The 115,343-nt window shown below is 59.8% G+C and carries 96 protein-coding genes and 3 pseudogenes (1 of these 99 running past the window's edge); 53 read left to right on the top strand and 46 right to left on the bottom strand.

Translation table 11 applies throughout. From position 1 onward, the window contains the following. Positions 1-712, bottom strand: the 5' portion of a protein-coding gene (locus tag AC1RJY_RS16355; protein ID WP_014922597.1) for a hypothetical protein. It extends 341 nt beyond the left edge of the window; only the first 712 of its 1,053 coding nucleotides appear in the window; the start codon lies at positions 710-712; its stop codon lies off the left edge, out of view. A gap of 107 nt (positions 713-819) precedes the next feature. Here AC1RJY_RS16355 and AC1RJY_RS16350 point away from each other — a divergent pair, with 107 nt between their 5' ends. Next, entirely contained in the window at positions 820-990 is a 171-nt protein-coding gene (locus tag AC1RJY_RS16350; protein WP_017199100.1) for a hypothetical protein, read from the top strand. A gap of 168 nt (positions 991-1,158) precedes the next feature. Here AC1RJY_RS16350 and AC1RJY_RS16345 read toward each other — a convergent pair whose 3' ends face one another. Continuing rightward, entirely contained in the window at positions 1,159-2,802 is a 1,644-nt protein-coding gene (locus AC1RJY_RS16345; protein WP_498602732.1) for an ATP-binding protein, read from the bottom strand. A gap of 220 nt (positions 2,803-3,022) precedes the next feature. On the opposite strand from AC1RJY_RS16345, the gene AC1RJY_RS16340 reads away from it, so the two are divergent. Continuing rightward, complete coding sequence (locus AC1RJY_RS16340) at positions 3,023-3,406, top strand: DUF7793 family protein (RefSeq protein ID WP_011775862.1); 384 nt, start codon at positions 3,023-3,025, stop codon at positions 3,404-3,406. Between the two features lie 19 nt (positions 3,407-3,425). Beyond that, a complete protein-coding gene (locus AC1RJY_RS16335) occupies positions 3,426-4,229 on the top strand; it encodes a class I SAM-dependent methyltransferase (RefSeq protein ID WP_498602731.1) in 804 nt (267 codons plus the stop codon). 150 nt (positions 4,230-4,379) lie between these two features. Here the strand turns inward: AC1RJY_RS16335 and AC1RJY_RS16330 are convergent, their stop codons facing one another. From AC1RJY_RS16330 to AC1RJY_RS16320, 3 genes are all read right to left on the bottom strand, one after another. Then, on the bottom strand, positions 4,380-6,605 hold the full coding sequence (locus tag AC1RJY_RS16330; protein ID WP_014922595.1) for a S9 family peptidase: 2,226 nt from the start codon (positions 6,603-6,605) through the stop codon (positions 4,380-4,382). Between the two features lie 75 nt (positions 6,606-6,680). Then, positions 6,681-7,589 carry a GGDEF domain-containing response regulator gene (locus tag AC1RJY_RS16325; protein WP_014922594.1) on the bottom strand — a complete coding sequence of 303 codons (909 nt, stop codon included), beginning with the start codon at positions 7,587-7,589 and terminating at the stop codon, positions 6,681-6,683. Continuing rightward, positions 7,586-11,047 carry a hybrid sensor histidine kinase/response regulator gene (locus AC1RJY_RS16320; RefSeq protein WP_498602730.1) on the bottom strand — a complete coding sequence of 1,154 codons (3,462 nt, stop codon included), beginning with the start codon at positions 11,045-11,047 and terminating at the stop codon, positions 7,586-7,588. The genes AC1RJY_RS16325 and AC1RJY_RS16320 overlap by 4 nt, the downstream gene beginning before the upstream one ends. 171 nt (positions 11,048-11,218) lie before the next feature. Between AC1RJY_RS16320 and AC1RJY_RS16315 the strand changes: the two genes are divergently transcribed. From AC1RJY_RS16315 to lepB, 3 genes are all read left to right on the top strand, one after another. Beyond that, entirely contained in the window at positions 11,219-11,707 is a 489-nt protein-coding gene (locus tag AC1RJY_RS16315) for a VanZ family protein (RefSeq protein WP_498602729.1), read from the top strand. A 237-nt stretch (positions 11,708-11,944) separates the two neighbouring features. Next, positions 11,945-12,586: a hypothetical protein gene (locus AC1RJY_RS16310; RefSeq protein WP_238324368.1), complete on the top strand. Its 642-nt coding sequence runs from the start codon at positions 11,945-11,947 to the stop codon at positions 12,584-12,586. 13 nt (positions 12,587-12,599) lie between these two features. Continuing rightward, a complete protein-coding gene (gene lepB, locus AC1RJY_RS16305; RefSeq protein WP_498602728.1) occupies positions 12,600-13,334 on the top strand; it encodes a signal peptidase I in 735 nt (244 codons plus the stop codon). A 44-nt stretch (positions 13,335-13,378) separates the two neighbouring features. On the opposite strand, the gene AC1RJY_RS16300 is transcribed toward lepB, so the two are convergent. Continuing rightward, on the bottom strand, positions 13,379-14,446 hold the full coding sequence (locus tag AC1RJY_RS16300) for an LCP family protein (RefSeq protein WP_498602727.1): 1,068 nt from the start codon (positions 14,444-14,446) through the stop codon (positions 13,379-13,381). Positions 14,447-14,947: 501 nt separating this feature from the next. Here AC1RJY_RS16300 and AC1RJY_RS16295 point away from each other — a divergent pair. Then, a complete protein-coding gene (locus AC1RJY_RS16295; RefSeq protein WP_498602726.1) occupies positions 14,948-15,970 on the top strand; it encodes a LysM peptidoglycan-binding domain-containing protein in 1,023 nt (340 codons plus the stop codon). Positions 15,971-15,980: 10 nt separating this feature from the next. Here AC1RJY_RS16295 and AC1RJY_RS16290 read toward each other — a convergent pair whose 3' ends face one another. Beyond that, a complete protein-coding gene (locus tag AC1RJY_RS16290) occupies positions 15,981-16,577 on the bottom strand; it encodes an arsenate reductase/protein-tyrosine-phosphatase family protein (protein WP_498602725.1) in 597 nt (198 codons plus the stop codon). Positions 16,578-16,766: 189 nt separating this feature from the next. Between AC1RJY_RS16290 and paaA the strand changes: the two genes are divergently transcribed. Genes paaA through AC1RJY_RS16260 form a run of 6 tightly spaced genes read left to right on the top strand, consistent with a single transcriptional unit; the run spans position 16,767 to position 21,628 of the window. Then, a complete protein-coding gene (gene paaA / locus AC1RJY_RS16285; RefSeq protein WP_011775851.1) occupies positions 16,767-17,762 on the top strand; it encodes a 1,2-phenylacetyl-CoA epoxidase subunit PaaA in 996 nt (331 codons plus the stop codon). Further along, complete coding sequence (paaB, locus tag AC1RJY_RS16280; RefSeq protein WP_011775850.1) at positions 17,759-18,136, top strand: 1,2-phenylacetyl-CoA epoxidase subunit PaaB; 378 nt, start codon at positions 17,759-17,761, stop codon at positions 18,134-18,136. The genes paaA and paaB overlap by 4 nt, the downstream gene beginning before the upstream one ends. After that, the gene (gene paaC, locus AC1RJY_RS16275) at positions 18,133-19,050 is read left to right on the top strand and encodes a 1,2-phenylacetyl-CoA epoxidase subunit PaaC (protein ID WP_011775849.1); all 918 of its coding nucleotides are present in this window, start codon (positions 18,133-18,135) and stop codon (positions 19,048-19,050) included. Before paaB ends, paaC begins: the two co-directional genes overlap by 4 nt. A 5-nt stretch (positions 19,051-19,055) precedes the next feature. Next, a complete protein-coding gene (paaD, locus tag AC1RJY_RS16270) occupies positions 19,056-19,625 on the top strand; it encodes a 1,2-phenylacetyl-CoA epoxidase subunit PaaD (RefSeq protein ID WP_187329897.1) in 570 nt (189 codons plus the stop codon). 8 nt (positions 19,626-19,633) lie between these two features. Further along, positions 19,634-20,839, top strand: coding sequence for a 1,2-phenylacetyl-CoA epoxidase subunit PaaE (gene paaE / locus AC1RJY_RS16265; RefSeq protein WP_210063402.1), 1,206 nt, complete (start codon positions 19,634-19,636; stop codon positions 20,837-20,839). 9 nt (positions 20,840-20,848) lie between these two features. Next, positions 20,849-21,628 carry an enoyl-CoA hydratase/isomerase family protein gene (locus tag AC1RJY_RS16260; protein WP_011775846.1) on the top strand — a complete coding sequence of 260 codons (780 nt, stop codon included), beginning with the start codon at positions 20,849-20,851 and terminating at the stop codon, positions 21,626-21,628. On the opposite strand, the gene AC1RJY_RS16255 is transcribed toward AC1RJY_RS16260, so the two are convergent. Both AC1RJY_RS16255 and AC1RJY_RS16250 read right to left on the bottom strand, forming a co-directional pair. Then, positions 21,625-23,175, bottom strand: coding sequence for an outer membrane protein assembly factor BamB family protein (locus AC1RJY_RS16255; RefSeq protein ID WP_498602724.1), 1,551 nt, complete (start codon positions 23,173-23,175; stop codon positions 21,625-21,627). The genes AC1RJY_RS16260 and AC1RJY_RS16255 overlap by 4 nt on opposite strands. A gap of 371 nt (positions 23,176-23,546) precedes the next feature. Continuing rightward, on the bottom strand, positions 23,547-25,106 hold the full coding sequence (locus AC1RJY_RS16250; RefSeq protein WP_498602723.1) for a chitinase: 1,560 nt from the start codon (positions 25,104-25,106) through the stop codon (positions 23,547-23,549). A 284-nt stretch (positions 25,107-25,390) separates the two neighbouring features. Here AC1RJY_RS16250 and AC1RJY_RS16245 point away from each other — a divergent pair, with 284 nt between their 5' ends. Then, on the top strand, positions 25,391-27,691 hold the full coding sequence (locus AC1RJY_RS16245) for a glycosyltransferase family 2 protein (RefSeq protein WP_011775842.1): 2,301 nt from the start codon (positions 25,391-25,393) through the stop codon (positions 27,689-27,691). Positions 27,692-27,766: 75 nt separating this feature from the next. Here the strand turns inward: AC1RJY_RS16245 and AC1RJY_RS16240 are convergent, their stop codons facing one another. After that, positions 27,767-30,235 carry a choice-of-anchor L domain-containing protein gene (locus AC1RJY_RS16240; protein WP_498602722.1) on the bottom strand — a complete coding sequence of 823 codons (2,469 nt, stop codon included), beginning with the start codon at positions 30,233-30,235 and terminating at the stop codon, positions 27,767-27,769. A 374-nt stretch (positions 30,236-30,609) separates the two neighbouring features. Then, positions 30,610-32,115: a hypothetical protein gene (locus AC1RJY_RS16235; protein ID WP_498602721.1), complete on the bottom strand. Its 1,506-nt coding sequence runs from the start codon at positions 32,113-32,115 to the stop codon at positions 30,610-30,612. 159 nt (positions 32,116-32,274) lie between these two features. Here AC1RJY_RS16235 and AC1RJY_RS16230 point away from each other — a divergent pair, with 159 nt between their 5' ends. Further along, entirely contained in the window at positions 32,275-33,465 is a 1,191-nt protein-coding gene (locus AC1RJY_RS16230; protein WP_498602720.1) for an S-layer homology domain-containing protein, read from the top strand. Between the two features lie 297 nt (positions 33,466-33,762). Continuing rightward, the gene (locus AC1RJY_RS16225; RefSeq protein ID WP_238324365.1) at positions 33,763-34,341 is read left to right on the top strand and encodes a hypothetical protein; all 579 of its coding nucleotides are present in this window, start codon (positions 33,763-33,765) and stop codon (positions 34,339-34,341) included. Between the two features lie 58 nt (positions 34,342-34,399). Here AC1RJY_RS16225 and AC1RJY_RS16220 read toward each other — a convergent pair whose 3' ends face one another. Continuing rightward, positions 34,400-35,911 carry a GmrSD restriction endonuclease domain-containing protein gene (locus tag AC1RJY_RS16220; RefSeq protein WP_498602719.1) on the bottom strand — a complete coding sequence of 504 codons (1,512 nt, stop codon included), beginning with the start codon at positions 35,909-35,911 and terminating at the stop codon, positions 34,400-34,402. Positions 35,912-36,039: 128 nt separating this feature from the next. Then, positions 36,040-38,199, bottom strand: a complete 2,160-nt coding sequence (locus AC1RJY_RS16215; protein ID WP_011775835.1) for an S-layer homology domain-containing protein — start codon at positions 38,197-38,199, stop codon at positions 36,040-36,042. 296 nt (positions 38,200-38,495) lie between these two features. Between AC1RJY_RS16215 and AC1RJY_RS16210 the strand changes: the two genes are divergently transcribed. Next, positions 38,496-41,204: a S8 family serine peptidase gene (locus tag AC1RJY_RS16210; RefSeq protein ID WP_498602801.1), complete on the top strand. Its 2,709-nt coding sequence runs from the start codon at positions 38,496-38,498 to the stop codon at positions 41,202-41,204. A gap of 230 nt (positions 41,205-41,434) precedes the next feature. Here AC1RJY_RS16210 and AC1RJY_RS16205 read toward each other — a convergent pair whose 3' ends face one another. The 4 genes from AC1RJY_RS16205 to AC1RJY_RS16190 form a co-directional block, all read right to left on the bottom strand. Beyond that, positions 41,435-42,442 carry a PASTA domain-containing protein gene (locus AC1RJY_RS16205; RefSeq protein ID WP_498602718.1) on the bottom strand — a complete coding sequence of 336 codons (1,008 nt, stop codon included), beginning with the start codon at positions 42,440-42,442 and terminating at the stop codon, positions 41,435-41,437. Between the two features lie 250 nt (positions 42,443-42,692). Beyond that, positions 42,693-43,442, bottom strand: coding sequence for a hypothetical protein (locus tag AC1RJY_RS16200; protein WP_143711649.1), 750 nt, complete (start codon positions 43,440-43,442; stop codon positions 42,693-42,695). Positions 43,443-43,508: 66 nt separating this feature from the next. Further along, positions 43,509-44,594: a hypothetical protein gene (locus tag AC1RJY_RS16195; RefSeq protein ID WP_498602717.1), complete on the bottom strand. Its 1,086-nt coding sequence runs from the start codon at positions 44,592-44,594 to the stop codon at positions 43,509-43,511. Positions 44,595-45,025: 431 nt separating this feature from the next. Beyond that, entirely contained in the window at positions 45,026-45,184 is a 159-nt protein-coding gene (locus AC1RJY_RS16190; protein WP_498602716.1) for a hypothetical protein, read from the bottom strand. A gap of 228 nt (positions 45,185-45,412) precedes the next feature. Between AC1RJY_RS16190 and AC1RJY_RS16185 the strand changes: the two genes are divergently transcribed. Continuing rightward, the gene (locus tag AC1RJY_RS16185; RefSeq protein WP_498602715.1) at positions 45,413-46,876 is read left to right on the top strand and encodes a protein adenylyltransferase SelO; all 1,464 of its coding nucleotides are present in this window, start codon (positions 45,413-45,415) and stop codon (positions 46,874-46,876) included. A gap of 399 nt (positions 46,877-47,275) precedes the next feature. Here AC1RJY_RS16185 and AC1RJY_RS16180 read toward each other — a convergent pair whose 3' ends face one another. From AC1RJY_RS16180 to AC1RJY_RS16165, 4 genes are all read right to left on the bottom strand, one after another. After that, entirely contained in the window at positions 47,276-47,683 is a 408-nt protein-coding gene (locus AC1RJY_RS16180) for a MarR family winged helix-turn-helix transcriptional regulator (RefSeq protein WP_014922573.1), read from the bottom strand. 165 nt (positions 47,684-47,848) lie between these two features. Then, the gene (locus AC1RJY_RS16175; RefSeq protein WP_498602714.1) at positions 47,849-49,069 is read right to left on the bottom strand and encodes an FG-GAP repeat domain-containing protein; all 1,221 of its coding nucleotides are present in this window, start codon (positions 49,067-49,069) and stop codon (positions 47,849-47,851) included. A gap of 109 nt (positions 49,070-49,178) precedes the next feature. After that, positions 49,179-49,691: a hypothetical protein gene (locus tag AC1RJY_RS16170; RefSeq protein WP_011775827.1), complete on the bottom strand. Its 513-nt coding sequence runs from the start codon at positions 49,689-49,691 to the stop codon at positions 49,179-49,181. Between the two features lie 127 nt (positions 49,692-49,818). Continuing rightward, a complete protein-coding gene (locus AC1RJY_RS16165) occupies positions 49,819-50,400 on the bottom strand; it encodes a DUF1349 domain-containing protein (RefSeq protein WP_498602713.1) in 582 nt (193 codons plus the stop codon). A gap of 245 nt (positions 50,401-50,645) precedes the next feature. Here AC1RJY_RS16165 and AC1RJY_RS16160 point away from each other — a divergent pair, with 245 nt between their 5' ends. Both AC1RJY_RS16160 and AC1RJY_RS16155 read left to right on the top strand, forming a co-directional pair. Next, positions 50,646-51,596, top strand: a complete 951-nt coding sequence (locus AC1RJY_RS16160; protein WP_498602712.1) for an Ltp family lipoprotein — start codon at positions 50,646-50,648, stop codon at positions 51,594-51,596. A gap of 171 nt (positions 51,597-51,767) precedes the next feature. Continuing rightward, a complete protein-coding gene (locus AC1RJY_RS16155) occupies positions 51,768-52,187 on the top strand; it encodes a GNAT family N-acetyltransferase (protein ID WP_498602711.1) in 420 nt (139 codons plus the stop codon). A gap of 198 nt (positions 52,188-52,385) precedes the next feature. Here AC1RJY_RS16155 and AC1RJY_RS16150 read toward each other — a convergent pair whose 3' ends face one another. Then, a complete protein-coding gene (locus AC1RJY_RS16150) occupies positions 52,386-52,829 on the bottom strand; it encodes a peptidase inhibitor family I36 protein (RefSeq protein WP_014922567.1) in 444 nt (147 codons plus the stop codon). Between the two features lie 202 nt (positions 52,830-53,031). Here AC1RJY_RS16150 and AC1RJY_RS16145 point away from each other — a divergent pair, with 202 nt between their 5' ends. Then, on the top strand, positions 53,032-53,391 hold the full coding sequence (locus AC1RJY_RS16145; RefSeq protein WP_498602710.1) for an iron chaperone: 360 nt from the start codon (positions 53,032-53,034) through the stop codon (positions 53,389-53,391). 48 nt (positions 53,392-53,439) lie between these two features. On the opposite strand, the gene AC1RJY_RS16140 is transcribed toward AC1RJY_RS16145, so the two are convergent. Further along, positions 53,440-54,459 carry a hypothetical protein gene (locus tag AC1RJY_RS16140; RefSeq protein ID WP_286139783.1) on the bottom strand — a complete coding sequence of 340 codons (1,020 nt, stop codon included), beginning with the start codon at positions 54,457-54,459 and terminating at the stop codon, positions 53,440-53,442. A 217-nt stretch (positions 54,460-54,676) separates the two neighbouring features. On the opposite strand from AC1RJY_RS16140, the gene AC1RJY_RS16135 reads away from it, so the two are divergent. From AC1RJY_RS16135 to AC1RJY_RS16120, 4 genes are read left to right on the top strand one after another with little or no spacing between them, the layout of a single operon-like run. After that, the gene (locus AC1RJY_RS16135) at positions 54,677-55,324 is read left to right on the top strand and encodes a hypothetical protein (protein WP_498602709.1); all 648 of its coding nucleotides are present in this window, start codon (positions 54,677-54,679) and stop codon (positions 55,322-55,324) included. A gap of 45 nt (positions 55,325-55,369) precedes the next feature. Continuing rightward, positions 55,370-55,792 (top strand): hypothetical protein, encoded by a 423-nt coding sequence (locus AC1RJY_RS16130; RefSeq protein ID WP_014922563.1) that lies wholly within the window; start codon positions 55,370-55,372, stop codon positions 55,790-55,792. A 36-nt stretch (positions 55,793-55,828) separates the two neighbouring features. Further along, a complete protein-coding gene (locus AC1RJY_RS16125) occupies positions 55,829-56,254 on the top strand; it encodes a hypothetical protein (protein WP_498602708.1) in 426 nt (141 codons plus the stop codon). Positions 56,255-56,306: 52 nt separating this feature from the next. Further along, positions 56,307-56,708 (top strand): hypothetical protein, encoded by a 402-nt coding sequence (locus AC1RJY_RS16120; RefSeq protein ID WP_498602707.1) that lies wholly within the window; start codon positions 56,307-56,309, stop codon positions 56,706-56,708. A 136-nt stretch (positions 56,709-56,844) separates the two neighbouring features. Here the strand turns inward: AC1RJY_RS16120 and AC1RJY_RS16115 are convergent, their stop codons facing one another. From AC1RJY_RS16115 to AC1RJY_RS16090, 6 genes are read right to left on the bottom strand one after another with little or no spacing between them, the layout of a single operon-like run. Then, the gene (locus AC1RJY_RS16115) at positions 56,845-57,522 is read right to left on the bottom strand and encodes a response regulator (RefSeq protein WP_210063421.1); all 678 of its coding nucleotides are present in this window, start codon (positions 57,520-57,522) and stop codon (positions 56,845-56,847) included. Next, positions 57,519-60,140, bottom strand: coding sequence for a DUF4118 domain-containing protein (locus tag AC1RJY_RS16110; RefSeq protein WP_498602706.1), 2,622 nt, complete (start codon positions 60,138-60,140; stop codon positions 57,519-57,521). The genes AC1RJY_RS16115 and AC1RJY_RS16110 overlap by 4 nt, the downstream gene beginning before the upstream one ends. A 29-nt stretch (positions 60,141-60,169) precedes the next feature. Further along, complete coding sequence (locus tag AC1RJY_RS16105; RefSeq protein WP_498602705.1) at positions 60,170-60,784, bottom strand: potassium-transporting ATPase subunit C; 615 nt, start codon at positions 60,782-60,784, stop codon at positions 60,170-60,172. 9 nt (positions 60,785-60,793) lie between these two features. Continuing rightward, the gene (kdpB, locus tag AC1RJY_RS16100) at positions 60,794-62,929 is read right to left on the bottom strand and encodes a potassium-transporting ATPase subunit KdpB (protein WP_498602704.1); all 2,136 of its coding nucleotides are present in this window, start codon (positions 62,927-62,929) and stop codon (positions 60,794-60,796) included. Beyond that, a complete protein-coding gene (gene kdpA, locus AC1RJY_RS16095; RefSeq protein WP_498602703.1) occupies positions 62,926-64,593 on the bottom strand; it encodes a potassium-transporting ATPase subunit KdpA in 1,668 nt (555 codons plus the stop codon). Before kdpA ends, kdpB begins: the two co-directional genes overlap by 4 nt. A 6-nt stretch (positions 64,594-64,599) precedes the next feature. Beyond that, positions 64,600-64,680: a potassium-transporting ATPase subunit F gene (locus AC1RJY_RS16090; protein ID WP_498602800.1), complete on the bottom strand. Its 81-nt coding sequence runs from the start codon at positions 64,678-64,680 to the stop codon at positions 64,600-64,602. A 393-nt stretch (positions 64,681-65,073) separates the two neighbouring features. On the opposite strand from AC1RJY_RS16090, the gene AC1RJY_RS16085 reads away from it, so the two are divergent. The 7 genes from AC1RJY_RS16085 (at position 65,074) to AC1RJY_RS16055 (ending at position 74,549) form a co-directional block, all read left to right on the top strand. Beyond that, complete coding sequence (locus AC1RJY_RS16085) at positions 65,074-66,498, top strand: TrkH family potassium uptake protein (RefSeq protein WP_498602702.1); 1,425 nt, start codon at positions 65,074-65,076, stop codon at positions 66,496-66,498. Positions 66,499-67,228: 730 nt separating this feature from the next. Next, positions 67,229-69,250, top strand: a complete 2,022-nt coding sequence (locus tag AC1RJY_RS16080; RefSeq protein ID WP_498602799.1) for a putative Ig domain-containing protein — start codon at positions 67,229-67,231, stop codon at positions 69,248-69,250. A gap of 183 nt (positions 69,251-69,433) precedes the next feature. After that, positions 69,434-70,345, top strand: coding sequence for an alpha/beta fold hydrolase (locus tag AC1RJY_RS16075; RefSeq protein WP_498602701.1), 912 nt, complete (start codon positions 69,434-69,436; stop codon positions 70,343-70,345). Between the two features lie 391 nt (positions 70,346-70,736). Continuing rightward, complete coding sequence (locus AC1RJY_RS16070) at positions 70,737-71,837, top strand: ferredoxin reductase (RefSeq protein WP_498602700.1); 1,101 nt, start codon at positions 70,737-70,739, stop codon at positions 71,835-71,837. Positions 71,838-71,850: 13 nt separating this feature from the next. Then, complete coding sequence (locus tag AC1RJY_RS16065; protein WP_498602699.1) at positions 71,851-73,011, top strand: fatty acid desaturase family protein; 1,161 nt, start codon at positions 71,851-71,853, stop codon at positions 73,009-73,011. A gap of 161 nt (positions 73,012-73,172) precedes the next feature. Then, positions 73,173-73,403: a helix-turn-helix domain-containing protein gene (locus AC1RJY_RS16060; protein ID WP_498602698.1), complete on the top strand. Its 231-nt coding sequence runs from the start codon at positions 73,173-73,175 to the stop codon at positions 73,401-73,403. A gap of 381 nt (positions 73,404-73,784) precedes the next feature. Continuing rightward, positions 73,785-74,549 carry an alpha/beta fold hydrolase gene (locus tag AC1RJY_RS16055; RefSeq protein ID WP_498602697.1) on the top strand — a complete coding sequence of 255 codons (765 nt, stop codon included), beginning with the start codon at positions 73,785-73,787 and terminating at the stop codon, positions 74,547-74,549. A 430-nt stretch (positions 74,550-74,979) separates the two neighbouring features. On the opposite strand, the gene AC1RJY_RS16050 is transcribed toward AC1RJY_RS16055, so the two are convergent. Next, positions 74,980-75,687, bottom strand: coding sequence for an SGNH/GDSL hydrolase family protein (locus AC1RJY_RS16050; protein ID WP_014922552.1), 708 nt, complete (start codon positions 75,685-75,687; stop codon positions 74,980-74,982). Between the two features lie 228 nt (positions 75,688-75,915). After that, positions 75,916-77,988, bottom strand: coding sequence for an acyltransferase family protein (locus AC1RJY_RS16045; RefSeq protein ID WP_014922551.1), 2,073 nt, complete (start codon positions 77,986-77,988; stop codon positions 75,916-75,918). Between the two features lie 470 nt (positions 77,989-78,458). Here AC1RJY_RS16045 and AC1RJY_RS16040 point away from each other — a divergent pair, with 470 nt between their 5' ends. Further along, on the top strand, positions 78,459-78,737 hold the full coding sequence (locus tag AC1RJY_RS16040) for a hypothetical protein (RefSeq protein ID WP_014922550.1): 279 nt from the start codon (positions 78,459-78,461) through the stop codon (positions 78,735-78,737). A gap of 526 nt (positions 78,738-79,263) precedes the next feature. Continuing rightward, positions 79,264-79,860 carry an alpha/beta fold hydrolase gene (locus tag AC1RJY_RS16035; RefSeq protein ID WP_353580115.1) on the top strand — a complete coding sequence of 199 codons (597 nt, stop codon included), beginning with the start codon at positions 79,264-79,266 and terminating at the stop codon, positions 79,858-79,860. A gap of 74 nt (positions 79,861-79,934) precedes the next feature. Here the strand turns inward: AC1RJY_RS16035 and AC1RJY_RS16030 are convergent, their stop codons facing one another. Beyond that, positions 79,935-80,114: a hypothetical protein gene (locus AC1RJY_RS16030; RefSeq protein WP_014922549.1), complete on the bottom strand. Its 180-nt coding sequence runs from the start codon at positions 80,112-80,114 to the stop codon at positions 79,935-79,937. Positions 80,115-80,343: 229 nt separating this feature from the next. Here AC1RJY_RS16030 and AC1RJY_RS16025 point away from each other — a divergent pair. Then, positions 80,344-81,108, top strand: a pseudogene (locus tag AC1RJY_RS16025) (UTP--glucose-1-phosphate uridylyltransferase); the annotation flags it as partial. Positions 81,109-81,191: 83 nt separating this feature from the next. On the opposite strand, the gene AC1RJY_RS16020 reads toward AC1RJY_RS16025, so the two are convergent. From AC1RJY_RS16020 to gmd, 7 genes and pseudogenes are all read right to left on the bottom strand, one after another. Then, the gene (locus AC1RJY_RS16020) at positions 81,192-81,620 is read right to left on the bottom strand and encodes a VanZ family protein (RefSeq protein ID WP_162486178.1); all 429 of its coding nucleotides are present in this window, start codon (positions 81,618-81,620) and stop codon (positions 81,192-81,194) included. 281 nt (positions 81,621-81,901) lie between these two features. Continuing rightward, positions 81,902-82,522 (bottom strand): LPXTG cell wall anchor domain-containing protein, encoded by a 621-nt coding sequence (locus tag AC1RJY_RS16015; protein WP_014922546.1) that lies wholly within the window; start codon positions 82,520-82,522, stop codon positions 81,902-81,904. A gap of 172 nt (positions 82,523-82,694) precedes the next feature. Continuing rightward, a complete protein-coding gene (locus AC1RJY_RS16010; RefSeq protein WP_498602696.1) occupies positions 82,695-84,560 on the bottom strand; it encodes a DUF4012 domain-containing protein in 1,866 nt (621 codons plus the stop codon). Positions 84,561-84,562: 2 nt separating this feature from the next. Continuing rightward, positions 84,563-85,876, bottom strand: a complete 1,314-nt coding sequence (locus tag AC1RJY_RS16005; protein ID WP_043470584.1) for a UDP-glucose dehydrogenase family protein — start codon at positions 85,874-85,876, stop codon at positions 84,563-84,565. Positions 85,877-85,910: 34 nt separating this feature from the next. Further along, a complete protein-coding gene (locus AC1RJY_RS16000; protein ID WP_014922543.1) occupies positions 85,911-87,347 on the bottom strand; it encodes a sugar transferase in 1,437 nt (478 codons plus the stop codon). 41 nt (positions 87,348-87,388) lie between these two features. Then, positions 87,389-88,363, bottom strand: coding sequence for a GDP-L-fucose synthase family protein (locus AC1RJY_RS15995; RefSeq protein ID WP_014922542.1), 975 nt, complete (start codon positions 88,361-88,363; stop codon positions 87,389-87,391). Further along, positions 88,363-89,391, bottom strand: a pseudogene (gene gmd / locus AC1RJY_RS15990) (GDP-mannose 4,6-dehydratase). Before gmd ends, AC1RJY_RS15995 begins: the two are co-directional and overlap by 1 nt. A gap of 283 nt (positions 89,392-89,674) precedes the next feature. Between gmd and AC1RJY_RS15985 the strand changes: the two are divergent. The 8 genes from AC1RJY_RS15985 (at position 89,675) to AC1RJY_RS15950 (ending at position 98,174) form a co-directional block, all read left to right on the top strand. Continuing rightward, a complete protein-coding gene (locus AC1RJY_RS15985; RefSeq protein ID WP_043470581.1) occupies positions 89,675-90,400 on the top strand; it encodes a WecB/TagA/CpsF family glycosyltransferase in 726 nt (241 codons plus the stop codon). Then, positions 90,397-91,557, top strand: coding sequence for a glycosyltransferase family 4 protein (locus tag AC1RJY_RS15980; RefSeq protein ID WP_014922539.1), 1,161 nt, complete (start codon positions 90,397-90,399; stop codon positions 91,555-91,557). Before AC1RJY_RS15985 ends, AC1RJY_RS15980 begins: the two co-directional genes overlap by 4 nt. 106 nt (positions 91,558-91,663) lie before the next feature. After that, positions 91,664-92,065 (top strand): serine O-acetyltransferase, encoded by a 402-nt coding sequence (locus AC1RJY_RS15975; RefSeq protein ID WP_162486177.1) that lies wholly within the window; start codon positions 91,664-91,666, stop codon positions 92,063-92,065. Positions 92,066-92,128: 63 nt separating this feature from the next. After that, positions 92,129-93,469, top strand: coding sequence for a lipopolysaccharide biosynthesis protein (locus tag AC1RJY_RS15970; protein WP_162486176.1), 1,341 nt, complete (start codon positions 92,129-92,131; stop codon positions 93,467-93,469). 3 nt (positions 93,470-93,472) lie between these two features. Continuing rightward, positions 93,473-94,513, top strand: coding sequence for a nitroreductase family protein (locus AC1RJY_RS15965; protein ID WP_162486175.1), 1,041 nt, complete (start codon positions 93,473-93,475; stop codon positions 94,511-94,513). Beyond that, positions 94,504-95,625 carry a polysaccharide pyruvyl transferase family protein gene (locus tag AC1RJY_RS15960; RefSeq protein ID WP_014922535.1) on the top strand — a complete coding sequence of 374 codons (1,122 nt, stop codon included), beginning with the start codon at positions 94,504-94,506 and terminating at the stop codon, positions 95,623-95,625. The genes AC1RJY_RS15965 and AC1RJY_RS15960 overlap by 10 nt, the downstream gene beginning before the upstream one ends. Beyond that, positions 95,622-96,506: a glycosyltransferase family 2 protein gene (locus tag AC1RJY_RS15955; RefSeq protein WP_498602695.1), complete on the top strand. Its 885-nt coding sequence runs from the start codon at positions 95,622-95,624 to the stop codon at positions 96,504-96,506. The genes AC1RJY_RS15960 and AC1RJY_RS15955 overlap by 4 nt, the downstream gene beginning before the upstream one ends. A 261-nt stretch (positions 96,507-96,767) precedes the next feature. Beyond that, the gene (locus tag AC1RJY_RS15950) at positions 96,768-98,174 is read left to right on the top strand and encodes a tyrosine-protein kinase domain-containing protein (RefSeq protein WP_081589151.1); all 1,407 of its coding nucleotides are present in this window, start codon (positions 96,768-96,770) and stop codon (positions 98,172-98,174) included. A 292-nt stretch (positions 98,175-98,466) separates the two neighbouring features. Here the strand turns inward: AC1RJY_RS15950 and AC1RJY_RS15945 are convergent, their stop codons facing one another. The 4 genes from AC1RJY_RS15945 to AC1RJY_RS15930 all read right to left on the bottom strand — a co-directional run bounded on the left by AC1RJY_RS15945 (position 98,467) and on the right by AC1RJY_RS15930 (position 101,661). Beyond that, positions 98,467-99,789, bottom strand: coding sequence for an O-antigen ligase family protein (locus tag AC1RJY_RS15945; protein WP_014922533.1), 1,323 nt, complete (start codon positions 99,787-99,789; stop codon positions 98,467-98,469). A gap of 614 nt (positions 99,790-100,403) precedes the next feature. After that, positions 100,404-100,658 (bottom strand): UDP-N-acetylglucosamine 2-epimerase, encoded by a 255-nt coding sequence (locus tag AC1RJY_RS15940; protein WP_043470569.1) that lies wholly within the window; start codon positions 100,656-100,658, stop codon positions 100,404-100,406. After that, the gene (locus tag AC1RJY_RS15935; RefSeq protein WP_498602694.1) at positions 100,652-101,200 is read right to left on the bottom strand and encodes a YdcF family protein; all 549 of its coding nucleotides are present in this window, start codon (positions 101,198-101,200) and stop codon (positions 100,652-100,654) included. The genes AC1RJY_RS15940 and AC1RJY_RS15935 overlap by 7 nt, the downstream gene beginning before the upstream one ends. Then, the gene (locus tag AC1RJY_RS15930; RefSeq protein WP_014922530.1) at positions 101,197-101,661 is read right to left on the bottom strand and encodes an Lrp/AsnC family transcriptional regulator; all 465 of its coding nucleotides are present in this window, start codon (positions 101,659-101,661) and stop codon (positions 101,197-101,199) included. Before AC1RJY_RS15930 ends, AC1RJY_RS15935 begins: the two co-directional genes overlap by 4 nt. Positions 101,662-101,832: 171 nt before the next feature. Here AC1RJY_RS15930 and pdhA point away from each other — a divergent pair, with 171 nt between their 5' ends. From pdhA to AC1RJY_RS15905, 5 genes are all read left to right on the top strand, one after another. After that, entirely contained in the window at positions 101,833-103,047 is a 1,215-nt protein-coding gene (gene pdhA, locus AC1RJY_RS15925) for a pyruvate dehydrogenase (acetyl-transferring) E1 component subunit alpha (RefSeq protein WP_498602693.1), read from the top strand. Continuing rightward, on the top strand, positions 103,044-104,144 hold the full coding sequence (locus AC1RJY_RS15920; RefSeq protein WP_498602692.1) for an alpha-ketoacid dehydrogenase subunit beta: 1,101 nt from the start codon (positions 103,044-103,046) through the stop codon (positions 104,142-104,144). Before pdhA ends, AC1RJY_RS15920 begins: the two co-directional genes overlap by 4 nt. 2 nt (positions 104,145-104,146) lie before the next feature. Continuing rightward, a complete protein-coding gene (locus tag AC1RJY_RS15915) occupies positions 104,147-105,628 on the top strand; it encodes a dihydrolipoamide acetyltransferase family protein (RefSeq protein WP_498602691.1) in 1,482 nt (493 codons plus the stop codon). Between the two features lie 458 nt (positions 105,629-106,086). Continuing rightward, a complete protein-coding gene (locus AC1RJY_RS15910; RefSeq protein ID WP_043806617.1) occupies positions 106,087-106,491 on the top strand; it encodes a VOC family protein in 405 nt (134 codons plus the stop codon). Continuing rightward, complete coding sequence (locus AC1RJY_RS15905) at positions 106,488-106,775, top strand: winged helix-turn-helix transcriptional regulator (RefSeq protein ID WP_498602690.1); 288 nt, start codon at positions 106,488-106,490, stop codon at positions 106,773-106,775. Before AC1RJY_RS15910 ends, AC1RJY_RS15905 begins: the two co-directional genes overlap by 4 nt. A 42-nt stretch (positions 106,776-106,817) precedes the next feature. Here the strand turns inward: AC1RJY_RS15905 and AC1RJY_RS15900 are convergent, their stop codons facing one another. Further along, positions 106,818-107,606, bottom strand: coding sequence for a hypothetical protein (locus AC1RJY_RS15900; RefSeq protein ID WP_498602689.1), 789 nt, complete (start codon positions 107,604-107,606; stop codon positions 106,818-106,820). Positions 107,607-107,775: 169 nt separating this feature from the next. Between AC1RJY_RS15900 and AC1RJY_RS15895 the strand changes: the two are divergent. Next, a pseudogene (locus tag AC1RJY_RS15895) lies at positions 107,776-107,856 on the top strand (VOC family protein); the annotation flags it as partial. 26 nt (positions 107,857-107,882) lie between these two features. Here the strand turns inward: AC1RJY_RS15895 and AC1RJY_RS15890 are convergent. Further along, positions 107,883-108,659, bottom strand: a complete 777-nt coding sequence (locus tag AC1RJY_RS15890) for a helix-turn-helix transcriptional regulator (RefSeq protein WP_498602688.1) — start codon at positions 108,657-108,659, stop codon at positions 107,883-107,885. A 38-nt stretch (positions 108,660-108,697) separates the two neighbouring features. Between AC1RJY_RS15890 and AC1RJY_RS15885 the strand changes: the two genes are divergently transcribed. The 3 genes from AC1RJY_RS15885 (at position 108,698) to AC1RJY_RS15875 (ending at position 109,867) form a co-directional block, all read left to right on the top strand. After that, positions 108,698-109,168 (top strand): DUF2000 family protein, encoded by a 471-nt coding sequence (locus tag AC1RJY_RS15885; RefSeq protein ID WP_498602687.1) that lies wholly within the window; start codon positions 108,698-108,700, stop codon positions 109,166-109,168. A gap of 48 nt (positions 109,169-109,216) precedes the next feature. After that, on the top strand, positions 109,217-109,582 hold the full coding sequence (locus AC1RJY_RS15880) for a cupin domain-containing protein (RefSeq protein ID WP_210063465.1): 366 nt from the start codon (positions 109,217-109,219) through the stop codon (positions 109,580-109,582). A 72-nt stretch (positions 109,583-109,654) separates the two neighbouring features. Then, a complete protein-coding gene (locus AC1RJY_RS15875; protein ID WP_011775776.1) occupies positions 109,655-109,867 on the top strand; it encodes a DUF4177 domain-containing protein in 213 nt (70 codons plus the stop codon). Between the two features lie 168 nt (positions 109,868-110,035). Here the strand turns inward: AC1RJY_RS15875 and AC1RJY_RS15870 are convergent, their stop codons facing one another. Beyond that, positions 110,036-113,014 carry an RCC1 domain-containing protein gene (locus AC1RJY_RS15870; protein WP_498602686.1) on the bottom strand — a complete coding sequence of 993 codons (2,979 nt, stop codon included), beginning with the start codon at positions 113,012-113,014 and terminating at the stop codon, positions 110,036-110,038. A gap of 245 nt (positions 113,015-113,259) precedes the next feature. On the opposite strand from AC1RJY_RS15870, the gene AC1RJY_RS15865 reads away from it, so the two are divergent. Beyond that, on the top strand, positions 113,260-115,343 hold a 2,084-nt coding region (locus AC1RJY_RS15865; RefSeq protein WP_498602685.1), incomplete at its 3' end, for a S8 family serine peptidase.

Raw genomic sequence — 115,343 nt, 5'->3', positions numbered from 1 at the left:
CTGCCCTCTCGATGCAACGAAGGGTGGCCGCGTCACCGAGTTTTGCTTGCAGGCGCATTTCCGCAGAGGCACGGTTGAAGCGTGCCCACAAATCAACGTCCTTTGACGGCGAAAGTCTCTCGGCGGCCAGATCGTGATAGCGGCCGCCGTCCATAACGCGGTCAGCTAGGAAAGCAACGTTACCAATCACCCAGTAACCCTTACCCGCTGTGTCCTCATCAACGTCATCGGTAATCAGGGTCTCCAGAACAAGGCATTCCCGCCACGCATCATCCAGCAGTCGGCTCTCGGCCAACGCCGCGATAAGGGCGCGCTGGGCCAGGACCTGAACGTAGAGGAGATCCGGGTCAGTGGCAGCAAGTTTTGCCGCGTCGGCGGCCATGGTTGCTGCTTCGGCAAGCCGGCCGAGACCTTGGAGCCCAATGGCCACCATTGTTTGTGCCTTCGCCCCAAGCTCGGGGGAGGAAGCGGTAAGGCTGTGATCATTGAGGGTGGACGCAAGCGCCAGGAATTCCTCGATGCTTCCCTGATCACGGAGGCACTCCGCCTGCAGGTAACGCATGTTCCACCAGGCGAGTTCGTCTCCGGCGTCCCGGGCAAGTTCAGCGGCCTCTGCTGCCAGCCTGAAGGCCTCGTCAAAGTCCCGCGCCTTCCATTTGGCGCGTGCATTGAGTCCGGCAACAAGGTGGGAGGCCAGGTGGGGACTTTGCATATGCCCATTATCCATGTCATTGCGGAAGAAAAGCTCGTATAGTTTGCCCCGTGACTTTATTCAAGTCACAGTCAACAAATTCGCATCAGTACGAAAGGGCATAGCGGATGAAGAAATTTGCGGCAACCCTGCTCATGGCGGCGGTTCTGGCAGTAACAGGATTCGCTGCTCCGGCCAATGCCGAGCCTACGCAGGACAGTACGGCAATCGGCTGGTGGCCGAACAGCACCACCACAGGTAAGACGAACACCACCAGCATCGGTTGGTGGCCGAACTAAACATTGGGGGAGCGCCTCTCAAGGCCTCTTGAGCTAAATTGATGCCCCGGGCTGATGCCCGGGGCATCAGTTTGTTTCGATCCGTGTCGAGCATTAGTGACCGCGGTTTAGATTTCTGAGGCCTGGCCTTGACACAGATGTCACAGCCACAAAGCAGCACCTTCCCAGCTACGGTCCTCCCACCGGCAGCTCCACGGACACCGTGGTCCCGGAGCCCAGGGTGGAGTCGAACACCATGCGTCCCATGTGGCGGCCAATGATGTCGTTGGCGATCGCCAGTCCCAGTCCGCTGCCGGGCACGGCCGCTGAGGTGGCGTTGGATGCCCGGTAGAAGCGCGTCAGGATATGGGGGAGATCGTGCTCCGGGATACCCAGGCCGTTGTCGGCAATCCGCACAAGGGCTGAGAGCCGGCCGTTCTCGGTTGCTGACATGGCACTGGTGATGCCCACGCTGCCGCCCTCGGGAGTGAACTTGATGGCGTTGGCCACGATGTTGGTAAACACCTGTTCCAGCTTTGCTTCGTCTGCCGTGACCTCAATGTCCTCGGTGGCCTCCGTGAAGGACACGGAAACGTGGCGGGACTCTGCCAGCGGACGGAGCGTTGCCACCACCACTTGGAGGAGTTTGTCGATATCAACCGGTTTGAGGTCCAGGTTGCTGCCGTCCTGCATGGAGACCGTGAGCATGTCCTCGATGAGCCTGCGTAGGCGGTCCGAGTTCCGGGCGATGACATCCAGCATTTTCCGGATGCCCTCGGGGACCGGGCCCCCGGAACCGTCCTGGATCATGTCCAAGTAGGCGGTGATGGACGTCAGCGGTGTTCGCAGCTCGTGGTTCACGGTGGCCAGGAAGTCTGTCTTGGCCTTGTCCAGTTGCCTCAGCTGGTGCAGGACGCGCTGTTGGGCGCTGATGAGGTGGCCTTGGATGAGCCCGTGGGCTACGTTCCCGGCAACGTGTTGCATCAAGGCGATCTCGGGACGGGTCCAGTCGTGCCGCTTTTGCACAGTGGACAACAGGATGATGCCCAGTGCGGAAGCGCCTTCGCCAACGGGAAGCAGCACGGTGGAAACGGGTTTGAGTTCCCCGGACCAGTCCAGCAGTGCCTTGGCGATCTTTGAGTGGGGGTTTTCCCGGTGGTCCACCACGGCGAGGACGTCTGCTTCGGCCCACAGCCTGTTGGCAGTTTCGGTGATGATGTTTTCGCTCTCGCCGAGTCTGGCGGGCAGCAGCGGAAGGCCTGGACGGTTCCATTGCGCCCGGATGCTGGGGACTCGTTCATCGCGAAAAGTGGCGAACCAAACGTGGTCCACGGCCAAGGCCTCGCCAAATCCGCGAACCACATGCTCTGCGATCAGCTGCGGGTCATTGGTCTGCCGGATTGCCGCCGAGACGTTCCGGAGGCTCTCCCGGAGTGCTTCGATTTCGCCGCGTGAGCGTGCGCGTTCCCTTGACCGGCCGATCAGGGTTTCAACCCTGTGGACGAGCTCACCGGCACGCACCGGGCTGATGACGTAGTCAGCTACACGCCAGGATTCCACTTCCTCAAGGTCCACGAACTCCTGCGCATCCAGAATCAGCAGCACAGGAACTCCGGGGCTGCCGAGTCCGTGGGCGAGGGAGTTCTCCGCCACCACCACTGACGGGCGGTGTTGCTGGAGATGGATGGCCATGGAAGCGGTGTCCTTGACAGCAAAAACCTGGAAGCCCGCTGCATCGAGCGCGGACGTAGTGGCCGCCAAACGGTCATGGTCTGAGTCGGCCACGACTGCCGAACGCGAGGCATGCTGTTCACCGGCAACGGTCTCGCCCACTGAGCCCCTTCCGTTCCAACATTCGTCCGTGGTAATTCCGGATTTGGCAACACCCTATCAGCGGCACCGCGGCCAATGGCGGCCTAACTGTAAATGGGCCTTTTTGAGTCGTGGGACACATCTTTACTTTGGCTCCAGGATTAGACAGCCTTGGGGGAGTGAGTGCGGGGGATCCGGTCCGGTGTCCCCAGCAGCTTTCCTGAACTGTGCGAGGAGAATTGTGGACCACCCAGCTACACCGCAAGACCATCAACAGGTGATGTTCGATCTGGAACTCGAAGAGTCCGGGATCCTGCGCCTGACGTGGCCGCGTGGCGCCAGGATCAAGGAAGCGGATGCCCAAAGGGCCATGGACAGGGTGAACGAACTCTGCGGTGCGGACCGGCACCCCATGATTGTTGATATGGCGACTACGGACGATGTCACCAGGGGCGCACGGTCAGTGTTTGCCAAGCCTTGCCAGGCTTCCCGGATCGCCCTGTGGGGTTCGTCCCCTGTGGACAGGGTCATTGCCAACTTCTTCCTGGGCATCATGAAGCCGCCGTGCCCTACCAAGTTCTTCACATCCGAAACAGAAGCCTTGGAGTGGCTGGTGGAGGCTTAGCGCCCCATATATTTGGAGAATGTTCTCCGCGCTGAGGAAGTACCTGCTGATACCCCGCCTCATCAGGCTGTCTTCGGCCGCGCCCAAGGACCCGCTCACGGCGTGGGACCAGTATTGGGGCAGGGTCCGTTCAACCGGTGCCTCGGGCGATGTCCTGTGGGATTCGGGAAGCGCCCATGAACTGCATGGCTATCTCCCCACGCTGGAACAGTTGGACCCGGCCTTGCCCATAGTTGATGTGGGGTGCGGCAACGGCAGTTTCACCCGGCTGCTGGCGCAGCATTTCCCGCATGCGTTGGGGCTTGATTATTCCGCCAACGCGGTGGACCGTGCCCGGCATGAGGCGGCAGGGATCACGACGGCGTCGTTCGCTGTGTGCGACATGACGGCACCTGGCGCTGCGCAGATCGTGGCAACGGCTTTGGAAGCGAAGGGCTGGGAGGGGGACGCGAACGTGTTCATCCGCGGGGTTCTGCACGTATTGGACCGCAGCGACCGGGCGGCTTTGGCCGCAAACCTGCTGCCCGTCGTCGGGACCCGCGGTGGCGTGTTCCTGGCCGAGACCAACTTCCCCGGTACCCCTGTGGATTACGTCAGTCACCTTGGAGCCACTCGTAACTCCATCCCGGCGCCGCTTGAGGGGGCTATCCGGGGACTGCCGATGCCTGGCCGCTTCGGTGCCGCGCAACGTGCCAAGGCCTTCCCGACGGCGGACTGGAACCTCGTGGAGGAAGGTTCAGCGAGCATCGAAACGCGCCCGTTGAGTAATCCGTCGTCCCCGGACCTCATCCCCGGCTATTACGCGCTGCTCCGCGCCCGCTAACCCAACTAAGTCGCATAGCCCAACTAAGTCGCACAGCCCAACTAAGTCGCACAGCCCAACTAAGTCGAATAGCCCAACTGAGTCGAAGATCAGGCCGTTCTCAGGGCTGAGAACGGCCTGATCTCCTATGTAGATGCGTGCGGGTGCCTACTACTTGAGGCCGGCGCCCGGGAGCAGTTCCGTGGCGCCGACGGAATCGGCGATGAACGCGTAGTCCCATGCGCGCTCGCGCCACTGCACGTACCGGCCCGACGCACCGCCATGGCCACCGTCCATTTCGATCTTCATGACGATCGGCTCGGAACCCGTGGACGCCGAACGCAACGCCTGGACCCACTTGGCCGGCTCGACGTACAGCACACGGGTGTCGTTGAACGACGTCACGGCAGCGATCTTGGGGTAGGGCACGGCCCCCACATTCTCGTACGGAGTGTAGGACTTCATGTACGCGTAAGCCTCGGGATCTGTAATGGGGTTGCCCCATTCCTCCCATTCCAAGGCGGACAGCGGAAGCTCGGGGTCCAGGATGGTGGTCAAGGCATCCACGAACGGCACCTGCGCCACCACGGCAGCGTACTTTTCCGGGGCCATGTTGGCCACTGCGCCCATGAGCAGGCCACCCGCTGATCCACCCATGGCGGCGATGCGCGAAGGGTCAACCCAACCCGAGCCAGCCAGCCAGTCCGTGGCCGCGATGAAGTCCGTGAAAGTGTTCTTCTTAGTGAACTTCTTGCCGTCCTCGTACCATTTGCGTCCCAGTTCGCCGCCGCCGCGGATGTGGGCGATCACCATGACGATTCCGCGGTCCAGAAGGGACAATCGGGCAACGCCGAACCCTGGATCCATGCTCAGCTCGTAGGAGCCGTAGCCGTACACCAGCCCGGCGGCGGTGCCGTCCTGCTGTACCGAAGCGTGACGCAGCACCGACAACGGGACCTGGGTGCCGTCGTCGGCCGTTGCCCATTCGCGGGTGGCCACGTAATCCGAGGCGGAGTAGCCGCCCAACACGGGGCTTTCTTTGCGCAGCAGCAACTCGCCACCGGGCTGTTCTGCGGTGGGCAGGACGAAGTCGTAGACGCGCGACGGGGTGAAGTACGAGGTGTAGCCCATGCGGATTACGGGGGATTCGTAGTCGGAGCCGGATACACCCGCGGTGTAAAGCTCTTCATGGAACGCGGGCTCCACAGGCGCGCCTTGAGTCGCTGTGCCCAGACCCGCCAGCGGGAGAACCTGCACGCGCTCGATGGTGTCCTTGCGGACGGACAACACCAGGTGCGTGGACGTCACGCCAGCGCCGTTGACGCGAACGTCGTCGGAATGCTCGACGACGGTACGCCAGTGCTGCTCGGCCAGCGGCTTGCTGAGTTCAGCCGGGTCCACCAGGCTCACCATCGAATTAATGGCGTCCTTGTTGTGGGTCAGGAGCAGGGTTTCCTTGCCGTCCAGGAGGAAGGGTTCGGCCTCGTAGAGAATATGATGCTCGCGGGAAATGACGGTGTGGAGGCCGGCGTCGTAGTCTTCGAAACGGAGCAGCCGCGTCTCACTGAACTCGGAGCAGCCGATGCTGAGCACCAGATGGCGGCGGTCGGAGGAGAGGTCGAAGCCGAGCCACATGGCGACGTCGTCCTCCTGGTAAAGGACCTCATCCTCAGCCACGGGCGTGCCCAGGATATGGGACTTCACTTGGTAGGGGCGCCACGAATCATCCACCACTGTGTAGAAGAGGCGCGTACCGTCCGGGGAGAAAGCCACTCCGTAGAAAATGTCCTCGATGATGTCCGGGAGGAGTTCACCTGTGCGCAGGTCCTTGATCCGGAGGGTGAAGCGTTCGTCTCCGGAGTTGTCCACCGCGTAGGCGTACAGGTTGCCGTCGATGGTCACGGCGGCACCGCCCATGCTGAAGAACGGCTGGCCTTCTGCTTCGATATTGCCGTCCAAAAGTACTTGCTCGCCGGGAAGCTCAACGCCTGCCTCGACTGACGGGGGAGTCCAGTCCGCCACAGGATCGCCGGTGTCCCGGGCCAGGACACGGCACTGGATGCTGTACTCCTTGCCCTCCACGGAACGGCTGTAGTACCACCAGCCATCCTTGCGGGCGGGCACGGAAAGATCCGTCTCCTGGGTGCGGCCCTTGATCTCCTGGAACATCGCTTCGCGAAGCGGTTCCTGATGCGCCGTCAGTGCCTCCTGGTAGGCGTTCTCTGCCTTGAGATGGTCCACCACCTCGGAGGATTCCTTTTCCCTGAGCCACTCGTAATTGTCCACGAAGACATCGCCGTGGTGTTCGCGGCGCGTGGGAATCTGCTTGGCGACAGGAGGCTGGAGAGTGGGTGCCTTGGCAGCGGTGGTGGCAGGCACGGAAGAAGTGTGGCTCATGTGGCCACTCTATAGACGGGCTCTGACACAGAACCAGCTATTTCGCTCAGAGCGGCCGGGACCTCCGGATCAGCGTCACGACTTTGCCAAGGACACCCGGTTCCGGCCGGAGGCCTTCGCTGCGTACAGGGCGAGGTCGGCTTCACGCAGGAGTTGTTCGGTTCCGGCACGGTGACCGTCGGTAAAGGCCGAGATGCCCGCACTGATGGTCAGGACGCCGTCGGGATCGCCGGAATGCTCGATCCGCAGCTCCTGCACCGCGGTCCGAACACGCTCCATCACCGTCCGTGCGTCGGCGGCCCGTTGATCGCGCAGGAGCAACAGGAATTCTTCGCCGCCGAACCTGTAAACGCCATCAGACTTCCGCACCTCACCGGCCAGCGTTGACGCGATGGAAATCAGTGCAGCGTCGCCCGCCTGATGACCGTAGATGTCGTTGTAGCTCTTGAAGTTGTCCACATCCACCATGGCCAGGCAGTAGTCCAGATCCGGCGCGCCTCCGCCGTGCAGTGTGCCCAGGTCCTCGGCCAATTTCAGGCGGTTGTGCAGTTTTGTCAGCGGGTCCGTCCGCGCCTGTTCAGTCAACGCAGAACGGTATCGGGCGAGGTCAGCGTGCAAGGAGGTGATGCGTTGGGCGGCCAGGAGGCGGATGTGGAGGCTGAACGGATCCAAGGGTTTGGTGACGTAGTCATCAGCTCCGGCTTCCATTCCGGCCAAGACATCTTTCCGGGAACCGTGCGAGGTCACCAGGATCACGTAGGTATAGCGATCTTCCTCGGCCGCCCGGATGGCGCGGCAAAGATCCAACCCGTTGAGGCCGGGCATCATCAGGTCGGTCACCACAGCTTCAGGGCTGTGTTCCTTATAGAGCTGCCACGCAGAGTCGCCGTCAACGGCCACGATGCACTCGTGGCCGGACTGCTCCACGGCGGCCTTGGTAATCATTCGGGAGATCTGGTCATCGTCGGCGATGAGGATTTTCATGGTGTTCCCTTTAAGTCTGCTCCGGTGAGGGTGCGTTCGAGTGCCTGGTTCACATGCGTGAGTTCAGTGTCCAAGTGGCCCAGCAACAGCGCTCCATCGGCTCCCAGTTGCGGTCCTGCATCGCGTCCGAGCCGTTCCAGATCCTTGCAAAGGCCGGCAGCTCCAACCGCTCCTATGTTGGCTGCCGCGCCCGCGAGCTTGTGCGCTGCCACCTCCACAGCTGCGGCTTGACCGGTTGCCAGGGCAGCGCGCAACGTCTCCAAGGCACTTTGGGTATCCTGCCGGAAAGCCCTGATGGCCTCGGGCAAGAGACCAAAACCGTCGGCGGGTCCCAGCTCCCGCAGGATCTGCAGCCGTTCCTCGTCAAGAACAACAACGTTCGACGCCGGTGCTTCCGCCGGCTGTTGTGCGACGGCCGCCGAAGCTGCGGCGTCCAACCAGCCACCCGCCGTCGACGTTTGCTCTTGTTGCGGTACCCACCGGGCGAGGACTTCAGCGAGTTTGGCCAGATCCACGGGCTTGCTGATGTAGTCGTCCATGCCCGCAGCGAAGCAGCGCTCGCGGTCCTCATCCAGGGCGCCGGCCGTCATGGCGATGATGGGAATCCTGGCGGAGTGACCGTTGCGGGCACGGATGGCCTTGGTTGCGTCGAAGCCGTCCATGACGGGCATGTGGCAGTCCATGAGCACCGCCGCGTACGTGCCGGATAGTGCGACGGAAACGGCCTGCTCGCCGTCGTCCACAATGTGCACTTCGTAGCCGAGACGGTTCGCCATGCCACGGGCCACTAGCTGGTTGACTTCGTTGTCCTCCGCTACCAGCAGCTTCCCGAGCCGCGGCACAGGATCGGCTGTTTCAACGGGGTGATTAATCGCCGGCGCTGAAGGTGCGCCGGTGGTCTTTGTGGCCAGCACGCGCAGGAGACGGTTGTAGAGCTCGGAGCTGCGCACGGGTTTGGTGAGGTATTCGCGGATTCCCGCCGAGGTAAGGTCGCTCCTTTCCACCTGCATGGTGGAGGTCAACAGGATGATCCCCGGCCCGCCGGAACCGTTGCTCTCGTTCTTGATGTTGCGGGCAAGTTGAAGCCCGTCCGTGTCGGGCATGCACATGTCCACAACGGCGATGTCGTACGGGTGGCTCGACGAAGCCGCAGCCCGGTATTCGTCCAGTGCGGAGGCAGCGTCGGCAACCGAGACGGGGACCATGCCCCAGCTGGCCAGTTGGGTATCGAGCACCAGGCGATTGGTTGCGTTGTCGTCCACTACCAAAACCCGGCGTCCGGCCAACGTGGCAGGCAAGGATTCCGTTTCAGTGGCGGCCGGGCCAAGAGGCAGTTCAAGATCAAACCAGAAGCGGCTGCCCACTCCAGGCTCACTGTCCAGGCCGATCCTGCCACCCATGACTTCCGTGAGGCGCCGTGAGATGGCCAGGCCCAGTCCCGTTCCTCCGTAGCGGCGTGTGGTGGAGGCGTCCGCTTGGGCGAAGGATTCGAAGAGCCTCTGATGGTTTTCGGCGCTGATGCCAATGCCGGTGTCCCTTACCTCGAAGCGCAGGGATGCCTTGTTCGGGTCGTGGGCAAGATTTGGGTCGTGGGCAAGAACGGAGACCTGGACTTCCACTTCACCGTCGGGAGTGAACTTGACCGCGTTGGAGGACAGGTTGAGCAGGATCTGCCGGATGCGCCCGGCGTCGCCCATCAGGCGAGCCGGAACGTCCGGGTGGCAGTAGGAAATGAGTTCCAGGTCCTTGCCCTGGGCAGCTTCCACAACCAGTCCTGCTACTTCTTCCACCAGCTCCCGGGGGTCGAAGGCGTTGATGTCCAGGTCCACTTTGCCGGCCTCAAGTTTGGAGAAGTCAAGGATGTCGTTGATCAGTGTCAGCAGGACCTCGCCCGCACCCTTCACTCCTTGCGCGTACTGCCTCTGGCCTTCGCTGAGGGGCGTGTCCATCATGAGCGAGGTCAGGCCGATCACGGCGTTGAGTGGAGTCCGGATCTCGTGGCTCATGGTGGCCAGGAACTCGGACTTGAGGCGGCTGGCCTCCAAAGCTGCTTCGCGGGCTGCGAGGAGTTCCTTCTCGGCGGCTTTGCGTTCGGTGATGTCTCGGGAGATGGTGGCGACGCCGCGGATGCCGGATTCGCCCCGGACGGGCGAGAGCGTCACGGACACGGGGATAACCTTGCCGTCGCCGCGTTGCCGCTGGCTTTCGTAGTTCTGCACGTGGCCGCTTTGGGCGGTGCTTTCCAACGCCCGGCGTTCGTTCTCCACCAAGTCCCGCGGAACGAAGAAGTCTCCCTGCCGGCCGATTGCTTCAGAAGCGGGGTAGCCGAAGATGCGCTCGGCGCCGGGGTTCCAGCTGGTGATCACGCCGTCGGGGGTTTCGCCGATGATGGCGTCGCCGGAGGAATTCACGATTGCCCCCAAACCCTCAAGCTCGGCGGTGCGTTGGGCCACCTTTGATTCGAGTTCGCGGGTCAGCGTCACATTTTCGACGACGATCAGCACCTGCCGCACGATCACGAAGACAATCACCACCAGCCCGGTGACCAGCAGGGTGCGGTCCTCCCCGATGGGACGGCTGCGCGAGAAGAACACGGCACTGAACACGGGCAGATAGGGAAGCAGCTCGAGGGCTGCGGCGTAGACCCGCCCGTCTTTTTGCGGGGTGCCTGATTCCGGGAGCAACGGACTGAGCCCCACCAACAGAAAGGCGAGCACCCACCCCAGCGCCAAAGGGGATCCCGTGACACCGGAGATGCCTTGGAGCGTGAAGCTCATATACGCCAGGTCTGTAATGGCGAGGACCCAGAAGCCAATTCCCAGGGTCAGCCAAGGAAGCCTGCGGCCCCGGGCTGCGCGCATGGTCAGGACGATCACCACGGAGACCATGAAGACGTCTGCGATGGGGTAAGCCATTTGCGTGGCCTGGGCAAAAGCGTCCTGGCCCGTGGCTCCGGCCAAGGGGCCCAGCACGGAGCTCCACGCAATGAAGAACGTGGAGCTAGCCACCACTCCCGCGTCCAGGATGGTGCGGCGCAGTGGAATGCGCCGCCCCTGGCCCCTTAACAGCAGCACCAGTCCGATGGACGTGGGCAGGGCGTACCAAACAAAGCCGATATCTGCGAAGGAGGGGAACGGGTACTGGTGGTTCAGGGTGATGCCATTGATGGTCCAGACCGTTTGCCCGGCGCTCCAGATGGCCAAGCCCGCAACGATGAACCAGCGGCCCGGGTTGTTGTCCTGGCGCTTCCGGGCAGCGAGGGTATGGGTGGTCAGCGCGGTGAGTGCAGCGAGAAGGATGGCCAGGTCGCCGGCCAGTTGCGCCGTCGTCGTGCCCGCTCCGCTTGCCAGACCGTACGCAAGCAGCACCAAACAGACGCCAACCGGCACCAGGAACAGCGGTAATTTCTGCTGCAACGACGAGCGCAAAGGAAGAACTCCGTGCTTCACTCCTGCCACTGAACCCCCGCCTTCAAAAGTGGCCCCACCAAAGCGAACAACGCGTCTATCCTGCGCTGAGGAGAGCATACGCCGAAAAAGCCCGGGTGAGCAGCAGATCAAGCAGTTTTAGCCCATGCCGCTTGGGGCGCCGGGCCGGAGTCCGGTTCGCTTCTATAGTTGCTGTTGTTCATGATTGCCCCGGCGCTGCCCTTGGATGGAAGCGCGGACGCATACCTGTGGCGTCCCAGGCGCCAGGAAAGGCCAGCGGTGCTTGACCGGAAGTACTCCACGTGGTGGCTCAAAGCGTTGTTCATCGCCTACCTCGTTTCGTTGGCCTTCGTTGTCTTTTTGCCCGCGCGTGAAGCAAGTACTGTCACAGGTTTCGTGGGGGTTATTGCCGGCTGGCTTTCGTTTCTGGGTCTCCCGCCGGATGCGGCCGGCATTGGAGTGGAGTTCGTCGCGAACATCGTCTTGTTCGTCCCGTTCGGGGCGTTCGTCCGTCTCTTGAGGCCTGTGCTGTGGAGTTGGTGGACGTTGGCCCTTCTCGCGGCTGCTTCCTCGGGGACTATTGAGGTTCTCCAATTGGCGATACCTGGCCGGGTGACCGCCCTGTCCGATGTCATCGCGAACACACTCGGGGCCCTGGCGGGCCTGGCAGTAGCGAAGAAGCTGGCGTAGCCCCCGGCGGTTGGTTGCCGGGAGGTGCTTCCCGGATCGCCTTTTCGAACTACGTCTGGAGAACGAATGTGAGCGTAGCCCTTCTGACTACGTCACCTGTTGCACTGCGTCCTGGGTGCCGTAACGTCGGCTCACTATGAGTATCCACCCGTGGGTGGTGTCTATTCCTCAAGGGCGGGAATTCGGAAGGCGCTGCGTTCCAACCGCTGGATTTCATTCCGAGCTGAAAGAAGAGCAATGAGCCACGAAGTTACCGTTTCCAAGTCGCATTCCCGCCGCACTGTAGTTAAAGGCGCTGCTTGGTCCATGCCGGTAATCGCTGCCGCAGTCGCCGCCCCTGCGGCCGTGGCTTCAGTGAGCACCTTGAGTCTTGCCTTCACGGCTTCGTCCACCTCGCTGCTCAGCCTCAGACTGCTGGACGGCACTAGCTTGCTCCAGGCCCAGTCACTCGTCACCGTTCCCACCATGCTTACTTTCACCAACGGTCCAGGTGCGGTGACGGAGGACGCTCTTGTGACGGTGTCCGTTGCCCGCCCTGCGGGCATCAGCATCCCCGTCGGCCGGGCTCGCGGCTTTGGCGTGTATTCCTTCGACGGGACAGCCACCACCGCCAGCCAGCGCACCACGGTGTACCAGACCGCACCGTTGGTGGGACAGTTCGGCTTCCCGTCCACCACGTGGACCAATAGTGTGCCCGTCACCGTCGCGAGCAACGGCACGCTGAATCTCCCGATTGTTTTCGGATTGGCGGGCACCAGTACGGGCGTGTCAGTCAGTCTGCTAGCTTCTTTCGCTGTCACAGTGACCGTGGTTATTGGCGGCCGCACCCTTGTAGCTACCAGCAGCATCTCCGTTCCTGTCGGTGCGGGCATCCTCTAAACGTTCTTCGCAAATGAGTTCCGAGTCAGCGAAAGGCGTCAGTCGCCGTCGGCTGCTTCGCTCACCATGGCTTCAGGTCGTGCTTGCGTTGATGGTTGTGTCCTTGGTCCAAGGTTTTGTTGTGAAGGTTTACTCCGTACCTTCAGGGTCCATGGAGCAGACACTCAATGTAGGGGACCGGGTGCTTGTGAACCGTACTGCCTACATCGGCTCCGCACCCGAGCGGGGTGAAGTTGTTGTCTTCAGCAAGCCAGCCGGATGGGGTGCTGCGCCCCAACGCGGTGCCCTGCGCACAGGCGTCGGCTGGTTTGGTGAGCTGACGGGGATCGGTCCCGCCAACACGGAGTACCTGGTCAAACGGGTGGTGGGGTTGCCGGGCGACACCGTGGAATGCTGCGATGTTGGCGGCCAAGTAACAGTCAATGGTGCGGCTGTTGCGGAACCATATATCTTCCAAGACCTCGGGTTCATCCGCGATGAGCTGGACTGTTCGACGGCGGCCAGGTCACCGCGATGCTTCGGTCCGATCGTTCTGGGTGAGGATCAGTACCTTTTCCTAGGCGACCACCGCTCCAATTCCGAGGATTCTGTCTCCGCATGCCGGAACGTGGGAGCGCCAGCCGGTTGCGTCAAGACAGCAAGCCGGGCGGACATCATTGGAAGGGTTGACGGTTTCCTGTTTCCGTTCACTAAGTGGGGAAGCGCCGACACCCTAAGCGCCAACACCCTCAGCGGCGCTGCTCATTAGCCGTCGCTGCTCAGTAGCCGCTGCCGCTCAGTAGCCGCTGCCGCTCAGAACCCTTTGTCGAGCGCGTGGGCCGTGATGTACGCATCCACTTGATCTTTGGCGAGTGCCGCTGTGACATCGGCGATCGCGGTGGTGTCAGCCAGGACGATCGACTGCCCGTCCGGCGATGTTCCCGTGCCAAGGGTCGGAAGGGTGAACATCACAGTGTCTTGCGCCCGGACGTCCTTCATGGACAAGGCAAGACTGCCGATTGCCGCGGCATCGAAGTCCTTGTCCACGCTGACGAACGGGGACACAGCGGAGACCATATTGCTGATGGTGACCGGGTTGGTCAGGGTTTCACGGGCAATGACCTTGCCGATGATGGCCTTGAGGTATGCCTGTTGGTTGCGAACGCGCTGGTAGTCGCCGTCGCTGAACGCTTTGCGCTCGCGGACAAAGGCGAGGGCTTCATCACCGTTGAGGGTCTGCTTGCCGGCGTCGTAGACTTGCCCTGCCTTGGGTCCTGAGCTTGGTGCGAACGGAATCCTGACGTCCACCTCAACCCCGCCAAGGGCATCGGTAAGACCCTTGAAGCCTTGGAAATCGATCATTGCTACGTGGTCGATGCGCTGCTGAAGGAGCGACTCGACCGTCTGAACCATCAGCGGGACGCCACCGTACGCAAGGGCGGCGTTGATTTTTGATTCTCCCACTCCGGGGATATCTATCCACAGGTCCCGCATCAGGGATATCGCGTAGGTCTTTTTCCTGTCGGCGGGAACGTGCACCAACATCAGGGTGTCCGCACGCTGATCTGTGGCCGTGTTGGCCTCCACATCCGCTTCTGATGAACCACGCGAGTCGCTGCCCAGGACAAGAATGTTCATTGCCGTGTTGCCTTCGGCCTTCTGGGGCCGGGTGGATTCTTCCGGGAAGGCATTGTGGATCTTGGTAGAGCCGGAGTTGAAGCTTTGCATCAGATTAAAGACATAAGAGCCCGCAACAAGGCCAAGCAAAAGAACTGCAGCTGCAAAACCAAGGAGCACATTCCGGGCGGTCTTCTTACCCTTCTTTGTGCGGTGTGATCCGTATTCCGCGGAGGGGTTTTGGGCATGGTTGGAGAGTGTCATGAATTCCTTGGTTGTTGCAGCCGCAGCGAGGGCTTGGGTTGGGCTCAACGTACTGTGACGGAGCCGGGGCAAGCCGATCGCTGATCCGTTTGGCCCATGCCCGAGGATCAGCTTTTCCCGCGAGTGCGACGGCGGCCTGCCGCCTCCGCGCCCGTCTTTAGTGCCGCCGTCGTACTGTCCGTGAACGTAACCACGCGCCGCGGCACCCAGCCCGCACCAAAAGCAAGTAGTCCATTTCTTGGAAACTGCGTAATACCCAAGTAACCGTTAAGGCCAAAAGCAGGAAAGTCGAGTAGTTCCTACTCGTGCGGCGGGCATGGCCCTTTCCTACTATTGAAATTCCTAGGGTTATTGCAATTCCGTTCCTCCGGCTCAGCGGTGGACCGCACCCCCCATCTATTTGTGGGTGGTGCTCCTCCCAATACGTTGCTGCGCTTCTCTCACGCGGGCCCACTGGGCCTGTCACGCGCGGTCCAGAGCCATGGAGTCCCGGGGTTTCCCATGAACATGAATGACTTAGATCTTCAGACGTCCCTGTCAACCAAGAGCAATGGCGATGTTCGGCGGCCGCAGTCCAGTAAATCCAAGCTGTTGATTGCCGGCGCAGTGCTCGCGATATTAGCGCTGATCCCGCTGTTTTTTGGCGTCGTCAACTGGGCGACGCAGCCTGCGGGTGAGCAAACTGTTTCAAATGAACAGGTGCCATTTACAAAAGACGACAATGCTAAAGCACCTGCGGCTTTGCCAGTCCAAGATGCCGAAGCGGAGGTAGCGCCGGAAGTACAAGCAGCTCCGGCGGCTGAAGTGCCAGCAGCTCCCGCTGCCGAAGCACCCGCCCCAGCTCCCGAACCAGCCGCACCAGCTCCCGCTCCTGTCGAGGCCGCCCCTGCTGCCCCGGCTGGTGACCCCAATCTCTACACGGTGGTATCCGGGGACACTGTTGGTGCCATAGCGTCGCGCTTCGGCGTGGATGTCACTGCGATGTTGGCTGCCAATGGCCTTAGCGCCTACTCGGTGATCGTGCCGGGACAGGTTTTGAAGCTCACCGGACCGCCCATTGCGGTGATCGCACCGGCGCCGGCTCCCGCAGCTCCCGCCGCCCAAGCTGCACCTGTTGTCCAAGCACCGGCCGCGGCCGCTCCCGCTGCTGCCGCCCCGGCTCCGGCACCCGCACCAGCACCCGCTCCCGCACCTGCTGTCAGGACCATCTACGTAGCAGGAGCCGGCGGACAATCAATGGTGGATGCCTGCATCGGGCCTATTCATTACACGCCAACCAACGCCTACGCCACGTTCATCACGGAGCATGATTTCTGCGGAGGTTGGGGACGGTTCTCCGGAATCGGCGTCGGCGAGACAGTTTCCATCCCGGGCTACGGAACCTTCACTGCCACCGGCAGGGGCCAGGTACCCAACCCGGGAAGCACCAACGATGTGGCAGCAGTCTTCGGTGGGTTCCCCGCAGTTGTCCTGCAGACCTGCATTCCGGGCACCAGCCAGATGCTGGTGATTGCCCTCAACTAGTGATGACCAATTAGGCCGGCGCCGTCAGGCGCGCGAACCGGAGGATGCCTAGGATGGCCGGGGCCAGCTCATCCTCCATCTGGTGGTAGACCTCTTCCGCTCGTCGGTAGGGGTCTACCACGTCGTTGTCTGCAGGATCGGGTGGCAACGCGAGGTGGCGGACCGAGGCCGCCCTGCTGGGAAGTGCACGCCAGAATTCCGTGATGTCGCTGGCCTGGGCAGTATCTCCGCGGTTCTCCAGCACAGCCAGCATCCGGGCAAATTCCCGGACGGTGAAGGTGCGCTTCAACAGGGACGCATCCAGCTGGAGAACTTCGCCGCGGTGCTTGGACGTCATGGCCAGCACCAGATCGGTTTCTTTGAGGATCCTGGGGGTCAGTTGCCTGGCGGCAAAACCGTCGGGGCTGCCGTGGAACGTGCTGATGATTTGGGCTGAGAGCGGCTGGATTGGCTCACCCACCATGGCCCGCGTTCCGGCGCTGCGGACCTCGAATGCTCCGGGGCTGACCTGGTTGAGCCCGGTCTGCAGCAGTCGTTCGGCCACGGGGGAGCGGCAGATGTTCCCGGTGCAGACGGTGAGAATCCTGAAGGGCTGGGGCGATTCCACGTAAGGCTCTTTTCTAGCGTTGGCTGGGGACAGCTGAGGTCCCACCCCAAGTTAACACGGCGGGCAGCGCGGATCTTGTCAACAACGCGGAGCCGCGGAATCAAGTCCAAACCCGGGAACGAACGCTTGACTGAAATCACCCGCTCCGCATATTCTGAACGAACGGTCGGTAATTTATTAGGAGCAACCATGGCATCGCAGAATCTGCAGTCAGTGCCCGCTGAGCTGTCCCCGGAAGAGCAGGAGCGGGAGGCAGCCGGACAGGCGTATTTTGATCGCATTATTTCGGAGGACTCGCGCATCGAACCGCGCGACTGGATGCCGGCGGCTTACCGCAAGACTTTGCTGCGCCAGATCTCGCAGCACGCACACTCGGAAATCATCGGCATGCAGCCGGAAGCCAACTGGATCACCAGGGCACCGAGCCTGAAGCGCAAGTCCATCCTCATGGCCAAGGTCCAGGACGAGGCCGGTCACGGCCTGTACCTCTACTCGGCCGCCGAAACCCTGGGCCAGTCCCGGGACCAGATGATGGAAGACCTGATCGCCGGCAAGGCCCGGTACTCGTCCATCTTCAACTACCCCACCATTTCCTGGGCGGACATGGGGGCTATCGGTTGGCTTGTGGATGGTGCCGCCATCTGCAACCAGGTGCCCCTGTGCCGTGCCTCGTATGGTCCTTATGGGCGCGCAATGGTGCGCATCTGCAAGGAAGAATCGTTCCACCAGCGCCAGGGTTTCGAGATCCTGCTGGAACTCGCCAACGGTACTCCTGCGCAGAAGCAGATGGCCCAGGACGCAGTAAACCGCTGGTACGCGCCGTCCCTGATGATGTTCGGTCCGCCGGATGACGATTCACCGAACTCCAAGCAATCCATGGCCTGGAACATTAAGCGCTTCAGCAATGACGAGCTGCGCAGCCGGTTCGTCGGCATGATGGTGGAGCAGGTCCGGGTCCTCGGCCTGACCCTGCCTGACAAGGACATCCGTTTCAACGAAGAAACCAAGAAGTGGGAGCACGGACCCTTGGACTGGAACGAGTTCAAGGAAGTCCTGGCCGGCCGCGGTCCCTGCAACTCGCAGCGCGTCGAGCGCCGCCGTGAGGCACACGAAAACGGTGCCTGGGTTCGCGAAGCCGCAGTGGCGTACGCCCGCAAGCAAGCACAGAAGGAACACGCAGCATGAGCCCCCACGGCAACCCGGAAGCACCGGCCAGCGCCGCCAGCGAAATCAACCGCGAAGCCCCCAAGGTTGCGGCCACCACTGAAGAGCACCAGGAATCCCCATGGTCCCTCTGGGAGGTTTTTGTGCGCTCCAGCCGCGGCCTGTCCCACGTGCATGCAGGTTCCTTGCACGCTCCGGATGCGGCCATGGCCCTCCGGAACGCCCGGGACCTGTACACCCGTCGCAATGAAGGCGTCTCCATTTGGGTTGTCCCGGCGGAGGCGATTTCCTCCAGCGATCCCGACTCCAAGGGTTCCTTCTTCGAGTCCCCGCAGGGCAAGGATTACCGCCACGCAACGTACTACACCAAGAGCGAAGGCGTGAAGCACCTGTGAGCACTAAAGATACTGACTTCGCCATCGAAGGCCACGGCGACATTTCCGTTGGCGTCCAGGGAGCCGGTGCTTCCGGCGACGGTTCGGCAAGCGCCACGCGCATCACGCCGGGCAACGCATTGCGCCCTGAGGATATCGCGCTGGAAATCAGCCGCGGACAGGTCAAGCCCAGCGAAGATGTTGCAGAGTTCGCGCTGCGCATCGGCGACGACGGCCTGATCCTCGCCCAGCGCCTGGGCCACTGGATTTCCCGTGCTCCCGAGCTCGAGGAAGACATCGCCCTCGGCAACATCGCGCTGGACCAGTTGGGCCACGCAAGGTCTTTCCTGACCTATGCCGGTGCTGCTTGGGGCAAGTCCGAGGACGACCTCGCGTACTTCCGCCGCGAGCACGAGTTCCGTTCCGCACACCTGTTTGAGCAGCCCAACGGCGACTTCGCGGTGACCATCGCCCGGCAGTTCATCGTGAGCTTCTACCAGTTCGAGCTCTACACCAAGCTCATGGAGTCCACGGACGCCACCCTTGCAGCCATCTCCGCGAAGGCCGTGAAGGAAGTGGATTACCACCGAGACCACAGCGCGCAGTGGGTGCTTCGCCTGGCCGGCGGCACGGACGAGTCCCGCGCACGAATCATCCAAGGCTTCAAGCTCGTATGGCCGTATGTGGACGAACTCTTCGAGGACGACGAGCTCACCACGCGCCTGGCCGAGGCCGGTGTCGCGGTTCAGCCCTCCAGCCTCCGCGCCGAATTCGATCGCCTTACCGGTGAGATCATGGCTGAGGCCGAGCTGGAAATCCCCGGCGTCCCGCAGTCGCTGGGCGGCGGCCGCAAGGGCAAGCATTCCGAGTTCCTGGGCTACATCCTTGCTGAAATGCAGGTCCTGGCCCGCGAGCATCCCGGCGCGAGCTGGTGATCAGCATGACTACCCTGTCAGGGACGCAGTCAAAGACCGCTGAGCAGCGGGCCTGGGACATCGCCTCCACGGTCTGCGATCCGGAGATCCCCGTCCTCACCATCGAGGACTTGGGGATCCTCCGCGGCGTGCGCGTCGTTGACTCGCCTGAGGCGGCCACCACTGGAAACCAGCACGACGGCGGTGCCTCACGTACCGCCGTCGAGGTCACCATCACGCCCACGTACTCGGGCTGCCCCGCGATGGACGCCATCGGTGACGACCTGCGGACAGCCTTCCAAAAGGAGGGCTACGCGAGCGTTCACGTGAACCTGGTTTTGTCGCCGGCGTGGACCACTGACTGGATGACCGAGTCCGGCAAGGCCAAGCTGGAGGAATACGGGATCGCTCCGCCCAGCGGCATGGCTGCCGCAGGTGGCCACTCCGGTCCTGTCCGCCTGAGCCTGGCCGTGAAATGCCCGCAGTGTTCGTCGTTGAACACCAAGGAACTCACCCGCTTTGGTTCCACGTCCTGCAAGGCGTTGTTCGTCTGCCAGGACTGCAAGGAACCGTTCGACTACTTCAAAGTCCTCTAAGGAATTCCATGACCACCGAAACCCAGACGGCCAGCCGCCGTCGTGCGTCTTTCCACAACCTGACCGTCTCGGAAGTCCGGCGCCTTACTGACGATGCCATTGAGGTCACGTTCGGGGTTCCCGCCGAGCTGGCGGGGCAGTACGACTACCTGCCCGGCCAGTACGTTGCATTGCGCACCACGCTGCCGGATGAGAGCGGCGAGCCGCACGAGGTCCGCCGCAGTTACTCGATTTGCGCAGAGCCGCGCAGCTTCGAGGACGGCAGCAGCGAAATTCGCGTGGCCATCAAGAAGGACCTGGGCGGCGTTTTCTCTACGTGGGCTAACGCCGAACTCAAGGCCGGCGACGTCCTGGACGTCATGAGCCCGCAGGGTGCGTTCATTTCGAGGCACGGCAAGGACGGCGCCTCGGTCCAGCACAACGTCATGAACTCCATGAACCACCCGGAGGAGCTGGCCGGGGAGCCTGGCAGCTTCGTGGCCATTGCCGCCGGTTCGGGCATCACGCCGGTGATCGCGATCGCGCGGACGCTCCTGGCAGCCAACCCGGAAACCACGTTCGACCTCGTTTACGCCAACAAAGCTGCCATGGATGTCATGTTCCTGGAGGAGCTGGCGGACCTGAAGGACAAGTACCCGTCGCGCCTGGCGCTGCATCACGTGTTGTCCCGCGAGCAGCGCATCGCACCGCTGATGACCGGCCGCATCGATTCCGAGAAGCTGCAGACGCTTCTTAGCAGCGCCATCCGTGCCGAGGACGTGGACGAGTGGTTCCTATGCGGGCCGTTCGAACTGGTCCAACTGTGCCGTGACACCCTCGCCTCCCGCGGCGTGGAGCCCGAGCACGTGCGCTTCGAATTGTTCACCACTGGCCGCCCGGACCGCCCCGAGGGCAACGCCGGCCGCCCGGTTGTGGAGGACGAGTCGCAGGACACGTACAAGATCACCTTCAAGCTCGATGGCCTGACCGGCGATGTCGCCAGCCCCACGCACGCCCGCGAATCCATCCTCAACGCCGCGCTGCGTGTCCGCCCCGACGTTCCGTTCGCGTGCGCCGGCGGTGTCTGCGGCACCTGCCGCGCCAAGCTGATCACCGGTACGGTGACCATGGATGAGAACTACGCCCTTGAACAGGACGAGCTGGACAAGGGCTACGTCCTCACCTGCCAGTCCCACCCCACCAGCGAAGAAGTTACCGTCGACTTCGACGTCTAAGGAGTCCCCATGATCGAGCTCTCCATTGCCAACGGTATTGCCGAAATCGTCCTCAACTACCCGGACAAGCTGAACTCGCTCAACGAGGACGCGCTTGCCCAACTGGACAAAGCGTACGACGACGCTGCTGCCGCCGCCTCACGCGGTGAGGTGCGGGCGCTGCTGCTTCGCGGAGAGGGCCGCGCCTTCTGTGCCGGCCGCGACATCTCAGGAGTGACACCGGAGACCGACGACGCCCAGGCGTACCTCGGCGGACTCGTGGAGCCACTGCTGAAGAAGATGGCCGCGTTCCCGGCGCCGACGTTTGCCGCTGCTCACGGTGCTTGCCTGGGGGTGGGGCTGGGACTGCTGCTCGCCACGGACGTTGTGTACGTGGCGGACAACGCCAAGTTCGGCTCACCCTTTGCAAAGCTCGGTGCCACGCTGGACTCGGGCGGGCATTGGTACTTCACGGAGCGCCTGGGCATGCACCGCACACTGGATCTGATCTACACCGCGGACCTTATCTCCGGCGCGGAAGCCGTGGAGCAGGGGATGTTCAGCCGCGCGATGCCGGCAGATTCATTGCTGCCCGTGACCCGGGAGATCGTGCAACGAGTTGCTCTTGGGGCTACATCGGCGTTCAACGCGTCGAAGGAACTCGTGGCCCACATCCGTGACCAGCGCCTGGGCCTCTGGGCTTCCATGGCGGAGGAGAACACGGAGCAGGCACGGCTGTGCAAGACCGACGACTACGCCGAAGGCTTCCGGGCGTTCCAAGAGAAGCGGGCGCCCGTTTTCAAGGGCTAGACGAATTCCTTGAGGAGCTTGTATCCGGCCACTTTTCCTTTCAAGGAGATGACCGCCATGTCACTGTCCACAGTGCTCACGTCGGTCAGGGCACCATAGGTCAGTGATGGAGCAGGGCTGCCGCTCTTGAGGCACGGAAAGGCTGTGCGCGAGCCGGCTGCGATCCCACCACCCGGCTGATCCTTATTGGGGCCATTAAGCGGCATGGTGTACGTGGTTTCCTCCCAGCAGACAAAACCGTCTTGGAAGCTTGCCCCACGGAATTTCCCGGTGCGGGTGTCCACCAGGGTTGAGTCCGCGTAGTGGCCCGTAATCACGAAGTCGCCATGGCTTGCTGACGGTATGAGGCCGGTGGTTTCCCAACTGTGTACCTCCACCGGCTTGGATTCCCATGCGGCCTTGCCGGTGAGGGGATCGTACCCCACCACTTTCGAGTGGCTGCCCCGGTATGTGCCGGCGGGAAATTCGATGTGACCGTCTACGTACTCGCACCGGACGGGATATCCATCCCCGCCGCCCAGTTTGGAAGCGGCAGTGCCCAGGGTTTTGGCGCACTCAAGCTGCGTGCCCTCAGCCGTCCACAAAACCCGCCCGCTGGAAGCCCGGAGTCCAACGGTTTTGGTAGTTTCACGCAGGTTCAGCGAGAAGCTTTGTTCCGTAAATTTGTCGGGAGAGAAGTTCGTAGGGTTGATGCCAACGGAGCCAACATAAAGATCCAGTTTTTCGGAGTAGTTGAAGTGCCAGCCCATGTCGGTGGTGGCGCCCTTCCCAAAAACGGTTTCTATCTCTACTTCCCACAGGACCTCGCCGAAAGAGACGTGGGCAAGCGTTTCAATGCCGTCAGCCACCACCGAGTACAGTTGCTTGCCGACGGGCCGAAAATTGCCGGGAAGCGGATTAATCTCGGCACCGGCCAGGTCCTCACCGGATTCAAGGTCCACCCAATGTTCTACAGACTGGGAGGTCTCGTCGTAGGCGATAAAGCACATTTCCTGGAGGTCGTCGCAGGCAAAGGGGCGCGTGCTGACCAGTTCTTCCCTTCCGCGGTAAAGTTCCTTGCCGGTTCGCAGGTCGAAGGCCACGGGGGAAGTCCACCACCCGACGCCGCCATCATCCGCGGGGGGAGCTGCTGCCTGCAGGAAGATCGCCGCGCTCCTTCCTCCGGCGGTTCTGGTGACAGCAGGTTCAAGGGGAACGCCGACTGCTTCGAGTCCCGGGTGAACAGGCTGGGTCCACAACTGTTTGCCATCCGCAACTGAGAACGCATGGGCATTCACACCGGTTGCAGTCTTCGCGTAAACCAGGGCGACGCCGTCGGCCACCACAGGCTGACCGATGGGATCGAGCGCAACTTCCCATGCCGCCGTCGCGGTTTCTGTATTTCGCGCTGCTGGAGCCGTGCTTGCAGGTGGCGTAGTTGCAATGGGTGCCGGCGGAAAAGGAATCATGGTGCACGCTGACAGCAATACCGCGGCACCGACGGCCGTGACCCCGAATCCCACTGACTTCAGTCGGCCAAAGAGCCGCGCGGATCGGGATCGATTCATGGTTCCCCCAGGAACATCAATGGTTCAGCACCTGCAGGGCGTAGTTCCAAACCTGAAAAGGCCATCAAGTGGTGGCTCAGAAAGAGAATACAGCTCCACTACCCGCCGGAAAGAGCCACGGCCTAAACTTAAACACACGTATGTAACGCGTCGTCTCGCGGGGCAGCGTGCTTCGAACGGAGAATGCCATGCTCCAGGCGATCATGTGCAAATTGAACCTCCACCACCGCTGGCACGTGGAATCCGCGGAGGATGGCAGCGGCCGGTACAGGCGCTGCACACGCTGCGGTAAGTACGACCGGGACTGGGACGGCAGCGGCTTCATGCATTGAGCACGGGCGAGGCCCGCCTGGACCCCGCCCATGTTCGCGTTACTGCCCGCCAGCCAGCACCTTTGTCAGTTCCTCGTTGGAGAGTTTCATCCACGCCGAATCTGTGGAGCCCTGCAACGCGGCTTCCGGGCTCTGAGTTTGAACCCACCACTTGGCCTCGAAGACGTGCTGGTCCAGCATTACCCGGTCGCCCTTGTTGTAGACGGTGCTGGATGACCACGCCGGGTACGTTCCGGCTGGAACTGTGATTTGAGGCTTGGGCCGGTCGCCGGGCAGGACGGGGCCGATCAGCTTCCATGGTGCCGCGGCCCGGTCCGGGATGGGGTCGTTGGGCACATCATCCTTGGTCCACCACTTGGCCTCGTAGACGTTCCCCTGCCAAACGATCCTGTCCGCTTGAACGTACGTGGCCACGGGAGACCAGACCGGGTAAGGGCTGGTGGCGGGGTCGTCCACTACGGCAGTGGCAGTGGTTGTGCCTGTCGGCAGCACCGGGCTGGGGGAGGCAGTTGCTTTGGAGTCAATGTCTGCGCCCAGCACGTCGGAGAAACGTGCGGCACCCTGCGGCACACCGCTGCAAGCGTCGGACACCACGGTCAGGGTGGGATAGTTGGGCCCGCATTCGGCATCCCGGTTCAAGGACCACATGGACATCCGCCCGATGCCTTTGCTCTGTGCGAAGTCGTGCAAACCTTGGGCGTCGGACAGAGTGAACACGTCAGCCACGATGTCGTTTTGGCCGATCATGGGGGTCAGGCCAATCTTGCGCCATAGGGTCTGCGCACCAAGGTTCTGCTGGGCTGCCGAGTAAACGTCACCCAACTGGGCGTGGGTTGCTTCGGCTGCCGCTATTGAGGCTTGCAGCATGGACTGTCCTGGCACTCGGCTTTCGCCGTAGTCCATGGTCATGATGTTCACACCGGCCAGTTCCACTCCGCCGGACAGCATCTGCTCGACGGCGGCTGTCCCGTCCGCGGTCAGCCCCGACGGAGCCACGGGTAACGTCAGCCACACGGATAGGCTCTTGCCCTCGGCCTGCCTGTCCTTCTGTACTGCAGTGATGGCTTTGGCTTGCCGTGCGATGGCTGCCTTGTCCGTCAGAGCCGTGCCCTCAATGTCCAGGTCAATGGTGTTGAGGTCGTATCGGTCAACCACGGTTGAGTAGGCCTGCTGGAGCCGGCCGTCGTCGGTGCATGCAGTGGCGAGTTCCTGGTTGGATAGCCCACCGAAGGAGACGGCGATATCGCCGCCGGTTTGGCGGAGCCGGGCGATACGCCGGTCCAAATCAAGGTCCGAGGCCGCTGCGTCCAGGCTGTAGAAGGTGCCCCAGGACGGCGTGCATCCATCCTTCGCGTCCGCCACGATGAACGATAAAACCACTGATTTTGTGTTGTCGCTGACCGGTTGCTCGAATGCGTAACGCGGTGTTGCCGTCACATCAACGTATCCCGCGAAGGACGAGGGTGACGCTGCCGCGGCACGGGTATCGGTGTAGTTACGCCAGGAAACGACGCCGGCCCCTACAACTGCCGCTATGACGGCCAGCAGCACGGAGAGCCGAATCCAGGACAGCTTTCGTCCAGGAAAGTGTTTCGACATGGTTCCCCCAAGATTGAGACCTGAATTTACAGCGAGCAGACGCCAAGCCATTGGATGAGGCCAAGAATCGTTCCATCAATTTCCGTAGACCACACCGGAATCGTAAGGCTGCTGTTATCGATTACTATAAGGGCAATCGGCGATGCTTTTGTTACAGAAGTCGGACGTTCAACCGGCTATCGAGCCGGAAGTCGCGGTTCACAGTCTGATGGGGAATTATGACGGACCAGTTGGTTGATTTATCCGATGTTGCGCGGGATTCCAAGGAGCTTCCCGCTGAGCGTATGGAAAACGCGGGGCGAAAGCGGCAATGGGGGTCGGAGCGGCGGTCTGAGCCGTTGGCCATTGTTCACCCAACCCCCACTTCACGAAAGATCGTGCTCGGCAGGCTTGCCATACTTGTGACGGTGGGGGCTTGGCTTTATTACGTGGTCTCCACCATCATCAGGCAGTTTGTTAATAATCCGAACCCGGGTTTCCGATTCGGATTTGAGTCGATCTCTTACCTGATTGTTGTCACGTTCCTGACGTTCTCTGCACTGATGTATCTCATGGCACGGCAAGGGGCACTGTACCGGTTCAAGGAACACCGCAGGGTACCTCGTGGGGAACTCGATAATCACTTCGCCAACTACAAAGAGGCAGTAACGGTATTGGTGCCGTCCTACGCCGAAGAACCCCAGGTGGTCAGGGGAACGCTGTGGTCAGCCGCCCTTCAGGAGTTCCCGGATCTGCGCGTGGTGTTGCTGCTGGACGATCCGCCACACCCTACCGAGCCGGAAAAGATTCACCGCCTTGAACAGACCCGGGCGCTGGCGGGTCAGATCTCAGCTGCGTTGTCGGCTCCGGCAGCACGCGCCAACGAGGCCCTTGCTACCTTCCGGGAGAGACACGCTTCGCCCCTTGCTGTGCATGCACCGGGTGCGGACAAAGCCGATGAACTCCAACTCCTGATCACGGAGTATGAGGCAGCAGTGGAGTGGCTGGAGGCGATGGCTGAGGCCGAAAACGTGGAAGACCATGTGGACGAGTTCTTCGTGGACTTGGTGATCATGGGATTGGCGCGTGAACTTCGCTTGGTGTTGTTGGCGCTGGAAGCCGCAAAGGCTCAAAACACGGCCCCCAACCCGGAGCGGATGGAACAGCTCTATCTGAGGCTCACGTGGATTTTCAACGTTCGAACTGAAACTTTTGAGCGTAAGCGGTACGCGAGCCTTTCCCACGAGGCCAACAAAGCCATGAACCTCAACGCTTACATTTCGCTGATGGGCAAGCGGTGGAGGCGGGAAGAAACCGCTGGAAGTGTGGTTCTTCGTCCGTCCTTGGTTCCGCGTGATGACGATCTGCTGGTCCCGGACAGTACCTATTTGCTGACTTTGGACGCCGATTCCCTCTTGCTGCGGGACTATTGCCTGCGGTTGGTTTATTTCCTGGAATCTGCAGGTAACGAGCGCGTGGCCGTGACCCAAACGCCCTATTCTTCGTTCCGTGGTGCTCCGACCCGTATTGAGAGGATCGCCGGTGCCACCACGGACATTCAGCACATTCTTCATCAAGGCATGACATTCTACGGAGCCACGTTCTGGGTGGGCGCCAATGCGATTATCCGCAAATGCGCCCTGGAGGACATCGTTGAAGTTGAGACGGTGGGCGGATTCGAAATTCGCACCTATATCCAGGACCGAACGGTCATCGAGGACACCGAATCCAGCATTGACCTCGGCACCCACGGATGGACCCTGGTCAATTATCCGGAGCGTTTGAGTTACAGCGCCACACCACCCGACTTCGGTTCACTGGTGGTGCAGCGTCGACGCTGGGCAAACGGCGGTCTGCTGATCCTGCCCAAGCTCTGGAACCAACTCTCGCAGCGGCGAAGTCAACGGCAGCGGATACTCTTCCGCGAGGTTCTCCTGCGTGTGAACTACATGGCGTCAATTACTTGGGCCAGCTTCGGGCTGCTCTTCCTGCTGGCATACCCCTATGACAGTAGGCTCCTTAGCCCCGCAGTCTTCATTGCAGCACTGCCGTACTTCCTGTGCATGGGCTCCGACCTTCGCGACTGCGGGCACCGCTTCAGCGACATCTTCCGCATTTACGGCTTTAACCTCATCCTGCTGCCGGTCAACCTCGCCGGCGTTTTGAAGTCGCTCCAGCAGGGCCTCACAGGCGACAAGATTCCCTTTGTCCGAACCCCCAAGGTCAAGGATCGGACAGCTGCCCCCGCCATCTACGTCCTGATTCCCTACGCCATCGTCGCGTTCTCTGTGCTGACGGTTTGGAGAGACGCCCAGCAGGGCAATTGGGGCAACGTCGCCTTCGCCTCACTGAATGCGGTGTTGGCCATGATGTGCATCCAGGCGTACATCGGCCTGTGGAACTCCGTGGTGGATGTTGTTTTGGGGGCGGTCAACTGGCTTTATGTCGCACCCAAGCCCAAGCCCAAGGCGAAACCTGAGTCGTTGGTGGTTCCCAAGACTGCCGAAGAAGTGGATTGGGAATCCATCCTCTACCACGGCGACCGCAGGCTGAACCGGGACCTTCGCGGCGGCACCGACCGCCGTCGTCGAATTTCACTGCGTTGACCTAAAACACTGCGCTGACTATAAAAACAGGGCCCTCCGCCATTATGACGGAGGGCCCTGTTTCTGCTCTAAGCGCTAGTCAGACCAGATACCTCCGTCGAGCAGCGCAACTGCGCTGTCGAGGATGCCGTCGCTGGTGTCCGCAACAGCAATTTCCACGGTGACAGGGACGCCTGGTTGCACAGGAACGGAGCACGTGAGGGCGGTGGTCATTCCGTCCATGGCGGTGTTGAATCCGCTTGCTCCGGCGGTGTTGTCGAGGTAATAGTTTTGGTTCGTGTGATCGTTGACGTTGTTTACGCTGATCGGGGTTTGTGTCCCCGGTACCAAAGCGCAGTTGGTGCCGTTGACAAAAACGCCCATGACGTCGTTGTAATTGCTGCCTACATACTCCGGGTATTCTTCGCTGGCGAAGAAATACCGAACGTGGAGGGTGTCACCGGACGGAACAACTTTTGCCCAATACGAGGCTGCATCGAACGTGGGCAGACCTCCAATGAATTCGGACAATGTCGTGTTACCAGGGGTTCCCAAATCGCTGGATGCCTCCTGTCCAGGTGTTCCCACAGAGTTCTGCATGTTGCCTGTTGACAGGATCCACGCAGCTCCACCGGGGCCGTAGTCAGTGGCCCGGCCCCACTGGGATGAGTCTCCGGCTCCGCCGTCTTCCTGTACGGCGATGCCGTCGCCAAAGACTTCCTCGGTGACGTCGTCCACAGGCGGGGTGACGGGCTTGCAGAGGTCGCCTTGCCATAGGACAAGGTTCTTGGTGAGTTCCTTCTTCCACTCGTCTGTCAGCTTCATGCCAAAGACCTCTACGCCGGCAATCACGCCTATCCGCCCTGCCAGTCCCACCTCGTGGGCGCACGTTTCAGGCCCGGTGGCATACTTTGCATAAGCGTCGAAGCCACCCGTGAGGCCCGCAATTCCGTACAACTTGGCAGTCAGTGTGGGGCCGATGGTTACAGAAGACTCGCTGGTCAACTGCGGTCCTTGGAACGTTGCCTCAGCGTTGCCGCCGTACTCAGCTACAGGCTGGAAGTTGCCGTCCTTATAGGACATACCAACCGTGGTGGTCGCAGATGCCGCCGCCGTGACGAACGTATCTGCCGTCCATTCGCTCTTGGCCTTGAGATCAATGGAGGAAATGAACTGGATTTCCACAGGTACAGGTCCCACTTGGACGTGAGCCCAGGTGTTGACGGTTCCCAGGTTCTTCTCGGCCGTTCCGGTCAAAGTACCCGTTGCCCTGGCTGTCGTTTCAGCGGACAAGCCCGTGTCCAGTGTGAACTTAGCCTGCTTAAGTGAGGCCCAGTGGATATCTACTTCCGCGTTGACATCGGAACTGACGCCGAATTCGCTGCTGAGTGCCAGCGTGCCGGTGCCCTCTACATCCACCGTCTTCCACGCTGTACCGGTTACGGATTTACTCAGGGTGTCGGAGAACTTGAAGGTCTTTTCGAAAATGGGCAGGGACACATCACTGGCTGTGGCCAGTTCATCTGCCGGGATTCGCCCGCCATTGCGGTTGAAAGGAGCAGCGGATGCCTGGGCGTTGTCGATCACTTCGACGCCGTCGGCGGGAAGGAACTCTTGCTTAACGATGGTGGTGGTTGGCGTCACCAGGCCGTTGGTGTCGTAGATGGCGTCAGGCAGAGTGGCCTGCTGAACAACGGCTGATTGTTTGCCGTCGGGGGCATTAGTCACCTGCTGGACCCGAACCAGCATCCCGTCAGGGGTGAATTCAGAGAATCCGGATACAAGTACGTTTCCGGGATCGATATCCGGGGCACCCGCTCCTACGGAGTTGAAAGTGATGGTGGTATCGCCCTGAACGTACTTCTGTGCCAACGCGGCGCTGTCAATGATGAGCGTATCCGGCGAAGTGACCACGCCATCCTCGGCTGGTGGCAAAGACAAACGGTAAAGATAGGCCGCCATGGCATCACGATTGATGGGCGAAAGGGGACGGTAGGAAGCAGTACCGTCTCCGTTGTCCCAACCCGTGGCGATTCCCTTCGCATGGAGCCAGGAAATCTCAGTGTAGAACTGAGTGGTGCTGCTGATGTCAGAGAACGGAGGCGTTATTGGCGCTTGGAAATCAGGCTTATTTTCAAAGCGATAGAGGAAGGCCGCCATCGCATCCCGGTTAATCGCGGATGTGGGCCGGTACTCCCGTTTGCCGTTTCCCACGTCCCAGCCAGTGGAGATTTGTTGCTGATGCAGCCAAGCCATTTCCTTGTAATGCTGCTGGCCCGGACTGACGTCTTGGAACGGAGAGGTGCCGGGAGCCGTGAACTCAGGGCTGCCTGCAAGCCGGTAGAGGAATGCCGCCATGGCGTCACGGTTGATGGCAGTGAGGGGGCGGTATGTTCCATCGGACCAGCCGGTGGAGATTCCCTCATTTGCCAGCCACGACATTTCTTTGGCAAACATCATGCCTGCGGGTACATCGGTGAAAGTAACGGCCTTTTCGGTTTCACCAGCGGCGGTAGCTGCTGTCTGGCCCGTGAGGACCAACGAAGCACAGAAAAAACCAACCATAACGGTACGGCTGGATCGGGAAAAGCGTTGCCTTTTTTGATACCCCGCAGGGGGTATGGGCATGGTGGGGTCAGGCGATCTGCTCAAGGGGCGCTCTCTCATAAAACGTCATGTGCCCGTCACCAATTGCCTCACTGGTGATGGACCTGGGTGCGAACGGAAATTTATGTGTTGCTTTAGTTGCAATACTGAGCTATTGCGGTGGGTTGGAATCAGCGTCTTTTCACGGGATGTGTAAATCTGCTGGTGCGGTGATCATAAAGGCTTTTTAGTAAATAAGTCCATCAGTTCGGCGGATGTGAATTTCCAGCAGCCGGCAAGGTGGCGGGTCAGCCCGGGCATGCCCTGCGTCCGTTTCCGCTACGCGGCTTGAGTCACGGAAGCTTGAACCCGGAGAGGACGCCCTCCTGGGCGAGGACGGCAACGCCGTCGTCCGCCGTGGGGATGTCGCGGAGTGTGCCCGTGGTCAGCGCTGGGACGGCCTTTGCATTCCTATCGCAGGGAAACAGCATTGACCCCCCGGTCCCCAGGTTTCCTTCGGGTTGAACGGGGAAAGGTGCGTCGGCTGGCAGAGGGTACTTGGCCGCTTCCGAGCAAAGGAACACGTCATCGCTCGTCGCCGCCCGGCTCGCTCCGCTGAGGGTGTCCACCATGGTCATGCCATCAGGGCCGCCGGTCAGCACCACGTCTCCCCGGCTCGGTGAAGGAAGCAACAAATCTGCTGCTGCCTTGATGGGCGTGGATGTGGTCTGCCACTTTGCCTCGCCTGAGACCGGGTCATAGCCCACGAGCTTGCCTTCAGCATTTTGGTAAGTTCCGCCTGGCACAGCCATGGTTCCTTGGTTGTATTCGCAGCGAACGGGGAACGCATTGCCATCCATAAGCTTGGTTTCGGTCTTTCCCACACCGCTGGAACACCATTTTTCGGAACCCTCAACTGTCCAAAGTTTCTCCCCGGTAGAGGCACGGAAACCTACAGTCTTAAGTTTGGTCAGGTCTACAGTAAAGGTTTGTTCCATGAGTCTGACGTAGTCAGTTTCCGTGGTGGGATTGATGCCTACAGAACCGATGTAGAGGTCTAGTTTTTTGGAGTATTCAAAAGACCATCCGAGGTTGGTAGTTGCTCCTGGTCCGAAGAGGGGCTCAACGTCAGCCTCCCAAAGCTTGTTGCCGGCGGATACTCTGGCGAGCCGTTCTTTGCCGCCTTCCACCACGGAATAAAGTCCGTCGCCCACCAATCTGAAATTGCCGGTAAGGGGATTCACCTCCGGACCCGTCGAATCCGCGCCCGTACTCAAGTTAACTCTGTGCTGTGTTGTCAGGCGGGTTTGGGCGTTCAACGACGTGAAGCACATGTCCTTCTCATCGTCGCAGGCGGCCGGACGGGACTCGACCAGCTGCGGGTCTCCCCGGTAAAGCTCTTTGCCGCTTTTCAAGTCGACGGCCACCGGAGCGGTCCACCACGACGTGCCGCCGCTAGTGCTTGGGGCAGCGGACTCCTGCAAGAACACTGCGACGCTTTCGCCTGTGGAGGTCTTGGTTACGGCAGGAGCCAGACTAACGCCGGGGGCTCCAACGCCGGGATGAACCGCTTGGGTCCATAATTCCTTCCCGTCAGTGACGGAGACGGCGTGGGCAGTCACACCGCTGGCAGTCTTTGCGTAGACCAGCGCGACGCCCTCGGTCACTTCTGGTTGGGCGATAGGGCTGAGGGCTACTTCCCAGATCGCAGCGGCGCTTGTAGTGCTCCGGTCCAGCACATTGGTGGACGGAGAAGGAGTCCCGCTAGAGGCAGGAACAGTGCATGCCCCCAGGGTTAGTGACACCCCGACGGCTACGACGGCGAGTGCAGCAGATTTTTGGCGCGTAGGCCCATTCACGGCAGACGTCCGTGAGTACATTGATTCCCCCAAGATGCGTTTACGTCCAATACGGTCAGTTAGCGGCCGTCAAAGCAAGAATACTCGTAAGCATGCTTCCTTCCGATATATTAAATTTGTTGCGGCTCCGTTGCCGTGCTTTGTAAAAATGGGGATTTCATGAAAACAGTTTTCCGTCATAGCCGCGGGGTAACCAAGCGGGCTCTGACAGCCGTAGTCGTTCTGAGTTTCGGGCTTTTACTCGGCGTGCTCCACGCGCCAACGCAAGCGAGCGCTTCTTCCACTGCTAATGCCGTTACAGATCTAAACCTGCTTTACTCGAACCGCCCATCGGTTAGGGCAATGTTTGATGGCATCAACAAGTACCGCAAAGCAAATGGTCTGAGCCCGGCTGTGCTGACGCTTGCCGGGACGGATCAGTCACAGGGATGGACAAATGATTGGCAGCGTCAGGGGATCCGGCCTGCTGACACAACGGATGATTTGCCGGGCCTCCGCTGGGCAGGCTACTTGTCGTATGCCTGCATGAGCGGTCAAGAGTCCGAGGCCGTTAAAGCCTGGATTGAGTACAACGGTGACTCCATGAAAGGGGCATCGCCCGAGTCCGCTTACGCTTTGGGGGTAGGGGTGGCCCCCGGTTTGCATGGAAGCCTCAGGATGCAGGTGGTTGGTTACGAATTCACCGGTTCTGCTCCGTCAACGGTCTTCACCACAGTGGATGAGTATTTCGCCTATGTCGATGCCGCCAATGCATTCACTGCGCCCGCTGCTTCCCCGTTTCAGGACATCAAAACCGACCAGCAATTTTACAAAGAAATGACATGGCTTTCCGCAAAGAGTATCTCGGCGGGCTGGAAGGAGAACGACGGATCTTCCACGTATCGACCGCTCACGTCGGTCAGCCGTGAGGCAATGGCTGCGTTTATCTACCGGATGGCCGGCTCACCTCCATGGACACCACCTCAGACTTCCGCCTATGTGGACGTTCCGACCAGCCACCCGTTCTACAAGGAGATTGCGTGGCTTGCCATGTCCGGCATTTCAACCGGATGGGAGAATCAGGACGGCAGCAGCAGCTTCCGGCCAGGCCTACCTATTTCCCGTGACGCGATGGCTGCGTTCCTTTACCGGGCATCAGGCTATCCGGCCTACACTCCGCCGGCCGTGTCCCCTTTCCAAGACGTAGCCCCGCAACAACAGTTCTACAAGGAGATGGCTTGGCTGTCCGCACGCGGCATTTCGACGGGTTGGACGGAAAACACCGGGCAGCGGACATATCGTCCCCTGACTTTGATCACGCGTGATGCAATGGCGGCGTTTCTTTATCGAATCGCGGACAAGGCCCGCTAAGGCGTCGCAGCCGTCTGTCACGCAGCCCAAGTCGTCGTGTCCTGCCCTGAAGCAGTGGTGCCGGGGCCATAATCTGAAGCAGTGGGTGACTTCGGAGGAGGCGCTGTGAGTAAACGATCAGTTGTGCGGGGGTCGGGCGGCACCAAGGTCGGGGGTATTTGCTTGGCTGTCGCAGCTCTTTTGACATCATGTACACCAGGCCCGGCTCCCTCAGCTCAGGAATCCACGAAGGCAGCATTGGTTGCTCCGAGCACAACAGCAACCACGGAACCTAAGAGCGCCACTACCAAACCTAGCGTGCCCAGTGCCACCTACAGCGGCGTTGCATGGGATGTGGCTTTCTCCTTCGACTACCCGGCTGCGTGGACAGTGACAGACTCCGGGGCGGCGAAAAAGCTCCAAGGCGGACCCTTCGTCATCTCAGATGAGGCAGGAGTGGAGGTCGCCTCGCTCGCAGTCTTGCCGGTTCTATCGGTTGATCCATGCACGGGGGTTTGCGGTGATGTGGCGGTTTCATACCTTGCGGAAGTCCCTGGGCAAGGATCACTGAACGGTACGTCGTATTCTGTTCAGACCAAGGCGATGGACCTCACAACCCGCAAGGATCTTCAGCAGGCCAACCGCTGGAGGGACAATGTCCGGCTGATTACTGGGGTTGCGGGCAAGCCCGCAACGCAGGCTGAGGAGGATCCCTTTCACTTCACAACCTGGGCCGGCATTCAGACCACGTCAGCCAGCGACTCAACCCGTCCGATAATCTTCGGCGCCTACCGATATTTCGGAACGCTGACCGAGGCGAAGGCCTACACCGCGTCAAGGGAGCACTTGCAATTGCAAAACATGATGAGTTCACTTCAGGCCAAACCGGCTACTTGACCTGAACACGAAAAGCGGGTCCGGCTCATAATGAGCCGGACCCGCCGTCGTCCTTCCGCTACGGGTGACCCGGGCGGGTCTCGCAGGCGATGCGGTCGCCGTCGCTGTCAAGACCTGCCACGTCGCCGTACCACGGGAAGTAGTAGTTGAACCAGTCCTGGGCCTGACGCCAGGTGGCAAAGTCCGTGCAGTTCTTGGTGTTACCCGGATTTGCCGGTGGCTGCGGTGTTACTGGCGGCGGAGGCGTAACCGGGGGCTGCGGCGTCACAGGTGGCGGGGGAGGCGAACAGTTGCTGCCCGTGATCCCGCCGGTTCCGCCATTGACGAACCGGTACATGAAAGCGGCCATGGCATCACGTGCCACTGGCTGGACCGGGTTGTAGGCGCGGCAGCCATAGCCGATGTCCCAACCTGTGGAGATGCCCTTGGATGCCAGCCAGGTGATCTGTTGGTAGAACTGGCTTCCAACCTGGACGTCCACGAACGGCGAGGTGCCCGGTGCCGAGAACGCGGGATTGCCGCCGAACCGGTAGAGGAAGGCAGCCATGGCGTCACGATTGACTGCGCTGAGCGGACGGTAGGTCTTGGTACCGTCCTGCTCCGTCCACCCCGTGGAGATGCCGCTTGCTGCCAGCCAGGTGATTTCCTTATAGAACTGGCTTGATGGGGTGATGTCGGAGAAGGGGGATGTTGCCGGGGGAGTGAAGGCCGGCTTGCCGGCGAGGCGATACAGGAAAGCGGCCATGGCATCGCGATTCACGGCGTTCAGCGGCCGATAAGTCCGGCTACCGTCCGATTCCACCCAACCGGTGGAGATGCCCTGCGAAGCAAGCCAGGAGATTTCCACGTTGAATTGCGTTGATCCATTGACGTCGCTGAAGGTGATGGGGCCCGGATCAACGGGGGTGGGTTCAACAGCGATGGTTGGTATGGGGACCAAGCTGGTCCCGCAGCCACCCTGCAGCGTGGACGAAATCGCCGCGGATTCAGCCGGATCAACGGCCAACTGCCAGCGGTACTTCACCAGCACCCAGTCCGTGATGTATTCGCACGCGGTTCCGGTCAGGGGAGGCATCCATTCGGCGGGATCGCGGTCGCTCTTGGACTGGTTGACGTTGTCCGTCACGGCCTCCAGGGCTACGTCCAACGTGAGGTCGTTGGCGTAGTTGCGCCGCTGTTCAGCGGTCCAGGCGCTAGCGCCGGAACCCCAGGCTTCGGCGAGTGGGACCAGATGGTCTATGTCGACGTCGGACGCGTTTGTCCAGGTGCCGCCGTCGTACCAGGAGTTCCACTGGCCCGTGGCTACGGTGCAGCCCGAGCCGAAGGTCACAGGCGTCAGCGACTCCTGCTGCAGCACCTCCGAGCGTGTGTCGCAGCCGTCGCTGTCGGCATCTATCCAATGCTGAAAGAGCTCGCGGTCGTAGCCGGTGTTCGTTTCAGAGGTGACAGTCAATGACGAGAAGAGAGTTGAAACGCTGGCCGTCTCTGAGGCCATCGCGGTTTGCGGCGTGAAGACAGCCGCCGACGCGGTCAGCGAAAGAATCGCCAACCACGAAAGTGCCTTGGGCATCTGGGTTCCCCATATTCGATTTTGTGCGCTCTGAGCAGCGCATTCTCTGGGATGCTACCTGCGGAAACGGACAATGAGGTGACCTTATGACCGTGGCGGGCGCATAGTTTCCCTAAAAGTGATAACGGTCAGCTGCTCCCGAATTTGGTGTTGTAGCGGAACATGAACGCTGCCATTGCGTCTCGGTTTACGGGCAGCAATGGTTTGAAGGATTTGGTGTTGCCTGCTTCGGCCCAACCTGTGGAGATGCCTTGAGCTGCGAGCCACGTGATTTCCTTATAGAACTTCGCACCCACCGGCACGTCAACAAATGGCGAAACCTCTGGTGCCGTAAAGTCCGGCTCGCCCGCCAAGCGGTACATGAAGGCAGCCATGGCATCACGGTTCACGGGCTGTAGTGGCCGGTAGGTCTTGGTCTTGTCCGCCTCGTCCCAACCTGTAGAGATGCCCTTGTCAGCGAGCCAAGTGATCTCCTTGTAGAACTGTGCTCCAACTGGTAGGTCCTTGAACGGGGAAGCGCCGGGCGCGGCGAAGTCAGGTTTCCCTGAAAGCCGGTACATGAAGGCAGCCATGGCGTCGCGATTTACGGGGCTTAAGGGTTTGTAGGTTCTGGTCCCGTTCGCTTCCCAGCCTGTGGAGATACCTTTGCTTGCGAGCCAGAGGATTTCCTTCTCGAACTGGGCATTCAGCGGGACGTCGTCGAATGCTTGCGTGCCTTGGGTGGCAGTTGCGTAGCTGAGCGTCCCGACGTCGGTGTTCCGGCCTGGTGTTGTGGAAACAGACCTGGCGTTGGTTTCGGAGAGCACATTGCCGGAGAAGACTGGGCCAGTGCCACCTTCAGGTGCAGCCGAAACGAAGTAGTTGCCTGTGCTCAGGCCGGTGACTTTGAAGGTTCCGTCACCCTGGGTGTTGGCTTGGCGGGTCACCAGTGTGCCGTCTTTCGTGTACACACGGATCGGTGTGTTGGTCAGCGGGGCGCCGCCGGGCCCGAGGATCTTGCCCGAGAGGGTTCCACCCACCCGTGACGTTGGGTTGATGTTGTTGAGGGTCTGCCCTCCCGCTACTGTCACCGACGTCGCGCTTCCCAAGCCGGAGCTCTCTGGAAGATTGTTGTAATACTGCCCTTCCTGAGCAGTAGCAAAGCCGCTGGAGCGGTTGAACTGGACTTTGTAGGTTCCCGGGAAAAGGTTGGCCACCATAAACGTTTGGGGCCCTGTGGAGAAACCGCCTTGGACAATGGTCCCATCGGCCGTGACGACCTGAACGTCCGTGTTGGATGCCCCGGAAGCATGGGAACCTGTGATCGTGGCTGCCGGAACTGCCGTGTCCGTCGGACCGGTTAGACGTTCGCCTGCGGCCACTGTGATGGTGGGCGACGCCGCTGCAGTGGGCAGCCCGCCGTGCCACATGGAGGCAATCTTGATATCGCTGGCATGGAAGAACAGTTTGTATGTTCCGGCCTCAAGTCCGCCTATGCTGTAGACCCCGTTTTCAACGTACACCGCGGAAACTACTTGGAGATCATAGCTCGACTTCGCCTCCGCGAATATGGAAAAAGGTACTGCATCAGCGGGGAGTGCGAGGCGACCGGATATTATCGCGGCCGGCTGCAGAATTTGGTTGATCCCTGTGACGATGTCTCCTTGGGCCACGGAGATCTTCTGCGCTTGCTCGTGGTCCTTAACTCCTGGGTAGTAGGCCTGAAGCACCGGGATCGGTTGAACCGACGTGCTGAAGTTCAGCGTGTAGTCGCCGGGGGTCAACGGGCCCACATCGTAGGAACCGTCCGGAGAAACAGCCACGCCCTCGTGATACGAGTCTGAGCTAACACCCACGTACATGTCAGAAGCCTTGGTTCCAGCGGGAACCGAGACTTTGCCTTGAATACGCGCACCCGTGAACATTTGCTGGTCGATACTCGTAACGGCCGTACCCGCGGCGACGACAACCGGCGTCGATTCCGCATAGACGGCAGAGCCGTAGTACGTGCTGTATACGTGTCTAGGGCTTGCATCCTCGTAGAAATACACGCTGTATTCACCGGCTTGGAGCCCTACAATCGTGAACTGCCCGCTGGGATTCACTTGAATGGTTCGGTAGGTTGGTCCACCGGCGGTTACAAGGATGTTATTCACGTCCACACCTGCCGGGACCGTGACTGTTCCTGAGATGCTCCCGGTGGCTGCCGCGAAAGCGGGGGGTGCGAACCCGCCGGGCAGTGTGGCCAGAAGAATGCTTGCCACCAGTATTAGAGCGAGCCTGATACGGCCTCGCGATTTTGCCCTCATGGGTCCCCATTTTCCGTGCGATTGAAGGGCCTCGACACATCGGGCCCGAGGTGATCATAAGGGAACTGCATGGAGTTATCCGAACGCCTTCCGCCACACTCCAACGGCAGTTCCCAGGTGATTCGCGGAAAATTCTACTTGTTGGCTAAACTCTAGCTGGCCGTTGACTCGCGGCCCTATTTCCGCGCTCTCTGGGGGCGTTTGAGCAGAGGGCGATCGTAGTGAAAAACCAGCCAAGAGCAAGTGCGCGCTCCCGTCTGATGTTTGCCGGCATTATCGCAATGGTGGGTGCGTCCATGCCAGCGATTCCCGCCGTCGCTGATGACGCTCAGCTACGCGGTGCTGCACCTCTGGCGATGTCTGCTGGGTCTGAACCAATTCCCACCGACCAGTTCATAGTGAAGTTCAAGGAACGCGCCGGGATTCAGTCTCTGGACCGTCAATCCGCGCTGGGCCGTGCCAGCAACGCTTTGGGCGTGGCGGTCACGGCGCTGCGGACAACTGCCACCGGCCAGGAGGTCCTCAAGACCAGCAGGAGGCTTGACGCAGACGAGAGTACGGAACTGGTCGCAGCCCTGGCCTCGGACCCGAACGTGGAGTATGCCGAGCCGGACGCCATCATGCGCCCTTTCGCAGTAGCGCCGGATGACAAGTTCTACAACCTTCAATGGCCGCACATCCCGCAGACCGGCGGCATGAATGTACTCAAGGCATGGGACGTCAGCCAAGGTGAAGGATCAGTAGTTGCCGTCATCGACTCGGGGATCATTAGCCACTCGGACCTGAACGCGAACATCTTGCCGGGCTATGACATGTTGAGTTTCCCGGCGATGGCTAAGGACGGGGACGGGCGGGATCCAAACCCTCGCGATGAAGGCGATGCCAACAGTTACGGCCAATGTGGCGCGGGCACGCCTGCGGCGGGCGACTCCTGGCACGGTACGCACACCGCTGGGATCATCTCCGCAGTGGCCGGGAACGGAATAGGCGTAGCCGGCGTGGCTCCAAAGGCCAAGGTAGTCCCCATCCGGGCTCTGGGCGTGTGTGGTGGATATTCGTCAGACGTTGCCGACGCCGTCATCTGGGCCGCAGGCGGAGCCGTTCCCGGCGTACCCACTAACGCTAATCCTGCACGGGCCATCAACATCAGCCTTGGTGGCCGCGGACAGTGCACCTCTCTTTATCAGGACGCTTTCGACTTCGCCCGGAGCAAGGGAGTGTCTGTTGTCATCTCAGCGGGCAACGAGAGGATCAACGCCTCGGAGGTCCAGCCGGCAAACTGCAAGAGTGTCCTCGTTGTTGGTGCCAGCACACGCAATGGAAGCAAAGCCTGGTACTCCAACTTCGGGGTAAACGTTGACGTCGTTGCGCCCGGGGGATACATGTTCGGTCAGGCACTCAATGGTGTGGTGTCCACGCAGCACTCAAACGATTACTTCTTCAAGCAGGGAACCTCAATGTCTGCCCCGCATGTAGCTGCGGTGGCAGCGATGATGTACTCCAAGCTGCCCGCTTTGACTCCTGACGAGGTGGAACAGAAGTTGAAGGCAACGGCGCGGCCTGTGAGCGATTGCCCGGGCGGATGCGGCGGAGGCTTGGTGGACGCCGGGGCGGCCCTTGCCAACGTGGCAGCGGACGCAGCCCCGATGGTCCCGGGCACGCCAACGATTTCCGGCGAGGCGGCAGTCGGCGGAACTCTGACCATGTCGCCCGGAACATGGGGGCCAGCTGGTTACGTCGTCACCGAACAGCGGTGGAATCGAAATGACGTTGCCACCAATTTCACCGGTACGCAGTACGTCCTGGGACCCGAAGACCTGGGTACCACCATCACGGTGACGGTGACGGGCAAGAAGGCAAAGCAACCCAACGTTTCGGTGACCTCGGCGCCTACCCAGCCCGTGGCGATAGGGAAACTGACGGCTGATGAGCCCGTCATCGAGGGCACCCCATATGTCGGGGGCGTGCTGACGGCAGACACGGGCGCATGGGCGCCCGCACCGGTGGAGCTCGCTGTGGAGTGGCTACGCGACGGAGCACCCATTCAGGGCGCTACCGGCCAGACGCACACAGCCACTGAATCGGACCTGGGCAAGGCGATCACCCTCAGGGTTTCCGGCTCAAAGCCTGGCTACCAGCCGCAGTCACTGGTCAGTAAGCCTACTGGCCTGGTGGTGGCTGCGGACAAGGCAGTGACTCCGGAGCCTGTGGTCTTTACGGACGCTCCGTACACGGAAGACGACACTTACGTCATTCCTGACGTGGTCGGCATTAACTACGTTGTCGACGGCGGGACGGTTGCCTCCGGGAATCATCCGGCCACCGGGCGGGTCACGGTCACGGCGGTTGCCAAGGACGGCTACGTGCTGCTTCCGGGTGCCACAGCCTGGACGGAACGGTTCAGCGCCAAGGGCCCGGACTTCGTGCCGCCCACTGAGTCACCGTTCAAGGACGTGCTGACCACCCAGCAGTTCTACAGGGAAATGGCGTGGCTGGCGGATAAGCGCATATCCACAGGTTGGGTAGAGGCGGACAAAACGCTCACCTATAGGCCGTTGACGCCCATCAACCGTGATGCCATGGCTGCATTCCTGTATCGCCTGTCGGGTTCGCCGGCGTACACCCCGCCGGCCAACTCGCCGTTCAAGGATGTCCTGACCACCCAGCAGTTCTATAAGGAAATGGCGTGGCTGGCAGACCAGAAGATTTCCTCCGGCTGGACGGAAAGCGATGGGTCTCGGACCTACAGGCCTCTAACGCCGATTAACCGCGATGCCATGGCTGCGTTCCTTTACCGCTTGTCGGGATCGCCTCAGATAGACAACATGGACCTGATGCCCTTCAAGGACGTGGTCCCGGGCCAGCAGTTCTCTTATGAAATGGCATGGATGTCAGAGATGGAAATCTCGTCGGGCTGGATTGACACGGATGGAAGCCGGGTCTACAAGCCAATCACGCCCATCAACCGCGACGCGATGGCGGCTTTCCTTTACCGCATGCCCTAGTTAAATACGGGGGAGTGTGGAGTAGGGGCGACTCGGAAGGTGTCCTGCAACCCACGGGCGGACGGATGGTTCCAGCGGGATTTGGCCTCGGCCGTCGCGGATCACCAAAACCACTGTGCTTATCGCAGCGGTCACGGAAATTAAGCCCATAAGGACCAGGGCAATAACCAAAGCCAGAGACATCGCCATACCTCTAGCTCTAATTTTACTGCTCTGGCCCGGATCGGGGGCTAGCCCAGCTTCGACCAAGTTCCGCAATTACTGGATTTGAAGCCTTCCCCGGCTGAAACTAGCACCGTTACGCCGTCGGGAGCGAAATCGACGAAGTCGTTAGCAATGATGTCGCCTCCACCGGAGTTGCGGGACCAATAGCACCCTTTGACGCCAGGATTTGTTTTCCAGGTTCCGGGCTCCATGGTCTGGCCGACGGTCCAGGTTCCGTCGACGATCCTGGGGTTGCTGACTGTGCTGCGCAGGGCTGGCGCGTGCGGGGCATCGGGGCAGATGGTTAGGGCCACCTCGGCTTCAGCCTGACTCTCTACAGTGGTTGCCTGGTTGGTGTAGGCGCTGTCGAGCTTTGCGCAAAGGTTCATGATCCTTTCGAGCGTGGAGCCCGGGTTCAGGATGGTCACCCCTTTGGCCGCAACAGTGTCCACGAGTTTAAGTTCGGTTGGCAACAGATCGGTCTCGCTCGATGGTGAGATCCCGAGAATCTTTATGGTGCATGCGGTCCCCCCGTCCTTGTAATTGATGCCAACCCAAACATCCTTGAACGTCTTGTATTCGCGGCTTTGGCCTACTCCACCGCACGTGTACGTGTAGCGTGTGGCAATTTTTGCCTCGGCGTCAGCGACTTCAGCGGCCGCTGTCCTCGCCTTCGCGCCTGCAAGGAAGTCCTTTTCCGTGGTGTTGACTCTGACGTCGACGTATTCATTGCCTGAGAAGCTGCCCGCAGCGGGTGAGGTGGAAATTGTGAGTACGCCTTCATCCGGAACAGTCTCCCGTTGCCACGGAATCCCCTCGGAATCGACGATGCGCGCTCGGTAGTCGAGCTTTTCCAGCTCGGACTCAGCTTCCAAATACGTCTTCCCGACGAGGTTGGGGACGATCGCCCGGTGCGTTGCCGTGGGTGATGATTTTGCTGACGCTACAGCCGAGGATGATTGCGTCTCACCTTCTCCACAACCGGTGAGTGCGACCACTAATACTGCCAAGAGGGCAGGGATACGGAGCTTCATGTCCCCCAAGTTTCGTTCAAGGTGCGGTGATAATGCCCGCTTATTCTGGGCGGGCAGGTAATGGCACAACCATAACGGCCGAGCCCCTCTGCCGGGAATTGACGCACCGAAACGGATATAAGCGGGTCTACCAGGTCGAATAGGCAAAGTAGCGGCACTAGCAGGGCAAGGCGACGGGTTACGTCCGGGAGCGCCAACGCATGATGTCGTGTCGTGTCGGCGTCGTCGAAGTCGGAGGAAAAGCCTCTGTCTACGCCATATTTTCGAGAGCTACTCGGACTCTTCTCTTTATCAACGAAGGGTCTTTCTGAAGGAACTCTCGATCTACGGGTGGCCACCCAGCTGGCAGCTCCCAATCACCATTGCCAGCGATATTGACGGCAGCCTTCCATATAACTGGCTGAGTAAGAACGAGTTGTGTAACCCCACCACCAACTGGATATTGCTCATTGGGTGGCATCTTTGTGTCATGATCGATCGCAGGAACTATTTTCGTAGCCCGATCCGTACCTCTCAACTGGATCAGGTCGACGGCGTTACTGAGTGCATCAAAATCTGACCATGCTTTACCCTTTGCAATCACCTGGGGACTGATCCTATATCGGTCAAACTCAGCGTGTCTGGCTGCTCTTCTCTCAGCAGAGACGAATGGGCGCATCCGGTCCTCTGCTTCGGTCGACGCGGGCGGGCCCACCCTGCCCCCAGAATTCAGCGTAGTGCCGGCCAGCACCACATCGCCGACAGCCGGCATTTCTTGAAGAAACATCACGGTAAATCCGTCTGCTAACCGTCCAGGATGAAAGCCGAGCCAACTTTCAAGTTTGGCGTTGTCACCTCCGATGATGGGAATCGCCAAACTATTAAAAGTGGTGAAGAATCCACCAAGACTATCCCTGTCTCCGACATTGTATTTGAACATTTCGACTGCTTCCTGTGTTGAAACTCTTTGGAGAAGTATAAGCGGCATGCGGCGGTAAGGGTTGATGCTTGTACTTGTCATTAATTTGTGTTGTAAAATTCATCAACTTCGGAATGAACAGCATGTTTTTTTAGTGATAGTTCCACATCAGGAATTGAGCCGCGGTTGCCGCACGCTGCCGGCCTTCCGGGACCAGATGAGGAGGACGGCCGAGCCAACCGGGGCGAGGAAAGCGGACATCGCAACCAACTGGAGGCCGACTACGGATGCTGCAAGCCCCATCAAAGCGACCACGGCGATTCGGCCAAAACGACCGGCCACCACCAGTCGTCCCAACGGAAGTGCGATGGCGAAACCCATGAGCGTTGCTGCAACAAGGATGGCATTCCACTGCGAAGCGTGGCCCGCCCCGAGGAACTGCGCGAACCCCTGTACCGCCATGGATGCGCATCCAAGAAGGACGGCCCACGGCGTGGTTGACCCTAGCCGTGGTGCCAGCACCCGCCCGGCAAGTATTAGCAGGGGGATGCTTGCGAATGCACCGTAGGCCAGTCCAAGGTTCATGGCGTGGGTGGAGTCAGTGACCATGGGCGCCCACGTACTTCCCGTGACGGCAAAGACGGCGCACGCCAGCCCGACTACGAGCAACGCCAGCGCCGCACCGCCCACAGCACGAGGGCTGGGTGCGACTACTTGACGGCGGATCACGTGCGTTGGCGCCGCAGCTACTGCTGCGGCCGGACGTCGCTGCCGTAGGGCCACAATAAGCAGCACGACGGCGCCCAACGTGCCCATCATGGGTGGCATCAGCATGAGTGCCCCCAGAGCAAGCGCCATAGGTGCGGCCAGGAGAACGGCTAGCGTGACGCGGATGGGAAGCGACCGCCGGCTGGCCAGCAGGGCGTCTAACGGAACTGCCAGGCACGCGGTCCCGGCAATCCAGCCCAGGATCATGAACAGCAGCGTCGAGGATCCGAACCAGCTAAAGCCCTGATTCATGTCAGCTTCGTCGAAGCCCACAGACCAACTCGCTGCGGCGGTCACAGCCAGAGCCCAGGCCGGCACCGCACTTATCGCAGTGAAGCGGGCGACGCCGGCGGGCAGGCGACCGTTCAGTCGCAGAAGCACGACGGCGGCAAGGCTCGCCGTGAGCGGGCCGATGAAGCCCGTCAGTACGAGGTGGGCAGATCCTGTCCACGGGAGATGGAAAGTGTTACTGAAAAAGAGGACCATGCCGCCCAAGAACGCGAGCAAAGATGCAGCTGCGCACCCAACGGCCCAACCTCTGGTTGCTGAAAATCGGCGCGCTTGCGCAATTGAACCCACATATCGCCTAACTTTTTGGCGGAAACCGCCCCCAATTGATCTCCTGCCAAAAGGCAGTGATTCACATGCTAGCCGGAAAGCGAGGTAGGAGCCTTTGTGCTCTAACGGCTTAGCGGCACACAGCCGGAATTTCATCCAGCGAGCGAATTTCGGCATTGCCTCTGCCGCCGGGTTGATATTCGCACCACTCCTCAGTGAAAGCTTGAGCATGCCTACGGTCAGTTGCGCGTTAGATAGGGGATCCCATACCGGGCATGTCGAACCTCCCTGAACAATGGAGCTTGGGGGTCAGGACTTGCTTACCTGTTTTAGGCGGTGGGCGGTAATACGGCGGCGGTTCAACCGTCCTCTGACCGCGCTGTCCTCTTCAGCTCAGCGATCCGCAGCCGTAAGAAGATGATGGCCAAGACCAAGGCATAGACAGCCAGGCCGGCCACCGCGATCGTGAAAACAGCGTACAGAATCCCCATGATTCCGAAGGCCGGACTTAAATTCATTGGTCCCCCCAAGAGTCGTTGGGTCCCTATGCTACGCAACAACGGGCCATTCTCTAGGACGCGGGAAGTGTGCCGGATTCGTTGATGAGCGCGCCAAACGACTCCGTGCTCATCTGTTCCGCGACCAAGACGTCCATCTCGGCTTGAGCTCGGGGAGTAGCGCACGAAGGTCCCGCAACGGATGTCATCGTCATTTCGCCCCGGCAACGGCATCTATATCCTTGATAGATGAGTGAAGTTGCGCATTCCACCGTCGCCTTTGAAGGGCATTTCGCCAGGGAGCTCCCGGAGCTGGCTATTCCTTGGCGGGCGGAGGAAGCTCCTGGTCCGCAGCTTTTGACGCTCAACCAGCCACTCGCCGTCGAACTTGGTTTTGATCCTGATTTTCTCCGGAGCCCGGAGGGCGTGCGGCTGCTGGTCGGCAATGCCTTGCCGGAAGAGGCAACTCCGGTAGCCCAGGGCTACTCCGGTCACCAGTTCGGCTGGTACTCACCGCGGTTGGGGGATGGGCGCGCCCTTCTGCTGGGTGAGATCGCCGGCGCTGACGGGAAGCTTCGCGACGTTCATCTCAAGGGATCGGGGCGGACGCCTTTTGCCAGGAACGGTGACGGTCTGGCGGCGGTTGGTCCCATGATGCGGGAGTACATCGTGAGTGAGTCGATGCATGCCCTGAACATTTCCACCACCAGGTCGCTCGCGGTTGTGGCCACCGGGCGTCAGGTTCAGCGGGAGACCCTCCTGCCGGGGGCCGTTCTGACCCGGGTTGCCGGCAGTCATCTGCGGGTGGGCAGCTTCCAGTACGCCAGGGCTTCCAACGACATGGACCTGCTTCGTCGGCTTGCTGACCATGCGATCGAACGCCACCACCCGTCGTCGGCCGGTGAAAGCAACCGCTACCTTGCGCTCCTCAAGGGCGTCATCTCAGTCCAGGCGAAACTTGTGGCGCAGTGGATGCTGGTGGGCTTCGTGCACGGTGTCATGAATACGGACAATATGACGGTGTCCGGCGAAACCATCGACTACGGTCCGTGCGCTTTCATGGAGGGTTTCGATCCGGGAGCCGTGTACAGCTCCATTGATGAAATGGGACGTTACGCCTACCGTAGCCAGCCTGTGGTTGCGGAGTGGAACCTTGCCCGTTTCGCCGAATCAATTGCCGCTTTGATCCACGAGGATGAGGAGCAGGCGGTGGCCCTGGCTGTTGAGGCGCTCAATGGATTCCGCCAGGAGTACAGCGCCGCGTGGTTCAGCGGCATGCAAGCCAAGCTTGGGCTGCCTGAGGGAATTGACGACGGCGTTGCCTCGCCTTTGGTGGATGACCTCCTGCAGCTGGTTCAGGAGACGCGCGCGGACTACACCTCGTTTTTCCGAAGCCTCGGAAAAGCGGCCCGCGGGGAGGTCGAACCCGCGCGCAGCCAAATCCTGGATCTGGCCGCGTTCGATTCGTGGTTGGAACGCTGGCAGGCACTTAATCCGGATGCCGATGCCATGGACCAGGTCAACCCGATCTATGTTCCACGGAACCACTTGGTGGAGGAAGCCCTTGCTTCCGCAACTGAAGGGGACATAGGTCCGGCTGAGCGGTTGCTGGCCGCTGTATCCGACCCGTACAGCGAACGTCCTGGCTTGGAAAAGTATGCCGAGCCTGCGCCGGAGAGCTTCGGACCCTACCGGACCTTCTGCGGCACGTAAAGCTGCTGGCGGGTAAAGCCGCCGGCCAGCGAGCCAGCCGTGCCGGGCTGGTCGCCGGCCGGTTGGCCTAGCTCCAGACGGCCCGAACAACCATGTCCGCACCTGCAGACAAATGATTTCCTGTGTGTCCTGCATCCAGTACGCACAAGTCTTCTGTGCCGGAGGTGCTTGTTGATATGAGGCATTCTGCTGCCTTGAAACTTAGGAGTTCCACTGGCAGGCTGTCGCCTATTTTGAGTTCACTCATGATGCCCTTTTGCTGGTCCGGGTATCTTCTAAAGTGTCTCTAGCCCGGTTGGTGGGGGAGAGAACTTTCCCCTTGGAACGCCGGACTTCATCAGCGGATAACACCATACTGCCCTGATGGGCGGACATTCGTCTACGCGGGATGAGTCACGATCAGTTGAACTTTGTGTGGCGCACGATTGCCAGCAGCGCTTCCCGGAGGTCCTCCGAGTCGAGATCGATGGCCGACAGCACGGTGTTCTCTTGGCGGTGGGATTGCTCCAGCAGCGTCAGACCCACGTCGGTAATGAATATCAGCTGGCTTCGTCGGTCGAATCGATTGGGCTGACGGCGGATGTAACCCCGCGATTCCAGCCTGGTGAGCAGCGGGCCCATGGTTTGGGCTTGGACGCGGACGCTCCGGGCAAGTTCCCCGGGCGTGATGGGCCCTGCCGCTGCCAAGGCGTCAAGGGTGAGTACCGCCGGATAGGTCAACCCCAGAGGGCGTAGTTTGTCGTTCCACGCCAGCTCCACGAGCCGCGCAGCTGTGGACAGCAGCCGGCTGGTTGGCCATCGCTCCATATCAGGCATTCTGGCACCCCCATGCTTTCCGAAATAGTCAGCTTCCTTACTAAGGCTACATCAGCTGCTCTTCGGTGACGCTTGGGGCACTGCACTGGCCGGTTTCGCAGTAAGGCGGAGTCGCCGGACATAGTGCGATGATCTCAGCGTCCCGCGCCTTACGTTTTAGATGAGACTGCTGAAGATGTCCCATCCGTTGCCGATCTGGCCTTGCTTGAACAGCGAGTAGCGTCCGTCAATGCCGATGTTGTCGTAGCGAAAGAGATCTCCGTCGTGGGTATAGGCGATGAGCTCACTGCTGGAAATGTTGTACGACTTCTCGGAGGGGCCGGCGCTGCTGATCTCGGCCATTTCGTCCCAACCGTGGCCTACCAACGATGGTCCGGCCCAACCGCCATATCCGTCAGAGGGGTACTGGTAGAGGAAGCCACTGCGATCGCGGGCGAAAATGTCCGCTGTCCCATCACCGGTGGAATCGCCGGCTGCAATGATTTTGTCGAAGACTTGCCAGCCGGCTCCTACTTGTGAATGCGCGAGCCAGCCGCCGTCGCCGCTACCCGGGTAAAGATGCAGGTTTCCCGAACGGTCACGCGCTAGGACGTCGTTGAGGCCGTCACCGTCCAAATCCCCAGGCCCAACGATCGAATCGAAGATGCCCCAGCCGGAACCAACCTGTTTGGGTGGGAGCCAGCCTCCCTCACCGTCGCCGGGGTAGAGATGTAGGTTACCGGCGCTGTCCCGTCCCAATATGTCGTTATGCCCGTCTCCATCAAAGTCACCGGGGGAGAAGACGATATCGAAGATGTTCCACCCCGTTCCTACCACCCTGGGTTCATCCCAGGAGCTGGGGAACTGGAGGAGCTCCATGCCAGGCCCCCAGTAAACCCAGTGCGGCTCGTACGTCCGGGGGTAGAGGACAAGGTCCCCGCCGTCGGTTCGGCCCAGCAGTTCAAAGTTCCCCCGGCCTGTCCAGCCCATGGCCCGGCTGGATGCTTCGATGGGACGCGTCACTCTGCTGTAGAAGACCTGTGGTACCGCACATTGGGTGTGGACGTTCATGGAGATACGCTTACCCCGGTCCTCGGGGATGAGTTTCAGGAATTCCCCTTGCCGCTCGGCTGGTAGGGGAACGCCATTACTGAGCCATTCAAGAACAAACCCGTTCGGGGCTTCCTCAGTTTTGCACTTCTGAAACTGTGTTATCCCCAAGGTCAGCTCGGACCCCACAAAGGGCAAGCCCACTATGGGCGGTATGTACGACGATGCCTGTGGCGCGGACTCGACGCCGTCTTTAGCTACGGCCGGCGGTAACCCAGCCACCGTTGAACTCAACAACACCGCGGCAAGAACAGCCGATTTCACTGCAAGTGCACGAAAAGTTCCCATGATCCCCCAAGCCCCACCCATTTCAAGCGCTAATTTGAGCCGAGCCTAGCATTCATGTTGGGCAGATTTTGATGCCTCGGTTCCACGAAAAACGGGTCGTGAGGGATTGTCAGGAGAGCTCAAACGCAGGACGACCGCCGCCCCGCTCGGCGCTGTGCACATGCAGGGCGTGGCGCATGGCTTGGCGGTTGTCTTCGGCGAATTGAGGGTGGCCGGCCACACGGTAGAGGTCCGCTGCCCACTGAAATTCATCCGCGGCGGCACGGAAACGGGCTTCGTCGAAAAGCCGCCGCCCGATGTGGTGGCGAACGTAGGCCTCCTCTTCCGGTGACTGGACTGTTCGGAGTGCTTTTTCGTGGAGAACTGCGGCGTCGTGCCAGCGGTATTGGCGTTGATTGATCTGGGCCAGGACCAGCAACAGCTCTCGGCGGTCAGGTGTATGAGGCAGCAACTTGAAGCCTTCGTCCAGGGCTTCAGTGTCCCGGCCAAGTAGCGCTAGATACCTGACGCGCTCCACCGGAGGGCACTCGCCTGCCAACGCAGCTTCCAGGGCTTTGCGGTTGATCACCACGTCGCGGAACGTCGCAGGATCAGTACGCCAAAGACTTGCAGTATCTTCCACCGTGATGTGCCCCCCATAGGCTTGTTATGGAGCCAACTGAGTCGCAGCACTGCCAATCGCAGGCTGCCGGAACTTCCATAATCTCATGAACGCTTGGGCCCGCAAGCTCGCTCCGCTGGGGCTGGCATCAGTGAAGCTGGCTGTCGGCTGGCGTAGCCCGCCAGGAGTGAAAAGGGACGGTCAACCCTGCACGTGTTGGCGCGCAGGTGAACGGCCCGGCGACGGTCACCAGGTCAGGTGCCAAGGGCACAACACGTACTAGCCGGAGTTCGTCGCTGCCCGATGCGGCCCTTATGGTGAGGGCGTCGCCGGAACGGCTGACCCTCATGCGGACCCGCCCGCCGTTCCAATCCGGAACAGGGGCCAAGGACCAGTCCGAGAAGCGGTTGGTGACCACCGCGCCCACTTGAGCGGCGCCGTCGGCGAATTCGACGCCCGCCTTGATCCAGTGCTCGGCGCTGATGCGGACAAAGATGCCCGCTTGGTCGAACTGTTGGGAAAACGCGGCGGTGAACTCAACCTCCATCGCGCTGTCCTGCGGGAAGGGGGCGAGCAGCGCGTGCTCGGTGTCGTGGATGAATCCGTAGGACGTGACGCGCCAAGCGTCACTGCTTTCGGCTGCAGTCACCAGGAGGTCACCTGCCTGCTCGACGACGGCGGCCGGCTGGTTTGTCCACTCGCCGCGGTTCCAGGGGATATCGGTAATCACAGGACTCCTCAAATGTTTCGGTATGCATGCAGCTGCGTTGTTTCAGGCATCCGGTGTTTGGATCAGGGTAATCGACTATGGCGTTGTAGCCCTTGAACAGCGGGACTTCGATGCGCGTTTGATGTGGCCCGTGGGGACCGTCTTACGGGCGCGAAAATGCGGATGCCCCTGACGAGGTTCTCGTAACCCTCCAATCCGGGGACCACTTGGAGATTCACCGCTGATCAGGGCGGCAGATAAATGACATGGAGTCCGGCCAGCTGTCCCGGTCGCATACAATGCTGACAAATATCGAACTCATGGGGGAACAATTGAATAAGTTTTTTCCGGCCACCATCACTGTCGCCGTCCTAGCATTGACCGGTTGTGGCGGCGGAGGCTCCGAGGCCCCAGCGGAACCCACTCCAGAAACCACCAGGGCTGTCTTTTCGGCCGATCAGACCTGCGACCAGCTCTTCGACAAGGGTGACGAAGGTCGAATGTTCGGAGCGGTAGCCTTCTTGCAAAACCTACCTGACCCTGTCACTGAGAACGACCAAACCAAGGCAAAAACTATTGTCGCTGACCTTGAGTACGTGGCTGGCACCGCCAACGATGAGATGAAACCTCTCATCATTGACATGGCTAAAACGCTGGACGGCTTTGCCTCAGCTGAGGGCGCCAAAGTGCACGTCAACGTTGATTCCTTCAAATCGGCCGGAAGCAAACTTATCGACCTGTGCCCAACTCAGGCGGAAGCCTATGGGGATGAAAAATTGAAGAAAGAAGCTGCGGTCAAAGCAAAGGCCGACGCAGATGCAGCGGCCAAGACCAAAGCTGAAGCCGACGCCGCGGCCAAGGCCAAAGCGGCCGCCGATGCCGCAGCCGCTAAAGCTGCCGCCGATGCTGAAGCCGCTGCCAAGGCTGGAACGGTCAGCCAGCAGAACGCTCGGGGGAAAGCTGCAAGCTACCTCAAGTTCTCTGCATTCTCGCGCACCGGCCTCATCGGACAACTGGAGTACAACAAGTTCTCAACTGCAGATGCAACGTGGGCGGTTGACACCATGAAAGTCGACTGGAACGAGCAAGCAGCCAAGAAAGCCGCGAGCTACCTGAAATTCAGCTCCTTCTCGCGTTCCGGGCTTGTCGACCAGCTAATCTACAACGGCTTCACTCCTGAGCAAGCCGAGTACGGCGTGAGCACTACCGGGCTTTAGCGATACGACCCAGTTGTGGCTGTGCCGGCCGATGCTGGAACTGGGCCAACCGAAGTAGCGATGTTCGAAACTGTTCCCCAGCACGCTAAGGGATAACCGGGTTCTGTGGGGCGTCCTGCGGGGGACCGGCCTACGCGCAACGTAAAGGCTTATGGCTGCGAAGATCGACACATGGATTACGTGATCACCGCTGAGATACCCACCGCTGACGAGCTCATCGAGTTGTATGGCTCGGTGGAATGGACCGCCTATACCGACGACCATGCAGCTCTTGTCGCCGCCGTTGATGGTTCGTTCTGCGTCCTAACAGCGAGAAACGCAGTAGGTAAGTTGGTCGGGCTAGCGCGGACAGTTTCTGATGGTTACACGATCGCCTATATCCAGGACATCCTGGTGTCGGCAGAGCACCAACGACTGGGAATCGGCGGAGCACTGCTGGACGAATTGCTGCACCGAACCGAGCGGATCAGACAGGTAGTCCTGCTCACGGATGCTGAGCACGCACAGCGCGCCTTTTACGAGTCCCGAAAATTTACAGAGGCACACGACTTTGCCCCGCACCAGCTTCGGTCTTTTGTTCGTTTTCGTTGATCTCTTAGCGGATTACAGCGTGCCGACATTGGGTGTTCTAGTTCCAAGAAAATGGGACGTCAGGTTGTGTTTGGGACTGGCATCGGCGCCGTATCGAAGCGAGGGTCTGGCGGGCTCAGGTCCGACAACCCGCCACGCCCAAGCCATCAAATTGGGGTGCTTCCTTTTGAAGACGTCCCTGATCTTTTCGTCGGCCGGCTATGCCCAGGATTGATCCCGGTTGATGCATGCGCCTTCGATGTAAATTGAGGTCACCCGGTTCTTCATGCCCATTGAAGCCAAGTTGACGCGTTCTCCACCGTAGGTAGCCCATGCCTCGCCCGTGCAGTTGGGTCCGTCGTAGATGTTGGCTCCGCCTGGGGTGTTGTTGATGAGTGACGCTGCGTTGTTGTTGACTTGGACTCCCCAGCCGTTCGCGCCGGCGGGGCCATCGGTGAAGAGCTCGTTGCTCAGGCCGGCATCACTGTATGCGAAGTCAGCCCGTGCTCCTTCAAAGTTACTGTTGAAGTACAGGCACACACGGTTTGCCGGGCAGGCTTTGCCCGTACCCGAGGCATTAGCCGCAGGTACCCCCGCTAGCAGGGACGTTGCAGCGAGTCCTAGCAGAGCGCCGGCGCTTGCGATCTTTGAGGCGAGTTTCATGGTTCTTGCTCCTTATCGGGAATGTAGGTGGCCGTCCGGTTTCGCGGAAGCGTGTCTGCGTATCTTCGCGCACGGCTGAGGTGTTCGCGATGGGGTGAACTACCCACGATGTCTGCTCAGCGCTGATGAGTATGGGGCCAACAAGTCCGGGGGGGTAAGTGCGGCTGTAATAGGATCGGCCTTGCGGCGAAAGGGAGACCACATGACAGCGGGTTCCATCCTCGAGTACATCGAGCAGTACGACGGTGAGGTACGGGAACGGCTGATGAGCGTGTACAAACTGATCCGGTCGGCGGTACCCGATGAAGCTGAAGAATCGATCAGTTGGCGCATGCCGACGTTCAAGCTCGGGACCGAGCCTTTGTTCTTCTTCACAGCAACAAAGAAACACATCGGTTTCTACCCGACCCCGGACGCGATGGAGCACTTCTCGACAGAGTTGGCTGGCTACGGAACCACTGACCACCTTGTTCAACTGCGCCACGACGCCCCGCTGCCCCTCGAGCTCATCCGCGAGATGATCGCGTGGCGGCTGCAGCAGCTGCCTTCTGACGCGGTCTAGATACCCGGCAAACCCTGTACGGGTCTGCCGGGCATCGTGCCTGGGCGGCTACTCCGCATACTGGATGCTGGTCAGGAGGGCCTTAAGGTTCCTGTATTGCTCGGTTTCCATCCACGCTTCAGCATCTTCCGCGGACATTGATACGTCGATGTGTGCAGTCGCAGAGGCTGCTCCGTTGCCCATGATGAGGAAGCTGGAGGCTGAGGTGCTGTCGGGGCCTTCAGTCATGAGAGGCTCTGCCACTACACCCATGAAGTACCGGGTCTCTGTGGTGTCGAAGGGGTATTCATCCCTGAAGAAGGCGAAGTGGGAGGCTCCGTATCGGCTGTCGAAGGCGGTGAGCTTCTGTGAGTCGAGGATGGTGCGGTTCACCGGTCCGCCCACCACACCACCGCCTGCACCGCTGTAGATGCGCGCTACATTGTCGCCGGTCTCGTCGTAGACCTGGGCTACGACAAAGTGATCATCGTCAGCGTAGTGGTCCTCTCCGAATACGGGTTCTTCTTCAGTTTGTGCCGTCCAACCTGCCGGCAGCAGGAAGGAAATGTGCCCGTCGGGGAACGTGAACAAGCCGATCTGCGGGTAGCTTGGCGAGACGTGCGGCGTTGAAGGTTCGGCGGGGGTGATCGGTGTTATCTCAGGTGCGGTGGGGGTGCTTACCGGCGGAACGCTCGACGGCGGAATGGTTGCGGGCGGTGGCGAAGCGAGGGGCGGAGCGGGAACAACAGGGTCGATCGCCACGGCAGGCGCAGTAGGTGCTGCCGGAGCCGGAGCGGTTTCTTCCTGCACGGGAATGGGAGCAACCGGTGCCGCCACAACGGGTACCGAAACATTGACCAATGCCGGTTCACTTAGCTGTGGCGGAGTGCCTTGTTCAGAAGCCGGGGCAGCGAGTGTTTCTTCCAATGGTGCTGCGGGGGACAGGGCAAGGGTGTTGGCTTCTTCTGTTGCAGATGTGAATGAACTACTGGCTACCGGGGTGGATGATGCGCAGGCGGCGAGTGTGAGTGCCAGGGTCAGCGTTACCAGGGTGGCGTACTTGGCATTTCCGGATCGGCGGTACTTCATTTTGGGTTCCTTCCCCCACGGAGTTATTGAGCAGAACTGGGTGCTCATACATGTTGTTTCCGGCAAGGGACCATTGATTACACGCGAGGCCAAGAATCTTTGGGAAGAGCGTGCTTCCCTTCTCACGGGGCCTATGCGGCGACGGCGCGGGCGGCGCAATGGGCACAACTGCCCTCACGGTAAGTTCACTGCCCAGGCACGAGGATGATTTACTGACATGACCGTCACATACTCCTGGGGGATAGGTATGAAGGCCTTGGCTGCCACTTTTTTACTCACGTCGCTGGCGCTCACAGGCTGTGCTGTCACTGTTCCCGGCGGCCCTCCAACAGCGACAATTGCGCCATCACCACCATCTGGTGCAAAGATCTACGCAGGTCTTGATCCGGCGGGTATTGAACAGATCAAGACGTCCAGGACGGCAATTTTCGACATGAAGTTCGGGACGCTCACCAAAGAGAGTGTCGGCCTGGAAGACGGCACCAACCAGGCCCCGGATGTCTTGATGTCCGATGGCGTGATGGAACTGAAAATCGAAGCGCCTACAGGTCTGATAAGAGCCGAGACGGATCGGCTCCGGCTCAACGGCATGAATAGCGGCCCGGAATTTCGTGAAATCACGTACTTCCTTAAGACCGAATCCTTGAAGGACTTCATTGCTCTGATCCGCGACGGCGTGGACCGCTACGGAATTCCGAGCGAATCAGCAGAGGACTGGATCGAATCTGTGTCCAGCCGGCCGGAGGACAAGAGTGACTTTGCCCTGGCGCCGGGCACTTCCACAGGCCTTCGGGTCCAGTATGACCTCCGCTACGACGGTTCAAAGGACGTGCAAGTGATCATTGTGCACGTTCACCCCGTCTAGCCCGTACCTGTCCCTCGCCAAGATTTTCACCAGGAAGAGAGCACCGTGGAACCCCACAGCCCGTACCCGCCGAATTATTTCCCGCACCAGCCCGGACAGGTCCAAGTTCCGCCGTTGCCGGCATGGGCAAGGACGTTTCGGACAATCCTGCTAATCCTCGCCGGCGTTCTGGTGGTCCTGCTGCTGCTTCTCATTGCTGTGGGCACCGGATCTATCGATATGTATACCGAGGACGGCCTTGGCGCTTTACAGGCTGTCATTTGGCTTTGCCTGGGAATGCTCCTGCTGGCAATCCCCTACGTGATCGCCAGCGTCATCTACGCTGCTCTGTGGGCCACCAAGCTGCGCGGCCGAGGTTACCGCCGGTACCCGGCGACTACCTGGATCTTGGTTGCAGGCCCCATTCTTGCTGCGTTGCCGGCATTGGCCCTCATCGGGCTGATCACGGCTGACCCCAGCATGTTGTGAAACTCTAATTAGCTGACAGTAAAGGAAGAACGGACCATGACTTCGGACCGCGAGCGGCACAACGATGCCGTATACGCCGAGCACAAGGCGGCAGTCGCAGCCGGGGAAAAGCGGGTACTCCGCAACACCAGCACCGGCGAGTTGCACAGCTACCCGGCCGACGAGATTGGCTTTACTCCAGGCAGCGGTCAAGCTCAGGTCAGCACTTGGTGGGGAATGGGGATCCTCGCGGTCTTCGCCGCCCTGCTGACTGTCCTATCGGTGGTGCTCTTGCTGGCCCCGCTGAAACAGGGCCAGGGTCCGATGTGGGGCGCGCTGTTCTTGACTGCTCTGGCTGGTGCCTTCACGTTCTATGCATTCACGCTGGCCCGCCAGGAATACCGGGCGACGCAGCTCCGAAAGCTGCGCGGGTCACCGAAGCCGGGCTCATCCGGCAGGGTAGACATACCCTCGAATCATTAAACGTGCCTTGGGGGACACCGGAATGCGACGTGGAACAAAAATAGGCCTAGCCGTGCTGGCATTGCTTACGCTCACTGCAGCGAGCTGCGATGACAGGCCATTCACCCGCGACTATGCCCGGTCCATTCCAAACTCTGCTATTCAGGTGGGCGAGTACACGGACAGGACCTGGGAGTACGTGGATGGGGCTGGCACCACGAGGGAACTCGATAAGTGCGAGGACTTGAGCCCGTGGAATGTCGCCTACAGTTGCGCCTCACCTGACGGATCGGTTGTGCTGACTTTCAATGAATCCAAATATGGCATAAAGAAGCCCACCCTCCTCATTGGCGACGAGGAGGTGCCTCTTTACTGCACCAACAACGGCTTTGCGGGTGACAGGCTGCGATTCTGCATACCGGTCTCGGACCCTGCCGTTCCGCCTCAGCCGGTCCCTCGCCGGGATAAGTCATAACCGCGCGTACGGCACTGCGAATCAGGAGCGGTACGCGTACGACGGCGTTGCTGCGCCGATGGCGCCAAGAACACGGAGTGCAGCGGCGTAGAAGTCTGGGACGGCCAGATCGTTTCCGCCAGCGCCGACAAACCAGCTACGGAACAAACCTGTAGCCCATGCCCGGCTCGGTGATCAGATGCCGGGGGTTGCCCGGCTCTGTCTCGAGCTTGCGCCTGAGCTGCGCCATGTAAACGCGGAGATAGTTTGCTTCCTTGGCGTAGGCGGGCCCCCACACCTCTGTGAGGAGCTGCTGCTGGGTAATGAGCTTGTCCGGATTCCTGAGCAGGATGTCCAGAATGTTCCACTCCGTTGGGGTCATCCGAACATCCGCGCCCGACTTGGTGATTTGTCTCTTGTCCAGGTCCACGGTGAAGGAGCTGGTTGTCACCAGGGTCACTTCCTCGCTGGAATCGTCCCTGCGACGCAGCAACGCCCGGAGTCGCGCCAAGAGTTCATCCAGTCCAAAGGGCTTGGTGATGTAGTCGTCAGCTCCAGCGTCCAAGGCCTCTACTTTGTCGCTGGATCCATGTCTGGCTGATAAGACAAGAATGGGTACGGAGCTCCACTCCCGCACGGCCGAAATGACAGCTTTGCCGTCCATATCCGGTAGCCCCAGGTCCAGGATCATCACCGAAACGGGCCGTTGCGCCGCTGAGTGAAGTGCCGATTGCCCGTCAGTTGCAGTGACCACCGTGTACCCCTGGCCCTTCAACGTGATGGCGAGCGCCCTGACAATGTGGGGGTCATCGTCCACTATAAGGATGGTGTTCACTCAAGGCCTTTCGGGGCGGGCAGGGCAGTATGTCCAGGGGCTGTGAAGCGGTGCGGCACATCAAGAGAGGGACCCGTTGAAAGGGGCAGCCTGATCAGCATAGTCAGCCCGCCGCCAGGCGTTTCTTCGGCGGTGAGGGTCCCGCCCATGGCTTCAGTAAAGCCCTGTGCCACAGCGAGTCCTAAACCTACGCCCGTGGCTGCAGGCACGTCGTCGAGCCTTTGGAAGGGTTGAAACATTTTGAGCACATTGGCTGCGGGTACACCTTGGCCGTGATCGATGATCCGGAGTTCGCTGGCTGGCCTGCCGGCCAGAGTGGTAGTGCTGAGACCACCGGCGGCACCCACAATCACGATGTCGGAGTCGGGGGCGTACTTCACCGCGTTTTCCGCAATGTTGGCAATGACTCGTTCCAGCATGCCGGCGTCGGCGTCCACGGCGGGCATGTTCGGTGGCAGGTCCACCCTGACCCTGCCGGGCGTGATGCCGTGCAGGGCAGCCGGAATCACGTCGTACCAGCGGATGGGTTTGATGAGGGCATTCACGGAGTCTGAGGTGATGCGGGACATGTCCAGCAGATTGCCTACCAGCCCGTCCAAGCGATCCGAGCATTCATCAATGGTGGCCAGCAGCTCCTCTTCTTCCTGTTCGGTGTACTGAACACCTGGTTGGCGAAGGCCTCCCACTGCGAGTTTGATGCCGGCCAGCGGAGTTCGCAGATCGTGGGACACTGCGCGCAGGATGGATGTCCGCATGGTGTTGCTCTCGGCCAGGCGCATCACTTCACGGCGGGTGGCTGCGAGTTGTCGGCGTTCAAGCAGCGCTGAGAGGTGCGCCCCGAAAGCGCCCAGCAGCCGGCGGTCACTGGCGGGAAGGACTCTGCCGGTGAGGACAAGGCGGGTGTTGCCGTCAACCTGCTCTATGTTCTCGGGGTCATCGGGATCGTCGGGGTCAGCCTGTGGGTTGCCTGCCGATGCCACGAGCTGCCAAGTGCCGCCGCTGGTGGAGGAAGAGGAGGAAGACTGGGTCCGCTCCGCAGCAACGTACAGAGCAGCGGTCCGTACTTGGAAAACGTCCAAGGCCTGTTCCAAGAGACCTTGGACGGGGTCTTCCGCGGTGGACGCTCCGCGGGTGAGATCCCCGAGTGTGGCCGCTTCGGACCGGGCTCGTGCAGCTTCCTTCGATCGCCGGGCGGAGAGGTCCACCACCACGGCCACAGCGGAGGAGACTCCGGCAAACACCAGGAGGGCCAGAAGATTTTGGGGATCGCTGATGGTCAAGGTGCCCAGCGGCGGAATGGAGAAGAAGTTCACCAGGAAGCTGCTCCAGAGTGCACCCAGCAGCGCGGGCCAAAGGCCGCCGATCAAGGCGACGGCAACGGAACCGGTGAGCTGTATGAGCACCGCCGTGGCAATGTTGTGGGACGGTGCCACTGCCAGCAACAGTTGCAGCAGCACCGGCACCACAAGGGCCATGGCGAATCCCACCGCTACCCGCACTCGGCCAAGGTCGCGCTTCCGGGTGCGTTCTATCCCGCGGCCTCCCAGTGGATGGGAAACCATGTGCACATCAATGTCGCCGGAGCCCCTGACCACGCGGCTCCCAACGCCACCTTTCAGGAAACTGGTCAGAAGCTTGTGGCGTGACACTCCCACCACAATCTGGGTGGCATTCACACTGCGGGCAAAGTCGAGCAACGCCTTGGCAGGGTCCTCACCGGACACTGTGTGGTAACTGCCGCCGAGGTCCTTGACCAAGGTTCGTTGGGCTTCCAGATCATGGGGGGATTCGGCAGCCACACCATCGGCAGCGCGGACGTGGACGGCCAGAAGGTCCCCGCCGTTTACCCGCTTGAGGATCCGGGCCGCCCGTCTGATAAGCACTTCGCCCTCGGCGCCGCCGGTGAGCCCAATGACAATGCGTTCCCGGGCGGGCCAGCTTTCCTCAATTTGGTTCTCGGCCCGGTATCGCGTGAGTCCTTCATCCACGCGGTCTGCGAGCCACAGCAAGGCCAGTTCGCGCAGTGCCGTCAGATTGCCCACGCGGAAGTAGTTGGACAGGGCGGCATCGATCTTCTCGGCTGCGTAGATCTTGCCGTCACCCAGTCTCTGCCGCAGCAGTTCCGGTGAGATGTCCACCAAGTGGATCTGGTCGGCGAGGCGCACGACCTCGTCGGGGACTGTTTCGGCCTGTTTTACTTCGGTAATCGCGCTGACGACGTCGCCCAAAGATGCGAGGTGCTGCACGTTCACCGTTGACAGGACGTTGATGCCTGCCCCCAACAGTTCTTCAATATCCTGCCAGCGTTTTTCGTTGCGGCTGCCCGGAATGTTCGTGTGGGCATATTCATCCACGATCGCTGTGTGGGGGCGCCGGGCCAAGACAGCGTCGAGGTCCATTTCCTCAAAAGCGCTTCCTCGGTACTCGATGACCCGTGGTGGCAGGGTTTCCAGCCCGTTCGTGAGGGCCAGGGTGTCGGCGCGGCCGTGGTGCATGGCGAATGCCACCACCACGTCCTCGCCCCGGCCCAGCAATCTGTGGGCTTCTTCGAGCATGGCGTAGGTTTTGCCGACACCCGGTGCAGCCCCCAGAAAAATCCTCAGTGTTGCCCGCGCCATGTCCTCATTCTTCCACTGTGAAAAGGTTGCTAGTTCCGGTGTGCGGCCAGGTTGGCGATATCCAGATTCAGCAAGGTTACGTTGACTGATGGCTGGCTGAGGAATGCCTCAAGACCGCTGGTGGTTTGCTTGTCTACCAGCTCCTGGACGTCCTGTGGTTCCAGCCCATTGGCCCGGGCAACCCGCGGTACTTGGATGGCGGCGTAATCCTTGGATATGTGCGGGTCCAGTCCTGAGCCGCTGGAGGTTACGGCATCGGCCGGAACCTCCTCAGGGCTGACGCCCTCCGATGCCGCAACTGCTGCGCGGTTGGTTGTCACGGTCTCCAGGAGCTTGGCATCGTTGGGTCCCAGGTTGCTGGTCGAGGACGTTGCCGGGTCCCAACCCACCGCGGAGGGCCTGAGGTGAAACCACTGCGGGTCCTGCGTTCCTGCGTTATCCGCTGCGGCTTGAGCGATGAGCGCGGACGCCGCAGCCTGACCGGAGGAGTCCTTCTCGATGGAACCGTTGGCTTGGAACGGCGCCGCGAGCTGTCCTGCGCCGAAGACTGCGAGGGGGTAAAGCAACCCCAACACGATAGTTGCCAGCAACAGGAACCTGATGGCCGTGCCCGCTTGGCGGAGGTATCCGGAAATGATGTTCATGAGTAGCTCCTAGCCGATGCCTGGGATGAGGGAGATGACCAGGTCTATGAGTTTGATGCCGAGGAACGGGGCTACCAGCCCGCCCAGTCCGTAGAGCAGCAGGTTCCTGCCCAATGCTTGGTTGGCGGTGACTGCCCGGTACTTCACGCCTCGGAGCGCCAAGGGAACCAGGGCGATGATGATGAGGGCGTTGAAGATCACCGCAGACAGAATGGCCGACGCCGGGCTGGCCAACCCCATGATGTTCAGCAGCCCAAGCCCAGGAAATGCGGCGGTGAACAGGGCAGGGACTATTGCGAAGTACTTGGCTACATCGTTGGCGACGGAGAACGTGGTCAGCGCACCACGCGTGATCAGAAGCTGCTTCCCGATGCCCACAATGTTGATCAGCTTGGTAGGGTCCGAGTCGAGGTCCACCATGTTGGCTGCTTCCTTCGCGGCCGGTGTCCCTGAATTCATGGCCACCCCTACGTCCGCTGCCGCCAAGGCTGGGGCATCATTGGTGCCGTCACCTGTCATAGCCACCAAACGCCCTTCACCTTGTTCACGGCGGATGACGTCCAGTTTGTCCTCGGGCGTGGCTTCGGCCACGAAGTCGTCGACGCCGGCCTCGGCCGCTATCGCTTTGGCCGTCACCGGGTTGTCACCGGTGATCATCACCGTGCGGATACCCATTCTGCGCAGCTCGGCGAAACGGTCCTTCATGCCAGGCTTGACCACATCCGCCAGGTGCACGGTTCCCAAAACCCGGGCGCCGCCGTCGTGCGTGTTCTCGGCTACCAGCAACGGCGTGCCACCTTGGGCAGAAATCTCTTGAACACGTCGCTGGACTTCCGCTGGAAGGCGTCCTCCGGCGTCGGTGACAAAATTCCCGACGGCGGATGCCGCCCCCTTGCGGATGAGGCGCCCGTCCAGATCCAGTCCGCTCATGCGTGTGCTGGCCGTGAACTCCACAATCGTGATCTCTGAGTAGCTGTTACGAAGAGCCGCCAAGTCGGGGCCGTCTGTGCCTTTGGTGGTGGCGAGCTCCACAATTGAGCGGCCCTCCGGGGTTTCGTCCGCGAGGCTGGAGAGCCTGGCGGCGGTGACGAGTTCCGTCATCTCCACACCGTTGGCCGGGAAAAAGTTGACGGCCCGGCGGTTGCCGTAGGTGATGGTGCCGGTCTTGTCCAACAAAAGTGTGGTGATGTCGCCGGCTGTTTCCACCGCTCGTCCCGAGGTGGCCAGGACGTTGTGCTGCACCAGCCGATCCATGCCTGCTATGCCGATGGCCGGAACCAAGGCCCCGATGGTGGTGGGAATCAGGCAGACCAGCAGCGCCACCAGGACGATCGGAGACGGGGTAGCGTCCGCCAAGGACGCGAAGGGTGCCAAAGCCATGGTGACCACCAGGAACACGATGCTCAGCGAGACGAGGAGGACATGCAACGCGATCTCGTTGGGGGTCTTTTGCCGGACGGCGCCCTCAACCAGCTTGATCATCCTGTCGATGAACGTGGCTCCGGGCTCAGCAGTAATGCGCACCACGATCCTGTCAGAGAGGACCTTGGTGCCGCCGGTGACGGAGGACCGGTCTCCACCGGACTCCCTGATCACGGGCGCTGATTCGCCGGTGATGGTGGACTCGTCCACGCTTGCCAGGCCCTCAATGATTTCTCCGTCGGAGGGGATCACATCCCCGGCCTCACAGATAACCACGTCATTTAGCTTCAGATCTGTGCCGGCAACTTCTTTGGTGGTTCCATCTTCCAGGCGGAGCCGGGCCATCACGCCCTGACGGCTCGCCCGGAGGCTGTCCGCCTGCGCCTTCCCTCGCCCTTCGGCGATGGCCTCGGCGAGGGTGCCGAACAGGACCGTCAGCCAAAGCCATACGGTCACCGCGATGCCAAAAACGTCAGGCTTCAGGAAGCAGATCACCGTGCAGGCCGCTGCACCCACCAGCACCACAAACATCACGGGGGAGTGGATCATTTGCCGCGGATCCAATTTGCTGAAAGCCAGGGGAAGCGCTGCCAGAAGGGTGGACGCGTTGAGTTTCGCCGGAGCCTTGCTGTGGTGGTGGCCGGGCTGACCTGGGGTAGGAGTGCCGCTGGCGTTGAGGGGTGATGGGGTCTCCGCGGCCGGAGCCGTGCTGGAGCTGGTCATTGAATAAGTCCTTCTGCGAGGGGGCCCAGTGCCAGGGCCGGAAAGTAACTCAAAGCGGTCAGGATCACGGTTACGCCCAGCAGCAAGGAGCCGAACAGCGGGCCATGGGTTGGAACCGTTCCGGATGAAGCCGGGATCTTTCTTTGCCGCGCCAGCGAGCCAGCCAGTGCAAGGACCAACGCGATGGGCAGGAACCGGCCCAACAGCATGGCCAACCCAAGCAGCGTGGACAGGTAGGGGCCGGAGCTGGTGATGCCGCCGAAAGCTGAGCCGTTGTTGTTGGCACCGGAGGTGAACGCATAGAGCAGTTCGCTGAATTGATGCGGCCCTGATGCCGGAGCGTTTGCCATCACCTCCGGGAGGAGGGCTGAGATCCCGGCGAGCACCAGCACCAAGGTGGGGGTGACCAGGATGTAGAGGGCCGCGAGCTTCATTTCGCGGGGGCCGATCTTCTTTCCCAGGAATTCCGGGGTACGCCCCACCATCAGCCCGGCAATGAACACCGCAATGATGGCCAGGACCAACATTCCGTAGAGTCCGGATCCGGTTCCGCCCGGAGCCACCTCGCCGAGCATCATGTTCAGCATCGCGATGCCGCCAGCCAGGGGAGGCAGGGAATCGTGGGCAACGTTGACGGCACCGGTGGACGTGAGGGTGGTGGAGGCCGCGAAGATGGAGCTCGCTGCCGGCCCAAGGCGCTGTTCGAAACCTTCTCCCAAGCCTCCGGCTGCCGCCGTTGCGGTTCCCTGACCGGAAGAAACCGCCCAGGCCATCAACACAGTGGAGGTCAGCCACAGCGTTCCCATGACAGCAGCCACGGTGTAGCCCTGGCGTTGGTCACGCACCATCCGCCCGTACATGTAGGGCAGCGCTGAGGGGATCAGGAGGATAAGGAACACCTGGAACAAACTGGTGAAGACGCTCGGGTTTTCAAAGGGGTGGGCAGAGTTGGCGTTGAAGTATCCGCCACCATTGGTTCCCAGAACCTTAATCGCTTCCTGCGAAGCGACGGGCCCACCGGGAATCAACTGGCTGGCGCCGGTGGCAGGGTTGGTTACCTCTGTGGACCAGAAGTTCTGTACGACGCCGCCAATCACCAGGGCGATTGCCGCCACCGTGGCGATGGGCAACAGGATGCGGAACGAGGCACGGGCGAGGTCCACCCAGAAGTTGCCCAAGCGATCAGTTGTGGTCCGCACCATGCCCCTGATCAGGGCAACCACCACCACAATACCGACGGCGGCGGACAGGAAATTCTGTACGGCCAGCAGGCACATCTGGACGAAGATGCCCACAGTGGCCTCAGGCACATATGTTTGCCAGTTGGTGTTGGTGACAAAGGAGATGGCTGTGTTCATGGCAACCCAAGGGTCCACGCCGGGCAGGGAATTGCTGCCCGGCAACACGGCCTGCAGGCGCTGAAGAGCGAAGATCACCAGGATGGATATCAACGAGAAGAGCAGAACGCTGCGCAGATACACAGACCAGCTCTGTTCAGTCCCTGAATCCACGCCGACCAGGCGGTAGATGGCCCTTTCAGCTTTAGCGTGTTTGGTACTTGAGAAGACCCGCGCCATATACAAACCCAAAGGCTTGTGCAGCAGTGCCAGGACGAGTACCAACACGGCTATCTGGGTAATGAAGGATGCAGTACCGAAGACCACCCGCCGTCACCACTTTTCCGGGTTGAGCAACACCGCAAGCAAGTACCCGGCAACGGCCAAGCCAAGGATGAACAAGCTAACCCACATGATGGCATCCACGTTCATTGCCCGCTCACCGGGCCATCGCCGTCCACCATCTTGCCCAAAAGGTGGGCCACCCACATCACGATTCCCATGCTCACCACAAGAATCACCACAACAGCCACGTTGGCCACTGGAACGTCCTTTCATCAGAGCCCCTTTTGCAGGGCTGATGTCAGTCAACTCTTGGAAAAGTGGCGAAAAGGCGTTCCTTACGAATCCTTAATGCGGACGCCTGAAATCTTGACGTGGTCTTAACGGCCCGGCGTTAAGGATTCGTCAAGAAATGTCAGTTTCCGGCCAGCGGGTCCCTCATCGGTGCTAATTTCGGCACGTGTTGGATGCTAATGAGCTGTGCGAATGGGGATCTGTGAGCGGACATCCTTGGGTGCATGCCGCATGACTCGCGCCCCTGAAAGACTGCCTTCGTCTGAACGCCCCGTGATCCGCCGCAACCCGGTTCTGCAGGACCTCGGCCACGAGGGGGATCGACTGAAGGCAGCGCTGCTGCACCCAGTCCGTTTAGTGCCCTTGGCATTCCTGGCCGTGATCATCCTCGGCGCCGGAATACTGATGCTGCCAATATCCCGGACCGGCGGCGGCGAAGAGATCGTCACGACGGCCTTCTTTACTGCAGTATCGGCTGTCTGTGTCACCGGTCTTGTCACTGTGGATACAGCTACCTACTGGACCCCGTTCGGGCATGCCGTGATCATGGTTCTCATCCAAGTGGGAGGCTTCGGGATCATGTCCTTGGCAACCCTGCTGGCTCTGTTCGTCCGGAAGACCATCGGCTTGCGAGGCCAGCTCGTGGCCCAGTCCGAAACCCACACGCTGAACTTCGGTGACGTCAAGTCTGTTCTTTTCAGGGTGGTGAAGATTATGGCTGTCTTTGAGGCGATCACGGCCCTCATCCTGACAGCACGCTTTTGGGTGGCGTATGACGACAACCCCGGTACGGCTCTATGGCACGGCGTTTTCCACGCCGTCTCCGCATTCAACAACGCAGGCTTTGCCCTGTACAGCGATAATCTCATCGGCTTCGCGGAAGACCCTTGGATCATCGTCCCCATCTGCGCCGCCATCATTGCCGGAGGACTCGGTTTCCCGGTAATCATCCAATTGTTTAGGAACCGCCCCAAGTTTAAGAACTGGACCATTCACCTCCGGTTGACCATTTTTGGTTCATTGCTTCTGCTGACAGTGGGCATAGTTCTCTTTGCTGCCTTTGAGTGGAACCGGGCAGAGACACTTGGGCCGCTGAGCTTTGGCGGGAAGATATTGGGCTCGTTGGCGGGCGGCGTGTTCCCGCGGACGGCAGGTTTCAACAGCATCGATTACGGGGTGGCAACCCCGGAGACGCTGATGATCACCAACGTGCTGATGTTCATCGGCGGCGGAAGCGCAGGAACGGCCGGCGGTATCAAGATCACCACTTTTTTGGTTCTGGGCTTCGCAATTTGGAACGAAGTCCGTGGCCGCGAGCAAGTCACCATCGCACACCGTTCCATCAGTTCTTCCACTCAACGCCAGGCTCTCACCGTCGCCCTGCTGGGGGTCGGGGCGGTCATCCTGGGGACGCTGCTGCTCCTCATGTCCACCGACTACAGCCTGGAGAAAGTACTCTTCGAATCAATTTCTGCCTTCGGAACGGTTGGCTTGAGCACGGGAATCACGTACAACCTGCCACCCACTGCCGAGTGGGTACTCATGGCACTGATGTTCGCCGGCCGAATTGGAACGGTCACGGTTGCTTCAGCCATAGCCCTGGCCTCCCGGCCCCGGCTGTTCATGCTGCCCGAAGAACGGCCCATCATCGGCTGATAACTTCAGCCGAACTGTCCGGGGGGTGTAGCGATCCGCATTGAGTTTCAGCGGCTGGATTTCAAGGAAAATGGGCTCCAGCAGCAAGTAGCCGGCTCTCGGATGGCACGAGAAGACGAGTACCGACTACTCGTGTCCCGGCAGTGTCCAAGGGTCTTTACTGAACACAGCGGTTCGGGAAGTGCCACCAATAAACCCCCAATATTTGGTGGTTGCACGATCCGCAGGCCGGGGCCGGACACGGTACCCAAATACAGTTGTCCGGCCCCTCGCCCAACCGCTGACCGGCTACGGTTCATGACTTGATTCTGCGGTTAATGTTTCGTAAGGTCCGGCCCCAAAGAATCAGGACGGGCACACCCATGCTAGGTTTTCTCCATCGTTTGCATTTGGGGGTGCATCTGTAGCTCCCTCCCCGGAAGACAGAGGCTCGGGCATGGGATCTAAGAAATCGCGTCGTTTGGCGGCAACCGTTGTAGCAACTTGTTTTGTGACCGGGCTACTGCAGGGGCCGGCTTCGGCAACAGTACCTACTTCCGTGTCGTTTGAACTCAAAGATGTTTCACCTTCAGCAGTGAGTGGTTCGGGGCAGCAGTTCACTGACGTACCCACAACGGCTCAGTTCTTCAACGAAATCCAATGGATGGGCTCGAAGGGTATTTCTACAGGGTGGGCCCAGGCAGACGGTACTCGTCTGTACCAGCCGCTCCTTTCCGTTAATCGGGACGCGATGGCAGCTTTCATGTACCGGCTGGCGGGATCCCCGGCGTTCACGGCTCCCGCTATCTCCCCATTTGCCGATGTTCCTCCCGCAGCGCAGTTCTACAAGGAAATCACCTGGCTGGCAGCGCAGGGCGTCTCCACGGGATGGGTCGAATCAGACGGCTCCAAGACCTACCGCCCTCTTCAGCCGGTGAACCGGGACGCGATGGCAGCTTTCATGTACCGTTTGGCGGGATCTCCTGCCTTCACAGCTCCCACGGTGTCTCCGTTCGCCGATGTTCCTCCCACAGCGCAGTTCTACAAGGAGATCACCTGGTTGGCGTCCACCCGTATCACCACAGGTTGGTCGGAAGCTGATGGCTCCAAGACCTATAGGGCGCTATCGCCTGTGGCCAGGGATGCCATGGCGGCCTTCATGTATCGGTACGACGAGATGAAGAACCCGCCGCAAACAACTCCCCTGGAGCTTGGATCAAGCTGGCCGTGGGCTGGCGTGGGGGAGCCATACTATGGCTCGTTATCGGCTTCGGGTGGGACATATCCATACACGTTCTCCATCTCGGGGGCGGTCCCAGCCGGCCTTACTTTCAACACGTCCATCGGGCAGCTTAAGGGAACACCGTCCGCGGCAGGAACCTCGGCTCTGAAGGTCACCGTCACAGATGCCAAAGGCGTCAAAAAGACGGTTGACACCCTCTTCGGTGTTTCTCCCTCGCCTCTGGCGAACATCAAGTCGGTGACTACAGGAAATAGCTCCGTCTTTGCTGTCGGGCAGGACGGCCGCGTCTGGGCTTGGGGTTTGAACTACGAGGAGAGATTGGGCTTGTCCACGCTGGCTACAAACACGGCGGTTGTTTCGGCTCCTTTCCAGATTCCTGGTCTGACCGACGTGCAGAGTGTCACCGTGAACAGGGGTGGCACCTCTACCACTGTCTTTGCTGTGAAGAACGATGGCTCCGTCTGGGCTTGGGGCAGCAACAAAGAGGGTCTGTTCGCTGACGGCACCACCAAAGATGCCACAACCCCGGTACGGATTCCCAACCTCACAGGGGTCAAGAGCATCGCCACGGCCATACCTCCATCCGGAGTCGGCAGCACCGTGTACGCCACCAAAATCGATGGAACAGTGTGGGCGTGGGGTGCAAACGGTTACGGCCAGCTGGGTAACGGCACAACGACACCCAGCACAACGCCGGTGCAGGTAAAAGGCCTTTCAGGAGTCCAAAGCATTTCAATTCCCCGCGGAACCGTCTATGCCCTGAAGACCGACGGAAGCGTTTGGGCGTGGGGCGACAACCATGGCGCAGGCCTCGGGTCAATCCAGGTGGACAACATGGGAATGAACCTGTCCTATTCGCCAACCCCGGTTCAGGTGACGGCGTTAGCGGGGGTCAACTCGCTAGCCATGATCGACGATAATATTGTCTTCGCTTTGCAGAACGACGGCACCGTTTGGGCATGGGGCTATGGGTATAGCGGAGAACTTGGGAATGGGACCAAGGACTACACGCCCAAACCGGTGAAGGTCCAAGGCCTGACCAACGTCAAGGCAATTTCCGCGAGTACGTCATGGCTCGGGGGCGGAGGTGCGGGCCACGCCCTCAAATCCGATGGCACTGTATGGTCGTGGGGTTCGAATGAGGATGGCCAATTAGGCAACGGCGTCGCAGGCGATTCGGCGGTTCCCGTTCTGACGGCAGGGCTCTCGGATGTACGTGAGTTCGCATCGTCCACGTACGGGGCAGCAACGTTTGCGATCACTACGGGCGGGGCAGTCTGGTCGTGGGGCGGCAACTCGTCCGGTCAGCTGGGTGACGGTACAACCACTCCGCATGGTTCATCCGACCCATCACTCTTGCCCAAGCTAATCGCTGGCTTGCCCCCAGTACAGAGCATCAGCTTCAACGGCGGTTCCGTATTCGCGCTCACCGTTGATGGTCCTGTATGGGCTTGGGGACAGAACGGCTTTAGCCAGCTCGGGACCCGCGACCATACTGAAGTACTTGGCCCGGTTCAGGTTGGCTGGTAAACCCGGCGCACTGTTTCATCGTGGGGACGATTTCGCACACCTCAAAATTACTTAGAAAGTAGTACTCAAGTGAACCCCTGGGGGTGACGCGCACGGCGCCCGTGACAGGCGAGGCTGGATGCCAGGGGTACACGGTGTGCCCTGGGAGAGGCACGGTTGAAGAGGTCTGTTAGGAAGTTCCTCGTGGGGGTCACCGCGGTTGGTGCGGTATTGGCGGTCGGCTTGGCGACCACCACCGTGGTGAATATGGTGGCGAGCGAGGGGGAGAGCCACCGGATCGAGTCGTACGGGCAGAGGGTGTCGGTGGACGGTGGCGAGATGAACGTCCTTGTCACCGGTGCCGGGCAGGAGAACGTGGTGCTCTTGCCGGGGTTCGGCACGTCGTCGCCTGTCCTGGATTTCGGGCCGCTGGTCAAGGACCTTTCCCCGGACCATCGGGTGATTGTGGTGGAGCCGTTCGGTTACGGACTAAGCGATGGCACGGACAAAGACCGGACCACGGAGAACATCGTGCAAGAGGTTCACGGGGCGCTCGAGGCTCTGGGCATTGACCGCTACACGCTGATGGGGCACTCCATCGCAGGCATCTACGGCATCGAATACGCTGCCCGCTACCCGGACGAGGTGATGGCATTCGTGGGCATCGATACGAGCGTCCCCGGACAGCCGGGCATGGACACGCAGTTCCCCACGGGCCTGATGTCCGCGGCGAAGAACCTCGGCCTGCTCCGCATCATGACCGCTGCCGCCTACGCCAACGACACCTCCGGGAACTACACCGACCACGCCCGTGAGCAGATGCAGATGCTCACCAACCGGAATTCCCTCTCACCCACGTACCTGAACGAGATGGGCCACATCCAGGGCAACTTCGAGCGAGCGCTGGGTATGGGCTTCCCGAAGGAGCTGCCGTTGCTGCTGTTCGTGGTCGCGGAGAACAAGCAGACCCCGGAGTGGCTCGAGCTGCACCACCGCCAAGCCGCGAGCGTCACCGATGGCACCGTGGTGCCCCTCCCCGGCGAGCACTACCTCCATCACACGCACGCGGGAGAGATCGCTGACGGAGTGAGGGAGTGGGAGGCGGGGCGGGGGTAGGACTCACCACGCCGGTGCTGCCGCGCCGTTGTTCCCTGAGGCCCTACTCGTGCGCACGCCGCCGGTGTTGGTGCTCGTTTTTAGGGAAGTGGAACTCTACCCTTCTGGGTCGCCGGGCGGGGTTTGCATGAAATCCCGGGAGAGTATTACTCTCTTGCTACTGAAACCGGCATGGGCTGCAGGGCCCGGGGAGGAGGAGCGCATCACCGCTGACCAATCCAAGCACTATGTCCCGTTTCCGTTGAAAGCCCCTCCCGAGGGGCTTTCCCTTTGTCCGGTAGTACTGCACTGGCAAGAGATGTTGTAAGTATGCTTATGATATTTTGCTAGTACGGAAATTCCGCTTCATACGGTCACAGTCCTCGTTCTCCCTCGTTGTGAAGAGTAGTGCATGTTCAGTTTTCGGCCGCTGGCCCGTATCGCCTCTGTTTTGACCACTCCGCTCGCCCCGGAAGATGTGATGGCGCTGTTCAATCCGGTCTATTCGTCTCGCCAGTTGCGTGCAGTGGTCACGAGGGTGGTCCCGGAGACTGCTCAGTCGGCAACTATTTTTTTCCGGCCCGGCAGGGGCTGGCATGCCCACCTTGCTGGTCAGTGGGCCAGGGTCGGGGTGGAGCTCAATGGGGTGCGTCAGTGGCGTTCCTATTCCCTGAGTGCGCCGGCGGGCGAAGACCCGGCCATAACAGTTACCGATGTTGGTTCCGTGTCCGGAGCCCTGGTCCGTGAGACAAAGGTCGGTGACGTTCTCTTCCTGGCCCCGCCTCAGGGCGACTTTGTCCTGCCGGAGCACCCCCGGTCCCTTCTGATGCTCACTGCGGGAAGCGGCATCACTCCGGTCATGTCAATGATCCGAACACTTGTTCCGAGCCGTCCCGACGCGGACGTTGTACTCATCCATTCCTCGCGTGGGGAAGGTGACAGTATCTTCCGCGAGGAAGTGGCTGAACTTGCTGATCAGTTTCCCAATTTCCGCCAGGTGCAATGGCACACTCACGGTCGTGGACGCATGGACTTTACATCTACAGCCGATCTCGAAGAATTATGCCCGGACTGGCGGGACAGGGCCGCATATGCCTGCGGCCCGGAGACTTTCCTGGATGATGCTGAGGCTCTGTGGAAGCAGGCAGCGGCGGCTGAGGCCATCACCGCGGGAGGGAAGTCAGACAGCGGAGCGGGGCAGGGATCGCTCACCATTGAGCGGTTCAGTACCGAGTTCAAGGGAGGAAGCGGCGGCGAAGGTGGCTTGGTTACCTTTGAAGCTTCCGATCGTGAGGTCCTGGCCGACGGCGGCGTCCCCCTCCTCGACGTCGGCGAGGACGCTGGTGTCCTCATGCCCAGTGGCTGCCGCATGGGCATCTGTCACAGCTGCCTGACTCCGCTGCTGTCAGGTAGCGTCCGGGACCTGCGCACTGGTGAAGTGCATGGCGCACCCGGCGAACTCATCCAAACGTGTGTTTCGGCAGCCGCCGGGCCCGTCAACCTCGAAATCTGAGGAGTACAACCGCATGTCAGTAGTTTCAGCCAAAAGCCCAGCCACCGCCGTCGGGCTCAAGACGCGGCCCGGAGCTCTTGCCGAGGACGGCAGGCCAACGGTGCGTCCACCGGCAGCCGCGCACCTGAGTGACGAGCAAGTGGCTGAACTGGGCCGCGAGCTCGATGCCATCCGTGACGACATCCTGGGCAAGCGCGGCTCCACCGATGCCGCGTACATCAGGCGGATGATCAAGATTCAACGGGCGCTGGAAGTCTCTGGACGTGCCGCGCTGCTGGTCAGCAAGAATAAGGCCGCCTGGATCACCGGCACAGCGCTCCTGAGCGTCGCCAAGATCCTGGAGAACATGGAACTGGGCCACAACATCCTCCACGGCCAGTGGGACTGGATGCGCGATCCGGACATCCACTCCACTACCTGGGAATGGGACTTCGTTACTCCGTCACGTTCATGGCAACACACGCACAACGACCTTCACCACCGCTGGACCAACGTCGTCGGCAAAGACCGCGACGTCGGATACAACCTTCTGCGCATGGATCCCGATCAGGAATGGAAGCCCTTCAACCTGGGCAACCCCCTCTACAACGCCCTGCTCGCGCCCGTCTTCGAATGGGGCATAGCCATCTACGACCTGGAGATCCCCGAATATAAAGAGGGCCTGAAATCCAAGGAGGCCATGAACAAAGACCTCAAAGCGCTGGGGCGTAAGGCTGCTAAACAGTTCGCCAAAGACTACGCAGCCACTCCCGCGTTGGCCATGCTCACAGGCTCCGGAAAACAAGCGCTCTACGGCACACTAGCCGCCAATGCCATCCGTAACGTCTGGGCCCACGCCGTCATTTTCTGCGGCCACTTCCCCGAAGGAACGGACACGTTCACCGAGGAAATGGTGGAAGGCGAAACCCGCGGCGACTGGTACGTACGTCAGATGATCGGATCCGCCAACATCTCAGGGCCCCGATTTATGCACCTCATGACCGGAAACCTGTCGCATCAGATCGAGCACCACCTCTTCCCGGACCTTCCGTCCAACCGCTACGCGGAGATCGCCCCGAGGGTCCGAGACATCTGCCAACGCTACGACCTGAAGTACACCACAGGGCCCCTGCTGAAACAGGTCGGCTCCGCGTGGGCCAAAGTCTTCAAGCTCGCGCTACCACCACGGCGGTAGGGAGGCACCCTCCGTCCACTTGGCGCTGCAAAAGCCCTCGAAACCCGGGGGTGGACACCCTGGGGCATTGCATCTGTGAATTGGTGACGTAGTTCAGGCCATATTGAAGGTCCGCCCCGTTGGCCTCGTATTCCGGCCCTGACCACTTCTACGATGGATGGATGTCCACTGAAGCCAAGAAGCACCGGTTCCTGACTATTGAGCAGGTTGCCGACGAACTGAACGTGTCCGTGAGCCAGATCCGGGCGTTGTTGAAGTCCGGCGAACTCCGTGGGATCCAGGTAGGTGGCCGGAGTGTGTGGCGTATTGCTAGCAGCGATGTTGAGGACTACATCACTGAGGCCTATCGACTCACTGCGGAGCGGATCATTGCGGGGGAGCTGCCCGAGTAAATCACCGGTGCTACACCGAACACCCTCCGCCCATCGCTGCCGGCGGACCAGCGCCGCAGTCAAACTCATCGCGGCGTACTACCGCGCCCATGGAACCTGCCTACCGTGGCAGCAGCAGCGGACAGCGAAGAAGCCGAGCTGTACCGGTCCCTGAAGAGGCTCCGTCTGCAAGCGGACCCCGGAGTGGCTCGAGATGCTCCACCGCCAAGCCGCGAGCGTCACTGACGGCACCGTGGTGCCCCTCCCAGGCCGTAAGGGAGTGAGAGACGGGGGCAGTAGGTGCACACCCTCCTATCAGCGGCGGGGCGAGCGTACGCTGGGGCCATGGAGTCCGAAGTCAGGACCGTCTCTTTGAACACGGGGATCAGAGTGCCCTGTTTCGTGCAAGGGAATCTTGAGCAAACAGCCGACGACGGCGACTCACCGCTGCTGCTATTGCATGCGTGGAGTGAATCCTGGCGGAGTTTCGGACGGCTGATTGCCTCGCTTCCCGACCTCACTATCGTGGCACCGGACCTTCGCGGCCACGGCGGCGCCGATAAACCCAGCGGCGGGTACACGCTGTCCGAGGTAGCAGAGGATATTGCCGCAGTGCTGGAGGCTCTGGGCATAGCACGCGCCAATGTACTGGGTTCCTCCAGCGGGGGCTACGTGGCTCAGCAACTGGCGGTCATGCGTCCGGATCTGCTGGCCTCGCTGGTCCTGGTAGGAAATCCACTGAGCCTCCATACGAGACCGCCGTTTGCGGATGAGGTGGATGCACTGACCGATCCAATCTCAGAGGACTGGGTTCGGGATTCTTTGTCCTGGTACCGATTGCTGCACACAGTGCCTGCAGCCTACATAGAGGAGCGGGTACGGGACGGTCTGTCCATGCCTGCGTCCATCTGGAAAGAATCCCTGCGTGGCTACTACCAAGCCCTCCCGCCGACGGAAGCAAGCAACATTTCAGTCCCCACACTCATACTCTGGGGCGCCCACGATCACCTTGTGCCGCGACAGCATCAAGAAACCCTGGCTGTCCGAATCAAGGGCGCACGATTGAAGATCTACGAGGACACCGGTCACCTCGTGCTGTGGGAGTGCCCGGAGCGAGTGGCAGAGGATGTGAGGAGCTTTCTTGGAGAGCTACTCAAAGGCGGGTAACTTCGCGGATCTTTTGGACGTCCGCTCTCTTTGCATTACCTTCTGGCAATACCAGCCGTTGTGCGTAGATTCCGTCTTCTCGCCCAGCATTAGCTGTCCTAGACATTGTCCAGCAAAGCCAAGTCCGCATCGGCGGGATGATGACGCATCTAGTTGTTGTGAGCGCCGCCGAGCTTGTTAACTACAACGGATGGCGTGATGCGTGCGCAGCCGTGCAACGAAACGGCCTACGGTGAGAGCCAGTCACAAGAAACGACAAGACGAGTTGCATATCCTCGATGGCAAGAACCGCTGGGGCCTGGTGGACCACTACACCGCGTTCTGGAAGGGCCCTCGCGGCCTTGCCGTGGTTATCAGTCCGGACGGGCTGCACTGCCGCAGGAAGGCTATGCACTCGGCGGGCAGACCGTGGCCCGGCTGGCGGGAATCGTTAGCTAGCTGCTGCGAAGGCGTCCAGGGTCTCTTTGATCTTGGACGCCAAGTAGGCATGCCCGGCGGTGTTGACGTGCCATCCGTCAGTGAATGCGTAGCCGGGGCTGTTCTCGGTTGTCATCCAGCCGTCCCCAAGAGGATTGATGAAGAAGGCGCCTACATCAGCTGCCGCCAGATAGGCCACTTGGTTGACGTTCTTCAGGCTGGCACCATTCGGCATCGGCGCGGCTGGCCCGATGATGACGATCTGGGCATCCGGCCAGTACTGCTTGACGGATGCTACGGTCTCTCGAATTTTCGTTCCGAGTTCAATAGACGTTGCAGGGTAGTCGTTCTGGCTGCCCTGGAACACAACGAGGGACGGCGTCACAGTTCCTGCTGCCCCGAGCCTATCTACCCGCTCTTTGTAGGTGTTCTTGTCCGTGCGGTCAACTCCACCACCTGACCAGAACCCGGTACGTCCAACAGCATCAACAGTGACGTTCCAGCCGTAAGACTGCCCCAGCATGTAGGCGTACCCCTGTGTCTTCATGTCATCAGCACCGTACCCCTGCACGTATGAGTCGCCCATGATCAGCACGGAAGAACCAGCAGGAACCGGAGCGAAAACCGGGGCCGTAGCGGCGACTGCCGTCGGCTGGTTCGAATAGTACGACGCGACTGTGTCTGATACGGGCGGTGGAGGCGAAGCCTGCGCTGTTGCCAATATAACTGCTGCTCCTACGGCCACAGCTGCGACTACGGTCGCTACCGAGCCGACCAGCAGCCGGCGCTTAGTCCTACGACGCAATCTGTCCCCCAAGTATTTTCATATGGTTTGACCCCAATTCTGTGGCCTCCTCAGGAATGCAACATAGACCGGAAATCTGAGGCTCTCTGTCCCGGCAGGCGCCGTCCGGCATCGCGAAATTGGTTTGTGGTTGCCTAATCCTGCTCAATGCTTGGCCGTATCAGCCAAAGCCTCGGCGAACTGTGGCGTCAGGGCTCGACTGGCATCCACGGTGATGTGAAGGGGGTCCTGGTAGAGCAAGACGCCGCCTTTGTTCATGGAGCATTTAGTCTCATCGCAGAACAAGTCGCTCAAGTCAAGGACAGACGCTCCCGTCGCGGACGCAACTTCCTCAATTGCAGTCCGTGCCGGCTGCTGCACCGCGTTTATCTCTGCCCGAGGTACCGTGAGGCTACAGCTGCTAGTCGCCAAAGCGATCACGGAGCAGTGTCCCGGAACGTCTTTATACCCGGCGAACGTGGGATGCGGAAGCGCTTGAACTAGGACGACCTGATGCCCGGCTTCTCGGAGGGCCGATACCGTCCTGCCCAGGCCATTCTCCAAGGCTTCGGACCTGCCTGCGGGTGACGCTTGTACGGAGTTGAGATTGGCACCGATTGCCATGTTTCTCTCGAACCAGTATCCCTCCGTGCTGGCTATGACGACAGTCCCATCTTCCTCTGCTTTCAGCCACGCCAGCGTGGACTCATAGTAGTCCCGGCACAGCTGATCAGGGCCATCGAACGTGTCCCCCACTTGTCGGAATACGTCGAGAAATGGGCATCCTCCGGCCGTTCGCATCGAGAACGGGCGATCTGCTTCCTTTGACGCCTGTATCAGGGGGCCGCTGAACTGGCTGGCATTCGAGTCTCCGACGAGATACACCGCCTGTCCATTCGTGGCATCATTCCACCGGCAGTCGCTGTAGCCTGGGTTTCCTGCAGGACCGTTGGGCATGGTCGCAAACGACATGCATTTCGACCAGCCGGGGTGCAGCGCTTGAATTGCTTGCACCTTTTCGAGGCCCCACCCTTTGGCGGACCCTACGAGCACCAGCCCAGAAAGCAGGATGGCAGGGGCGACCACAAGTGCGGCTACTCGGATGAAGCCCACCTTGGACAGGCCATTCATATCGCGAATCGGCTGCTCTACATAACGGTAGGAAATTATCGCCGGTAAGAGGGCTAATAAAGCTGCACCCGCTTTAGCGAGGAAGCTTCCGGGAAAAATGATTGACGCGAAGACGATCATGGGCCAGTGCCATAGATACCAAGAATAAGACAGGTCGCCCACCCAGACGAAAGGACGGGCGCTCAAGCCTTGGCTAAGCGGGTTCAGTGCGTTGGCGCCACCGTGGAGGAGCAGAGCAGTCCCAAGGACGGGGAGTAGCGTAGCTGGCCCCGGAAAGGGTGTGGAGTCGCTGATCACGTACATGGAGGCCGCGAGTAGGCCCAGCCCGACGATAGACGCGGCTATTGCCGTGTTCCTCGAACGCGGCTCCCGGAGGGCGGGGATGATCGCGACGAGAACACCCGCGCCAAACTCCCATGCACGAGTCAGCGGGCTGTAGTAGCTAGTCAAGAACGGGTGCAGTGGGGGCTCCCAGCCAGCTGCCACAGCCATGGCGAGGCCTGCAGAGAGTGCGGTAATAGCGGCGACACCAGCAATGGGAAGCCCGCGTCCCCATCTAAGCCGGCGGCCAAGGACCAACACGCCTAGGAGGAAGAATGGAAAGACCACGTAGAACTGTTCTTCCACGGATAAGGACCAGATGTGCAGCAGCGGATTCATTTCTGCTGCCGGTTCGAAATAGCCGCCGGTAGCCCTAAAAATGACAGCATTCGCGGCTAGGGCGATCCCTCCGAGCGCTGTAGCGGCCGTGGTCTTCTGTTCTCCCAAAGGAGACTGAAGTAGAGCGGAAGCAATAAGTGTCACGAAAAGAACGAGTGCCAGTGCAGGAGTAAGGCGCCTGAAACGCTTGCCGAAAAACCTTCGAAAGTGGATGCTGCCAGTTGATTGGAATTCGCGCAGCAGCATGCGCGAAATGACGAATCCGGAAATAACAAAGAAGACGTCGACGCCGACGAAACCTCCCGGGATCGTGAGCCCTGCATGGAACAAGACAACGACGGTAACTGCGATAGCGCGCAAGCCCTGAATGTCGGCCCTTCGTCTGCCCGAACCTAGGGCTGCCGCTGCTCGAAGTGATCGTCTAGTAGTCAGCGTCGACTGCGCCATTGTTCCCCCATTTGAGCCTGATACTGCGGCCGATTCTACCCGTTTTCGATTGCACTCCCGACCTTGCAACCAAATGGTGACAACATCTGCCCTCCATTCAGAGGCGGGCGCTGCCGCGAGTAACTCGGGGTCTTCCGATACGGTCTATGAGACCGACTATGTGCCCTCACAAGGCGACCATTGTTGCGTGAGATGCTCAGACTCGCTATGGCAGGAGTTTTCAGGCTCACCGAGCGGCTTAACCCCACCGTCGCTACATGTCCGGATACTCCCTGCCAGGGCCTGACTCGTGCACCCTTGTAGCCAGCGGTTGGGCGCGCTGCTAAAGAGTCGTCGCCCTGTCAGTGCGGGCCAGTAGGCCCTCAGCAGGCTGGACTCGTAGTTGATTTCCGCGGCGAAGAACCTCGGACTGCTCCGCATCATGACCGCCCGACACCTCCGACACTTACACCGACCACGCCCGTGAGCAAATGCAGATGCTCACCAACCGGAACTCCCTCACACCCACCTACTTGAACGAGATGGGCCACATCCAGAGCAACTTCGAACGCGCCCTAGGTACGGGCTTCCCGAAAGAGCTGCCGCTGCTGCTGTTCGTGGTCGCGGAGAACAAGCAGACACCGGAGTGGCTCGAGCTGCACCACCGCCAAGCCGCGAGCGTCACAGACGGCACCGTGTTGCCCCTCCCTGGCGAGCACTACCTCCACCACACGCACGCGAAGGAGATCGCTGAAGGGGTGAGGGCGTGAGAGACGGGCGGGTTTAATGGCCTGTTAGAGCAAGAGTAACGATTGCGATGGTTGCTACGAGAAGTATCGCAAGCCCCACGTACGCGGGCCATTTGGGTCCTGTTTTGTGTGGGTTGATGTCTACGTATGGCAAGAGGTTTCGTGTCCCTTCAAAGAGCAACATTGCTAATTGGTGCGATGATTTTTTTGGAGTCTGCACAAGTGCACAGCCCTGGGGTTAGTGGCAGCGGCACGCCTCTGTTTGGGCAACATTTGATTTGAGGCGTGCCGCCTGCATTATCATAAGGCTACTTTCCAAGATTCCTATATGTTTCGGGGAGATCCCAAAGGCCACCCGAACTTCCTAATGTCGTGGATCGGCAGGCTCGTGGGGGAGTGACTTTGCACTCGTTCCCTTGGGTCATGAAGTCCGAGGTTAGGACTGTCACCCTGCGTACAGGAATTAGCGTGCCCTGCCTCGTCCAGGGACACCTTGAGCAAAGAGTCGACGACGGCGGCGCGCCACTACTGCTGTTGCACGCCTGGAGTGAATCCTGGCGAAAGTTTTGATCGATTGCTTGCCTCGGTGCCGTCGCAGTTTCTGATTGCACCTGACCTGCGCGGACATGGTCATGCGGACAAGCCCGAGATGGGGTACTCACTCGTCGAAGTGGTGGCGGACGTGGTTGCGCTGCTGGGTGGTTTGGAGATTACGCGGGTACAGGTCCTGGGTTCCTCCAGCGGAGGATACCTGCGCAGCAGCTGGTCGTTCCGCATCGGCGCTTGTGGCATCACTGATCCTGGTGGGAGCACCACTGAACATGCGCGGGAAACCGCCCTTTGTGGACGAAGTGGAATCGTTGATAGATCCGATTTCCGAGAGCTGGGGTGCGAGAGTCTATGTCCTGGCACCGCCTGCTGCACTCAGTGCCCGTTTCCTACATCGAAGACCGTGTGCAGCTCGGCCGCGGCGTGCCGGCGGCTACTTGGAAAGCGTAGCTTCGAGGATTCTACGAGGCCGTTCCGCCCATTGAATCGGGCGCCGTTTCAGTTCCTACGCTTATCCTATGGGGCGCCCATGATTACTTGGTTCCGCGACACCATCAAAAGACCGTCGCCGAGGGCATCCCCGGTTCACAGTTGAAGGTGTATGAAAAGACCGGCCGTTTAGTGCTTTGGGAATGCCCGGAGCGGGTGGCGGAAACGTGACTGCGTTTCTTAAGGAATTCCTCCAAGCTGCGTGACCTCGCGGATTGTCTGCACTTGTTCCTTTAGTCGCGTCTCCTGCGCGCGTCTGCCAGCATCGTAGAACCACCACTGAATGTTGCCTTCTGCCGCGCTAGCGGCCTCGATGACTTCTTCGGTGTCTTGACCCTCATTGATTACGTACCTCGGCATGCTTCCCCCATTTGTAAGCGCAACCACCAATGTCCTCATTGTCTAGGTCTTCAGTGGAAACGAGCGGCTCCGTCAATCAAGTGTAAACACCTGCCCGCACTGAGCTAGGGCAAGGACTTGAGGTGGGCAGTGTCGCCCCTATAATAGGTCCACTAATTAGGCCTTCGGCAATAGTTCGCCCTCAACTTCGCAATTCAACGGCAAATTTATGAGGTTTTTTCATGACTAAATGGGGGACGCTGTGCGAAAAGCTGTCATTGCTGCTGCCGAGTTGGGGCCTCGTTTCCTGCCTGCAACGAAGGCGATGCCGAAAGAGATGTTACCGGTTGTACACGTGCCGGCCATCCAGTAGGTCGTTGAGGAGGAGGTCAACGCCGGGCTTACAGATGGTCTTAGGATTACCGGACGCAGCAAGCGGACGTTGGAAGATCATTTTGACCGTGCCCCAGATCTTGAGCGGACCTTGAAACTAAGGGCGACAATCAGGATTGGGTGCTGTCCAGCACGCCTCGGACTTGGGCCCGGTACCAACGTAAGGCAAAGCGAGCCAAAGGGGCTAGCCACGCAGTTCTTTGCGGCCGACGGCATGTAGGGGACGAACCATTTGCCCTTCTCTTGGGAGATGACCTGATCGACGAACGGGATGAGCTCCTAACCACGATGATGGTTGTTCAAGGCAAAACCGGTGCTTCGGTCGTTGCACAAATCGAGGTGGAGTCGTCGCAAATCAGCACTTATGGTTGCATGGGTATCTTCGTGAAGAGGGAGAACAGTACGTTCGCGTGAATAAACTCGTTGAGAAGCCCAACGTTGAAGATGCCCCATCTAACTTGGCAGTCATCGGGCGTTAATCGTGCACCCAGCGGTCTTTGATGTATTGGATACGACGGAGCGTGGGCGTGGAGGCGAGATTCAATTAACAGATGCCCTTCAAACTCTGGCGACAACTGACGGCGAGGGCTCAGGCGTCTTCGGCGTGGTATTCCCCGGTCGGTTCGGTAGGACTTGAAGGCCTGGATGAAGGGCTTTTATTGCCTAGGGACCGCGATACAGCGGAAAGGTCACTGATGCCTGGGCCTAGGCTTCCGCCAGTCTCGGTGCACCGATTCGAGCAAGCAGGCGTGCTGAAACTATTCCAATGACCGCCCCACAAGTATTTGTGACAACATCTGCGACACTCGCATAGCGAGCAGAGATAAATAGCAACTGCCCGAACTCCATGCACAGCGAAGCTGCCAGCCCGATGGCGGCTAGGTGCCACCAAGATTTTTTGGAAAGCGCCATGGCGGCAAGAAAGCCGAGTGGAATGAACATCACAACGTTGGCAAAAGACTCAACAAAATGATAGTCAATCCAGCGGGGTGCACCGAGTCCATGAAGATACTTTAGGACTATAGTAAGTGTGCCTAGAATCGGTTTGTCTACGGGTGCAGGCCAAAAACCGACCAGCGCAAGGCTTGCCAAATATGCCGTCAGGGCTATTCGCCATGGAAATGGGTTTTTCAAGCGCGCCCTCAAGAAGTTCGAATAATTGCCCAGGCACTGACGCTGATGGCCGCTACAGCCAGTAGTCCAAGCAGTGCGTATTGCGGGAATTCCGTGGGCAACTGATGGCTCCGCATCCTGGGGATGCACAGTTCAAAATGCCACCTTCGCCTTCTCCAATGTCGCCCCATGCTTCCTATGGATACCACAGGCGACTTGTTTGGGGAAATAAAACCAAAAAATGAGGGTGGTTTGCCAACAAGAATATTGTTGGCAAACCACCCTCACGTGGTCCAGTCCTATTAGGCAGAAACCTCGGTGCTCTTCGCGCGACGGCGAGCTACCACGACGGATGCCGTGCCGGCTGCCAGCGCGCCTGCGCCCACGAGGGACCACAGGACGAGGCTGGAATCAGCACCGGTGTTAGCCAGCGGAACGCCGCCTGTGTTTGCCAGGTTAGTTCCAGTTCCGGTGGTGCTGCCCGTGTTTGACAGGGCCGCGCCGCCAACAACTACCGTCACGGGTCCGACAGTTACGCCAGAGGTGTTGCCGGTAGCGGTCAGAGCATACGCTCCGGGTTCGTTGATGACGATTGAAGCGGAGAAGGCGCCATTCCCATCAGCTACAGCAGGAATAGTGGAAGGTGCCAGCGGAATGCGTCCGGCGACCGCGAGACTGCCTGCGGAAACGCTGCCGCCACTGGCGGCAGGCGTTCCTGTCGGCGTTACCGTGATGGTGATGCCTTCGCCCGGCGTAAAGCCGGTGCCGCTGAAGATGAATGCTTCGCCCGGTGCCACGGAAGCATCGGAAACTGCGACGCTGGTGTTCGGAGCCGGGTAGTTGGCGTTGTTTGCTACGGCCGGTACTGCGCCGAGAAGTGCGATGGAACCTGCGAGCGTGAGTGCTGCAAGAGATTTCCTCATGTGTGTCCCCCCTGAGACCTTTTGGTACGACGTGGTGTGTGGAGATTTCCGAGACCCTACGAGACCGTAAGAGAAACCTCATGTGCTGCCCACATAGAACTTACCATTCAATGCTCGCAAGCAGCAAAGAAAATCCAGAGCCGTTACAAAGGATTAACGTGTAAGTCTTCTCCTATTCACAGGAACTGGCACCCGGTGTCTTGATGACGTCCTTGACAAGCTGAGTCGTTGGTGTGACAACCAACTGAGGCTCAGAATGTTGAACGATGTGACCGAAATTGAAGATTAGCGTAGTACTTTCACCTGGTGCCAGCTTGATGGTTGATGTGCCGACGGCTCGCTGCCCGTGCCGTTGCGCTGCAAACGGTATTTGTAGTCCGTCCTTGACAACAGTGTCAACATTCGCTTGGGCCGGTCCGTACGCGACGATGTTCGTCTGTACCGTGCCCGCCGGAACCCCGAATACACCACCTCCAGTGACGTATTCCGGGAGGGAGACTGCAGCATCCTCTGGGGCCGTGTTGGTGCTCGTGACGCTCAATGCGACTTCACGGTAGCCGTCGCGGGTGCAGTCTCTGACGACCTGAACGTTCCGCTTAATCCAATAGTCCATTTTGGCCCCGGTGCCATCATTGAAGTACACGCCGAACTGGGTGGGCACAACGCTTGAACCCGAGACGAGTCCACCAATTGAATACTTGCCGATAGTGGCTTGTTCGTCCTTGGATCCGGACCATAGCAGGATTCGCCGCTCGTCGATTCCCTTAGAAATCGCCTCCATGAGATTCTTTGGGTCGCTCCTTCCATCCGAGATAGCTGCGAATATTTCTGCGGCCGCTCCAGCGAAGTAGACGTCTTGGAGGTTTGGATTCTGGATTTTGGCGTAGGCATCAGACAACAGCGTTGGAACAACATTCTTACTTGTGAGTTCAGACGGGAGATCATCACCAAACTGCTGAGTAAGCGCCTGCGTTAGCTCAACCGGCCCCGTCGCGTCGAGGATGAAACTCAGCGCGACAGGATCGATGGAGAGGACACCGTCAAGGCGTTCCCCATTTTTCTTCTCCCACATGGTCTGAGCTGTGCTCGCTGTCGTTGCGAAATCGGGTGTCAGGTTGACGTCCTGCATAAATTTGCCCATACGCGCGGAATAGATGGCCTGCTGTTCCCCGTCAACGGAGATCGGCGGAAGGAAGGCGCCAAGCTGGCCGGCTGTCGTTTGAGACCCCAGAGAGAGTTTTCCTTTATCAACGCTGAGAACGGCGAGAGCGCCGGGTATACCCCCCGTAGCCCTGGACTCCGCGTTGTTTTGAAAAAGTAGTAGATAGCGCCGAGGGGTGTCTGCTCCCATCATTGCTGGGGCTAAATTGGCGGCGTCCGAGGCAGAATCAAGCCCCTTGCTCAGCCCTGTAAGTTCGTTCCGCGCAGAGACGAGCGGATCGGAGATCTGAGGTAGGAGTGTTGACTCATCGATGCGGTTTAGACGCTGGGCAGACTCCCTGACTGCGTGTGCGGCTGACTGCACGCTAGGTGCGGCGGCTTTGAGAGGAGCGAGGTCGATTCCGGCGGAGCTAGGAGTCAATGTGTTCCAATCCAGTGATCGGAACACCTTCACAAGCGGGGCCGCCCCCAGCCGCGCTACATCGTCCGCAGCGGACGAGACTTCGCTGGCCGCTTGTAGGTTTGGTCCTATCCAAGGAAGAACTGCAGCCACTTTCCACAGTGGATCCCCTGCGGCGCTTCTGGCCGACCCAGTGTGGGCCGTAAGTGCTTCAACCGTCCTGGACGCACCTTCAGCGTCAGCGGAAGCGATCTGGGTCTTGAGCGTAGGGAGCAGCTTTGTGGCTGCTGTTAGCTCAGACTTAATCAACTCCGCTCTCGATCCCAGCCAGGCAGCAGCGGAAACGGCTGCGATCAGGATGAACGCCGTCAATCCCCCAGCGATTGCAAAACGCCGACGGCGTCGCGTCTTAGCACGTGCTGATTTGGCACTTGCGGTCTTTGTGGACTCCGGCTTTTTCCCGCTCCTGGCGCTCATGCCTACGGCCGTCCGAGGCCACGGTATTGCCAGCCCGCCGAACGCCACTTAGCTGGATCAAGCACGTTACGGCCATCCAGAATGCGAGGGATTGCCACCGTTTCCTTAAGAACGTGCGGATCAAGTTCCCGGTATTCCTGCCACTCAGTGAGAAGCAGCACAGCGTCTGCGTTTTGTGTGGCGGCGTCCAAGTCCTGCTCATATTGGAGTTCAGGAAACCGCCGAGACGCATTGGATAGCGCCTTTGGATCAGTGACCGTCACTACCGCGCCTTGCAGTTGGAGCTGCGCAGCGATGCTCAACGCCGGAGAATCTCTTACGTCGTCGCTTTCGGGCTTGAATGCGGCGCCGAGTACTGTAATGCGCTTTCCAAGGAGACCGCCCCCGCATAGTTCACGTGTCAACTCCACCACTCGGCTTCGGCGACGCATGTTGATCGCGTCCACTTCGCGTAAGAAAGTCAGGGCTTGATCAGCTCCGAGCTCCCCAGCGCGTGCCATGAATGCGCGGATGTCTTTAGGCAGGCAGCCACCTCCGAAACCGATACCAGCTTGAAGGAACTTCCGACCGATTCTGTCGTCCATACCAATGGCATCAGCGAGCCGAGTCACATCAGCCCCGGCGGCCTCGCATAGCTCAGCCATTGCATTGATAAAAGAAATCTTCGTTGCGAGGAAAGAGTTTGCAGCTGTCTTCACCAGCTCGGCGGTTGGCAGATCCGTGACGAGTCTCGGCGTACCGTTGGAGAGAGGCGTGGCATAGAGCTCATCCAGGACGAGGACGGCCGGATGCTCCTCGGAACCGTCTGCAACGCCGTAAACGAATCGGTCGGGCAGCAGCGTGTCAGATACGGCGTGTCCTTCTCGGAGGAACTCAGGATTCCAAACTAAGTGTGCTTCCGGCTGACGTGCCTCAACTAAGGACGAAAGTCGGGCGGCCGTCCCGACGGGGACCGTAGACTTGCCGACGACGACATCCCCTGGTGCCAGATAGGGGAGAAGGCCTATGGTCGCCGCATCAACAAAAGTGAGGTCTGCTCCATTTTCCCCCTTCTTTTGAGGGGTTCCCACGCAGATGAAATGAACGTCCCGCCCACCTGCAGCCGCCATGTCTGTGGTGAATGTCAGTCTTCCGGTTTCTTGGACCTCTTCAAGAAGGGCTTCGAGACCCGGCTCGTAAAATGGCGCCCTGGCAGCTGAAAGCTCGGCGATTTTCCGTTCGTCAACGTCGATGCCTACCACGTCATGACCCAGCTTCGCCATGCAGGCCGCGTGAACGGCGCCGAGGTAGCCGCAGCCTATAACTGATATACGCATAAGTGGTTCCTTCCAAAGTTTCAGCCCTGTTGGGCTAGTAAGCACCAGTGCCGTGGAATACTGCGCGAGCGGTGCGGAGAATAATGACTAAGTCGCCGGCAAGGGACCAATTCTCAACGTAGTAGAGGTCCAGCCTCACTGAATCCTGCCAAGACAAGTTAGATCTTCCGCTGACTTGCCAAAGTCCAGTTAGTCCTGGCTTGACCAACAAACGCCGGCGGACATCGTGTTCGTAAGCCGCAACCTCTCGAGGAAGAGGAGGTCGGGGACCAACCAAGCTCATTGAGCCCATGAAGATATTGAAAAGTTGCGGTAATTCATCAAGGCTATATTTCCGTAGGATGCGACCAACCCGAGTAATTCGCGGATCATCCTTAATCTTAAAGAGCAAGCCGCTTCCCTCGTTCTGACCTTGAAGTTCCGCTAAGCGAGCCTCCGCATCGACAACCATCGACCGGAATTTGAGCATTTGAAAATGCCGTCCCTCGATGCCAACCCGATCTTGCTTGAATAGAACGGGACCTTTGCTTTCGATCTTTACGAGAGTCGCGATCGCCAACATAAGTGGCGTGGTGAAAGCAATCAGAAGACCCGAAACCAAGATGTCAAACAGCCGCTTGGCTACGCGCTGCCCACCTTCCAATGATGGTGTCGTGACATGGATCAACGGCAAGCCAGCGACTTGCTGGGTGTGGATTCTTGGGCCCGCAATGTCGGTAAGAGCGGGGGCCATGATAAGTCCAACGTTCCTAGCTGCCAGTTCCCACCCAAGATGTCTTATTGTTTGGGGATGCAGCTGCACGCCAGCAGATACGGCAACAGCGTCCGCCTGGCAGCTGTCGATCGCGGCCAGGACAGACTCAGTGTCGGTTCCGTTTCCTAGAACCGGGAGCCCCGAATCCTGCTCAATGCCTGTCCGAGCTGCTGCCCCAGGCGTGTAGGCGGCGACAGGCAGGTATCCGGAATGTTTAGCACTGTGTAGCGACGCTGCGAGATGGGCAACAGCACTGGGGCCGCCCAGAAGCAGGAGTCGGGACATGCTTTTGCCCTTTTGCCTCGCTACGCTGAGGTGCTGGCGAAGAAGCCACCGTGCAAGGAGTAAGCCGGCCAACCCCACTGGTAGTGCAATTCCTACATAACCTCGAGCAGGCTCAATTCTCAGAACATAGGAGAAAATTGCAATAAGTCCGAATAACCAGAGAGAAGCGGCGGCCACCCTCTTGTACTCGTCTGGACCGGCACCAAGGATGCGACTTTGCCGGCTGTTCCACGCCCCAAGCATGAACCACCAAACGATGGCAATTGCGGCTGAAATCCAAATATAATTTGGCTCTTCGCCGGAAATGACGAAATTAGGATCTACCCCGAAGCGAATTACGTAAGCGCCTACAACAGCCCATATGATGACGAAAGCATCTACAATCCGAAGTCTCCGGGATGCCTCAAGCTGCCAATCCTTTTCCCGACTCAAAGAGCCCCCATTCCCTTCCGGAACTGCGAACTAACCAATGGCTACGTACGGACGTTCTCAAGATTTGAGCGATACCATTCAACCGTTGACTGTATTCCGGCTTCCAAGTCGATGGATGAAGTCCAGCCTGCATCTGTAAGACGCGAAACATCCAGGAGTTTTCGAGGCGTACCGTCAGGCTTGGACGTGTCCCATTCAATTTCACCTGAATAGCCGACAGCTCGCGCAACAGTCTGGGCCAACTCCTTGATAGTCACGTCCGTCCCTGTGCCGACGTTGACCTGCTCGGGGCCGTCATAGTTTTCGAGAAGGTGCAGGCATGCTGACGCCATGTCATCAACATGGAGAAACTCCCGGCGCGGTGAGCCAGATCCCCAGTTAGTTACCAATGTGGCTCCAGACGAGGCTGCTTCATCGTAGCGCCGGATGAGTGCTGGCAGCACGTGGGAGCCTGTCGGTGAAAAGTTGTCGCCGGGGCCGTACAGATTCGTAGGCATGGCTGATATCCATGGCAATCCGTATTGGCGGCGGATTGCTTGCACATGCATAATTCCCGCAATTTTTGCAATGGCATACGCATCGTTTGTGGGTTCGAGATGGCCTGTCAGCAGCGAGTCCTCTCGGATTGGCTGTGCGGCAAACTTCGGGTAGATACATGAAGAGCCAAGGAACAGTAGACGTTCTGTTCCGTGTTCGAGAGCGGCATCCAAGACGTTGACTTGAATCCTCAAGTTGTCACTCAGGAAGTCCACTGGGTGGGTTTGGTTCGCGAGAATGCCCCCCACTTTTGCCGCTGCCAGTACGACATAACGCGGCTTGACCTGAGAGAAAAACTCGAACACAGCATCGCGATTCTTAAGATCGAGCTCCGAGGAACTTCGACCCACCAAATTCGTGAAACCCTCAGATGACAGGTGTCGCCAGATGGCCGACCCCACCAAGCCACCGTGGCCGGCGACGTAGAAGGTGCCGTCCCTGTCGAGGACGCCCGGCTCAAACGCAGACGATTCGGACATCAAATCTTCCAGCTTTCAAGGTCGACGGTGTCGATCCAGTGATTTCCCGCATGATTAAGTGCCTCGATGTCAGCATCGACCATGATTCGTGCGAGTTCCGGCGTCTGAACCGTGGCTTTCCATCCGAGCTTCTCGTGCGCCTTTGAAGCATCTCCGACAAGGGCGTCGACCTCGGTGGGACGCAGGTAGCGTTCGTCGAAACGTACGTACTTTTCCCAGTCCAGGCCCGCATGGTCAAATGAAATCTGCAAGAAGTCCTGCACGGTGTAGTTTCCGCCGGTAGCGAGAACAAAGTCCTCCGGTTCGTCGGCTTGCAACATTCTCCACATGCCCTCCACGTACTCGGCTGCGTAGCCCCAGTCACGTACGGCATCGAGGTTGCCCATATACAGAAGGTCCTGTCGACCAGCCTTAATGGCCGCAACCGCTCGCGTGATCTTGCGTGTTACGAATGTTTCGCCGCGCCGAGGAGACTCATGATTGAAGAGAATGCCGTTCACCGCGAACATGCCGTATGCCTCACGGTAGTTCTTGGTTACCCAGTAGCTGTAAACCTTGGCTGCGCCATATGGCGACCTGGGATAGAACGGAGTGTCTTCATCCTGGGGTGGAGGAGTGGCCCCGAACATTTCTGAAGACGAAGCCTGGTAGAACCTCGTTTCGATACCAGACATACGAACCGCCTCAAGGAGACGAATCGAGCCGATTCCTGTGGTGTCACCAGTGTGTTCCGGCTCGTCGAAAGAGACTCGGACATGTGACTGGGCTGCCAGGTTGTAAACCTCATCCGGCTGAATTTCGGCCATCAAAGTCACAAGGCGTGCCCCATCACTAAGATCACCGTAGTGAAGGAACAGCTTTGCCCGCGGGTCGTGGGGATCTACTTAAAGGTGATCAATGCGAGCCGTGTTGAAGGTGGAAGCACGGCGGATGAGACCGTGAACTTCGTATCCTTTCGCGAGGAGCAGTTCCGCAAGGTAGGAGCCGTCCTGACCTGTGATACCGGTGATGAAGGCACGTTTAGTCAACGCAGTTCCCCCTGAGTCTGTGTCATGAGTCCAAAATGTTTAGCGGCCTCTGGACGCCACGCTGGTTGTGGCGTCCGATCATTGGGTGGCCGAACGCCGTCAGCATACCGGTTTTCGACAGCCACTGCGTTACGGTCACGTTTCGTTGCGACGTCTTATACCAACAAATCATGACAAGGCTAGTCAATTGATACACTTGTCCTACGCGGGAGATGACTCAGCACTCCCGCAAGTCTCGATGTGTTTCCATGCATCGGCCGGGGTAATCATTGCAGGGGGTCCAATGGAAAAGGTCAAGTTTGCAGGCGTGCCGTTCGCGACTTCCACGCCAGACCAAGCGGTCGACGTAATAATCAGTAAGGTCAAGGCCGGAGGCACAGCCCTTGATATCCACTTTCTGAACGCGTACAGCATTGCTCTCGCCGAAACAGATAGTGGATTCAGGAAATGTGTCTCCGAGGCTGCACTGAACTTCCCTGACGGGAAACCGATCTCAGTATTACAGCGAAGACTCCACCAGGTTCGAGGCCCAGGGCTCTTCGAGGCAGTCATGGATCGCGGACGAGAAGTAGGGCTTCGCCACTACTTGCTTGGGTCCACTGACGAAACGTTGCTAAAGCTCCAACGCAGTCTCGAGTCTCGTTACCCGGGCGTGGAAATTGTGGGAAGCTTCAGTCCTCCATTTCGGAAGCTCACCCCTGAGGAACTGCAGGCACAGGATGACCAGATCAGGGCCTCGGGGGCGGAGATAGTCTGGGTCGGGTTGGGAACGCCTAAGCAAGACTACGAGGCTGCGAGACTTGCCTCTGTCGGTATTATGTGTGCCGCCGTCGGTGCGGCATTCGATTTCTCTGCTGGAACAAAAGCCGTATCACCTAAGTGGGTTACAGCCATTGGGCTGGAATGGGTCCATCGTCTTCTTTCGGAACCTAGACGCTTGTGGAAGCGCTATGCGTGGGGTAACGCCGTGTTCTTGTATGCGGCCACGAGAAGCAGCCTGACACGGTGAAGATTGCCGTCGTCCACAGTTTTTACTCTGGCGCTGTTCCGAGCGGTGAAAATAATGTAGTCGAGATGCAAGTGGAAGCACTTCGTTCCAGCGGGCACGAAGTTGAACTTGTAGATGTGCGAACCGACCAGTTGTCAGATAAGCCACTATACAAACTCAGGACCGCCGTTAATATCATTAGCGGCGGTGGTGAAAGCCCACTCGAACGACTGAACAACTTTTCCCCGGATGTTGTTCACGTCCATAACTTGTTCCCTAACTACTCTACTCATTGGTTGGGTACCTGGGATGGCCCCCTTGTTGCGACAATTCACAACTTCAGGCCTGTATGTGCCGCGGCAACACTCTTTCGTGATGGACAGACGTGTACTAAGTGCCCTCAGTCAGGTCACCACAACGCAGTCATTCATGCATGCTATAAAGACTCAAAAATTGCGACGCTGCCACTGGCGATTCGATCATCGCGAGGCTTGACTCATGACCCTGTTCTCTCACGCGCTGATGAGTTGGTTTTCCTCTCGGATCGAGCACTGCGTACATACCGCGAACTAGGGTTGTCGCCTGAAAATTGTACGATAATACCTAACTTCGTTAGTGGAGATAAGAGGACGGGAACGCCAGGGGCGGGTAAGCACTGGATTTACGCCGGGCGCCTCACTCAGGAGAAGGGCATAACCGATCTGCTTCGGAATTGGCCCTCCGATGAACTCCTGAGCGTTTTTGGGGATGGCCCGTGTCTCGAAGAAGCCATGGACCTTGCAGGATCGAATGTCACGTTCTCTGGTAACGTACCCCGGGCGGTATTGCTGTCTGAGTTGAGCGCAGCTAAGGGGCTAGTTCTACCGAGCAGTTGGGCTGAGGGGCTTCCGACGATTTATCTGGAGGCACTCGCAGCAGCACTCCCAGTCGTCGCTAGGGCGGGCAACAGCGCGGCAGACGACATATCCTTGCACGAACACGGGGTTGTATACAGCGATCCTGAAGATGTGAAGGAGGCAGTGCAAGTAGTGAACGATGGGCGCGAGCTCTTCGCAGAGCAGTCACTCGCTCGCTATAAGCAAGCCTATACTCCCGATGCTTGGGTCGATGGAGTCGTAGCGGTTTATCAAAAGGCGATCAGAACCAGAAAGCGGACGGACTATGCGACTAGGCATTAATAATCTGAACGATCTTAGTCGGTATGTGTCAGCAGATAGACGAGCAAATCCCAGAGACCCGAAAGCCCAACTGGGATTGCTAGTTTTGAGAGTCTGCCAGTGGCTAATGGGTGACAACACCCGCCCTAGAAAAATATCTCTGCCGTTTATTGCAATCTACCGAATCATTTCGGAAATTGTGTTTGGGTTTGAGCTGCGGCCTAAGACCTTTATTGGTCCAGGGCTCACTATCTACCACGGTTTTGGGCTTGTGGTGAATGATCATTCAGTCATCGGATCTGGAGTAATCCTCCGCAACGGTGTCGTTATCGGGAACAAGGTTCCGGGCGGTCCGTGCCCGACGATAGAAGATGGTGTTGAAATTGGTGCCAATGCTGTCATTATTGGCGGGGTCCGCATCGGTCGCAACTCAAAAATTGGTGCCGGTTCGGTCGTGACCAAGGACGTTGCGGCTGAGTCGGTCGTTGCGGGCAACCCAGCCCGTGAAGTTGCCAGAATTGCCACCTGATAGCTTCTCCGCAAGCTTGGTACGAGAGATGAACGAGCCTGAATGCAGTCTACCCAGACGCGAGTGAAAGCCCCCACGCCCGGCCCGCAGCGTGGTGGGTTCCGCAAACTTGTTTCCACGGCAACTAGCACGGGTATTCTCACAGCAGGCATCGTCCTCCGTGTATTAAGCCTTTTTGTATTGACTATTCTTCTGGGTAGAAGCACGGGTGCAAACGAACTAGGTGCATTGTCATTGCTTCTAGCTGGTGCGGCACTGATGCAGTCAATATCAGTGGGTGGCCTGGCGGGCGCTGCCGTCCATAAACTTCTGACTTCCGGCGATAATGTTAACTCCGCTCTGCTCGCACTAGTCTCATCTAGACTAGTCTTGATTTTTCCAACATTTTTAATTGGAACTCTACTCATTGCCTCAACGGAAATAATTGATAGCCCAGTTGGAATCGCAGTCTTTTTTGCTGGCTATGCCATTGGTGCCTTTGATGTCGGGGAGCTCGGAAAGTCTGCCAAAGGTCACTTTCTGTCCATGGGAATCGCTCGCATATTGGCGGTTATCGTGGTTGCGGCCCCGAAGTTCATCGCGGCAAATCAGGGTGACCTTGCGGGTGTTCTAATTTGGCAGGGATGTGAGGCAGCGTTGTGGCAGCTTGTGGTACTGCCAGGATCCGGCTTCAAGCTTCGCCTGCTAGGTTCGGCCTTCCGGCAACTGAAATCTGGCTTTGAGCAGGTCTGGACGCTAAGAAGCCTTTGGCTGGGGAATGTGCTCTCATCGCTTGCGCAGCGCATCGATATCTTCATTGTCGGTGCCCTGATAGGCCAATCAGGTGTTGGGCAATATTCAACTGCAAGTCGTCCAGTGGAGGCTTCTGTAATTCTTGCGACGAGCATGGTCACGGTCCTCTTCAATGGCCTCGTTCGTTCCAGTCACACCCCGTCAAGATATGCCAGGAACTGTCGTAAAAGTGGCCGCATAGTAGGATTGATGGGTTTGGTAGCAACATTATTACTCGCCTTTGCAGGGCCACCATTGATCGAGTGGCTGTATGGGCCGGAGTTCTCAGCGGCAGCTGCACTGATGCCGATTTATGCGATATCGACATTTTTCGTCTTCCAGCGGCAATTTCTGAGCCGACTTATTATCATCGAGAAGGCCTACAACGTTAGCCTTGTAAACAACTTAACGATGCTGCTCTGCAGCGCCGGGTTAAATTTTGCGCTCATCCCATACTTTGGTGTGCTCGGTGCCGCAATAGCTGCCGCTGTCGCCCACCCACTCTCCCTTGGAATGAGCATGGCAACAACCAAGCGGGGCCGGCGTCTTCTCGGTCTCGCGTTCGGTGGCCTGGTGCTTTCCAAAAGACTGGTTCGGCTCACTGCGCACCGCGCAATAGATGAAAGGCAATAGACGTTGACAGCAACGGGCAGGATGTTCGAGTTACTTCGACGACAGAAACGGGCCGTCTTCAGCAAGGCAAGCCACCTGGCGCAGGCGAGACTGGGGGCAGGTCTGTACTTCCTCCTCACAGGCGCCTTCGGCGACGAAAAAACTGCTGTCATGCAGGGGAACCATCTTCACTTTAGTGGGGAGCGTCTGGGAAACCATCGCATGTTTCTGCGTCGTTCAGTCCACAGGATTGAGAAGGGGCTGATCTCCCGTCCCATGCGGAAATCTTTCGCTGCTGACTACATTGAGGGCACTCTTGAGACGTACGTGAATTTGCGCAACGCAGAAACGGAAGACAAAGGCGAGCTTCAGTGGGCCCGCGACGTACTGGCAAGATACTTTGAGTCAACCCTTCAGTCGACGGACGATCGCATAATCCGTGCTCGGAAGCGCTGGCACGGGACTGATCATGCCCCTTCCATCGTTTCGGACGATCTATCGCCCTTCCCGTATCACGCGATCAGTTCGGAAAAAGCGTTCGACGAAGTTTCCCGTGTCGCCATGAACCGAAGATCGGTACGTTGGTTCAAGCCGGACGTCGTGCCGAGAGAAGTGGTTGAAAGAGCCGTGCAAGTCGGCTTGACTGCACCAAGTGCGTGTAATCGTCAGAGTTACCGGCTTGAGTTAATAGGACAAGGAGACCTTCTCGACGAGGTAGCCTCTATTCCTATGGGCACTGCTGGTTTTGCCCAGCAGATACCCCTGCTTGGGGTCCTGATAGGGCAACACCGAGGGTACGAGCATCACCGAGACCGACATGCAATCTACGTCGACGGCGGTCTATTCAGCACAGGATTTATTCTCGCCCTGGAAAGCCAGGGCGTCAGTTCCTGCTGCATCAACTGGCCCGAGATCCCTTCGTTGAACAAGCGAATGTCTGCAGCCTTGGGCCTGCAGAGAGATGAAAGGGTTGTCATGTTGATAGCCATTGGATATGGGATTGATGGTCAAGAGGTTCCGAGGAGCCACAAACGGAATATTGGGACGGTATTGTCATGGCGCTAAAAACCATTCTGATAAGTGGCGCTGAAGTTGGGGATAAGTTCCTTGGAAATCGCGGAGCCGAACATCTTCTTAGAACGTCCGCAAGCCGCCTGCGGAGCATGGGCCTACAGCCAGCGGTAACCTTCGGCAAGGTCGATGCATCGTTGTCAGCAGAATTGGGTCTGGTTCAGTATGTTGGTAATCCGCGAATCGACAAGGTGGACAAGTTTCTTCCGCGGTTCAAAACATCCAATTTTGTCAACATCAAAGAGCTGTCTGGCGTTTTGGATGCTTCAGGATTCGCGCTTGGTGACGCTTGGGGAACCGAGACGGCAAAATGGTTGAAGCGGAAATATCAACAGTGGGATAGCCACGGCGTACCGGTCATCGCCTTGCCGCAGGCGTACGGATCTTTCACAAGTCCGGAGCTAGCGAAGCTCTGCCGCGAGGCGCTTGAGATCTGCCAATTGGTTTATCCACGGGACAGAACGTCGGCAGAACACCTGGAAAATTTGGGGCTAGGTGCTAATCTTTGCGACCCTGTCCCGGACATCACCATCGGCGAAGAGCTGCAGGGCACAAAGTCGCAGAGAGCGGAGCGAATGGTTCTGGTACCAAACTGGAATCTAGCGGAGCGCGGCGATAAAGGTGCTTACAGCGCCTCACTCCTCGAGAGCATTCGTTGGGCGCACCGCCACAAACTTGAAGTTGTAGGGGTTCTTCACGAGGGTTCTCGCGATCTCAAGCTTCTGCAGCAATTGCAGTCTGAGGAGACAATCCGCATAGTAGCTGACCTCACAGGATGGGAAACAAAGCGCTACATCGCAGAGTCCCAGGTCGTGGTTTCTGGTCGTTACCATGCCGTACTGGCCGCACTGACAACAAGCACGCCTGTCCTAACACACTCGTGGTCCCACAAATATCGGGAAGTGCTGAGCCAATTCGGAGTCGAGGAATGGCTGGCAGATCCGAGCGACCCTAGTTCAGTTTCGAGACAACTCGACCAAATTTCGGCATCTGGCAAGACGGTGAAACTAAGCGATCACAAGCAGCTCCTGAGGTCCTCCATTGATGCAATGTGGGGCCAGGTTCAGAACCTGCTCAGCTCATCTTCGAAGGTGACACTTTCGTGAGCGGAAACGGTGACCACAGCACACCCGTTGTCTCTGTGATCATGCCTACTTTCAACGATCGGCAGGTAATCGGCGACGCCATTCAGTCGATAGTGAACCAGACGTTCGACTCTTGGGAGTTGTTGGTGGTCGACGATGCATCAACAGATGGGACGGCCGATTTCGTGGCCAAGAACTTCCAAGATCCCAGAATCTCCGTTATTCGTATGGAGTCCAACTCAGGTTCGGGCGTATGCCGCAACCGAGCCATAGCCGCGGCACGGGGGGATTTTGTGGCGGTCATGGACGCAGATGACATCTCCTTACCGCAACGGCTAGAGCTCCAGGTCGATCAGTTGAGACTTGACCCGGATCTTGGGGCTGTATCAGCTCAGGTACTTGAGTTTGGAACATGGGGTGGACCTGTGCCTGGGTCGTGGCCAACAGATAGCTCGAATATCAGGGATCGACAGCTGGCTAAGAAGATGCCGATTCCTCATCCGGCTGCGATGTTCCGGCGGCAACAAGTAATAGATGTTGGCGGATATGACGAGGCGTGCCTGCGTGCACAGGATTTTAGTCTGCTCTTGCGTTTGGGAAATATCAAGTTGGCAACTTTGGACACGCCTCTTGTCAAGTACCGGACAAATAGACCGATCGGTCTTGGATACGTCATACGGAACGATTGGTACGCAGACTTGGCGCGACGCCGAAATAGTGCCCAGCTGAATGGCACTCGGCTCGACGAACTTCCGACAGAAGTCCAAAAATCGATCCGGGGCCTCGTGGGCTCATGCAAGAGCTGGTTGATCCGCAATATTCGGGAGCAGTGGCAACTCCTCCGTCTCAAGCGGAATCCGAACTTGCGCCGGACACACTCCGACACAAGCTGGGGCAGTTGATGACTGCCTTCCTGAGCACCAGTCCGGGGCGACTTGCCCGAAGTCGATATCGGGCGGAATGGCCTTCGTCACCAGCGTTCGCCATTTGTGAGTACACATCTCTGGGGCTGAGCGAACTAGTTACGAATCCGTTCAGTGGTCATCGGGTGTCGTCTCATGCCGAGTTGAGCCGGGGCATCCACGTAGAATTGCTGTCGACACACTGCCGCCACATGGCTTTTCCATTGCCAACTTTCAGTTATCAACCCAAGGGGACCCGGTTTGAACATTCGTGACTATGTGCGAATTCTCCGTCGCAACTGGATCTTGATCACGGCACTTACTCTCTTGGGCCTTCTCGCGGGTGGAGTCTTAACCGTGATTTCCAAGCCTACGTACACCGCCGAAACTCAACTATTCGTTGCGATTCAAAACTCAGGCACCGTTCAAGAGTTGCAGCAGGGCAACAACTTCAGCCAGGCACGGGTTCAGTCATACGTTCGCACGATCGATTCCCCGCTTGTGCTTCAACCCGCAATTGATTCCCTTGGCATCGACGTCACGGCGGAACAACTGGCGTCTCGCGTTACGGCTTCTACCGAACTCAACACCGTGCTAATCAAGATTTCAGTCGCTGACGAGTCCGCAGTTCAAGCGGCTGCGCTAGCGCAGGCCGTAGGTGACAGCCTTATTCGGACCGTGGACACTTTGGAGAAGCCTAAGACCGGAGGCTCCTCTCCAGTTAGCTTGTCCATAATAAAACCAGCGAAAGCTCCGCTGGCGCCTTCGGCTCCTAATGGCCGATTGAACGTGATTTTGGGGCTCGTGGTGGGGCTTGTCCTTGGAGTAGGTGCAGCGCTCTTGCGTACGGTTCTGGACAACCGCGTTCGAACGGAAGCGGACCTGCGGAAGGTGACAGATGCTCCTCTCTTGGGCGGCATCACTTATGACCAGGACGCCACTAAAAAACCGTTGTTGACACAGGCAGCGCATCAAAGCCCTCGCGCCGAATCCTTCCGCCAACTTCGCACAAATCTTCAGTTCGCTAACGTTTCGGGTCGGGCAAAGTCTGTCTTGGTAACGTCGTCGCTACCTGGTGAAGGAAAGAGCACCACAGCGATCAATCTTGCTATCGCACTTGCGCAAGCTGGGCAGTCTGTTTGTTTGGTGGACGCGGACCTTAGGCGGCCGATGGTCAGCGAATACCTCGGTCTTGACCGAAACGCCGGCTTAACCACATATCTCGTAGGCAAGGCCGACGTCAACGACCTACTCCAGCCCTGGGGAGACGACCAGTTGTTTGTCCTGACGTCTGGTGAAATCCCCCCTAACCCCAGCGAACTATTGGGCTCCGAAGGCATGAGGCAATTGCTGTCACGTCTAGAGAGCGTGTTCGATTCCGTAGTAATCGACGCGCCGCCTCTCCTACCCGTTACGGACGCGGCTGTCCTTTCACAGCATGTCGGGGGCGTAATGGTCGTCGTTGGCTCCCACAAGCTCCGGATCCATGATCTGGAAAAGTCCTTGAACGCGCTTGAGCTTGTTGGATCCACCGTACTCGGAATGGTGCTTAACCAACTCCCCTCCAAGGGGCCCGACGCATATGCCTATAGTTACTACAGAACCGAAGTGGAGCCTGCGGGGCGCAGGCCGATTTCAGAACGAGTAACATCGCCTAAAGGCTCTTAGCCCCCGCAGAGCTGCGTCAGTGGATGCTTGCTAACTTGAGAGTCCATAAATTTCACAAAGGCCCGCCGTCCGTATGGAAGGCGGGCCTTTGTGTGAGCATGCAGGCCCTGTTTCTCGACAGCATGGCGGGCGGCAGACGTTCCTGCAGAAGGCCTGCACTGAGTCCAGCCGACATCACGTAAAGAATCGTGCTCCAGTAACGTGCGGGGACAGCCCAAAAGGATTTGAGCGGGGCGACATCACGCTGTTCGCAGTTCAGGAAGATGTCCCGCATCGTTGCTGCCGTACAAGCCTAGTTCCGGGCGCGTGGAGTCCCGGAAATCGTGTTCCGCCTAGCGTCTTCTATTCTCGGACTTCCGACGCCGTGAGACGGTTCCGGCTCACTTTCTGGTTCTAGAGGTAGGCCCAGAGACGCCCCGATAATCAAACCAAGCGGCAGCATGATGAAGGGGTAAACGATCACATTGTCGGTGATGGCGGCTGACAGGACTGCCACCAAGGAGAGTAGTGCCGACCAGTGGATTGGGTCTCCGGAGCGCCTTATTCGGGCCGCGATGCGCGTCAGTAGCATAACCATACCGAGCCCGAAGAGAACTAGTCCGACCCAACCGAAATCGTGCAGTATTCTCAAGTACTCGTTGTGCGGATGACCAATGTTGCGAAATAGCGGTGTTATGAGGGCTGAGGCGGAACCTGGGCCATGCCCGAAGACAGGCGCTTCCTGGGATGACTTGTACGTAATATCCCATAGGACAGCACGGCCAGACGTATTCAGTTCGACCCCACCGACTGTAGCCCCGCCGTCGCCTTCCAAGAAACGTTCTCGAAAAGGTTCATAGAAGTTGAAGAGCCAGTACGCGAGACCACCGGCCGCGACGGCCATTCCCAGTGAAGCCAATAACTTCAAGCCCTTCCTAGCCCGCAATGCAAGGAACATGAGCATTGCAATGGCGATAACTGTTGCTGTTCTCGACAGGCTGAGAGCTATCGCGCCCGCTACGAGGAACGGTGCAAGGCGTACGATTTTTCTTCGGGGTGTGTTGGGAATAAGCACAGCCAAGAAAATGAGTCCGACTAGGCCGAAAGCTCTCTCACTAAATAGCCGAAAACCCGCCAAATTGGTAACTATGAAGGCGCACGTGACTATCAAACCCACTAGCCGCATCCTGTGGCCGATTGCCTGCGCTCCCGCTCGGCTAACCTGCACCGACGTGAGGCCCGCACTTGCGACAAAGATAGTATAAACGGCAACGTTCTGCAGGCCTTCTGCGGACGGCTCCATCGCCAGTGCAATGAGGGCAACCACAACGAAGGCGGTTAGCGGCCACGGAATTGTGGCTCTGCCACTGCCGCTCTTTTGAGAAGTGCGGCCGAGAATGATGATTGGTGATAGGAAGGCGCAGAGCAGTGCAGTCGCCAGAGTTAGTGCCCCCGATAAGCTTAGCGGCCCGGCGCTTACTCGAGTAAGAGAATCAACGATTAGTAACCAAGCCACGCCGAGGGTCAGCAGAGTTGGAACCTTCGTCCTTGAGCTCTGCTGCAGTTGGTTCCTTCCCCTTCGACCCGTATCTCTCGAGATTGCGCGTCGTGCATCCCCCGCCACGGCTTGTGTCATGTCTTGGATTCTACCTGTGCTGCGGATTGCTTTTCTCTTTCCCCAAGTGGGCAGAGGCCGTATGTGACCTCACCGTCGCACGCTGTTCGAGCGTTTAGACGAACATCGTGTGGACGGAGTGAGATGACAACTAGCCTCGGAAACCAAGAATTTACCCAAATGGCTCTGGTTGTGATGCGCAGGAAATCTCTGACTTATGGAGGACAACTAGAGTCGGTCTCATGTCGCATCCTCGGTTCATGAGCCTCAGTAAAGAGACGCGGCGGCAAGCCAAGCACCGGCAACTGCGGCTAGTAGTTCTCGTTGGTTTGGTTGGCCTGTCGCTTGTTACAGCGTTCTTTGTAGTGATAGCGCTCGCCTAAGCGAGTCGCCGGGAGTGTTGATCTGGCTGGGGAGGGATGCTCGGCGACGGCAGGCTAAATCTCGGGCACCGTTGTCATGAACTTGCAACTTTGGAAGCAATCGCCAGCGACGCTGAAGCGACGCGTTGTATCCGTCCTGCGAGCGACTCCAGCCAAGTATCCGAGAACGGAAATGCTGGTGCACGTTGGTCAACAAGTGTCATTAGCCCGAATTGCTTGTCGCCACGATGTCCTCAGCGGCCACACCTGCGGCTAGCAGGCTTGCTCGGCTGGTGCTCGGGCGTCAACCGCAGGAAAGTGATTTGGCTGGTGGTCTTCGGAGGCTGGTACTACCTGGATCAATGGTTCGCCGTGGTAGAAACAGGCGATTGCCCATGCAGTAGAGGTGGTGGTGTCGCCTCGTACGATCACCACGTCCGGCTTGCCTAGCGAAAAGTAGGAGTCGAGCCCGCTCATGATGCTGGCCATGATGTCCCGGCCGGATGGCCATCCCAGCCCACTCAGCATTCCGGCCGCACCCACACATCCAACAGACCACCCGTTTCCACCACGAATCGCCACACCCAAGCCGCGGGGGAGAGCTCCGGCTCCGTACCCACCATATGAACGTCGGCAGCGATGCACTGCTTCATCAGGGTGCCGGCCCGCTGGACGTGATAGTCGGAGGTCACCACGGTCACCGACGTCCATCCGTGTTCTGCCGCAAGGTCCCGGAGCTGCAACGCTTCGCCTCTGGTGTTCAGCGGGTCCGGACGGAAGCAGTCCAGGTGAGTGACGCCGTCGTGCTCTTCACAAAACTTGTCCGAGCCGACGTTGGCTGGCAGCCCGGTGGTGACAACCACCATGTCCTGGATGCCCAACTGCTCCCGCAAGGCGAGGCCCACTGGGAGCCGTTCGTTGCTCATGCCGCCCAGCACCACAATCGCATCGGTCTTCTGGGGAGTGGCGTGGGGCGGGTTGTGGAAGAGCTGGAAGGCAGCGACCAGCCACAGGACACCCGCCAGGACGCAAGCCACCAGCGCCCAGGCGAGCTTTCGCTTGAAGGTCACCGGGTATCGACGTCCTCGAACACCAGGAACGTTTGGGTGTCCAGGATCCCGTCCATGGACTGCAGTTGATCGAAGATGACGCGTCGGAGGTGGATGTTGTCTGTGGCGCGGACCAGGAGGATGACGTCGAAGTCGCCGCCCACCAAAGCGATGTGGTGAATCTCGGGGATGGCCCGCAGCTGTTCCTTCAATTCGCGCCAGGAGTGCTGCTGAACCTTCAACGTCACGTAGGCAGAGGACCGAAGGCCCGCCTTGATGGGATCCACTAGCGCCGTGAACTTGGTCAGCACGCCCTCGCCCGTGAGCCGGGCGATCCGGGTGTACGCGTGGGCGCGGCTGATGTGGACGTTCTCCGCCACCTGCGTGATAGACATGCGCCCGTCGGTGGTCAGCTCGCGGATGATGTCCCGGTCCACGCTGTCCAGCGGTACGGCGGTCTGCTCCGCCTCGGCCTCGCTCACTGGCTCTCCAATTCGTCTACAACACAGGCACGTTACCCAGCTCACAATTGCAATTCGTCTTTCAGAATACCCAGTTTAGGCAAGGGCTTCCATGATTCGGCGGAAAGCTGGATACGAAACAGAGCCGGGGAACATACTGGAAGCACATAGTGGCTAGAGAAGGACGGACCAATGACGATCCACGCAGATCACTCTGCGCCGGAAACGGCTGTAGAGGACCAAGCTGCTGACGTTCGGACAAAATTCGGCATCAGCGTTGAGGACTACATGCTCCCCGCCCGGCACCAGATCCAAATGGTGAACCCGGACGGCACCCTCCGCTCCCATGACGAGCAAGGCAGCGAACCCGGCCACGAATACCCCACACCCGGCGATTCTGAACTGATGGCCGCTTACGAGCAGCTCGTCGTCGGACGCCGCGTCAACGATCAGAACTCTGCGCTGGTCCGGCAAGGCCGCATGGCCGTCTACCCCTCAAGCCACGGCCAGGAAGCCTGCCAGGTTGCAGCTGCCATGTGCCTCAGCGAAGGTGACTGGCTGTTCCCCACCTACCGCGACGCCGTCGCCGTCATGACCCGCGGGGTGGACCCCGTTGAGGTGATGACCATCTTCCGCGGCGACTGGCACGGCGGGTACGACCCCAGCGCGCACAACGTGGGCATCCAATGCACCCCGCTGACCACCCAGCTGCTCCACGCCGTCGGCGTCGCGCACGCTGCCAAGCTCCGCGGTGAAAACACCGTAGTGATGGCCATGTGCGGCGACGGCGCCACGAGCGAAGGCGACTTCCACGAGGCACTGAACTTCGCCGCAGTCTTCCACCTGCCCGTCATCTTCTTCGTGCAGAACAACAAGTACGCCATCTCCGTACCGCTCAGCCACCAGTCCGTGGCGCCGTCGCTGGCCCACAAGGCTGTTGGCTACGGCATGGCCGGTGAGCGCGTTGACGGCAACGACCTCGTCGCACTGCTCGCCGTGATGGACCGGGCCGTGAAGCTGGCCCGCGAAGGATCCGGCCCGCTCCTGATCGAAGCCCACACCTATCGCATGCAAGCCCACACCAACGCCGACGACGCCACCCGCTACCGTCCGGACAGCGAAGTTGCCGAATGGCAGGCCAAGGATCCGCTGACGCGCATGAAGTCATACCTCACGGATAAGGGACTGCTGGACGATTCCGCCAATGAGCGGATCGCTGCGCATGCCGAAGCCGTGGCCACCCAGCTTCGTGAAGGCCTGGGGGAGGAGGTTCCGGTGCAGCCGCTGGACCTCTTCAAGTACGTCTTCGCCAAGCAAACCCCGCAGCTGAAAGAGCAGTCCGAGATGCTCGCCGGCGAACTCGCCCGCGCCGAAAGCGCCAACACCGGAACGGAGAGCGCAAAATGACCGTCACCACTAGTGCCAACGGCACCACCACAGCCAACGTCAGCGCAGCCACCGCCAGCGCCGCCGCTTCCGCCGCGGCCACTGCTGAAGCCACCGGCCCGCAGAGCCTCACCATGGCCAAGGCACTGAACACCGCCATGGCCGACGCCATGCGCAATGACCCGTCCGTCCTGGTATTCGGCGAGGACGTCGGCATGCTGGGCGGCGTCTTCCGCATCACCGATGGCCTCATGGCCGAGTTCGGCGAACAGCGCTGCTTCGACACCCCGCTGGCAGAATCCGGCATCGTCGGCATGGCCGTAGGAATGGCCATCAACGGCATGCGACCCGTCATCGAAATGCAGTTCGACGCCTTCGCCTACCCCGCCTTCGAACAGATCGTCAGCCACGTAGCCAAAATGCACAACCGCACCAAGGGCAAGCTCAAAATGCCCATGGTCATCCGTGTTCCCTACGCCGGCGGCATCGGGGGAGTAGAGCACCACTGCGACTCCTCCGAGTCCTACTACGCCCACACCGCCGGTCTGAAGGTCTACACCCCGGCCACCGTGGCCGACGGCTACCGCATGCTCCGCGAAGCCATCGACTCCGACGACCCCGTCATGTTCATGGAACCCAAGAAGCTCTACTGGTCCAAGGACCAGGTGGACTTGGGTGCCCTGCGAGCAGAGCACGACGCCGGCACCTCCACCGAGGGCCGCGCAGCTGTTGCCCGTCCCGGCACGGACGCGACGCTCATCGCCTACGGCCCGTCCGTCCCCACCGCGCTCGCCGCTGCCGCTGCCGCCGCCGAAGAGGGCCGCTCACTCGAAGTCATCGACGTCCGCACCCTGGTCCCCTTCGACGACGAAACCGTCTGCGCGTCCGTACGCAAGACGGGACGCGCCGTCGTGATCGCCGAAGCGCACGGATTCGCGTCCGTGTCCTCCGAGATCGTGGCCCGCGTCCAGGAACGCGCGTTCCACTACCTCGCCGCGCCCGTCCTTCGAGTGACCGGCTTCGATGTCCCGTTCCCGTCTCCCAAGCTGGAGCACTACTACTTGCCGAGCGTCGACCGCATCCTCGACGCCGTCGACGACCTTCAATGGGAGGACTGACCATGAGTTCAGATATGCAGGTCTTCAAACTGCCCGATCTTGGGGAGGGCCTTACCGAGGCCGAACTGGTGAACTGGCTCGTTGCCGTGGGTGACGAGATCGTAGTTGACCAGCCCATCGCCGAGGTTGAGACCGCCAAGTCCATGGTTGAGGTGCCCTCGCCTTACGCCGGCACCGTCGCCGAGTTGCACGGCGAAGCAGGTCAAACGCTCGACGTCGGCAAGCCGCTGATCTCGATCGCTCGCGCTGGTTCTGCGGCGAGTTCGCCCGCTGCCGCGCCTGTTCCTGCTCCGGCTGGTTCTGTGGATCCATCGCCGGTGTCCTCGGGTCTTGACGTTTCGTCCGCCGTGGAAGCTGCTGCCGAGACGTACCGGACCGAGGAAAAGGCAGGCTCGGGCAATGTGCTGATTGGTTACGGTACGCCCGGGGGAGCCACCGGTGGCCGGACCCGACCGCGGAAGGCGAGTGCTTCTGTTGTTGCTTCTGCTGTTGCTGAGCCTGCTGCTGTGCCAGAGATGGAGCCGGCTGTGGCCGGAACGCGCATCCCGGGCAAGCTCAGTGCCGTCATCTCTCCGCTTGTCCGCAAAATGGCACGCGACCACGGTGTTTCCCTCGACGCTATTGAGGGCTCGGGTGCCAGCGGACTGATCATGCGCAGGGACGTGGAGGCTGTTATTGCTTCGCCCTCGGTTGCTGCTGAGCCTTCTGTTGCTGCCATTCCTGCTGCTCCCCTTTCTGCTCCTGCTTCTGCGGGTGCCGTTGATAGCCGTACCGGTTTGTCTGTCTCTGCGCGGACGCCCGTCCGTGGAGTCCGCAAGGCCGTGGCCGCGAACATGACCCGCAGCCGCTCGGAAATCCCTGAAGCCACCGTTTGGGTGGACGTCGATGCAACCGCGCTGCTGGACATGCGGGCCGATCTCAAGAAGCGCGCACCGCACGATACCCCCGGTCTGCTGGCCTTCATCGCCCGTTTTGTCACGGCTGGGTTAAAAAAGTACCCGGCTCTGAACACTCGCTTTGAAACCGCGGGGGACGGCTCTCAGGAGATCGTCGGGTTTGAAGGAATCAACCTCGGCTTCGCCGCCCAAACCGACCGCGGGCTCGTGGTCCCGTCCGTACGGAACGCGCACCAGCTGAGTGCCCGCGAACTGGACGCAGAGATCCGCCGACTCACCGCCGTCGCACGTGACGGAAAGGCGACCCCCACGGAACTGGGCTCAGGCACGTTCACGCTGAACAACTATGGTGTGTTCGGCGTGGACGGCTCGGCCGCGATCATCAACTATCCCGAGGTAGCGATGCTGGGCGTGGGCCGCATCATCGACAAGCCCTGGGTAGTCAACGGCGAGCTTGCCGTTCGCAAGGTCACCGAGCTGACCCTCGCCTTCGACCACCGCGTGTGCGACGGCGAAACCGCGGCCGGCTTCCTCCGGTACGTTGCCGACGCGATCGAGAACCCTGGCGGCGCGCTCGCAGACATGTAACCCTCTCTCACATCCCTAGGGTTTGGGCGGGTCCCTCTCTCACATCCCGCGGGTTTGGGCGGGTCCCTCTCTCACATCCCGCGGGTTTGGGCGGGTCCCTCTCTCACATCCCATCTCTAGAGCGAACAGCAGAGACCACGAGCCTTCGGGCCGTGGCCTCTGTTGTATGTCTTCCAACTCCGTACGCTTGGATGATGGGAAACCAGCACAGAAACGTCGACGCCGTCCGAGACGAGATCACATCCGCAATTGCCGAGGTGCGGTCAGTCGCGCAACTCGAGCACGACATGCAGCGCCAGCGCACCCTGTTTTTCCCAGTCTCGTGATCCACCACTAATACAAGTCATTCGGTTAACAGGAGAGACCACGAGCCTCCGGCCTGGCGTGCAGGACGCGCAGGGCACATTGTGCGCGAACAACCATTGACGCCGCACTTGCATTTTGCAAGTATGGGCCGCATGAGCCTCTTCATCACTTGCCCTGTTGACAGCGTCGAGCGCGCGACCGCTTTCTATACCGCCCTCGGCTGGACCCTTAACACCGAGATGTCCGATCACAACGTGTCATGCTTCGCGATCGCACCCGAGCAGTACGTCATGCTCGGCAGTCGCGAGATGTACGCGAGCGTCGGAGGCGCCGAGGAACTGGTCGGCGGACCCGACACCCCCTCGAAGGTCACGGTTTCCTTCGACCTCGGCAGCCGAGAAGCGGTCGATGAGCTCATCGAACGCGCCGGTGCCGCCGGCGGCCGGATCGGTGACACCGACGACTACCCCTTCATGTACCAGCGCCAATTCGATGACCCCGACGGCTACCACTACTCGCCGTTTTGGATGAAGCCGGACGTCGATCCGACCGCGTGAGCAGCCTCGCCGCGGCCCTCGACATCGTCGGAGCGCGGTGGGCCCTGCTCATCGTGGAGCGGCTGCTCGACGGGCCACAGCGCTACGGCGATCTGCAGCGCGACCTCGGAGTGCCGACCAACATTCTCGCGACCCGACTGCGCGAGCTCGAGGCCGCTGGCGTACTGTCCCGCCTGCCCCTCCGGCACAACACGCGGGCCTACGCGCTGACCGATAGGGGGCTCGCCTTGCGGGAGGCGATTAATGCGCTGGCTCGCTGGAGCCACGAGGAATGGCCTGGGTGAGACATAGAATCGCGATGCGCTCCGATCTACCGCATCACCTGATCAGTTGCCGGGACTGAACACGATCGAGTCGAAAACGGCGCGTGCCTCTCTCGTCAGCTCCGGATTGATCGATTCGTGGAATTGGACCACCCAGCTCACAGCGCGCTTGCCGTTCAAGTCCATCACCCGGTAGGTTTCGCGCTCAGCGGCGCTCGAGTACCAGCGTGTGCATTCGTTTGAGAATTCAGAGTGGATGCAGAACTTGCCGCGGTCGCAGGCTGCGATGTCCACGTCGCCCTTGACGAAGTGGTCGAACTCGAAGCCGGAGTAATCACCCACCTTGACCTTGACGGGAGGGGTGCTCGCTGTTGACGTCTGCGCCGTCAACGCGTCAACGAAGTCCTTAACTGACGGATCGATCTTGACGAGCGCGCCGTCCCAAGCGCATGAGTCCGTCGGCACATACTCGGCGGGCCACCAACCCACGAAGACCCCCCATTCATCAGGGTGATTCGGGTCGTCCTTGGCCACACCATCGCCGTCGTCAGTCGACCAACCGGCTGGGACGGTGATCTCGAAAGGCGCCGGGTAGCCCTTGACGAGGACGCGGTAGGTGCCGGCGTCGAGATCGCCACTCTCCGGCAGCAGTGGGACTGTTCGAGGGGCGCCACCGTCCGGCTGTGCCGGGGCCGTGCGAGCCTCCGTTGTCGAAGAACTTGCGGACGGGAGGGAGGCGTCGTCGGGCTTGGAGTCGCACCCACCGAGACATCCAATGAGTGCGATAACCAGCAAGGGTAAGAGATAGCGCCATCGCTGAGTGGCCAGTTCAAGGGGTGTCATGGAGCTCATCGATCCACCAAGCCGCTTTTGGGTACTGCGATGCCCCGCAGCTCAGTGGCCTCGCGGGCGGCCCCAGATGGGATGCCGTCGCCACAAGTCTCCTCCGGCACAGAACCCATGACAATAAGAGTTGTAAGGAGATCAGTTTCGACGAACTCACGCTGGGGGTCACCGCCCCCCCATTGACGGTCCATTCGGCCGCACGTTCACCTTCGCCGACCCCGACGGTTACCACGTGACGCTTCACGACCGGTCTTAGCCGCTACAACCGCGACGGCGTGAAGGTCAGGCCGTGAAGGCTCCCGGCGTGGTACCCAGAACACGACGGAAATGCCTGGTGAGGTGCGACTGGTCATGGAAGCCAGCCTCAACCGCCGCAACAGAAGCCGGGCGGCCATCGAGCAGCAGACGTCGGGCGCGGTCCACGCGGCGCCCCGTGACGTAGCGGTAAGGGGCGATGCCGTAGGCCTTGGAAAATGCGCGGACCAAATGGCTCGGATGAGCCCCCAGTAATTCAGCTGCTTCGGCAATGGTGAACGACTCAAAGAGGCGGTCATCAAGCATCTCGCGCAGCTTGCGGGCCAGGGGAGCGTCCCGCGTCGGCGACGACGGCGTTCCCAAATGGGAGCGGACCGATTCTCGCAGAGCCAGAACGCCGCATTCGGCCTCCATCACATCCGCCGGCAAGGACAGCGCCGCGTGGATGCCAGTCACGGTTGCCACCGTCTGCGGATCCACCAGCAGTGGTTGCGCCACTGCCGCCTCTGCTGCTCTGGCGGGCAGCCAGTCTTCACTCAGGTACAGGACTCGCTTACGGAATGATTCACCTCCGACGGCGGAGCGACCGTCGTGCGGGACATGCGGGGGTAGCAGGGTGATTGAGGCGGGAACTGCCTGATGCTCGGTGCGGCCGAGGTCGTAAGTCACTGCCCCTTTGTCGATCAGAAGCACCGTCCAGTCGTCGTGAGTATGGGACGGGTACCTGTGATCGTCGAACGTTGCATGCAGCACCTCGCGCACGTAAGGCACGGCCGGATGCCATGCGTGCACTGAGTTACCCATGCAAGAAATGTACAAGACCGCCATTCCTGCCTGCGGCCATGCTTGGGTTCATGCAAGAAAACTCGACAGCAGTCATTGATTCCCCTTCCTCCGCGACCGTTCGCTTTGACACGAAAGTGGTGGTGGTCCTCGCTGATGATCTTCTGCCCTGGCAAGAGCTGAACGTCACAGCATTTCTCATGAGTGCCATCGCCACCAGTGCCCCGGGTCTGACGGGGGAGCTGTATCAGGACCGAGACGGGAACGGCTACCTTCCCATGCTTCGCCAGCCCGTTCTGGTGCTCACTGCCGGGCAGGAACTCCTGGCGGCAGCGCGGGAGCGGTCTCTTGCTCGGGAGATTCCCATTGCCCTGTACACGCGAGATCTTTTCTCCACCGGCCACGATGAAGCCAACCGGGCAGCGGTGGCGGCGGTTGCTGCCCAGGACCTTGACCTCGTGGGAATTGCCCTCCGCGGTCCCCGAAACGTGGTTGACCGGATCGTGAAGGGCGCACGAATGCACGCGTGAAAATGTTGGGCTCCCGTCAAAGACCTCGAAAGAAAGTGCTGATCATCCATGACTGATTTGGTACGCAACATCAATGCCGCCCTTGATTCAATCTCGGCGCACTGGCAGCCTCACAGGCTGACTAGCATCAACGATTACGACGTGAAAGTTGTGAAAATTCAGGGTGAATTCGTTTGGCACACTCATCCCGATACCGACGAATTGTTCATGGTCATCAGTGGGAATCTCACCATTCAGCTCCGCGACGGCGATGTGGTGCTCGGGCCGAACGACATCTACGTGGTCCCCAAGGGGACCGAGCACTGCCCCAAGGCTGAAAACGAAGTCCACGCCCTGCTGTTCGAGCCAAAAGGTACGGTCAACACAGGTGATGCGGGTGGTGACATGACCGCCACGCTGCGCGAACTGGGCTGACCCCTCAAAGGTTCCCCGCCGGCGTCGAGTAGCCTTGCACGCAACCGTCCCGAAACAGAAGGAAGTGTCGCGATGCAGCAGTACGTCGTTCTCCAAGTGATCCTGAAAGAGAAAATGTGGGGCGCCGGTTCGGGCAACCTTCCCTCCCTGGAAAAGGCCATCAACGATCAAGCCGCCAAGGGCTACAGGCTCCACACCATAACCACTGCCAGCAGCGGGAGTAAGGGAGTGATCGGAGGCGGTGACCGTATTCAGGCGACCATGGTGTTTGAGCGCATCGGCTAGGTCCCTCCCCGTCCGAGGCAACTGTCGCGGAAGCTGTCAAAATCGGCGACGTCCGGCCGTCACCGCCGACGGCAGCTTACAAATTCCCGCGGTCAGCTGGTGGTACGGGACCCGCATCGAATCACTGGGCTAATTGACTATCACCGGACCAGCTACATGCACGCTGTATCAGAAGGCCGGAACTTCCTGCGGAACGTATGAGTCTGCAGTAGTGCCGTTTCCTAGCTGTCCCAAACCGTTCTCTCCCCAAGACCAGAACCTGCCATCGCTGGTAAGGGCATAGGACGTGTAGAGGCCTCCAGTGACAAACTGGACACCGTTTAGCTGCTGCACGCGAATCGGCACGTTGGTGGTGTTGCGGGTACCATCTCCCAGTTCTCCTGAGTTGTTGTTGCCCCAAGCCCAGAACTCATCTGCCCCGTTCGATGCGAAGACGCTATAGACGTTCGCTCCAATGTTTTCGATGCCACTCAGCCCGGGGATTTGAACGGGGACGTCGCTATGTCCCTGGTATGTTCCGTTCGCCAACAGGCCAAGCCCGTTGTGACCCCAAGCCCAGACGGTTCCATCGTTGCGAAGGGCAAGGGCGCCATAGCTGGTGCCCACCATGTCCCGCACGCCGTCCAGGCCGGAAACCCTGACTGGTACCAAGGAGTTGACGGTTGTTCCGTTGCCAAGCTGGCCCTCCCCGTTGTACCCCCACGCCCACACTGAACCGTCGCTTTTGAGCGCGTAGCCCGAATTTCCGCCGCCCGAGATCTTGGTGACATCCGTAAGACCCTGCACCTGAAGGGGCGTATGGCCTGTCCCCAGAGTGTGGCCTTGCCCTTGCTGGCCTTTGGTGTTGTTTCCCCATGCCCACACAGTGCCGTCCGAGCGCAACGCGTAGGCTGTGTTCCCGTTAGTGGCAATACTCCTGACGCTGCTCAACCCCTGGACCTCGAGCGGGACTGATGAATATTGCCCACCATTTGAGTTGCCAAGTTGGCCGTAATAGTTGCTTCCCCAGGCCCACACGGATCCGTCGCTCTTGAGCGCGTAGGCGTTGTATCCGTATGCTGCTACAGCTGTCACCTTCCGAAGGCCCAAAACCTGAGCGGGCACGTAAGTGGCATACGCATCGGAGCCTGTCCCCAAATTTCCGGAGGCATTGAAACCCCATGCCCAAAGTGTCCCGTCCGCTTTCAAAGCGAAGGCGCTCTCAATCCCAGCGGCCACTCCGATGAGCCCGGTTGGTACCGGGTCGGATGGTTTGATGACCGGGGTGCCTTGGCAGGGGTTTGCTGTGAAGAGGGGCCATGTGTTGGTTGCGGTGGCTTTCCATTCGCCGAGGTCGAAGCCGAGTATTTTGATGCCTGCCAGGACACCGAGTCGGCCTTCGACGCCGAGTTCCAAGGGGCAGGTCCAGGTGAGGTCCTGTCCGCTGGCGGTGGTGACGGTGATGGTGGTGGTCGCGTACGGCCCCATTCCGAAGGTGATCCCGGCAATGCCGTAGAGCTTGATGGTGGCGTCGAAGTCCAGGGATGCTCTTGCGGTCAGTGAGGCGGAGGCTTTGTAGTCGTTTTCGATTCCTGCGGTGGTGGGTTTGTCGTTGACCAGGCTGAATGCGCCGTTGTTGTATTTGAATCCGTGGTTGCTGGTGACGGTTTGGGATGAGGAGAACACCACTTCGGCGTTTCCGTCCAGGGAGAAGTTCGCGTTCATGGTCGCGTTGCTGGTCACTACTACCGGGACCGGGCCGGCCATGAACGTGAACGCGGAGTTCAGCTCGCCCAGCTTGGCCGTGGCCTGGCCTTTCAATGATCCCTCTACCGTGAGGGAGTGTTCGGCCTTGATGGAGGGGGTGATGACTACGGAGACTTCCTTCAAGCTCAGGAAAGCGGTCTCTAATGTCATTTTCGCTGTGGCCTTGGCCGTCACTGACGACTTTAGGGTCACCGACCCGTCACCGGTCAAGGGCGCGTCGGGTTTGCCGAACTCACCCTTGACGGTCCTGGTCAAGGCCATGGACTTGTTGAACACCTCCGCAGAGGCCGCCGCGTACGGCCGGGCCATATCTGGTGTGGGTGCGGGGCCGGTTCTGGTTGCCGTCGGGGCTGCGTCTGGTTCAACCACGACGTCGGGCGCGGGGATGAACTCGGAGCTCACCGGGGTGCCGGTGACTTCGAGCAGCCCGCCGGTGGAGACCACGGCTTCGGGCACGGTGGCGGGTTTGGTTTTCACCAGGGTGGTCCCGCCCGGGTCCCGGACAACCTGGACCACCCGGGCGAGCAACCCGTCCGGGGTACCTGTAGTGATACCGGAGACGAGGACGTCGTTGGGTTTGATGTCCGTTGCCTGATCCGAGGGCAGGACCACCGTGTTGCTGGTGACTTGTGCGGTTTCGAGTTGGTCCGGTTCCAGGATCTCGACGTCCGGGGCTACCGTGACGGTCCCTGCGGCCGGATTCTCAGGGTCGGCGGGTTCTTTCTGTCCTGCGTACCGGTACAGGAACGCGGCCATCGCATCCCGGGCGATCCCGTTCAACGGCCGGTATTCCCGCACCCCGTTACCCACATCCCAGCCCGTGGAAATACCGGACGCCGCCAACCAGGTGATCTCGGTATAAAACCCGCCACCGGCAGGGACATCCGTAAACGGTGAGAGCATCGGGGCGGTGAAGGCTGGTTTGTCCGCGTACCGGTACAAGAACGCGGCCATCGCATCACGGGCAATCGGGGACAACGGACGATACTCACGCTTCCCGCCACCAACATCCCAGCCGGTGGAAATGCCCTTGGAGGCCAGCCAGGTGATCTCCTTATAGAACGCTGCCCCAACCGGAACATCAGTAAACGGAGACGCCGAAGGGGCTGTGAACGCAGGGGACCCGGCATGCCGGTACAGGAACGCGGCCATCGCGTCCCGGGCAATGGACTCCAACGGACGGTACTGCCGCACCCCTGACCCGGCATCCCAGCCCGTGGAAATACCCGACGCGGCCAACCACGAAATCTCCGTCGCGAACTGCGACCCGGCCGGCACATCCGAGAACGACACCACGTTCTCCACCACCGGATCCGCAGCCACCGCCGCAGGCAACACCAACAACCCCGGCGCCACCACCACCACTAAAGCAAGCAACCACGCCACACCACGACGAAACACCGCAACCCCCACACACCGGCGACACCCAGACAACCCTCAGAAAGCTAACTAAATGACATCCCTCATCAGCAAAGCAACAGCAAATCCCCAAAAGTCGTGGGGATTGCTCAATGTGGCGTTCAATGCGTCAACTGTTACCCGCTTTGGGGGGAAGCCAAACGACCCAGCCATTGCACGGTGTCATAAACGGTTAGGTCATCCAGCGCAAGTCAAAAGTCTGCTTACAATCTCCTGGGGGTCAGCTGGTGATCTCCAGTTGCCTGCGACCAGCCAGCTCTGGCTTTTTCGCCTTCCCTAGGATGCCCAGAAACATGCTTGAGAGATTCCGCGCGCCATCGTTTAGAACCGTCGGCGTCGCCGTGACAACACTCCTTTTCAGCGGGGGACTGGCTGCACTTCCAGCAGTCGCCGACGAGAGTGACATCGTTTCCAGTACGACGCAGGCCATGCAGCCTGCTCTCGAGATTGCTACCGACCAGTTCATCGTTGGACTGAGAGAAGACAACGCGGGAGCACAGGCTGCGGAAACGGCAGGCAATGCCGTTAGTCAGGCTGCAACAAAGCTAGGCGTTCTTGCAACGAATTTGCGCGAGAGCGCAACCGGGGGACACATCGTCAAACTCGATGAAGCCCTTCCTGCGGATGAGGCTGAGGTCTTTCTCGACGCTCTAAGGTCAGATCCGGCCGTGGAATACGCGGAACCCGACGCGATTATGCAGACGGCAGCCGACCCAAATGACGGGCTGTATTCCCTTCAGTGGGATCTGTGGGAGGACTTCGCCGGACTTAGAGCTCCGGGTGCGTGGGAGTACAACCGTGGTCAAGGTGTGGTGGTGGCGGTCGTGGACACAGGCATCACAAGTCATTTTGAACTCGATGGCAACGTACTGCCTGGCTACGACATGATTTCCAGCTCCCAAGCCGCCCGCGATGGGGACGGCCGGGACGCTGATCCGACAGACGAAGGCGACTGGATTTCGGCGAACCAATGCTATTGGGGCAGCCCACAAGGTGTATCTTCTTGGCACGGAACTCACGTGGCAGGCACGGTCGCGGCCATCGGCGGGAATGGCAAAGGTGTAACGGGCGTAGCGCCCGAAGCCAAGATTCTTCCTCTTCGTGCTCTGGGCGCCTGCGGCGGGTACACGTCGGACATCGCCGATTCGATCGTATGGGCCGCGGGTGGTGTGGTGTCTGGTGCCCCGATCAACCCCAACCCGGCGAGAGTCATCAACCTTAGCCTCGGTGGCATTAGCCCCTGCTCCGCCAGCTACCAAAACGCGATCAATTTTGCTTACAACTCCGGGGCGGCCGTAGTTGTTGCTGCTGGCAATTCCAATAGGCCGGCAGCCGATTCGAGCCCAGCTAACTGCCAGAACGTGATTACAGTTGCAGCCAGTGGAAGGAACGGTGCCAGAGCTCCGTACTCCAACTACGGTAGCGCCGTGGATGTCACAGCTCCCGGTGGGGACATTAGTTTTGACGTTCGAAATGGAATCCTTTCGACATCGAACTTCGGGGCGACCACCAGAGAAGACCCCGCCTACGAATTCATGCAGGGAACATCCATGGCAGCCCCACATGTTGCAGGTGTCGCGGCTCTGTGGTTCTCCGAACTTGGTGGCATGACCAACCCTGAGTCTTTAGAAAGACGGCTGAAGGCGACTTCTCGGCCCCTTCCTGGTGGATGTCCGGCTGGCTGCGGATCGGGCTTGGTAGATGCAGCGGCAGCCCTGGACATCTATTTGCCAAGCTGGGTCATCCCATTGCCGGTACTCTTCACAGATGAAGACGGAACTTTAGGCGATAGCTTCACGATTCCGGAGGTGACCGGGGTTGAATACTTGGTTGGCGGAAATGCTGTCGCGGCTGGTACTTACCCGGGCACTGGGACGGTGACGGTTGCGGCTAGAGCCCTCAAGAAATATGTGCTCGCGGAAGGTGCGGCTTCTGAGTGGGCCCATGAGTTCAAGGCGACCCCGTTTGTGGTGACCCCGGCTCCGGTGACGTTTACGGATGTTGATGGGACGAAGGACGACACGTACACGATTCCTGCCACTGAAGGTGTTGAGTACCTGGTTGGCGGGAACGTTGTCGCGGCTGGGAAGTACCCGGGTTCCGGGACGGTGACGGTCACCGCCAAGGCACTGACGGATTATGTGCTGGCTGAGGGTGCCGTTTCTGAGTGGGCCCATGAGTTCAAGGCGACCCCGTTTGTGGTGACCCCGGCTCCGGTGACGTTTACGGATGTGGATGGGACGAAGGACGACACGTACACGATTCCTGCCACTGAAGGTGTTGAGTACCTGGTTGGCGGGAACGTTGTCGC

The organism is Arthrobacter sp. GW822-FHT05G07 (assembly GCF_058799755.1).
This window is presented reverse-complemented; position numbering and strand designations above follow the sequence as displayed.

What these genes read in the sequence shown, in the direction of transcription:
- AC1RJY_RS16350 (WP_017199100.1), top strand. Translation starts at nt 820, where the DNA reads ATGAAGAAATTTGCGGCAACCCTGCTCATGGCGGCGGTTCTGGCAGTA.
- AC1RJY_RS16335 (WP_498602731.1), top strand. Translation starts at nt 3,426, where the DNA reads ATGTTCTCCGCGCTGAGGAAGTACCTGCTGATACCCCGCCTCATCAGG.
- AC1RJY_RS16330 (WP_014922595.1), bottom strand. Translation starts at nt 6,605, where the DNA reads ATGAGCCACACTTCTTCCGTGCCTGCCACCACCGCTGCCAAGGCACCC.
- AC1RJY_RS16325 (WP_014922594.1), bottom strand. Translation starts at nt 7,589, where the DNA reads ATGAAAATCCTCATCGCCGACGATGACCAGATCTCCCGAATGATTACC.
- AC1RJY_RS16315 (WP_498602729.1), top strand. Translation starts at nt 11,219, where the DNA reads ATGATTGCCCCGGCGCTGCCCTTGGATGGAAGCGCGGACGCATACCTG.
- AC1RJY_RS16310 (WP_238324368.1), top strand. Translation starts at nt 11,945, where the DNA reads ATGAGCCACGAAGTTACCGTTTCCAAGTCGCATTCCCGCCGCACTGTA.
- lepB (WP_498602728.1), top strand. Translation starts at nt 12,600, where the DNA reads ATGAGTTCCGAGTCAGCGAAAGGCGTCAGTCGCCGTCGGCTGCTTCGC.
- AC1RJY_RS16300 (WP_498602727.1), bottom strand. Translation starts at nt 14,446, where the DNA reads ATGACACTCTCCAACCATGCCCAAAACCCCTCCGCGGAATACGGATCA.
- AC1RJY_RS16295 (WP_498602726.1), top strand. Translation starts at nt 14,948, where the DNA reads ATGAACATGAATGACTTAGATCTTCAGACGTCCCTGTCAACCAAGAGC.
- paaA (WP_011775851.1), top strand. Translation starts at nt 16,767, where the DNA reads ATGGCATCGCAGAATCTGCAGTCAGTGCCCGCTGAGCTGTCCCCGGAA.
- paaB (WP_011775850.1), top strand. Translation starts at nt 17,759, where the DNA reads ATGAGCCCCCACGGCAACCCGGAAGCACCGGCCAGCGCCGCCAGCGAA.
- paaD (WP_187329897.1), top strand. Translation starts at nt 19,056, where the DNA reads ATGACTACCCTGTCAGGGACGCAGTCAAAGACCGCTGAGCAGCGGGCC.
- paaE (WP_210063402.1), top strand. Translation starts at nt 19,634, where the DNA reads ATGACCACCGAAACCCAGACGGCCAGCCGCCGTCGTGCGTCTTTCCAC.
- AC1RJY_RS16260 (WP_011775846.1), top strand. Translation starts at nt 20,849, where the DNA reads ATGATCGAGCTCTCCATTGCCAACGGTATTGCCGAAATCGTCCTCAAC.
- AC1RJY_RS16255 (WP_498602724.1), bottom strand. Translation starts at nt 23,175, where the DNA reads ATGAATCGATCCCGATCCGCGCGGCTCTTTGGCCGACTGAAGTCAGTG.
- AC1RJY_RS16250 (WP_498602723.1), bottom strand. Translation starts at nt 25,106, where the DNA reads ATGTCGAAACACTTTCCTGGACGAAAGCTGTCCTGGATTCGGCTCTCC.
- AC1RJY_RS16245 (WP_011775842.1), top strand. Translation starts at nt 25,391, where the DNA reads ATGGAAAACGCGGGGCGAAAGCGGCAATGGGGGTCGGAGCGGCGGTCT.
- AC1RJY_RS16240 (WP_498602722.1), bottom strand. Translation starts at nt 30,235, where the DNA reads ATGGTTGGTTTTTTCTGTGCTTCGTTGGTCCTCACGGGCCAGACAGCA.
- AC1RJY_RS16230 (WP_498602720.1), top strand. Translation starts at nt 32,275, where the DNA reads ATGAAAACAGTTTTCCGTCATAGCCGCGGGGTAACCAAGCGGGCTCTG.
- AC1RJY_RS16220 (WP_498602719.1), bottom strand. Translation starts at nt 35,911, where the DNA reads ATGCCCAAGGCACTTTCGTGGTTGGCGATTCTTTCGCTGACCGCGTCG.
- AC1RJY_RS16215 (WP_011775835.1), bottom strand. Translation starts at nt 38,199, where the DNA reads ATGAGGGCAAAATCGCGAGGCCGTATCAGGCTCGCTCTAATACTGGTG.
- AC1RJY_RS16210 (WP_498602801.1), top strand. Translation starts at nt 38,496, where the DNA reads ATGCCAGCGATTCCCGCCGTCGCTGATGACGCTCAGCTACGCGGTGCT.
- AC1RJY_RS16205 (WP_498602718.1), bottom strand. Translation starts at nt 42,442, where the DNA reads ATGAAGCTCCGTATCCCTGCCCTCTTGGCAGTATTAGTGGTCGCACTC.
- AC1RJY_RS16200 (WP_143711649.1), bottom strand. Translation starts at nt 43,442, where the DNA reads ATGACAAGTACAAGCATCAACCCTTACCGCCGCATGCCGCTTATACTT.
- AC1RJY_RS16195 (WP_498602717.1), bottom strand. Translation starts at nt 44,594, where the DNA reads ATGGTCCTCTTTTTCAGTAACACTTTCCATCTCCCGTGGACAGGATCT.
- AC1RJY_RS16190 (WP_498602716.1), bottom strand. Translation starts at nt 45,184, where the DNA reads ATGAATTTAAGTCCGGCCTTCGGAATCATGGGGATTCTGTACGCTGTT.
- AC1RJY_RS16185 (WP_498602715.1), top strand. Translation starts at nt 45,413, where the DNA reads ATGAGTGAAGTTGCGCATTCCACCGTCGCCTTTGAAGGGCATTTCGCC.
- AC1RJY_RS16180 (WP_014922573.1), bottom strand. Translation starts at nt 47,683, where the DNA reads ATGGAGCGATGGCCAACCAGCCGGCTGCTGTCCACAGCTGCGCGGCTC.
- AC1RJY_RS16175 (WP_498602714.1), bottom strand. Translation starts at nt 49,069, where the DNA reads ATGGGAACTTTTCGTGCACTTGCAGTGAAATCGGCTGTTCTTGCCGCG.
- AC1RJY_RS16160 (WP_498602712.1), top strand. Translation starts at nt 50,646, where the DNA reads ATGGAGTCCGGCCAGCTGTCCCGGTCGCATACAATGCTGACAAATATC.
- AC1RJY_RS16155 (WP_498602711.1), top strand. Translation starts at nt 51,768, where the DNA reads ATGGATTACGTGATCACCGCTGAGATACCCACCGCTGACGAGCTCATC.
- AC1RJY_RS16150 (WP_014922567.1), bottom strand. Translation starts at nt 52,829, where the DNA reads ATGAAACTCGCCTCAAAGATCGCAAGCGCCGGCGCTCTGCTAGGACTC.
- AC1RJY_RS16145 (WP_498602710.1), top strand. Translation starts at nt 53,032, where the DNA reads ATGACAGCGGGTTCCATCCTCGAGTACATCGAGCAGTACGACGGTGAG.
- AC1RJY_RS16140 (WP_286139783.1), bottom strand. Translation starts at nt 54,459, where the DNA reads ATGAAGTACCGCCGATCCGGAAATGCCAAGTACGCCACCCTGGTAACG.
- AC1RJY_RS16135 (WP_498602709.1), top strand. Translation starts at nt 54,677, where the DNA reads ATGACCGTCACATACTCCTGGGGGATAGGTATGAAGGCCTTGGCTGCC.
- AC1RJY_RS16125 (WP_498602708.1), top strand. Translation starts at nt 55,829, where the DNA reads ATGACTTCGGACCGCGAGCGGCACAACGATGCCGTATACGCCGAGCAC.
- AC1RJY_RS16110 (WP_498602706.1), bottom strand. Translation starts at nt 60,140, where the DNA reads ATGGCGCGGGCAACACTGAGGATTTTTCTGGGGGCTGCACCGGGTGTC.
- AC1RJY_RS16105 (WP_498602705.1), bottom strand. Translation starts at nt 60,784, where the DNA reads ATGAACATCATTTCCGGATACCTCCGCCAAGCGGGCACGGCCATCAGG.
- kdpB (WP_498602704.1), bottom strand. Translation starts at nt 62,929, where the DNA reads ATGACCAGCTCCAGCACGGCTCCGGCCGCGGAGACCCCATCACCCCTC.
- AC1RJY_RS16090 (WP_498602800.1), bottom strand. Translation starts at nt 64,680, where the DNA reads ATGTGGGTTAGCTTGTTCATCCTTGGCTTGGCCGTTGCCGGGTACTTG.
- AC1RJY_RS16085 (WP_498602702.1), top strand. Translation starts at nt 65,074, where the DNA reads ATGACTCGCGCCCCTGAAAGACTGCCTTCGTCTGAACGCCCCGTGATC.
- AC1RJY_RS16080 (WP_498602799.1), top strand. Translation starts at nt 67,229, where the DNA reads ATGGCAGCTTTCATGTACCGGCTGGCGGGATCCCCGGCGTTCACGGCT.
- AC1RJY_RS16070 (WP_498602700.1), top strand. Translation starts at nt 70,737, where the DNA reads ATGTTCAGTTTTCGGCCGCTGGCCCGTATCGCCTCTGTTTTGACCACT.
- AC1RJY_RS16065 (WP_498602699.1), top strand. Translation starts at nt 71,851, where the DNA reads ATGTCAGTAGTTTCAGCCAAAAGCCCAGCCACCGCCGTCGGGCTCAAG.
- AC1RJY_RS16060 (WP_498602698.1), top strand. Translation starts at nt 73,173, where the DNA reads ATGTCCACTGAAGCCAAGAAGCACCGGTTCCTGACTATTGAGCAGGTT.
- AC1RJY_RS16045 (WP_014922551.1), bottom strand. Translation starts at nt 77,988, where the DNA reads ATGGCGCAGTCGACGCTGACTACTAGACGATCACTTCGAGCAGCGGCA.
- AC1RJY_RS16040 (WP_014922550.1), top strand. Translation starts at nt 78,459, where the DNA reads ATGCAGATGCTCACCAACCGGAACTCCCTCACACCCACCTACTTGAAC.
- AC1RJY_RS16030 (WP_014922549.1), bottom strand. Translation starts at nt 80,114, where the DNA reads ATGCCGAGGTACGTAATCAATGAGGGTCAAGACACCGAAGAAGTCATC.
- AC1RJY_RS16015 (WP_014922546.1), bottom strand. Translation starts at nt 82,522, where the DNA reads ATGAGGAAATCTCTTGCAGCACTCACGCTCGCAGGTTCCATCGCACTT.
- AC1RJY_RS16010 (WP_498602696.1), bottom strand. Translation starts at nt 84,560, where the DNA reads ATGAGCGCCAGGAGCGGGAAAAAGCCGGAGTCCACAAAGACCGCAAGT.
- AC1RJY_RS16005 (WP_043470584.1), bottom strand. Translation starts at nt 85,876, where the DNA reads ATGCGTATATCAGTTATAGGCTGCGGCTACCTCGGCGCCGTTCACGCG.
- AC1RJY_RS15995 (WP_014922542.1), bottom strand. Translation starts at nt 88,363, where the DNA reads ATGTCCGAATCGTCTGCGTTTGAGCCGGGCGTCCTCGACAGGGACGGC.
- AC1RJY_RS15985 (WP_043470581.1), top strand. Translation starts at nt 89,675, where the DNA reads ATGGAAAAGGTCAAGTTTGCAGGCGTGCCGTTCGCGACTTCCACGCCA.
- AC1RJY_RS15975 (WP_162486177.1), top strand. Translation starts at nt 91,664, where the DNA reads ATGGGTGACAACACCCGCCCTAGAAAAATATCTCTGCCGTTTATTGCA.
- AC1RJY_RS15960 (WP_014922535.1), top strand. Translation starts at nt 94,504, where the DNA reads ATGGCGCTAAAAACCATTCTGATAAGTGGCGCTGAAGTTGGGGATAAG.
- AC1RJY_RS15945 (WP_014922533.1), bottom strand. Translation starts at nt 99,789, where the DNA reads ATGACACAAGCCGTGGCGGGGGATGCACGACGCGCAATCTCGAGAGAT.
- AC1RJY_RS15940 (WP_043470569.1), bottom strand. Translation starts at nt 100,658, where the DNA reads ATGCTGAGTGGGCTGGGATGGCCATCCGGCCGGGACATCATGGCCAGC.
- pdhA (WP_498602693.1), top strand. Translation starts at nt 101,833, where the DNA reads ATGACGATCCACGCAGATCACTCTGCGCCGGAAACGGCTGTAGAGGAC.
- AC1RJY_RS15920 (WP_498602692.1), top strand. Translation starts at nt 103,044, where the DNA reads ATGACCGTCACCACTAGTGCCAACGGCACCACCACAGCCAACGTCAGC.
- AC1RJY_RS15915 (WP_498602691.1), top strand. Translation starts at nt 104,147, where the DNA reads ATGAGTTCAGATATGCAGGTCTTCAAACTGCCCGATCTTGGGGAGGGC.
- AC1RJY_RS15910 (WP_043806617.1), top strand. Translation starts at nt 106,087, where the DNA reads ATGAGCCTCTTCATCACTTGCCCTGTTGACAGCGTCGAGCGCGCGACC.
- AC1RJY_RS15900 (WP_498602689.1), bottom strand. Translation starts at nt 107,606, where the DNA reads ATGAGCTCCATGACACCCCTTGAACTGGCCACTCAGCGATGGCGCTAT.
- AC1RJY_RS15890 (WP_498602688.1), bottom strand. Translation starts at nt 108,659, where the DNA reads ATGGGTAACTCAGTGCACGCATGGCATCCGGCCGTGCCTTACGTGCGC.
- AC1RJY_RS15885 (WP_498602687.1), top strand. Translation starts at nt 108,698, where the DNA reads ATGCTTGGGTTCATGCAAGAAAACTCGACAGCAGTCATTGATTCCCCT.
- AC1RJY_RS15880 (WP_210063465.1), top strand. Translation starts at nt 109,217, where the DNA reads ATGACTGATTTGGTACGCAACATCAATGCCGCCCTTGATTCAATCTCG.
- AC1RJY_RS15875 (WP_011775776.1), top strand. Translation starts at nt 109,655, where the DNA reads ATGCAGCAGTACGTCGTTCTCCAAGTGATCCTGAAAGAGAAAATGTGG.